Origin of the sequence: Labrenzia sp. THAF187b, assembly GCF_009363375.1 — a bacterium.
Classification (GTDB): Bacteria; Pseudomonadota; Alphaproteobacteria; order Rhizobiales; family Stappiaceae; genus Roseibium; species Roseibium algicola.
This window is the reverse complement of sequence record NZ_CP045345.1, coordinates 400,753-516,095: the sequence shown is the minus strand read 5'-3', so window position 1 is coordinate 516,095 and position 115,343 is coordinate 400,753. Positions and strand designations below refer to the sequence as shown.

Here is a 115,343-nt window from a genome sequence, read left to right as displayed (position 1 = left end):
CTGCCGCTGCCGTTTGCAGTTCTGGGGCTAGGCCTTTTCCTGGTCGAGACCATGGAACAGCGGCCGCGATCCAGCCTGATCTTCGTTGCCGGAATGTGCCTTTCGCTTGCAGCAGGCAGCAAGGTCAGTGCGGTCGTCTTCATTCCCCCGGTCGCGCTTGCCGCCTTCCTGCTTCCGGCACGTATTTCCTTGCGCACGCGCCTGACCGGAACTGTCCTTCCGCTCGCCGCCGGCGGGCTGGTCGGAGCCTTGCCCGTCTTCTGGTATCTGCTGGACGATCCGCAGCTCTTTCTTGCGCATGTTCTGTCATTTCATACCGGCCCGCACATCGCCTACTGGACGGCGAACGCCGCCAGCGAACCCGGCCTGGCGATGGGGCTTGGCGGCAAGTTGCAGCTTGCGTTCGGAGCCTGGTTGGCAGGTGGTTCGCTGATCCTTGCAACAGTGCTTGTTTACCTGTTCTGGATGTCGATCCGGGCAGGGCACAAAGGTGAACGGCAGGACGGCAAATGTCTCGGACAGATTGTTGTCGTCCTCGCTGTCACGGCTCTTGCCGCCGTTCTAAGCTTCGTTCCGACACCCGGTTTTCCGCAGTATTACATTCAGCCGCTGGTCTGCCTTCCGATCCTTGGCGCGTTGTTTTACCGGCAGATCGGAACACGGGACCGTCAGCAAGTGGTGCCGGTTCTTTTTGCCAGCATGTTTGTCATGCTCGTCATCACGCTTCCGCGGCTTATGCCCGGGCTCGCAAGCCTTGCCACACCTGATGACTTTACCTCCGCGCGCCTGGTTCGCGGTGGTCAGGAATTGCAGCAGGCGCTGGCCTCGCACAATGTGCCTGAAGGCCCTGTGGCAACCTTCATGCCGCTTTACCCGATGGAGGCCGGTCTCGGCATCTATCCGGAATTTGCTTCCGGTCAGTTCGCATACCGGATCGCGCCCTACACGGACGCCGAGCTTGCCGCTTTCTATCGGATGGTCGGTGCCGACGGTCTGGGAGATCTGTTCGGCAAACAGCCTCCGGCCGCCATCCTCGTTGGCTACGACCCCGACCTTGAAGCGCCGATGCTCGAGTATGTGCGGGCAAACAACTACCTGGAAGTTCCGGTTGCCGAACTGAGCAACCGTTACGGAGAAGGCCGCCTTTTTGTTCGAACAACGGGAGGCCAGGACTGAGCCGCCGGTCTGTGGCTCTCAATGTTTTGTCAGTGCGATCGTTTCAGTCGGGCTGACTTCGTTTCACACCAAGATGTTGTTTTCAGTGTTTAGACAATCAGGGAGAAGAAAAATGCAAACCGTACTTCTTGCCGGAGGATTAGGCTCACGCCTGGCTGAAGAAACAGTCACCATTCCCAAGCCGATGGTCGAGGTCGGTGGTCGACCGATCATCGCTCGCGTCATGGATATTTACAGTCATTTCGGCCATCGCGACTTCGTTGTTGCGGCCGGTTACAAGGCGTTGCTGATTAAACAGTTCTTCGCCAACTACCATCTGATTGCCAACAATATTTCCGTATCGGTGGATACAGGAAAGTTGCGTCTCGTACCGTCGGAACCGGGCGGCTGGAACGTCTGCGTTGTCGATACGGGTTCTCACACGATGACCAGCGGCCGCATTCGCAGGCTGCGTGACTGGCTCAACAACGAAACCTTCATGTGCACCTATTCGGACGGTCTGGGCAATATCGACATCAACGCCCTGCTCGACTTCCACAAGTCACATGGAAAGCTTGCCACCGTCACCGCCGTTCAGCCGCCTGCACGCTTCGGCAACATCGAACTCAAGGGTGATCGGGTCTTCGCGTTTACGGAAAAGGTTCGCAAGCGCGACACCTGGATCAACGGCGGCTACTTCGTGTTCGAACCGGGTGTTCTGGATTACATGGTCGATGACACCGAACCGCTCGAGCAGTCGCCCCTGACCCAGATGGCCAAGGACGGCGAACTGATGGCGTATCGCCACGACGGTTTCTGGCATCCGATGGATACGGTGCGCGATCGGGACACGCTTAATTCGCTGTGCGACGAGCTTCCGCCGCCGTGGCTGCGGTTCAATGAGGAAATGCCAGCCAATATGCCGGCACTCGCGATCTGAGACGACGACCATGTCCGAGTTTATCGATCCTCATATTGGCCGAGCTTTCGCCGGCCGCCGGGTTCTCGTCACAGGCCACACAGGGTTCAAGGGCGGCTGGCTTTCGGCCTGGCTGTTGCACCTGGGAGCCGATGTCGTTGGCCTGTCCCTGCCTCCCAGTGAGGGACCGGGTGTCTTCAAATCCTGCGGTCTCGCGGATCGCATGGACAGCCGAATTGCCGACATCCGGGATCGGGGAGCATTGCAGGAAGCTCTGCGCGGCGTGGATGCGGATATCGTCTTCCATCTGGCTGCCCAGCCCCTGGTGCGCCATTCGTACCGGCATCCGGCGGAAACCTTTGCAACCAACGTTTCGGGAACGGCCAACGTCCTGGATGCGGTTCGCCAGATGCCTTCGCTGCGCGCTGTCGTCGTGATCACGACCGACAAGTGTTACGACAACCGCGAATGGACCTGGGGCTACCGGGAGATCGACCCGCTTGGTGGCCACGACCCCTACAGCGCGTCGAAGGCGTGTACCGAACTTGTGGCGCAAGCCTACCGCCACGCCTACTTCGCCGATAGCAACGGACCGCAGCTGGCAACTGTCAGGGCCGGCAACGTCATTGGCGGCGGTGACTGGGGTGAGGAGCGGCTGGTGCCGGACATCGTGCGGGCAGCGTCAAGCGGCGTACCGCTCGAGATCCGCAGCCCCGAGGCGGTGCGCCCGTGGCAACACGTACTGGAGCCGCTATCGGGCTATCTCCAGCTTGCGGCGCGGCTTGTCGAGGACGGCTCCGAGTTTGCAGGTGCCTGGAACTTCGGTCCCGAGCTCGAAAGCACGGTCAATGTGCGCGAGCTGATGCAGATGGTGCGAACAGCCTGGGGCCAAGGCGCTCCAGAGGTTCGTTTTCCGGAGCAGCAGGCGGGAACGTCATCGGCTCTGCATGAAGCCGGCATTTTGCGCCTCGACAGCACCAAGGCCCGCACCCGCCTTGGATGGCGGCCGCAGCTCAGGCTTGCCGAGGCAATCGGAATGACAATCGACTGGTACAAAGCACACGCGCTTGGCGACGACATGAGCGACTGCACCGAACAGCAGCTTGCCGGCTACAGCGCCCTGATGGCTGGCAGCAGTCTCACGCGCTACGCGATGGTCGCTGAATAGACGGCGCGAGATCACCGGAGAAATTGACACATGCGAGTTAATTACGGTCAGACAGTACACGGACAGGAAGAGATCGACGCCGTGGTCGAAGTGCTCAAGACCTCGACCCAGATGGGTCCGCGTGTCCGTGACATGCAGCAGAAGGTCGCCGAGCTTTTCAGCAAGAACTTCGGGATCATGGTCAACTCGGGTTCTTCGGCCAATTACCTGGCCGTGGAGATCCTCGATCTACCCAAGGGCAGCGAGGTCATCACACCGGCGCTGACGTTTGCCACCACGGTTGCCCCGCTCGTCCGCCAGGGCCTTGTGCCGGCATTCGTCGACGCCGCCGAGGGCACCTACAACATCGACGAGACAGCCATCGAACGCATGATCACACCTGCGACTTCCGCAGTTATGATCCCGTCCCTGATCGGCAATCTGCCGAACTGGAAGCGCATTCGCGAGATCGCCGATGCCCACGGCCTCAAGGTGATCGAAGATAGCGCCGATACTCTGGGCGCGACGATTTCCGGTGAAAGCACGGGTATCTACTCGGATGTCTCGACGACGAGCTTCTACGGTTCGCACGTCATCAACGGAGCCGGCAACGGCGGCATGCTTTGCGTCAACACCCCCGAGTTGGCGCGCAAGGCTTTGTTGCTGCGTTCGTGGGGACGCAGTTCATCGCTCTTTGTTGAATCGGAAGCAATCGAGAACCGGTTCAATGTCCGTCTCGATGACATCGAATATGACGCGAAGTTCGTCTTCGAAGCGCTGGGGTACAATCTGGAGCCTTCGGAAATCAGCGCGGCGTTCGGGCTCGTGCAACTCGGAAAGCTGCAACACAACATTGCAGTGCGCGAACGGCATTTTGAAGCCCACAAGCGGTTCTTCGCCGACTATGAAGACTGGTTTGTCCTGCCGCGCCAGTTGGAAGGTGCCAGGACGGGATGGCTGGCTTTCCCGCTGACAATTCGGGACGACGCGCCGTTTACCAGGCGCGAGCTTCAGATCTATCTCGAAAAGGCCGACATCCAGACCCGCCCGGTCTTCACCGGCAATATTCTGCGTCAGCCGGCAATGAAGAACATCGACTGCCGCGTCGATCCGTCCGGCTATCCGATCGCCGACAACGTGATGCGTGGCGGCATCCTTCTGGCCTGCCATCACGGCCTCAACGACGATCACGTCGAATACATGCACGCGCGCGTATCCGATTTCCTAAACCGGTTTTCCGCCGGTTTCGGTGCCATGGCGGCAGGCAACGAGAGGGTTGGATGACGCCAAGTCTACCGAACCCTTAAGGAGATGCCTGTCGGGCGATGGGCAGGGACTTTCGGGGAGGGGCGGCGCCGAAAGCTTGAATTGCCGCGAATTCTGCCTGGTGGAATTCGCAATGAACCTGAACCTGACATTGCAAGTCATTTTAAGAGCGATTGAAAAAAATGAATAAATTCGAGCTAGACAAGTCCATTCGCCGTACCTGCAGAACCTGCGGTTCCGAGGATCTTTTGCTGTTCCTTCCCATGGGAGCTCATCCGCCGGCCAACCTGTTTGCCAGCGCGGCAGATCGCGATCAGCCCCAGGTTGCCTTTCCGCTCAACACGCAAGCCTGCCTCGATTGCGGCTTGATCCAGGTTGCGGATCAGGTGCCGGCCGATTTCTTCACCAACTACCTTTATGTACCTTCCGGCGCCGCGACGATGCATTCCCATTTCGCGGAGCTTGCGGAGGTTGCCGTTAGCAAGGCGAACGGTGGGCTGATCGTCGATATCGGCTGCAACGACGGGCTCATGCTGTCCCACGCCAACCGGCTGGGCGGCAAGACGCTCGGCGTGGACCCGGCTGCGAACCTTGCGACAATCGCGCAGGAGCGCGGCGTGAGGGTGCACACGGCATTCTTCAACCCCGAGACGGCAGCGGAATTGAGGGCGTCCGAAGGTCCCGCCGCCGTGATCACGACTTCGAACACCTTCAACCATATCGATGACTTGCACGGCTTCACCGAGGGCGTGCTGACGCTTCTTGACGACGACGGTGTCTTCATCATCGAGGTGCCGTGGGGCAAGGAAATCCTCGAGACCAATGAATTCGACAATGTCTACCATGAGCATCTGTCGGAACTGAGCCTGCTTTCGATTGTCCGTCTGGGCGAAAGCGTCGGCCTCGATGTGGTCGATGTCACCAAGCTTCCGGTGCACGGAGGCTCGATGCGCGTATTCATGCAACCGGCTGCCTTGAAGGTGGAACGCGCGGCAATCGTCGACGAGATGCTTGAAGATGAACGCCAGGCCGGCATGACGGAGGCCGCGACCTATCAGGATTTCGCCGAGCGGGTACACCAGATCCGCAAGGACCTGACCGGGCTGCTGGCGGAATTGAAGGCAGAGGGCAAATCGATTGCCGGCTACGGCGCTCCCGCCAAGGGCAATACGTTGCTCAACTTTTTCGGGATCGGCACGGAGACACTCGATTTCCTGGTCGACAGGAACACGCTGAAACAGGGCCTCTTCTCTCCGGGCATGCACATTCCTGTTCTCTCGCCGGAAGCCGTAGCCGAGAGGCAACCCGACTACCTGCTGGTTCTTGCATGGAATTTCCTGGATGAAATCCGCGAGCAGATGGCCGAATTCGAAGCGAAGGGCGGCAAGTTCATCGTTCCCCTTCCGGTGCCGAAAATCGTTCCCTGAGGCAGAACTATGGCGCGCGTACTCATAACCGGAGCATCCGGTTTTATAGGATCAAACCTGACCCGGGCCTGCCTGAAGCGAGGTGACGAGGTCAGTGTGATCTTGCGGCCTCGTTCGTCCACGGGCCGGATCGCCGATATCGCGTCGCGCGTTGGCCTCTACAGGCTCGACGTCACCGACGCTCGGGCACTTCGCAGCTGCCTGGCAAAAGCCAGGCCGGAGATCGTTTTCCATGTGGGTGCGCGCACCCGTTTCGAAAACCGGCCGGACTTGCAGGATCTCGCCGACAGCGTCGAGGAGAACGTCTCGCCGCTGATCGCGCTCCTGTCGGCCCTTGCCGCTTGCGATTGCCCGCCCCGGACTTTCGTCAGGACGGGGACGATCGCCGAATACGGGGACTGTCCGACACCCTATACTGAAACCGAGCGAGAAAAGCCGGGCGGATCCTATGCCGCCTCACTTCTGGCCGGGACGCATTATCTGGAGATGGCGCAACCGCGACTTCCGTTTTTTGCCGTTACCGCACGGCTGGCCCTGACCTATGGGCCCGGGCAGTCGGAAAGTTTCCTGATCCCGCGCGCCATCACTCAGTTGCTGGCCGGCCAGAAAGTGAGCGTCCGCAGCCCGCTGGATCGCCGTGACCTGATCCATGTCGATGACGTGACCACGGCGCTCATGATGCTGGGCGACAATCCAGAAGGTGCCGGACCGGTAGTCAATGTGGGGACGGGGGATTCCCCGACGGTCGCCGAGGTCATGAGGACCTTGATCAAATTGACCGGCGCCGACGTCGATCTCGTGAATTTCAGCGATCAAGTCCGCGATCCCGTCGAATTGATCGTCTCTGCCGAACGCATCCGCGATCGCCTTGGCTGGTCAGCGGAAATCAAGCTTCAAGATGGCCTCGAAAGGACCGTGAAATGGGCACGAGAGAACATCATTCCAAACTTTGCAACGGAGATGCAGGCATGACTCTCGTCTCGATCCTGATCCCGGCACTGAATGAAGAGGACAACGTTCGCAACACCTACAAACGTGTCATGGACGTGTTCGAGCAGCTTCCCGACTATGAGCCGGAACTCATCTTCACCGACAATCATTCCAGTGATGAGACCTTCTCCATTCTCACGGAAATTGCTGCCGAGGACCCACGGGTTCGCGTGATACGGTTCTCTCGGAATGTCGGGTACCAGGCTTCGGTGCTGACCGCCTACAGGGCTGCCGAGGGCGCTTGCGCCATACAGCTTGATTGCGACCTCCAGGATCCGCCCGAACTGATCCCGCAGATGCTCGATACCTGGCGCAAGGGCTACCACGTCGTCTACGGAATCCGGCGGAGCCTGCCGGACGGTCCGGTCGTCGCGTGGCTGCGCAGAACCTTCTATGCACTGATCGACGCGATCAGCGAGGACGACCTTCCCCGGAACGCAGGCGAATTCCGGCTGACCGACCGGCGCATTCTCGATGAGCTGCGCCGCGTGGAAGACCGCTCGCCCTATGTCCGCGGTCTCATCAGTGGCATGGGTTTCAACCAGACCGGTTTTGAGTACGACCGAAACGCTCGCGTGGCTGGAGATTCCAAGTTCCCGCTCCGTGCAATGATTTCCCTCGCGGTCGATGGCCTGATCAACCATTCGCTTGTGCCGTTGCGGCTGGCGTCCCTGATCAGCCTTCTGGGCGGCCTCTGCGCCTTCCTGCTGCTTTCGGGCTACCTCATCGGCAAACTGGTCTTCGGCCAGGAGTGGCCTGCCGGTTTTGCGACGACCACGACGCTGATCCTGCTTTCGATGACGGTGAACGCGATGTTTCTCGGCATTCTGGGTGAATATGTCGGACGGATATTCCTGCAGTCGAAGAACCTGAACCGGCCACTGGTTGAAATCGAACTGAATGGCAACGGACAACGGAATGATGCGGTTCCGAAGGGTCGACGCACCATGGTGGAGGCTGCGGAATAAACCATGAAACTGCTCTTCGTTCAGGCTAGTTTTGGCGCAGGCGGCACGGAAAAGATCGTTGCCATGCTGGCGGCACATCGTGCTGAGCTTGGCGATGAAGTGCACGTCGCAGCAATGACCTGCCCCGATGCAGGATCGTATTTCGATTATCCGGACAACGTCGTCCTGCACGTTCTCGACAGGGATAACGGCAGAGGGCTGCTTCCCCTGCCGTTGCGCCGGCTTGCCAGTATCCGCAAGCTGGTTCGGGCTCTATCGCCGAATGTGTGCCTCTCGTTCCTGACAAAGGTCAACGTTCTGACCCTTCTGGCCACCGGTTCGTCGGTGCCTGTGATCGCGTCCGAGCGCAACAATCCGCTGGCACAAAAGGCACACCCGATCTGGCGCCGTGCCCAGAATGCCCTGATGCCCAGGGCCGCCGCGATGGTCATGCAGACCGAGCGGGCACGGCAGGACCTGCCGGCGCGGGTACAACCCTGTGCCCAGGTGATCCCGAACCCCTGTGCGCCGATCGACGGTGTGGCCCCTTCAACCGGTGGCAAGAGGCTCGTTGCCGTTGGACGACTGGATCACCAGAAAGGCTTTGATCTGCTCATCGACGCCATGTCTCTGGTGCGCGAAAAACAGCCGGATGCAAGACTGACGATCTATGGAGAAGGCACCGCCCGTGCTTCCCTGGAAGCGCAGCGTGACCGTCTTGGTCTTCAGGATATTGTTTCCCTGCCGGGCAAGAGCGCAAGGCACGGAGAATGGATCCGGACTTCCGACATTCTGGTTCTTTCGTCCCGTTTCGAAGGGTTTCCGAACGTTGTCGCCGAAGCTGTCGTCAGCGGGCTTCCCGTCGTGGCGTTCGACTGCGCCTACGGCCCAAGGGAACTGGTCTTCGATGGCGTGAACGGACTTCTGGTTCAGGACGGCAATGTCGGGGCACTGGCCGACGCGATTGGTCGCCTGATGTCCAACCCGACCCTGAGGGCCGCAATGGCGGATGCGAATGTCCGCCTGCAGCAAAAACTGGCACCTGAGACCATTCTAGCCCTCTGGGACCGGACGATTTCCGACGCGGCCCGGAAGGAAGCATTCAACCGCGGCAAACCGGCAGGGGAGGGCTATTCACATGCGAATGCGTGAGCCTGTCAGCCCTGCAGGTGCCGCGATGTCCGTGGCAACGGACCTGGTGCGAACCGATATCGGAGCGCCCGGCAAAATCGACTTCAATACCAGGACAATCCGGCGGAATTCGTCGGCATTTGGGGGATCTTCATGAGCAGTATTGTTGACTCGCAGCAGGAGCAATATGCATTCGCTGAACGTCCGATACAGTTCGGCTTCTTTGCCATTTTCAAGGTGTTGCGAAGAAACTGGATCTGGCTGAGCTTGGCCATGTTGATGGGTCTGGGGGCCGCCTATCTTGCCCTTCAGGTCATTCAGCCAAAATATGCCGCTCGGTCGACCATCATTCTGGCGAAGGTTGAAACGAGAATTAATCCGACAGAGACGACAATCGAGAATTCCGACACGTCGCTTATCCACATCGAGACCGAGATCGATTTTCTGCGCTCAGTCGAATTCGCCCGCAAGGTCGCCAGCGAACTGAACCTGATCGCAGACACCTATTTCAATCCGTACCTTTCGGCGACCGAAACGCCGGTTCCCACTGATGAACAGCAATTCGAAGCGGTGCTGGTACGCATGCTCAACAGCTATACGGTTGAACGGCGAGGCGAGAGCCTGGCGCTCGATATTCGTGTGCGGCATCCTGATGCCGTCATGGCTGCGCAACTGGCCAATACACTCTCAAGTACATACATCGATGACTCTCTTCGGGACAAGAAGAAAGCCGTACAGTATTCAATCTCAGAATTGTGGGACCGGATAACGTTACTCGGCGGTCGCCTGAGCGAGATGGAAGCGCGTCTGGCGGAACTCATTCGCGAAAACGAACTGGACGACACCAGCCTCGGCGACGAGTTGAGGGCAGAGCTGAACAGATTGACGTCTATCCTCAATCTGGCGCGCGACCAGAATGCGTCTTCCATCCGGATCAATGAAAGCAAACAGCGTCTTGCCGCGGTGGAAACGAAGCTTGAGGAGCGAACGCGCGCCGAACTGACACAGTCCAAGCTGCAGAGGTCGCTGGATGCGGATCTTGCCAGGTACCAGGCACTTGTAGACCGGCGTAACGCACTGGAAACACAGATCGACTTTCTTCAGCCCGATGCCCGGCAGGTGACTGTGGCTTCCGCTCCGCTGAAACCGGCGACACCCAACCGTCCCGTCATTTTTGCGCTTGGGATTGCCGGCGGCCTGATTGTCGGTCTGGCCTTGGTGCTGTTGCGCGAATTGTTCGACCGCCGGGTCTGGACCGGTACCCAGACGATGCAGTACCTGGGCCTGCGAACCATCGGCTACGTTCCGCGGATCCGGTACTGGCGGAAGAGGGACAAGCAGGAACTCTTTCTGAGCAGAACCTCCAGACAGGAGAATTCACCGTACCAGCTGGCGTTGCGAAGCCTGCTCACACTGCTTTCCAACCAGATCCGGAAAAAGGACAGCATGGTCATGGCCGTAACGTCGGCACTTGCCAACGAAGGCAAGACGACCCTGACGTTCTCACTCGCGGTTTCCGCCGCCCAGGAAGGACACCGGGTGCTGTTGATCGACCTCGACATCCACCGGCATGGCCTGACACGCATGTCAGGTTGCGAAATCCCAAAGGAAACGCCTCAGGAAATCTGGGAGGATCAGAACGTCTTCGACGCGCAGATAGTGCCTTGCACCCGTTTCGGACAGATCAATCTCCTGTCGTTCGCTCAGGATTCCATCATTCCGAGGCGCGTGTTCAATACGCCTCGTGGCAAGGCGATTTTGAGAAAATTGCGCGCGTCCTATGACGTCATCCTGATTGACACGGCCCCCGTTTTGGCTGCCGACGAAGCAAACCGCCTGGCGTCGCTTGCGGACTTCGTGATCCTCATCGCCCGCTGGGGACGCACGTCGGAAGATGCGCTTGGAACGGCGGCAGAAGCCTTGCGGTTCAATCAGATCCCACTCGCTGGCGTGGTGTTGAACGACATCGACATGCGGCGATATTCGCTTCGCGACTACGGAGCTCACCGGGCAGGAGGATACTACGCCTATAACAACGGCTACATCTACAAACCGCCAAGTTGAGACAGCTACCGTCACGGTGGCGCGACCCTTTCAGTCGACACGATTCACCCGAAAAAAGCCGTGTCTGACATGCTGTTCTATCTGGAGTTTTTCGACATTTCGCTGCGCACCAGTGTTTCACGCGCAGCTTATTGAAAATTGCATCAAGTGCCGCGGCGCCGCTCAAGTTCTGATCTGGTGTTCCGCAATTTCAAGCGATCGCATGGTTCGGCGCACACGCGCGACACAATGAAGGAGACGATCCCTGTTTTTGATCAACACCAGCTCTCAAACCGCCGGCAAGGTGGCTGATCAGGTGTCAAAACGTGATCGCCATGCCGAAGGTGCTGCCGAGTTCAGACCAGAGAATATCCAGATTCTGACGCTGATCTTCAGAAATGCGGTTCTGATCGTCCTGTGCATACTGGCTGCTGGTGCCCTGATGTGGTTCCGGCTCACCACCGTTGTGCCGACCTACAGCGCGCAGGCCACGCTGGTACTCGATGACGCGGTCCTGCGTCTCGATCCATTCGGTGCCCGGTTGCGGGCCAGAACCTTGTCGATGCTTCAACTGGCCACTGAAATCGAAGTCATGAAGTCACGGGAATTCGCAGCAAGGGTAGCGGAGGAGGTCGTACCTGATGAGATTTCCGGAACAGGTCAGAACGTCTTGTCCGGAAGGGAAAGCACGGTCGATCGCATTCTGGAGAGCTATCAGATCATCTGGCATCCCACGACCTTCGCCCTGGACATCCTCGCCACGGACGCCAGCCCTCAATTGGCAGCAGACATCGCGAATGCTGTCGCCCGGAACTATGTCGACTACACGCTTGAGATACAGCGCGCCGATGTCGAACGAACCAAGATGTCGATCTTGTCGCGCCAATCCGCGCTGCAAGAGACGTTGAAAGATGCGGAAGCCAATCTTCTGGAATTCACCAGAACTAACAATCTCGACGATCTGACCGAGACGGAAACCCTGACAAACAATCTTCGTCGCCTGCAAGCGCAATTGGCGCTGGCAGAAGAACGCGGAGTACCCTTGCAAGAGTCTGCAGAACTCAAGGCCGACCTGGATGCGACGCTGGCAAAACTCGACGCACGTTCGGCGGCCGAAGTTGAGAAAACCGGCTTCGAACGGAGACTGGAATCGATGCGAAGACAGGATGATCTCCTGTTCGATCAGCTTGAAGCACTCGCATTGCAGGAAGCGCTACTGACCCCGGTCGCGCGGCAAGTGTCGATCGCTATCCCAACGACCAGACCAGTTTCGCCTTCTCCCAAAACCGAAATGGTGGGTGCGCTGATCAGCGGGCTCACTTTCGGTTTCCTTCTGGCGCTCTTGCGGGAAAACCTTCGCGGACGTCTGCGGTGGCCGCAGCAGATAACCGCGTTCCGCGCACCGGTTCTGGGGCAATTGCCTCCCCTATCACGGAAATTCGTAAACCGTATGGCATGGACGACCAGGAGCGGGAACTTGCGGCGGGCGCTGCACAAGATCGCACCCCTGCACACCGCCGTACGAACAAACACCAGGGCGGACAACAGGACCGAGAATGGGACCGGTGCAATGGTTCTGATCACGTCACCCGGGAGCCGGGACGGCCGGAGTACACTCAGTTTCGCACTTGCCGCATATGCAGCCGCAGGAGGTGAAGATGTTCTGCTGGTCGATCTTGATCCTTCGCCGAGGGACTTGATCTCGACCCTCTCGCGCAAACGCACTGCGAACGGATTTCTCGATCTTCTGAGCAACCCTTTGCGGATCGATGCGGCCGCGTGGCATCTGCCCGGCCATCCGCATCTGTCGATAGTCGCGCCTGCACCGGGGCCCGTACCAATGCGGTTCAACAACATGTCCAGTGTCGAAGCGTCACTCAGCGTTCTGCGCCGCAAGTACTCGTTAATTGTGGTCGATTGCCCACCGGTACTGAGTGACGACGCGACATGCCGCCTCGGCAGTGTCGCGCAGGCAGTACTGCTGGTCGCGCGCATGAAGAAGACACGCTTCGAAGACCTTTCGAAAGCCGCTCAGCAACTCGAACTGAACAACGCCTCAAACGTCGGGATCGTGGTGAATGATGGCTAGGAACAGAACACAGGCCGCAGTCCTTATCGTCTTCGGCCTCTTGATGCCGCAAACGCTGGCGGCCGAGGCCGCGCCTCGAGCCTTTCCGGGGGCGGTCGGGTTCGGAGCATCTGCAACCGGCTGGACCGGAGGGGAGGTCATCCCCGTCACAACGCTGGCAGATGCTGGCGCCGGCTCTTTGCGAGCCTGTGTCGAAAAGGGCGAAATGCCTCGGATCTGCGTCTTTGAGGTGAGCGGAACGATCACGCTCGACACCCCCCTCTTTTTTCGCTCAAACCTCTACGTCGCAGGTCAGACGGCACCTGGGCAGGGAATCCAGATCAGACTGGGCAAGTCGCGCGCGACGCCCGTTATCATCAAGAATGCCAGCGATGTCGTCGTCAGGTTTCTCAAGGTACGCCCGGGACCGAGCGAGCAGCCTTCGTCGTCGGTCGATGCGGTGACGCTTGAAAACGCGACGCGCGTTTATCTTGATCATCTGTCCCTGATGTTTTCGACCGACGAGAACCTCGGCATCCACGTTTCCCGCGAACGCTCCAGCGACATAACGGTCGCCAACAGCATTTCCGCCTGGGCTCTGGATCATGCCAACCACCCGAAAGGGCGCCACTCCAAGGGGGCCTTGATCTGCTCTGGAGACGGCCGGGATTTCGATTGCGGACGCGTGAGCCTCTGGCGAAACCTCTTCGCTCACAATCGGGACCGAAATCCCGATATATACGGCCATGATGACGGGCCGGTCGAGGTCGTGAACAGCGTATTCTACAATCCGATCAGTCAATTCGGAGAGTTTCGAAACTACTACGGCAACGCGTTTATCGTCTATGCCGGCAATGTTGCCCTGACCGGCCCGAGCACCGTCGACAGACGGCCCGCAGCAGTTGAAGCAATCATGGCAAGCGACCAGTACAGACTTGAAGTTCAGGTCGATGACATTCTCGCAATCGACCGTGGACGCTGCGACCAAGACCGCCCCTTTCGGCAAGTCGATGCCGATCCCGGAGCAGAGATCATCGAGGGTGTGACCGGCGCACTGTCCGTCCCGCGCGTGAAGGCAAGCGAAGTGCTCGACCTTGTGCTTGAGGGAGTGGGCGACCGCCTGCCATCGGGCGGACATCGGGACTCGCTCGACCAGCAACTTGTCGAAACCGTTCGCGATTGCAAAGGCAAGGTGATCGATTCCCCATCCGAAGTCGGCGGCTGGCCGGACCTCCAACCGGAAGAACGGGTCGTGGACAGTGACGGCGACGGATTTCCTGACGCTTGGGAGCAGTCAACAACCGGGCTTGATGCCGGCCAGCCGGACGATCCCTGGCAGATCGTTGCGGGAACGGACCAGTCCTACATACAGCTTTGGCTGGCAGAGCTTGCCGGCGACCGGGAGCTGGATGACTGATGGCCCGCCTGATCAACCTCTCCGCTGAAGACAGCCAGACCGCCGGTCGGCTCATGCGCAATTTTTCATGGGTCTTCTCGTCCCAGGCGGTCAGCGGCGTGATCAGCATCGGGACGCTTGCCATCATGGCTCAGTCGCTTGGTCCGGCAGGCCTCGGCCTGTTTGCGATCTTCCAGGCTTATGTTCGCATTGTCGACCGGCTGTTGCGGCTGGAGCCCTGGCAAGCCGTGATCAAATACGGTGTCGACGCTCTGTCCGATGATGACGGCAACCGGTTCATGCGGTTGCTGAAGGGTTCGGTTTACGTGAACCTTGCAGGCAGCACTTTGGCTGCCGGGGTTTCGATCCTTGCAGCTCAGGTGACCGCCCGAATGATGGGCTGGCCGGAGGATAGTGCGGCTTATCTGGCTTTATTTTCGCTGGCGCTTCTCTTCAACCTCAAGCCGACCGCGGTCGCGGTCCTGAGGATTTTCGACCGGTTTGATGTTCTTGCCAAGGTCGACGTCGGAATTGCCCTGATGCGTCTGGTGCTGTCGGCCGGCGTATGGTTGATGGGCTACGGCCTTTGGGGGTTTGTCCTCGTTGCGGTGATCGAAGGTCTGGCGAACAGTCTGCTGCCGTTCGTCTATTCGCTCCGATATGTCCATCAGCGTGGCTACGGCAAGTTCATGCGACTGCCTATTAGGGGCATACGCGAAGAGAACCCCGGAATTCTGCGGTTTCTCTGGAATTCGAACTTCAATGTCATTATCCGCCAGACAGTCCAGCGTCTTGACGTGATCCTGCTGTCGGTTCTCGTTGACGAGAAATTCGTCGGATTTTTCCATATTGCCCGCCGGGTTGCCGACAGCGCGCTCAAGCTGGGGCGCCCGCTGAACCAGGCGATCTTTCCGGAACTGGCCCGCAAATGGAGTTCCGGCGAGGAACGCGGGTTTTACAAGCTCGTCAATGGCGTGCTTCTGGCAATAGCTGGCCTTTGCGTGGTCGTGCTGGTTCCTGCCGCCTTCCTGATGCCATACGTCCTGTCAGTCATGTTCGGCGCGGGCTTCAACGAGGCTGCGAACATGGTCAACGTCCAGTTGCTGGCAGTCATACTTCTCCTGGCAACCATGGTGCTCAACCCGGCAATGTTGAGCATGGGGCGCGACCGCGAGCTTCTGTGGGTGACCTTGCTCGGAAGCGTCATGTTTTTGGCCTCTTTCGCCCCACTGGTCGGGATGCTGGGGCCGGTCGGGGCTTCGGTCGCTCATGTTCTGTTTAATGGCACGCTCGTGGCAGGCACCTTGTTTGTCCTTTACTGGTCGCGCCGACGGCCCACCGTGAGGAGGCCGGCTTGACCCCAAGCGCGATACCGATCTCTTCGCACAGCGGTTCTCCTGTCCGGAGCACGACGAGCCAGGAAATCGAACGCCTGCTTGTCATTGCCGCGGTATTCCTGTCGCCAATGACATACCTTCGAACCGACATCGTGTTCTTCACGCTGTCCGATCTCGTCGCCAGCGCCGCTTTCGTCGTGATGATTGCAAACAGGCGCGTGCCGCTTCGCCCGTTCGCGGACATGACATCTTTCTGGCTGTTCTCGGTATTGCTTCTTTGCAGTGGCCTGATTGCCGGATCGTTGTTGAGCGGCGATCCGCTAACGGGTGCGGTTGGCGTCATCCAGTACGTCTTTTCGTTTGTATGCATACCGCTGCTGCTTCTGGGGCGTCCTGCGCGGGAGACGATGTTCCTCTGCAAGGTGATGGCGTTTTCCCTTGTGTTCGTGATGTTGCACGGAGTGCTCTATTCGGTGTTCAGCCCGGACGATGCGCGTTTCTTTTCCAGAAACGGCCGACTGACCGGACTGATCGAGCGGGAAAACGGGGTCGGTCTCCTGGCTGGAGTAGGGATCGTCTACGTGATGTGGCTTTACTTCATCTCCCAGATATCCGGCATCGTGTTCCTGGCACTGGTGGCACCCGTTGCCTACGGCCTGTTGTTGTCCGCATCGAATTCAGGGTTCATCGTCGCGGTTGTCGGGATATTTGGAATCTCTTTTTTCCACGGCTCCGCCAAACATATCCTGGCTTTCATCGGGATTGGAGCTCTTGCACTGGCGGCCCTATTCCTGTTCGGACAGTATTTCCTGCCCGAGGTGTTTCAGGAGCGGGTCTACGGCGCATTGACGACCGGCGATTCCAGCGAGGCGGGAACCTTCGATGGGCGACTGCTTCTCATCCAGGAGGCAATTTACCTGATCGATCGGTCGATCTGGTTAGGGGTCGGAGTGGATCAGCACCGGTTGATCAGCCAGTACGGAGCGCCGGTTCACAATACCTATCTGTTGCTGTTTTCCGAAGGCGGCCTCGTTTCGCTGCTCGGCTTCGTCTGCTTGCTGCTTACACTGGCATTCGTCGGCTGGCGGTCATTCAGCAATCCCAACACGCGCTGGTCCGGGGTTCTGATGTTCACGATACTGCTCATGTTCGCGGTTGCCCTCAACGGAGTGACCCACGTTTACGGCAGGTTCCTGTCCGTTCCCCTCTTGCTTCCGGCGGCGATCTGTCTGTCGGGTTACCGGGTTCGCCGGCACCAGAGACGGGAGCACAGATGACCCATGAAAAAGGTCCTTACCAACGTTCGTCGAGACCATCGAAAAAACCGGATGCAACTAAAGCATCCCGAAAGAATCATTAACGCTATTTCGGGAAAAATTTCTTTTTCGTTGTTTTCCGATTTTCGTGATAATCTTGGATATATTGATAATAATTTTGTTTCTTTAAGTTAAAATATGGGAGATCGCGCATTGAGTATTCGGTTTATAATTGCCGTACTTTCATTATCGACTTTTCTTGTGTCGGGTCTCTCGGCCGAACAGTACAGGCTGTCCGGCGGTGAGACACTGGAACTGCGTGCCGGCGCCTGGGATGCCAGAAACAAGACATTTGCCAACTGGGATGGCGTGGCCGGTTCCTACAAGATGGCACCGGACGGCAATATTCATGTCCCGATTGCGGGAGCCGTGGAAGTTGTTGGCAAGACCCTGGACGAGGTCGCGGATACTATTGCCAGCCGCATGCAGCGCATCGTCGGCTTGACGGAATTACCCGCGGTCTCCGTCGAAGTATCCCGGTATGCCCCGGTGTTCGTGGGCGGAGCGGTTACGGCTCCCGGACAATTCGACTTCATCCCCGGCATGACGGTCGAGAAGGCCCTGGCTATTGCCGGTGGCTATTATCGCCTGCCGAACGAAGAGGGGACACAACAGACCTCGCTCACCCGAATAACGGGAGAGATCAATCAGCTCCGCGGAACCGCATCCAAACTGTTGCAGCAGGAGAAAAGGCTCGAGCAGGAAGTGCAGCTCTATTCGGCGGAGACATTGCCAGACGCCGTGGAGTCGCAATCATCCGATCCTGTGCAGTCGAAGATCCTTTCCGCCAACATCAAGGTGATCAAGGCCGAGCTTCAGAGCCTCAAGGATCTTCGTGTCCTGCTGAACGAGAAAATCTCTCAACTGTCCGAAGAAATCGTCTTGCGTGACAACCAGATCGAACTGGCCCGCAAGGATCTCGCATCGATGGAGCATCTGAAGGACAAGGGGCTGGCCGTGACGACCCGCGTGTCCTCTGCCAATACGGCGCTCAACGATCTGGAGGCAAAACGTCTGCAGCTCGAAGTCGCCCGTCTCGACGCGCAGCAGCGTCTCAATCTTGCATCGAGAGACGCCGCGACCCTGTTCGACAGGACCCGCGGGGAAAAGCTCTCCGAACTCACGGAGGTGAAATCAAAGCGTTTCGAGGTCGAATCCCGTCTTGAGCTGGCCCGAAAGGTCTACGCCGAGACGCTGTCCGCGAACTCTGTTGATACCACCGCCCAGGACAGCATTGTCACACCTTCCTACAGGATATCGCGGCTCGAGAACGGCGAGATGCAGAGCCTGGACGTCGACCTGAATGCTTTCATGCGTCCGGGCGACAGTCTGACCATCAACCTGACGATTTCTGAACCAGCGTCCAAGTAGGTCCGGAGCAGTGATGAGACGCATTCGAATATTATTTCCGTTCGTAGGCGGACCTGTCCTGGGCGGCAGCCACATTTCGGCGCTCAGCCTTGCCGCCGCCCTGGATCCGAACCGTTTCGAGGCACGTGTCCTCGTCCATTTCGAACCTGGCGCCATTGGCCAAAAGGCGCGGGAGCTTGGGCTCGATTACGAGGTGCTGGAGGACACGCCACTGATGTCGTCGCCCGGCCTGCCTCTGCCCGGCCGAGTAGGAGGGCTCGGCTATCTGACGCGAACACTGCCGGCCTTGCGACGAACGCTGAAAAAGATCGATCCCGATATCGTGCATACGAACGAAGGACGCATGCACGCCAACTGGATCTTGCCCAGCAAACTGTCTGGTTGTCGCCACCTCTGGCATCATCGCCAGGATCCGGCCGCGAAAGGGGCGAACACGCTCGCCCCCTTGCTCGCCGACCATATCGTGAGCGTTTCACATTACGCCATGCCATCGCGTCCGATCCGGCCGATTGGCGACCGTGCAATCGTGATCCGAAGTCCTTTCGATTTTCCAGCCATTCGGCCCGATCGCACAAATTCCCATGACAAGCTTTGCGACGAACTCGGTCTGCCAAGGGACGCGGTGCTGCTCGGGTATTTCGGCTCGATCATCAAACGCAAACGTCCCGACGGCTTTGTTCGGGCGGTCGATGCGGCTCGCCGCGCCTTGCCGTCACGTCAGGTGCACGGATTGCTGTTTGGCGATACCGTCGATGCAACCCGGGGCCTGGACGAAACCTGCAAGGCGCTGGTCAGAATCCTGGGACTGAACGACAATTTTCATTTCATGGGCTTCCGCTCACCGGTTTTCGAGGCAATGAGCGGTGTCGATGTCATGCTTGTTCCGGCTGTCAACGAGCCATTCGGCCGGACCCTGATCGAGAGCATGTATCTGGGGACGCCCGTCGTCGCGACACGGCACGGTGGCAACATCGAAGCGATCGAGGACGGTCTGACGGGGTTCCTTGTTGAGCCGGACGATCCGGAGAGCTTTGTCGAACCTATTTGCAAACTGCTCAGTGACCCTTTGTTGCAAACCCGGATTGCCGACGCTGCGCAGGCTGATGCCGCGGCCAAGTATGGCGCCGAACGCCATGTTTCCGAAATTTCCCGCCTTTACGAACAGCTCGTTGAAGGCACCCAGGTAGCAGGTACCGCATATGCTTGACTCAAACATACGATTTCTGATTTTCGGCGCGGCCAAGTCCGCAACAACCTGGCTGCAAAGATCTCTGGAGCGCAGTCCGACGATATCGATGCCCAGCCCGGAGCTGCATTACTTTTCCGATGAGTATCACCGTGGAGCGGACTGGTACCTGTCTCAATTCGACTTCAGTAAACCGGACGCAATCGTCGGAGAGAAGTCGAATACCTATCTCACGCAGCCCGAGGCGGCAGAGCGCATCCGGCGGGACCTTCCCGATGTCCGGCTGATCGTTCAGATGCGGGAACCTTCGGCGCGTGCCTACTCCGATTACTGCATGCTCTTGCGACGCGGGGAGGTGTCTCGAAACATCGAGGATCATCTCGACCCGGCGAAGGCCGCAGGACAGCGTTTCATCAACGACGGCCGTTATGCCCTGCATCTTCGCCGGTTCTACGACCTGTTTCCGCCGGAGCAGATCCTGCTGCTGCTGTTCGAGGATATCCGGCGCCAGCCTGAAAATCAGCTCGCCCGCCTTGCCACTCATATCGGTCACGAGGCACCGCTGGCTCCTCCGGTAGACAGCAAGGTGAAAGACAAGAACGCAGCCATCGTTCCACTGCCTCTGCGCAAGGTCCTGAAGCCGTTTCGCCCCGTTCTGGACGGCGTTCGGCATACCAGGCCAATGAAGGTGCTTCGCGATGCCGTCGCCCGGCCACAGGAATACCCGCCGTTGAGCCCCGATCTGGAAAAAAGGCTGCAGGACTTCTTCGCTCCGGAAGTCAGCGAACTTGAACAGCGGATCGGCAGACCCCTCGACGTCTGGCAGGGTGCACGAAAGGCGTGACCTGATGGACTACGTTGGCAGCGAAGGTGCTGGACTGGAGGCTGGAACGGGCACTGCCGCACCGGTCATGCATGTGATTACGAATTTCGCCGCCAGCGGCGGAGCGGAAACGATGCTGGCAAGACTTCTGGCGGCGACATCCGAACCGGCAATCGTGGTCCCTCTGATCGGCGTTTCAGAGCGCAACCTGAGTTTGGCCGGACGTCCGGACGTGGAATATCATCCGCTCAACGCACGCGGAGCGGTGCACATGCCGGGTGCAATCTTGAAACTGACAGGGCTGATGCGGGAGAAGCGCCCGCGAGCAGTGCTGTGCTGGATGTATCATGCGATGGTTGTCGGCACCTTGTCGGCGCGCCTGGCCGGGGCGCCGCCCGTCTTCTGGACGGTGCGCCAGGCACTTGACGATCCGCGCAGCCTGACGCGAAGCACGCGCCTCGCTGTCGCAGGGGCACGCATGCTATCGTCTCGCGCTGCCGGCATCGTTTACAATTCGACACGGGCTAGAGAGCAGCACGAACAGTATGGCTATGCCGCACGGTTCGGAAAGGTCATCCCGAACGGCGTCGTGGTTCCCGAGCAGGCGGACCCCACGCCGCGCAAGGCCCGTGTGTTCGGTATAGCCGCGCGCTTTCATCCTCAAAAGGACCACTTGAACTTCTTCCGGGCCGCAGCGCAGATGGCCGCACAATTTCCCGATGCCCGCTTTGTTGCCGCAGGTTTCGGTCTTGATGACCGCAACAGCGAAGTTATGGCCATGATTGAAGACGCAGGGCTTGATCCGGCACGTCTGAAATTGCTGGGAGAGCTGCGTGACATGGGTGATTTCTATTCGCAGATAGATGTTCTCGTCCTGTCGTCCAGAACGGAAGGGTTCCCGAATGTCGTCGCCGAAGCCATGAGCCATGCCCGCCCGGTGGTCACCACCAATGTCGGCGACGCCGCACTTGTTGTTGCGGATACCGGCAAGGTTGTTTCACCAGGCGATCCGGATGCGCTGTGTGATGCGATGGCCGAATTTGCCCGAATGCCCTCCGATGAGCTTGCCGACCTCGGAAAAAGGGCTCGACAACGCATCGTGGAGAACTACCAGGTGAAGCACATTCTCGGTGAATACCAGGAGGTTCTGTCGCAGCACGGCCCAGCATGAAGGCACACTTGCGGCCCACAGTTAGCTATTTCATCGAAACCGTCTGGACCGTCAACGCGCCGTCGAGTTCATCCAGCGACGTTATTTCGACATGGGCCGCGTGCGCATCATCTTTCGCGTGCGGCGGATGCACGGCGCCCGCCCGCCGGATCTGAACGGTGATCCAGCCGCGCGCTTTTGGCGTCACGAAGTCCTTGGCGGGATTGTCGGCGACGTAGACCATCGGCCCGTCGTCTGCTGCAAGTCCTTCCATTTCCTCGTAAGCGCGGGGGTGTGGTTTGCCATATCCCTGAGGCCAGTCTCCGGTCTTGCGGATATTCTCAATCCAGCGGTCAAGACCAAGGGCAACGATCTTGGCGTTTTGAGTTTCCGCCGGACCGTCCGTAATCAGACCGAACGGACCGCGGTGACGCTCGAGAAAACGCACCGCGTCCGGAGCCAGCGCAATCTGCGGCGGGTGGCCGCGGTAAGCCGCAACAAGATCAGCGATCAAATGGCTGTCGCCGCAGTGCCCGAGCCTTTCAAGCGCGCGGTTGAAGATCTGGCGCCGCTCGCCTTCCTCGAACAACACCTTGCAGGCCTTGCCAAAGCCTTCCAGGCTTTCGCGTTCTTTCGCCCAACCGTCGAGAAAACGATAGCCGCTGAACGCAAACTCCCGCTCCAGATAGAGCGTATCGTCCAGATCAAAAACAATCATCGCAATCCGCCAGTTAACGAATGTGAGGTCGACCGGACAACGCTACCGGCCAGGGTTTCTACTGCCAGAACAGAGCCGAGGTGCGGGTTCTGACAAAAGACCATTGCGGCTCCGGCAAACCTGCGACGATCAGCCGTCGTAGATCGCGCTGTCGTATCGGAGCATTTTGACATTTTCTCGCCAGTCATCGTTTGCGCTGCACGGGAGGCCCGACACTTCCTCAAGAAGCCATTGTGCAAAACGCGCGCCGGCATGGTCTGCCAAGGGATACCCGCCCCCGAATCTCGCATTGATTTCAATGACACGCGGTCCCAGCTCCGGGTCGTCGATCACCTGGAAACAGGCCACGCCGGTCAGGCTCGGCAAGGCCCGGTGCACGCCTTCGGCGATTTGCCGGAAGTCATCCCGTCGCACCGTTCTTCCCTTCTCGACTTCACCCGCGCGGATCTGGATGCGCAGATGAGGAACCACCGTTCGCAGGCTGCCGCCTGAATCGACGAACATGTTGATCGTGTATTCCGGGCCACGCAGAAACTGCTGAAAGACCATTGGTTCCTCAAAACGACCGGGCAGCTCTTCGATAGCCTGAAAGACCTGCAGACCCCGGCTGGCGCTGCCGCCGCTCGGCTTGGCAAACACCGGCCAGCCGAGTGCGTCCGGATCGGACAGCAACGCTTCATGTCCCAGCGATTTCGGCACCGGCACGCCTGCAGCCTCGAGCATTTCAGACGTCAGCCGCTTGTCCCTCACAATTTCGATGACTTCAGTCGGCGCCACATGCACCCGCGCTCCCAGTTGGGTGAACGCGTCGGACACGCAGGCAAGTGCCATCAACTCCGTGTCAATCGTCGGAACCACCAGATCGACCCGATTGTCACGCACAATGTCGAGGATAGCGTTGGCATAGCTCGGGTCGTCGCAACGCGGCACCGCAAACGCCTGATCCGCAGCTGCGCATGCCGCACTTAAATCCGGAGCGAGGTCACAAGCTAGAATTTCCAGCTGGATTCCCAGATGGTCGGCAGCAGATCGGAAACATTGAAGCAAACCTACGCGGCGTCCCGCAGAACAAAGCAGCAATCGTAAATTTTTGACCGGCACAACAAATTCTCCGGAAATGTGAGAGGCAATTCAAATGGAATATCAATTCAGTATACGCGGCAATTTCGACCGCAGAGAGAATATAACCAGCCTTGGCTAGTTTGTGAATTCAGATTCAAGAACGTAATGAAGTCAGCGTGATCTTTTTGATTGTTGAAATTCACCTGCGTAACAAAGTTGCCGGCATGCTCATCCTGGTGTCGTCACGTTGCTGGAAACGCTTCAGCCTTTCCACGTTTCTCAACGTCCCCCTGCGGTTCCTTGATCGAGACAAGGCCGGTGAGAAGCAGTGCGATGAGGTCTGCCTGACGATTGGTGCCGGTCTTTTCGAAGAGATTGCGCAAATGAAAAGCGACTGTTGTCGGTGCGATTGAAAGCTCCTGCGCGATGTCTTCCTTTCGCCGCCCCTGCGCCAACGCGCGGGCGACCTCCGATTCAGTCGGCGTCAGATCGAACAGGCCTGCCAGGATCTCGTCCGGCATCCTTGGCCGATGCGCGAGATCCGAAATGAAAATCACCGCCTTCGCGTCATCGTTCGGCAGTCCTGTACTGTCCGGAAGCGAACAGACCGTAAGCAGAAAATCACGGCGTCCGGACGGTCTTTGCACCGTCAGGCTGGCAAGGTGGTCCTGGCCCTTGCAGGCAGCCTCACAGGCGCTCGCCAGCAGTTTCCTGATATCGTTGGCAAGCTGCGATGAACCGGTATGGAGCGTCCGGTCAATTACCAGCCCGTCCCTGGCCATATGAATTTCCCGCGCTGCTCGATTTGCGAAGACGACACCGGACAACGACACCAGCACGATACCGAAGGAAAGCACGTTGAGAACGCTCTCCATGCCGTTCATTCCAAGCGATCGGTCCGATCCACTGCCTGCCAGGGCCTGCCGAAGCGTTTCCAGTTCGTTTTTTTGCCTGTCGTCGATCCGGCTGACCTGGCGCAAGCGAGCCTCGATCGTCGCCAGCAACAGGTCATAGTCTATCGGTTTGACCAGATAATCGTCCGCACCCGCGCGCTTGCCATGAATGATCTCGTCGCGCTGGTTTAGCGCCGTCAGGAAAACGAATGGAACATCTGCGAGGTGCGTGTGCCTGCCTCTGACGGTTTCGAGCAAGCCGTAACCATCGAGCCGGGGCATGGAGATATCGCACAAGATGAGATGCGGGCGGACCGTTTCCAGCACGTCCAGCGCTTCACGGCCATCAGCTGCACCGACCGCGTCATAGCCTGCAGCGGAAAGTTCATCGATGATGTCCTGGCGAAGATGGCACTGGTCCTCAACACAGAGAACCGTCAGTTTCGAACCGGATTTGGGCATCGATTGCATCAACTGCTCTTTGAACCAGACCACGTTGAAATCCGACCATGATGAACCCGATAGTCGGTTCCATGGATGGCGGCGTCAATGGGCGGTCTTTCTTGACGCGATTTCATTCACCTGTCCCCGTTCAAACGCAGGGGGACAGTATTCACGTTCGACAATATTCTCCCGCCATATTGCAACAGAGCGTTCAAGGAGACGCCAGATATGTGGGATTTTTCTATCGGCCGTGCATTAGGCCTGATGTTTCAGACACTGCCCTTCATCATCTTGCGCATGGCGGTCTATTTCGGAGCTGCCGTTGCCTACATTCTTGCAACGGGTGTCGGCGCCGGCGTCGGCTGGGGCATCGGCGGGTTCGGCGATGCCGATTTCCAGGCAACGACCACGACCTGGGGCGGTGTCATCGGGTTCGGTGCGGTCGCCGTCGTGATGTATCTGCTGAGAGAATACGTTCTGTATGTCGTCAAGGCCGGGCACATTGCCGTTCTGGTCAAGCTGCTCGACGGCAAGGAGATGCCGGGCGGCCGGTCGCAGATCGCCTACGCCCGCGAAGAAGTCTCTCAAAGGTTTATGCTGGCCAGTGTGCTTTTTGGTGTCGACCAGCTGATAAAGGGCGTGCTGCGCGCAATCACGGGCCTGGTGCGGGGCGTCTTCACGCTTCTGCCGATCCCCGGCGCTCGGCAACTTATCTCGATTGCCGAGGCCTTCCTGCGCATTGCGGTCGGTTTCATCGACGAGGTTATCCTCGCCTATACGATCCGGACAAATTCGGAAAACGTGTGGGCTTCGTCCCGGAGCGGGCTGGTGCTTTACGCCCAGAATTACAAACCGATGCTGAAGAATGCCGCCTGGCTCACTCTTATCGTCTACGGCCTGTCCTTTCTTGTATTCCTCGTCATGTTGGCTCCGGCCGCCCTGGTCGCATATCTCGTTCCAGGCAGCTGGTCTGCGGGCGGCATCGTGTTTGCAATTTTGTTCGCGTGGTCCGTCAAGTCCGCTTTGCTGGAGCCTTTTGCAGTCACCTGCATCATGGAGGTCTACTTCCGGACAATCGAAGGGCAACAGCCTGATCCAGCCTGGGAAGCCAAGCTCGAACAGCTTTCGACAAAATTTTCCAGTCTGAAGGAAAAGGCGGCGTCCTATCAGCCTCCCCGGATCAACGATCCTGTCAAGGCGGCTGGCTGATTATCACGCACGCAGTCAGGTCTGCCTTGTCCTGTCCGCACCGGCATCCAGCATCCGGCATCCGGCATCCGGCATCCGGCAAATCAGCGCCCTGTTTCTTGTTGTTCGCGTAGCGGGAACTCGGGACAGGGCGAAATGTGCAATTTTCGGCGTGGTCAACATCGGAGGTCTGGCATCGGTTGAATGTTTGCAACATCGACAACCGGTGCCATAATAATTTTTTTGACCTTTGCGGGCCCGATCATTGATTGAAGCATTTGAAAAACAAGCGTTACCGGCAACGAGACGAAAAGACATGGCAGCGGCGTTGTGCCGGTGTTGCAGTCACGTTGGCTGCTCCGTCAGGTTCACAATTCTGCTTTCTTCCCTCAAACGGTCAAAGGCATTTGCAGGGACAATGCTCATGCTGATCGGTGTCGGTTTATCCGTTCCGACAGCTCGATCGGAAAATGTGTCACTGACCGCCCCAGCAGGCGAAGTCCGACTGACAGTCACCGGCAATATCCGCAAGACAAACTCGGAGGGCACTGCGCTTCTTGACGATGCAATGCTGGAAGCACTGCCCCGTCACACCCTCGAGACCTCAACTGTCGTCACGGATGGCGTAAAACGCTTCGACGGCTTCCTGATGCGCGACCTGCTTGAATTCGTCGGCGCCGACGGCAAGACGGTTACCGCCAGTGCGCTCAACGATTATACCATCGACATCCCGATGGAAGACTTCGTGCGGTACGATGTTCTTGTCGCAACCCATATGGATGGCGAACGGCTACAACCCTCGGATAAGGGCCCTTTCTGGATCGTCTATCCCCGGGACGAGCATTCCGATCTTCAGGACATCCGTTACGACTATCGCTGGGTGTGGCAGTTGATCCAACTGAAGATCAAATGACGCGCAGGAGCGACCTTGTCGCCTATATCGTCGCAGGCACTGCATCCGTTGCCTTCGTCTTGCTGCTCGTTTTTTCCCTCGCACGGCTTCTCGATACCGAAGCGGAATTGCGGCGCAACGAGGGGGACAACATGCTGTGGGCGATCTCACGAACGCAGTCCGCGGCGCTCCTGCTGGATGCCGAGGTTTCCCGTCATGTCGGCAGCATCTCCCGCAAGGCGGCTGAACTGGACAAACGATACAACGTGATGCTTAGCCGCTTGAACCTCTTATCGGAGGGGCCTCAACAACGCTACATGCGAGAGCTGGGCCTGGACGGCGAGCTGGAAAAGGTGACTGGGTCGCTACGAGCGCTTGAGGCAAAAATCCTGGACATGTCGTATGGCGACGTCCAGACGGCTACTGCCGTTCATGTCCTTCTCCAGCCCTTGATTGAGGATCTCGGCCGCGCCGGAAACCAGTCCATGGTCCGGCAATGGGAGGCAACGGGTGCGCGGCTCGACAATCAACGTGCCGCAATCGTGCAGGTCATCATTTCCATCGTGGCGATCATTGTTCTCGGTGCCTTTCTGTCCTTCACGATGTTGCGGGCGATGGCCGAACAGCAACGCATCCGGCTGTCGCTCTTGCGTGAACGCGAAACCGCCGAGATCTACCGCAGTTTCGTTGCTCTGGTTTCTCACCAGTTTCGAACGCCGCTCGCCGTCATCGATTCCGCGATGCAGCGCGTCTTGCGAAGCGGGAACCAGATGCCAACTGAGGAAATCAGGCAACGGGCAAGCCAGGTGCGCTCCGAAGTCCGGGGCCTGACAAGCCTGCTGGAAGCGACGCTGGATGTCATACGGCTTGAAGAAAGACAGGTGACGGCCAAGCCCGGAAACTGCCATTTCGAGGATCTCATTCAACGGGTGATCGCCCGTCAGAGAGAAGAGACACCGGAGCGGGCGTTTTCCCTGGAAATTGGCAACAAGGTTCCCCAATCGATCGAGACGGACCAGTTGCTGGCGGAACAGATCCTCGACAATCTTCTATCGAATGCGGTGAAGTATTCGCCGGTTACCGAGCCGGTTTCAGTGAGTGTCCGGGCGCAGAACAGGTCCATTTTCATCTCCGTGCACGATCGGGGTGTTGGTATTCCCCCGGAGGAGCAGGAGCGCGTGTTCAGCCGCTTCTTTCGCGGTAACGGCACTGCGGGAATTCCCGGCACGGGTATCGGGCTCAACATCTCTTCCCAGGTTGCCAGGTTGCTCGGGGGAGAGTTGTCTTTTGAAAGTCAGGCGGGAATAGGATCGACCTTTACTTTGAAACTGCCGGAGAAATGGCCGGGTGTGCAATAGATGGCGTTCTTGTCACCAAAACTGCTATGAGACTGGATTCACGGCTTTTGTTCGCACGTGAAGTGCGAACATTGATCTGAGCACAGACCTACTTGCGCAGATTCTGCGAAATCAGGATCTGAGCTCGGAATCCATCAGTTTCCAGGGGAGGGGAAATGAAGCGCAAAAAACCACTTGTGACCCTGCGCGATGTGGCAGAGGCAACCGGTGTCAACGTGTCGACAGTTTCGCGCGTGCTTCAGAACAAGGGACGTGTTTCCCAAAAGACCAGAACCCATATTCTGGAAACAGCCGAACGACTCGGCTATCACGGCAACCCGGTTGCGAGAGCCCTGAAAACCGCAAAATCCTCGACACTTTTGATGGTTGTCCCGCAGATCGAAAACCCGATCTTTGCGTCGGCGATTGTGGGAGCCGAAATCGAGGCACGCGAGAAAGGTTTTGCCCTTCTGGTCTCCTATGACAAGGGGGATGGGCGCGAGATCATCACGGACATTTCTCGATCAAGCATCATCGAGGGTGTCATCATCGCGAGTTTCGATGAGGATGACCGGTTGCGACAGATGCTGAACAGCACGGGATTGCCGCATGTGATCCTCAACCGACATCTGGCCGGTGACCGGAATTGCGTTGCGATCGATACCCGCGAGGCGGCCCGCATCGGGGTTGAGCACCTCATCGCCATGGGGCATCGCCGGATCGGGCATCTGGCCGGGCGGCTCGGCCGGTTCAATGGCGACATGCGGCGTCAGGGTTGGCAACAGGCTCTTGAAGCCGCCGGCCTCGACCACGGCGAGGAATTCGTTGCCCAGGCAGGCTATGATCCTGCAGCCGTACCTGCTGCCGTCGACAAACTGCTGGCCTGCGGCGTGACCGCAATTCACGCCGCGACGCTGCTGACCGCGGCTGCGGCCATCGCCAGATTGCACGAACTCAAGCTCCGTGTGCCGGAAGATGTTTCCGTCGTCACAATGCATGACGACCTGCTTGCCCGGGTCGTTTATCCCCAGGTGACCACAGTGGCTTTACCCTCCCAGGAAATGGGCCGCGCGGCAGCCAGCCGGCTCATCGACCTGATCCAGGGAACTGCGCCCGACGAGGGCTCAGCGCTCGAAAGTCTCCTTCTTCCTCCAGGCGATCTCATCGTGCGCGCATCGGTCGCCTCCATCTGAAAATCAGCAAACCGGGCTTGACATCCAGACCAAAGTGCAATTGTTTGTGTTTGAGCAAACGTTTGCCCAACACGATTTCTAACAATCCGATTGGGCATGGAGGAGGAAAAATCTTTGAGTAATCGTGATCTCGTTTCCGAGCTTTCGGAGCTGGTCGGTGCGGAAAACGTCCTGGTGGACGAAGGTTCGCGCGCCGGCTATGCACACGACCGTCTGCCCTATGCGAACTTCCGTGCAAGGGAAGGCGCGCTGGTCGGTACGCTGCCAGGCCTCGTCGTGCGCCCCGCCACAACGGAGCAGGTCTCGGCAATTGTCGGGAAGGCAAGCAAGGCAGATCACCCCCTCATTCCCTATGGCAGCGGCTCCGGTGTCCTCGGCGGGATCATTCCCCTGGGCGGCGAAGTCATGCTCGACATGCAGCGCATGAACCGCATCCTGAAGATCGACCGGGACAACCATCTGGTAACGGTCGAAGCCGGCATGAACGGCGAAGTGTTCGAAGACGCGCTGAACGCAGAAGGTTTTACATCCGGTCATCTGCCGCAATCGCTGACCATCTCGACGGTCGGCGGGTGGGCCGCCTGCCGCGGCGGTGGTCAGGAATCGAGCCGCTTCGGTAAAATCGAGAACATTGTTGTTGGTCTCAAGGCGGTCATGCCGGATGGGCGCGTGCTGGAAATCAGGCCGCTTCCCAAGCGAGCCTCCGGACCATCGGTTCTCGATATCATCGTCGGCAGTGAAGGCACGCTTGCCGTCATAACGGAACTGACCCTGCGCATCTGGACGCTGCCGCCCGCCGAAGAGGCCATCGTGCTGGCACTTCCCGATCGCACCGCAGCCCTCTCGCTTGCCAAGCGCATCATGCAGGCGGGGCTGCATCCGCGCATCGTTCGTCTCTATGATGAAAAGGAAACCGCCTCGCGCACCGAAGACATCAGTGCTTTTGAAACGCGCCCGGTGATGGCCAACATCGTGGTTTGCGGCGAAGAAGCCATTGTGGCTGCAGAAGCTGCACTGGTACGCGAGTTTGCAAAGAGCGTGGATGCCGTGGAAACGGAAACACGTCCCTTCGACGAATGGCGGGCAAAGCGCTACGTCTCCATTACGAAACAGTGGCTTGATAAAGGCTACTACAACGACACGCTCGAAGTCTCGGTGAACTGGAGCAAGGCTTCGTCGCTTTACGACACGATCGCAGCCCGGATTGCTGCGGAGGTCTCCAAGGACGCTCATTTCAGTGCCCACTGGTCGCATGTCTATCCGGAAGGCGTGTGCCAATACATGACCTTGCGCCTACCTCCCATGGATCAGTCTGCAGCCTTGCCGCTGCATGAAAAAATGTGGGACATCGTCAACGGTGAAACGCTCGCGCATGGCGGCTCGATCGCTCACCACCATGGAAGCGGCCTTTTCCGCGGACCCTGGATGGACGGAGAGCACGGCGTCGGAATGGATATTCTGCGCGGTATCAAGGCCTCCGTTGATCCGCAAAACCTCTTCAATCCCGGCAAACTCGGCTTTCCACCGCGCGCCGGCTCCATCGATCCGTACCGGGACAGGGGTGCCAATGTCTGACGCCCTTTTGCTTGGGATCGACCTCGGAGCAGGATCGCTCAAGTCGACGGTCATCACCACGGACGGGAAGGTCGTGGCTTCGGCCTCCTGTCCGGTCGAAACACTCACACCGAAACCCGGATTCAGCGAACAGGATCCGGAAGGCTGGTGGTCGGCACTCGTCACATCCCTGCAGAAGATCTGGCAGGGCGGCCTGGAGCCGCATCGCATTGTTGCGCTTTCCCTGACGGCCGGAGCTCACACCCACGTGCTCGAAGACGGGTCAGGCAGCACATTGCGGCCCGCAATCATGTGGAATGACCAGCGTTCCGGTTCTCAGGTGGTGCGGGAAAGAGCAGCGCGCGGGGCTCAGATCCTCGACCTCTCGGGCAATCGCATCAGCCCCACCTGGACACTGCCGCAACTGATCTGGTTGCAGGAAGAAGCGCCGGAGACACACGGCCGCATCCGCCGGCTTCGCCCGGCCAAGGATTGGCTGCGCCGTCGTCTCGACGGCAGCGATGCAACCGACATCACGGATGCCTGGGGGCTCATGCTTGCCGATGCGCGATCAGGGGGCTGGTCTTCCGAACTCTGCGCGATGGGAGGGCTTGAAACCGAAGTTCTTCCGGAAATAGTTGCATCAACGGCGACGACGGGGACCGTGACACCAAGGGCTGCTCAGGAAACCGGTTTGCAGGAAGGCACACCGGTCATTTGCGGAACCTCCGATACCAATGCGGAAACCTATGCAGCAGGCATGACGCGCAAAGGCATCGGAGCCCTGAAGCTCGCCACGGCGGGCACGGTCTCTACATTGACGGACGCTCCCCGTTTTTCCGATGATGTCATTCATTACCCGCATCTGGTGTCCGATCATCACTACTCGATCCTGGGAACCAACTCGTGCGCCTCGGCCCATCGCTGGCTGCGTGACGCGCTTTTCTCGGACATGGGTTTCGAGGGCATGGATGCCAAAGCTGCCGAAGTCCCTGCAGGGTCGGAAGGTTTGCTTTTTCATCCCTACCTCAACGGCGAGCGGAGCCCCTACTGGGACCCCGACTTGCGCGCTTCTTTCGTAGGGCTGGGGTTCCAGCACGGAGCACCGCATTTCTGCCGGGCTCTCTATGAAGGCGTTGCCTATACGCTGCGCGATTGCCTGTCCGTTCTGCAACAGCGCGGCATGGGCTTCACCACCGCCCGTCTCGTCGGCGGGGGGACACGCAGTGCCTTGTGGCGGCAGATCATTGCGGATGTCACAGGACTGACGATCGAAGTTCCCGCCGAAGGCGACGCGTCCTTCGGTGCAGCGCTTATCGCGGGCATTGGTGCGGGCGTTTTCTCTGACACGGACGACGCTGCCCGCGTCATCCGCGTGGCAGAGACTTTGACGCCCGATACCCGGGCAGCGGCGATTTACGATGAAGGCTTCGTTCGGTTCCGGGAGGCAAAGGAAGCCCTCACACCGATCAACCACAAAACCGTGCGGGCAACCGGGGAGGCCAAGTAATGGCGGAAGTCAGTCTGCGCAAACTGCGCAAGACCTATGGGGCCGTGGTTGCGGTGGAAGGTGTCGACCTTGAGATCGCCAAGGGCGAACTCATCGTTCTGCTCGGCCCTTCCGGGTGCGGGAAATCGACAACCCTGCGCATGGTCGCGGGGTTGGAAACGATCAGCGCCGGGGAACTGCATATCGGAGGCCGGAACGTGACCACCCTGGAGCCCAAGGACCGTGACATCGCCATGGTGTTCCAGAACTACGCGCTTTATCCGCACAAGACCATTCGCGGCAACATGTCGTTTGGTCTCAAGATGCGCGGCATGAAAGGGGGCGAGATCTCCAGGCGGGTCGACGCTGCAGCGGAAATGCTGGACATCACGCACCTGCTCAACCGCAAGCCGGGCCAGCTTTCAGGCGGACAGATGCAGCGTGTCGCACTCGGCCGCGCCCTTGTTCGCGACCCGGCGGTGTTTCTGCTCGATGAACCGCTGTCCAACCTGGATGCGAAGCTTCGCTCCAGGATGCGGGAGGAAATCGCCCTTCTTCAGCGGCGTATCGGAAAGGCAATGCTTTACGTCACGCACGATCAAACGGAGGCAATGACCCTTGCCGACCGGATCGTCATCATGCGCGACGGACATGTGCAGCAGATCGGCTCGCCGCTGGAGGTATACGACCGGCCGGCAAACGCCTTTGTCGCGGGCTTCATCGGCTCGCCCGAAATGAACCTCGTTGAAGCTGACCTCAAGAACGGTTTTCTCAGCCTGTCGGCTGGTGTCTCCGTTCCTGCCGGAAGTGATACCGGTGAGCGGGAGGTGATTGCCGGCATTCGACCGGAAGCCATCACGATTTCCGACGAAGGTCCGGAGTTCGCGGTCCGGGGCATCGAACAGCTCGGCTCGCAAACGCTTTTCATCGGCGAGACGGCTGGTCATCGCCTGCGGGTCATGACCCAGCGCAGGGACGACATCAAGGTTGGTGAGAGCGTTCATCTCGCTCTTCCCGCAGCAGCAATCCACCTGTTTGACCGCGCCAGCGGTGAACGCCTCGAGATGCCGGGAGGGGCAGCTTGAACAAAAGGGTTTAGCCGCACCTGAAAGCGGTCAATTGGAGGAGAAACATGACTAAGAGCAAATTCGAAACAGGTCTCTGGACTAGACGCCAGGCCCTCAAGACCATGGGTATCGCCGGCGCCGGGCTGGCAGCCTCGTCCCTTGCGGCCCCGGCGCTCCGCGCCCAGGGCAACAAGCCCATCCGGTTTTTGAACTGTGAAACGGGCAAGGACACGCTCGCCTTTTTCTCGAAGGTGGCCAAGGAATACCAGGAAAAGACCGGCGTTGAGGTCGTCATCGATTCCGTACCGCTTGGCGAAAGCTTCACCAAGATCACCAATGGCATTCGCTCCGGAACCCCTTATGACGTGGCAAACGTCGGTTTCATCGGCCACGTGCTGCTATTGGCCGAGCAGGAACAAATCGTCCCCTTGAACGAGCTGACGGACGAATACCAGTGGGGGAACAACATCCTCTTCCCCATCGACAACAAGGTTTACTGGTACCCGTTCGACTACAACCTTGCGCTGATCTATTACCGCAAGGATCTTTATGAGACGAATGGTCTGTCCCTGCCAAACACGTGGGATGCGTTCGTCCAGAACAGCGAGGCGCTTGTCCAGGGCCGCCAGAAAGGCGCGTTGTTCCCGATCGGATCGAACGGTGCAACCAACTGGATGTCGTTTGCCTTCCTTTGGGCCGAGGGCGTCAAGCTGTTCGACGACCAATGGAACGTGATCCTGGACAACGACGAGATGAAGCCTCGGGTAGCCGCCTACCTCGACTTCATGACCAAGCTCTACGGGACGATGCCTCCGGGTGCTCTTCAGGCCAGCTACTCCGATGTCCTGTCCAACCTGGTTGGTGGTGCCGTGGCCCACGGAGCCTATGCCGGACGTGTTCTGGAAGCTGCAGAGCGGGACAACCCGACCCTGGCCGAGAACCTTGGCGTCATGCCCTACATGGATATGTCCGGAAAGCAAAAGGCGGTCAGCCACGGCTACGACGGCTGGGTGGTCCTGAAGACGGACAACACTGGTCCGGCAATGGATTTCATGCGGTGGCTTACGACCGATCGCATGGTCGACTTCCTGCATACCGCACCGGTTCACTTCCAGCCGACGCGACTTGATATCTATGAAGACCAGCGTTGGCGCGACAACGCCATGATCCAGAAATACTCTGGTGTGGTCGAGCAGATGCGAGAACTTGTGACCGACGAGTCTGTTGTGCTCACGTCCATTGATACGCAAGGCCCGGCGCCTGACGTCAGACCCGGCAAGGTGTTCGAGTCCTTCGTCATGCCTGAAATGCTGCAGAACAAGATCCTTCGCGAGATGGATTCTGCAGAGGCCGTCGATCAGGCCGCAGCCAAAATGCGTGAAGTGATCAAGTGACGAAACGGGAGGGGAGCGGAAGCTCCCCTCACTTTCACACCATCTGGAGTTCGTGAATGACTCGCTGGTTGTTGCCGGGTTTTCTCGGTATCGGGTTTCTTGCGACCCTTGTCCTGATTGTCGGGCCTGCGCTTTATGCGGTTTCGCTCAGCTTTTATGACATGCCGTCGCTTACGGCCGATCCGGTCTGGGTCGGCTTCGCAAAATACGCCAAGGTTCTTGCAAGCGCAGAGTTCTGGAACGCGCTTTGGAACGGCTTCGTCTATGCCGGGTTGGCGATTGTCCTGCAGGTGGTGCTGGGCATCGGCTTCGCGTTGCTCTTGAACCAGAATTTCATCGGCCGCTCTCTGCTGCGCGGACTGACATTCCTGCCGTATCTTCTGCCGACGGTGGTCGCCGTCCTGGTCTTCAAGTGGATGGTTGACGGCTCGCTCGGCATCATCACCGTTCTGATGGATGACCTGGGCCTGCCGCCGATCTACTGGTTCGAGACCGAGACCGCATCCATGACGTCCGTCATCCTGATTTCGGTCTGGTTGTGGACCCCGTTCGTCACCACGACCTTTCTCGCAGGGCTGCAGACAGTTCCGACCCAACTCTATGAAGCGGCGCGCGTAGACGGTGCCGGGCCCGTTCGGCGTTTCTTTCACGTGACCCTGCCGTCGCTGCGCCCGATCCTGACGGTCATCATTCTTCTGCGGGGCGTGTGGATGTTCAACAAGTTCGACGTCATCTGGCTGACGACGGGTGGCGGTCCGCTTGGTGCCACGGAACATCTGCCGGTCCTGTCCTACCGGGAGGCATTTGCCCTTTATGACATCGGCAGCGGCGCAGCGATCGCAACGCTTTCCTTCTTCGTCCTGATGGTCGCCGTTGCAATCTATTTCCGGGTGTTCCCGATGGAGGAAGGCAAATGAGTGGACAAATCCAGGCTCGCCGCGTTGCCGGCCGGGCGGGACTTTACTTCGCGGTGATCGTTCTAGCGGTCTACAGCGCCTTTCCCATCTACTGGATGGTCGTTTCTTCCCTGCGCCCCACGCAGGAAATGCTCATGAACCCGTCTCTGGTACCGCAGCGATGGACGCTTGAGTATTACACCAGCCTGTTGGCGCAGACCGACTATCCGCGGCAGTTCCTCAACAGTCTCATTGTTGCGGTGACCACCGTTGCCCTGACAATGCTTCTGTCCGTCATGATCGCCTATGGCGTCACCCGCCAGCGCATTCGCGGCAAACAGATGATCATCGCCGGCATGCTCTATGCCTACATGTTCCCGCCGCTGCTGCTGGCAATCCCGCTTTACGCAATGTTCGCGGCAATCGGCCTCAACGATACGCTGCTGTCGCTTGTCATTTCCCACCTGACCATCACGATGCCGCTCGGCGTCTGGTTCCTGTGGGGGTTCTTCAAGACAATGCCCTTCGAGCTTGAGGAAGCAGCCATGGTGGACGGCTGCACGCGCCTGGGTGCTTTCCTGCGTGTTGTGCTGCCGCTGTCGGTGCCCGGGCTGGTAACGGTCGCGATCTTCGCCTTTCTCCTTTCCTGGACCGACTACACCTTTGCCCTGGTCATGATCGGATCGGACGCGAACAAGACGGTGCCCCTGGGTCTGGCTTCGATGATCGGCGCCTTTGACCTGAGATGGGGAGATATCATGGCCGGCTCCACACTGATTGCCATGCCGTTGTTCATAGCGTTCATCACGCTCTCTCGTTACTTCGTCCAGGGCCTGACCGCCGGTGCGGTGAAAGGATAACTCATGACAATGCGCATTCTGGGCGCTCCACTGCGCTATGTGCAGGGACCGGGAGCCATCGACCGCCTGGCCGAGGAAATTGCCATCATTGGCGGTGGCCCTGCGGCGGTGGTCATTGATCCGGTAGCCCGCGACCTGCTTGGTGAACGCATCAGCTCCCAGCTTCCCGACGCCCGCCTCATGGAATTCGGGGGGGAATGTACCGCGGCGGAAATCTCCGCCAGGGCAAGGGAAGCCGGTGATGCCCGGCTACTTGTCGGCATCGGTGGGGGCAAGGCGATCGACACCGCCAAGGGAGCTGCAATCGAGCGCGGTCTGCCGGTTGCCATTGTGCCGACCATCGCTTCCAACGACAGCCCGACCAGCCACATTGCCGTTGTCTATACGCCGGACCATGCGGTTGAGGGCGTCCGTCACATGAAGACCAACCCCTCCCTTGTCCTGGTCGACACGGCAGTCATCGCCGGAGCACCGCGTCGCTTTCTGGCGGCCGGTATTGGCGATGCGATGTCAAAGCCGTATGAGCTGGCAGGCGCTCTTGCCGGAGGTGGTCTCAACTTCTTTGCTGGCCGTCCAACGGAACTCACCCAGGCCATTGTCGCGCGTGCCCGCGACATTCTGCTTGCCGATAGCGAAGCGGCGATGTCGGCCGAAGGCCCGAACGAAGCTTTCGAGCGCGTGGTGGAGGCCACCGTGCTTCTCAGCGGTCTTGCCTTTGAAAGCGGAGGGTTGTCGATAGCCCACGCGATGGTGCGCGGCCTGTCGGTCACACCGGCGTTCTCTGGGTTGCTGCACGGGGAAATGGTCGCTCTCGGCACCTTGACACAACTGGCAGCCGGGCAGGGGGCCAATGAGGAAATTCGCACCCTTGCAGCCTTCTTCCGACGGATAAATCTGCCCACATCCTTCGCAGAATTCGGCGTCACCGGCGCAGCGGAACTGAAGCATATTGCCGAGGTTGCGCTCACAGCCCCCTATGCGCCGAACTACTACCGCAAACTCGGCGTCTCCGACCTCGTTCGCGCGATGCAACTGCTCGACGAAGGACATTGATCGATGCCGCCATCAAGAAATGTTGTGGTCACCGGCGGAGGTACAGGTATCGGTCTTGCGACAACGCAGCTTTTGACCGAACGCGGCTGGCAGGTAACGGCCGCAGGCCTGGAACGGGAGGAAGGCTTTCCGCAAGCTGCCCGGTTTGTCGAGGTTGACGTTACTGATGAGGCCGCGCTTGCCCATCTCCTTGAAGAAGAGCAAGAGCTCGGCGGCCTGGTCACCTGCGCGGGCACGATCCAGTACAGCCGGGAATGGGACGCTGCGGTATTCGAGAAGGTGATGGCGGTGAATGTTACCGGCGTGCTCACCTCCTGTACGGCCGCGCGCGATGCGCTTCAACGCGGCAACGGTTCCGTCGTCAACATCGCCTCCATGTGGAGCTGGTTCGGCAACCCCGTAGCGCCTGCTTACGGCACCAGCAAGGGGGCGGTCGCTGCCCTCACCCGATCCCTTGCCGTTGCCTGGGGAGGAACCGGTATAAGGGTCAACGCGGTCGCACCGGGTTGGGTGGAAACACGCATTTCCGAAGGCGCGCGATCAGACCCGGCACGGCGCGCACGGATCGACGCCCGCATCCCGATCGGCCGTTGGGCCGCGACGGTGGAGATTGCGCGGGTCGTCGCGTTCCTTCTTTCTGAAGACGCTTCCTACGTTCATGGCGCGATCGTTCCGGTAGACGGTGGCTATCTGGCGGCGTGAACCATCCAAGGTATTGCGTCGCTGCGGCATGCTTAAAACGCCAGAAAGCGTTGCCGGTTCTGTTCTTCCAAACCCGGCAACGCCTTCTGATTTTAAGGTCACGCGACAGCCGCTTTAGAGTACGCGTTCTTCCCGGAACGCTCGTCCGAAGGACTGCAGCACAGGATCCAGCAGATAGCGCATCGGCGTATGAGCTCCTGTTTGAATAAAGACCTGCGCGGGCATGCCTGGCACCAGCTCAAAACCGCCTCCGGCTTCCCGGATGTCGTCGGACGTAACCCTGACCCGCACCGTGTAGTATTGCTCTCCCGTCTGCTCGTCCGTTTCGGCGTCCGCACCAACCTGGAAGACTTCCCCTGTCAAGGGCTTCATGTGCCGCCCCATGAAGGAGGTGAGCTGAACTTTGGCGTCCATCCCGATCATCACGTTGTCGATGTCGGACGTACGCAGGCGCGTATCGAGGATGAGTTCCTCGTTCTCTGGCACGATCGTGATGATCGGTTCACCCGGCCGCACGACACCGCCGACCGTCTTGTAGTTGACCTTGAGCACCCGCCCCTCGATCGGAGAGACGATCTCTGTGCGGTTCAGGATGTCCGAAGTCGCGGAAAGCGCCTCGTCGGCTTGCGCAATCTCCGCGTTGATTTCCGACAACTCCTTGGCCACCTTTTCGCGTTCTTCGCTGAGGGCCGTCAGTTCCGCGATCTTGATTTCCTCGATCTTCTGCCGCGCACGAGCGATCGTTGATCCTATGGCATTGCGCTCCGACCACAGTTCGGCCCGTTTGCGTTGCAGAACCAGAAGCTCGGGCTGCCGCATCAGACCTTTGTCCATCAGGACCTTTTTGCTATCCAGCTCCTTGTCAAGCAGCAGGATCTGATCATCCATGCCGTCTATCTGGGCTTTCAGGCTGCTGATCTCGGCTTCAACCTGGCCTGCCTGCACATGATAGGTCGACTGCTGCCTTCCCAGCAGCTCGCGCCGTACCTTGAATTTTGTAATCTCGTTGGCGACGAACTGCGTGTAACTCTTGTCGGCCGACATGACCGACGGCATCTGGACCTCAAAGGTTTCATCGCCACGCTCTTGCGCCAGCAGCCGGTCTCTGGTCACCACATAGCGTTGGTGCTTGCGGTAGATCGACAGATAGTTCGCCGTTGCCAATGCCTGGTCAAGAACCATGAGAAGCTGACCGTCCTTGACGACATCGCCCTCCTTGACATTGAGATGGCGTACAATTCCGCCTTCCAGATGCTGCACCACGCGCAAGCTTCCGTCCGGACTGACCTTGCCGGCGGCGATGGCGGCTGACGACAGCTCCGCGAAACTTGCCCAAATTCCCGTGCCGAAGAAACAAACCGCGACGACCAACGAACCCATGATCCAGTGTTGCCGGATGGAGCGACGGAGGGACGACGCCGGGTTATTTTGCTCTTTCATCACTGACCTCCCTGAGTTTCGTTGGCCGGCGAAGCGCCTTTCGCTTGCGCCGGCTGGACCTTGCCAAGTTTCTGCAGGATATCGCTGACCGGGCGGATGGCGTGCTTCATGAACTCCTCGCCGGTTTGCGTCTTTTGAATTGTGCCGTCCGCAAGGGTGATGATCAGATCGACTTTCGAGAGCGCCGAGGGTCTGTGGCTTACAATGATGACCGTGCAGCCCTGTTCCCGAAGGAGCACAAGGCACTCCTGAAGCGAGGCTTCGCCATCACTGTCCAGGTTGGAATTCGGTTCATCGAGGATGATCAGCTTGGGCTTGTTGTAGATCGCCCTGGCCAGCCCAACGCGTTGGGCCTGTCCGCCGGACAGACGAAGTCCGCCCGGGCCGATCAGGGTTTCATAGCCGTTCGGCAGAGCGTTGATCATGTCGTGGCAACCGGCAAGGCGCGCGGCAGTCACAACCTTTTCATCATCCGGCTCGCCCATCCGGGCGATGTTTTCCTTCACAGTGCCGTATAGCAGTTCCACGGACTGCGACAGGTAGCCAATGTTCCGGCCGAGTTGCTGCGGGTCCCAATTGCGCATGGCGACACCGTCAAGACGGACCGAACCGGAACTCGGATCCATTGCGCCAATCAACAATTTGCACAAGGTGCTCTTGCCGGAGCCGGAATGGCCGACGATTGCATTCAGGGTTGCCGGCTTGATATCGATCGTGATGTTGCGCAGCAAAGGCCGTTCCTGGCCTGAAACGAGCAGATTGACACCTTTGAGCTGCAGGTGCCCACTGGGTTCCGGCTGCTGGGTCCGGTCGAAGTGGAGCGGAGCTGCCAGAAAAATATCGTTCAGCCGACGATGGGACTGCATCGCGCCGACGATGCCTCGCCAGGCGCCGATGGCCTGTTCGGCAGGCGCAAGCGCGCGCCCCATGATGATTGACGCTGCAATCATGCCACCCGGGGTGATTTCACCCAGCGTGGCAAAATAGGCACCGAGACCAAGGACACTGATCTGCGCCGTGAACCGGATGAACTTGGTGATCGCGGCGGTCTTCGCTGAAAAAGCGGCAACGGCGAAAGTCGAATTGGCCACCAGTTCGTTGTCGTTCCGGTAGCGGGCGAGAACGCCAGGCAGCATTCCCATGCTGTAGACGCTTTCCGCGTGTTGCGTCGCGATGTCAATCGTCTGCTGTGCCCGCACGCGAGCCGCCGCAGCACCCGCCATCCGGCGGCGGGTGACCGTGTCGTTGATACCTGCGATTATCACAAGCAGCACACCGGCCGCGATGGCGACGAAGCCGAGGGCAGGGTGGATGAGAATAATGGCACCGACAAAGAAGGGCACCCAGGGCCCATCGAAGAAAGGCAGCACGCTCGAACTGCCAACAAATTGCCGGATGGTTGCCAGGTCGTTCATTGCATGCGAGTGGGACTTGCCCGTCGACCTGGCCGTCTGGATGACGGCATGCAGCAGGTCGGCATGTACGGTTTCATCCCACCATTTCGCTATGCTGGCGAGGATGGAGCCGCGGATTGCATCAAGAACCGCAATCACAGCCAGAAAAAAAATCACGATCATCGTCAGGAAGACAAGTGTCTCGAGGTGGCCGCTCTGCATCACCCGGTCGAAGATCTGCTGCATGTAGAGGGGTGAGGCCAGAGTTCCGAGATTGACAAAGATCGAAAAGAAACCAACGGCAAGAAACCCGGCCCAGGAAGAGCGATAAACCTTGAGAGCGGGATAAACGCTTTCCCTTGCGCTGCGTACAGCCATGTAGACTCTCCAAAAAAAACATAAAAAAGAAGAGAGGAGAGGGCGCGTGCGCCCTCTCCAGAAGTTTCATGATCAGACGACCAGCGGACCGTCGCCGTCTCCGTCAAATGTCGGGATAAGCATTTCAGGGATGTCGCCCGCACCGTCCGCGGTGGTCCAGTCGTCACCGCCGAAGGTGTTGGTCTTGTCCGGATCTACCGACAGTTCAATATCGAACTCGGCGGAGTTGGAGACCGCATCATGGACATCCACGACAGTCATGGTACCCGAGATGTTGGCGGTTTCGCCCTGATCCATTACCTGGGCCATAATGCGTTCCAGGTTATGGGTGAAGGTCACGCTGCCGTCGGCTTCACCGATGTTCAAAAGCCCTGCGGCTTCCAGATCGGCGATATCCAGCGTCACCTGATGGCCTGCGATGGACAGGCTGAGAGTACCCGAGATCTCATCGATCTGGAGCGTTTCCGTTTCACCATCATCAACGTCGTTGGCAGCCAGAAGCTCAAGAAGATTGAAGCTGCTTTCGTCGTTGTTGGAGTTGCTGTGAACAACAGTGAACGAACCCGTGTAGTCCTCAATAGTCGGGGCATCGTTCGTGCCGTTGATGGTGATGGTCACGTCGGTGGTGACAGTGCCGCCGTTGTTGTCGGATACGGTTACCGTATAGATTTCTTCGACGCTGTCGCCTTCGTTGAGGGCCTGAACATTGGCGTTGAACTGGTCAATGGTATAGGTCCATTCACCGGTATCCTCATCGATGCTGAATTGACCCAGTGCCCCGTCGACGACAGAGGCGGAGTAGGTCAGGACGTCCCGAATATCGACGTCCATTCCGACGATCAGGCCAGTGGCAACGTCTGTACCGTCTTCCCCGACACCGGATTCCGTCACCTCGCCCAGGATATCCGCATCGGAGATCGTGGGATCGTCGTTGGTGCCGGTCACGACGACCGTCACTTCCCGCGTGTCCGTCGCACCGCTATCGTCCGTAACGGTCAGGAGGTACTTGACTTCCAGTTGTTCGCCTTGGGCAAGGAAGTCGAGTGCCGTTGCGGCGATTGCAAAGGTCCAGGTGGCGCCTCCGTTGTTGGCGTTACCGGCCGATTGCTGCACCGTCAGCGCATTCGTGAAGGCAAGCTTTTGCCCCTCCGTCAGCGTGAAACCACTGCCTGCGACTGGTTCGACAGAGGTGAACTGAGCGGTCACTTCCGGCGTGTCGGACAGGTCTAGGTCGGTGAACAAGACCTCACCGGATGTTTCAAGCTGTGCCGGGGTATTGGCTTCCTCGAGAACGCCATCGAAGACACCGCCAGAGAACACCGGTCCATCATTGGTGCCGGTGATCGTGATGGTGATCTGGGTGGTGTCGGTGCCTTCCGGGAACCAGTTCCGGTCGCTGACTTTGACGTCGAACGTCAGGGTCAGCGTTTCGCCGTCCGCCAGCCAGTCGAGTGGAGCCGAGCCGTTGTAGGCATAGGTGAATTCAACATTCCCATCTTCGCCCTTCGGCACGGAGAAGATGTTGTCCAGTGCGTCTCCGCTGGTGAAGTTGAAGTTGCTGGATGCCAGAAGGCTGCTGATATCGACACCATCCGGAAGAGCGCCTTCCGAATAGGCCGGCGAACCATCGCCTTCGACCGAGATGTAGAGCGTGTCGCCCAGATCCGGATCGTCGACCACGATGTTGCCGCTCAATTCGCCGATATTCTGCGGATTGGCGTTGAGTTCTTCGTCGACTGCGAAGTCGAGAACGCTCTGCTCGACGAGGATTTCCGGCTGGTCGTTGGTGCCGATGATCGTCACGGTGATCGGACGCTCGACGAAGGAGTCCGGGTCATTCTTGTCCTGGACTGTAAGCGTGTAGTCGATCGTCAGAACATCGCCTTCGGCAAGGAAGTCGATAGCCTTGTCCTGGACCTTGTAGGAATAGGTTACCCGGCCCTGGTCGTCGAACTGGTCGAATGTCCAGAAGAGGAAATTCGTATCCTTGGCTGTCAGCGCAGCGTAGATATCGCCCGGCATTTCCAGAATTTCACCGGCACCGGAGGCCAGGGAAAGGTTCGGTTCGCTGATCTGGACTTCAAAATTGTCCGGATTGACGACCGTGTCGGGATCGTTGATCTCGAAGACACCGCCGCGGGTATGGACGTAACCTTCGTCTTCCGCACCCGGCCATTCAACGATGGGCAGGAAGTTCAACGAGAGATCGCCGCCGATCGTCGGAGCATCGTTGGTGCCCGTGATCGTGATGGTGACATCCTGATCCACGACACCGCCGTTGCCGTCATCGACCGTCACGGTGTAGACGACTTCGACCTGCTCACCTGCGGCGAGGAAGTCAAGATGCTCTTCCGCGACGCTGTAGGACCAGTTGATCGTACCGTCGTTCGTGTTGCCCGGATCAGCGGACAGCCCGAAACCGGCCTGGATATTCGCGATCTGGCCGGCGGTGAGGCCGACACCATCAAGACCTTCAACGCTCTTGACTGCGAAGGTCGCCGTTGGCGTATCGGAGAGATCCAGATCGGAGAAGTCAATCGAGCCGCTGTCGGACAGGGTTGACGGATCGCCTTCAACGATGGATCCGCTCACGTCAACTGCAGTCAGTGTCGGAACGTCGTTTGTGCCGGTGATCGTGATGGTGATCTGGGTGGTGTCGGTGCCTTCCGGGAACCAGTTCCGGTCGCTGACTTTGACGTCGAACGTCAGGGTCAGCGTTTCGCCGTCCGCCAGCCAGTCGAGTGGAGCCGAGCCGTTGTAGGCATAGGTGAATTCAACATTCCCATCTTCGCCCTTCGGCACGGAGAAGATGTTGTCCAGTGCGTCTCCGCTGGTGAAGTTGAAGTTGCTGGATGCCAGAAGGCTGCTGATATCGACACCATCCGGAAGAGCGCCTTCCGAATAGGCCGGCGAACCATCGCCTTCGACCGAGATGTAGAGCGTGTCGCCCAGATCCGGATCGTCGACCACGATGTTGCCGCTCAATTCGCCGATATTCTGCGGATTGGCGTTGAGTTCTTCGTCGACTGCGAAGTCGAGAACGCTCTGCTCGACGAGGATTTCCGGCTGGTCGTTGGTGCCGATGATCGTCACGGTGATCGGACGCTCGACGAAGGAGTCCGGGTCATTCTTGTCCTGGACTGTAAGCGTGTAGTCGATCGTCAGAACATCGCCTTCGGCAAGGAAGTCGATAGCCTTGTCCTGGACCTTGTAGGAATAGGTTACCCGGCCCTGGTCGTCGAACTGGTCGAATGTCCAGAAGAGGAAATTCGTATCCTTGGCTGTCAGCGCAGCGTAGATATCGCCCGGCATTTCCAGAATTTCACCGGCACCGGAGGCCAGGGAAAGGTTCGGTTCGCTGATCTGGACTTCAAAATTGTCCGGATTGACGACCGTGTCGGGATCGTTGATCTCGAAGACACCGCCGCGGGTATGGACGTAACCTTCGTCTTCCGCACCCGGCCATTCAACGATGGGCAGGAAGTTCAACGAGAGATCGCCGCCGATCGTCGGAGCATCGTTGCTACCGGTAACCGTGACCTTGAATTCGGCCTTGTCGCCACCGACAACCTGATAAACGAAGGTATCGACACCCTCCTGGCCATCGGCGAGGCGGTTCGCTTCTTCGGAATAGACGTAGCTGGCTTCGCCCGTTTCGACGTTCAGCAACAAGGTGCCGTATTTGCCCTCGACCTCCAGCATGCCATCTGAATCAGCGACGGCATCAACGTTGACAATCGAGCCGCCAGCCGTTTTGAAAGCCAGCTGGGTGATGACCTGGCCGCCGGTTTCGCCGATTTCGTCGTCGTTGCCGAGAACGTTGAATGTCGCTGCAACTTCCGCTTCGTCGTCGCCGGTGGTTTCGGTGACGTCGATCGCATCGTTATGAGCGACGAGTGCGCCATCCGTGACGCTGAAGAGATGGATGTCACCGACTTCACTGCCTTCGCCGAACTGAACCAGTTCGATATTGTAAAGGGTGGTCGTGCCGGTGCCGTTGGTGATGCTGACGGAACCGTCTTCGTTGGTCTTGATGTCGTAATCTTCAGCCTTGCCCGCAAACTGGGCAACGTCCTTGGAGCCGCCACGGCCGTCAATGATATCGCTGCCGCCGTTGCCGAAGAAGATGTTGTTCAGGCCGTTGCCGAGCATGACATCGTCATTGACCGTGCCGATGGCATTTTCGATGGACGACAGCAGATCGATATCGCCGCCCTTGCTCACGGCGATACCGCTGCGAAGGTCGATGAAGATGCCGTTTTCTGTGCTGTTCAGGTAAGAATAATCAATTGTATCAACGTCGTCGCTGCCGAGCAGGATGTCGATGCTGCCGTAACCGACAAGCATGTCGTTTCCGCTTCTGGCAAGCACGAGATCAAGACCAGATGTTCCTTCGAGCGGTACATCGGCACCGGTCGTCCCATTCACGAAATTGATGCTGGAGACGTCCGGGGTCGGATCGCTGCCGTCTTCTTCGATGTAAGTACCGACAACGTCAACGTCGCTGATCGTGGAAGTGCTGTTCTTGATGTCCGCCAGAGTGGCGCGGATGGAGTCGAAAAATTCCGACAGATTGATGTTATTAGGCATTAATCCATTCCTGACTAGCTCCACCGGCTGCCCGAGAGGGACAACCGGTGATTAAAGAATGGGTGTAAAAATCACCCTTGCTGAAATGCACGAGCAGACTTGGCAGACTGTTTCAATTTGAGCCATTCCCCAAATGGGGGCTGCGTTAACCAAGAAGTTTGTTAACCTTGCCTTCAGACGAAGCCGCAGAAAATACGCAGCGTAAACAACACTTCGGAGAAAGCTTTAGAATTTCAATGCGTTGAGGGGTGTTAAAATGACGTATGGTCAACATTTGCACCCTAATTAACCATTTGTTAATTTTTTTGGCACGCGAGAAAAATAATTCCTCACGGAATACGTTATTGCCTCCCCTTAGAGTTGTGTATACGATTGCATAGTTTTTGTCGTGCCATTCTTCATATTTTTTTACTGTCAGAATGTTGTGTTTTAGCAATGTCCGAGCAACTCGAGAAGCTTATCGCAGAGTTATATGAGAACGTAGAAACGGAGAGGTTGTTTTCAGAAACTCTTTCAAAAATAGTTACTTATCTTGGCGCGGCTCAATCTCATTTATGTCTTCTTGGGAAGGATAACTCTTCGATTGGACTTAATTTCACCGCCAATATGGATCCGAGTTTTCTCGATGAATACCACCAGCACTATGTCAACATCGATTACCGCTTAAAACTCATAACGAAATCACCTGTGGGGGCTGTCATGACGGACGATCAGTTCAATACACAAGAAGGTTTACGCTCCAGTCCGATCCATCACGATCTGTTTCCGCGATACGATGTGAACAGGATCATGGGCAGTAACATCACCGTTGACGGTCGCCTTGGCTGGTTCGGTGTTACAAGCATGCGCAAAGACGGGACCTTCTCCAAAGAGGTAATGGAGGATTTTTCGAGGCTCGTTGTCCATGCCAGGAAGGCGCTTCAACTTCGGCAGCTGCGCATGGAAACCGGTGAACGGGAACTCGTTCACAGGTCGTCCAACGATGCGCAAACCCATGGCGTCATCATGCTTGCCAATGGCGAGACCGAATACGTCAACCAAATCGCGCAGGATATCCTCGACCTGGGTTTCGTGAGAATACAAAATGGCAGGCTGGTCTGCCGCAATCCAAGAGAACAAAAGAAGCTGGACGCGGTTCACCGGCGCGTTCGAAACGGGGAAGCGCCACTGGTGCGTCTTCTCGATAGCAAAACCAACACGACCTACGCCGTACAGGTGTTCAACCCGCTCCCCCGGTTCGTTGACGGACGACTGGAACCGGCACGCTGGGTGACCTACAAGATCGTGGTGCTCAATCCGCAGGACATTCTCTCTCCGCGTACGCTCGACCGTATCAGCCAGTTTTTTGGACTGAGTGGAAGCGAGAGCGCCGCCATTGCCGCTGTCATAGCGCTGCAGCCGCTGTCAGAATACTCCCGAGTCAAGGGTGTCCAGCAGGATACAGTTCGAAAACAGCTGAAGTCTGCGATGACAAAGATGGCCGTCAACTCACAAAAACAGCTGTTCCAGGTCTACGAGAGGTTCAAGGTCTTCGAGTGACAGCCCGGGCTTCCAGGGCACAGGTGAAGATCAAACCTCCACCTGCTCCCTGGCAGTACACTCTCGTACAAGCAAAAGAGCATGGCCGTCAGAGTAGTGCAGGCTTGGATGCGGTACGATGGCTCGACGATCCATCTCGCGAAAGCCCAGTGACGCATAGAGACGAAGTGCCGGCACATTCCTGTCGAAGCATATGAGTGAAACTCGCGTGAGACCTTGCGCGGCCGCAAGACGGTCGGCAAGGATCATCAGCTTTCGCGCGAACCCGCGACGGCGAAACTCCGGACGGACAGCCACGCCGGAAACATACAACGAGCCTGGATCTTCCAGCTCGGAGTAGGGCCTGAGGACTGGATCGGTCTCGGGTGTCTCGTCACTCTCCATCTTGAAGGCATGCAGCATGGCCACCACCTGGCCGCCAATCTCAACCATGTGGCAATTCTGATAGGAAAACGCCGTGTTTTCCCGCGAATACCGCGATGCCCCAACCTCCAGGAGGTCCGCGCCGGGAGCCCCGACGCGAGACCAGATGTAAGAAGCAAGTCCATCTGAGGACATCAGGAAAAGCGAGGCGATTTCACGTGCGTCTGCCTTCGTGGCCGGACGGATCTGTTCGCACCGTGTTTCGCCTTTCGATTGGACCGACATTTTCACTTCACTTCTCCCGCGTTGACCTCATTGCACATCCCATCACCATTCGCCTCGTCCAGCATGACAGCTGGAGCGGGCTTCAGGTGATGCAGCGCCCGGATGTCACCGTTACGGATCACATGGCGCACGCTGTCGCGGTTCAATCCGATGTCGCGCAGTTCATGGTCCGACATTCTCTCCAGTGTCTGGATCAGGATGCGGTTCTTCCTGGCTCTGCGCCAACGTTCCAGAATCCCGATCGCGTTCCTGCGACAGGTAATCCTGCCAACCATGGTCGAAACGGTCATTGTGATACTCCCCGTTCCTTACGCCCTGAGGGGCTGGTGGAGGCAGGTCTGCCCGATTGCGTCGACATGCCGGTGGTCGGTACCACAGCAGCCACCGAAGACCCGCAGGTTCGGCAGGACCGCCAGGAGGTTGGCATAGTCCCTGCCAAGTTCCTGCGGATTGCCGTCATCCAGCTCTTCAGCTTCATCCAGCTCGGCGTGGCTCAACCGCGAAGCATTCGCGCGCAGACCCCGAATTCGCCTGGTCCAGTCCGCTCCTTCGTCCAGAACATGCCGGAAGTGATCCGGGTGGGCGCAATTGATCATGTAGTAGGCGGGCGGGCAGTCGGCATCGAGCTCGGCGATTGCGTCCTTCAGGGGTTGGCCTGTCGGCAGGTGCCCATCTGTCTCAACAGTGAAGGCAAGAGCCAACGGCACGTCCCGCTTCGCACAAGCCCGCGCTATGCCCATGGCTTCGCCGGCATGCGTCATGGTGATCGCGCTGATCATATCGACCCCTGCTGCATCCAGTGTGGCGACCTGAACAGCGTGATAGTCCTCGGACTCCGCAGAGGACATCATGGTTTCGGGCGCGTAGCCGTCTCCCCGGGGACCCATATTGCCGCTGATGACAAAGGGATGTTCACCTTCGAACTCGGCACGCAGTTCGAAAAGCATTGCAACCGCTTCCTGGTTTGCATGTTTCAATTCTTCGGCCGAATAACCAAGACGGTCACCCCAGTCACGGCTGGCGCGCCATGTCGCGCTGTCGAGAATGAAGCCCGAGCCCTGCGCATTCGCGATACGGGCGTAGCGTTCGTAGTAGCGGCGAAGGGCAACGCGGCCTTCTGTTTCTTTCAAGGCATGAAAGGAAGCAAACAGTGGCAGGTCGATGCCATCATGAAAAATCAGAGTTGTTTCAAGGCCACCATCGGTAAGCAGGCAGGCGTCACCAATCTGCGGCAGTTTATTACGGTACTTGTAAAGTTCCATCTTCGGTATTCTCTTGGCTCAAATGATTTGCGTACTGCGTTGCGTCTTTCCTTCCGCCGCAGAGCAACATTTATTTTGTTGATTTCAGTAATTTTGCCGCGCGATGCTTGGCTATCCAATCAAACGACGACCTGACCTTAGATAGCCGGGCAAGGAACTTTCACGTATGACGGCCGTCACACCGAATGAGGTGGACGCTCATCTTCGAGAAACTGACCTTTTGCGAAGGGGAATTGCCACGAGGGGACAATGGCCAGGAGAAGGCATTGAACCGATCAACGCATCTAACGCGTGCCTTGCGGGATATCGGCCAAAGACACAAGCAACCGGCAAGGGGGCTGGCCGGAACTTGCGGAGGCTGAATAACGAGCCGGCGCGGTCCCAAGAGACCCAGCCGGCTTGGCCTTGTCCGCAGTCAGGCGGCTAGACGGGTTTGACTGACTGCGGGCGTTGTTTATCGAACCGAACGGAGCCCGTTAGAGAGCCCGGTTCATGACAAGGCAGCCCGGCCGGGCAAATGCGGCGTCGTACGCAGTTCAACATCAAGCTCCGACGCAAGGTCGAAGAAACGCCGGCGCACGCCCGAGGCGTAGGGGTTCAGCCCCTCGATCGCATCAAAAAGCTCCGGCGGATCGTGGCGAACCATTTCGATAGCCTCGTTGAGAAGGTCGAAGCTTCGGGTGGTGGTCATCCGGGGAAGTGGCCCCATCTTCACCAGCACCTTGGCAATCAAGTGGGTAAGGCCCTGGGACAGCGCTGCATCGCGATCATGCGCATCCGGTGTTGTTTCGAACACATCCAGCCCAAGGGCCACCTTGAGAAAGGCGGCAACACGTTTGTAGCTTCGGCCTTTCAAAGGGCACAGTGCGATTTTCAGTCCCTGCAATCCGTTGCGAGCGCTTTGCGGTCCGAAAAGCGGATGGGTCGCAAGGATTTCGACATGTGGTGGCAGCAACTCCAGCATCAGACGAGCGGGCTCGACCTTTACCGAACCGACATCCAGCACCAGCGTATTCGGCCTCAGATGCGGCGCTATTGCACGCAGTGTTTCTTCCATACAGGCTACCGGAACAGCGACCACCACGATCCGGCAGGCGGCGACCTCGGCAAGGTCCGCACTGCCATCATAACGCGGATCATGGATCAGCAGTTCGACATGAGAAGAAAGATGCTCGGCGATCAATCGCCCGAACGCCCCGTAACCAATAAGGCCGAGCGTGAAAGAGCGATGTGGTTTACATATTGCAGCTTGGAAAACAGTCATGGCTTAACTCGGTGAATTGGCTGCAGGGCCAAGAGCTGTATACCGAGTCACAACCGCTGGCGATGCAGCGGTAAACAGACAGCAAAGTCCCTCCGCTAACTTGGCGGATAATAATAGTTCGCAGTGTTGTGCAGGACGTTGCTCATGCTCTTGAGCTAGCAAGCCCGGTGGGACAAGTCAATGCGGCGCGATCATCTCAATATGGCAACTTGTGTTGACCGTACAGGTAGGTAGTCGACAACACGGCAATTCAAACAACCGTTTCCAGCGCGTCACCCAACGCAGCCGGCCCAGCGAAGATGAATTCAGCGACCCTTAGTCGAAGTAGTTTACCCAACCGATAACCTTGCCGCTGCCGTCCTTGATTTCGTCATTGAAACGTATGCCATGGAGGGATCCAACGTTTGGCGACACGGATCGAGGAAACCTGTTCTCAACGACATTTTTCACCTGGGCGCCAAACGAATGCCAGGCCCAGTCACCAAAATTTTTCGGTTTTGCCGGCTGCCTTCTTGAAAAGGAAGTGGCCATGACTCGTCTCCCGCTAGTCCTGATCCCCGGCATGATGTGCGACGCCCGGCTCTACGGGCCGCAGATCGCAGCCTTTTCCGGGTCGCGTGCACTGCATCTTGCTCCGAAAAGCAACGAGGACAATGTCGAGGCCCTGGCGGCGGCGATCCTTTCCGGTGCACCGCAACGCTTTGCGCTCGCGGGCCTTTCCATGGGCGGGATCGTCGCCATGGAGGTCGTGAGGCAGACGCCCGAACGTGTGGAGCGTCTGGCACTTCTCGACACCAATCCGCGTGCCGAACTGGACACGGTGAAGGAAAAGCGGGCGCCACAAATGGCGGCGGTCCGCGCAGGTGGGCTCTCGGACGTCATGCGCCTCGAGGTCATTCCAAATTTCGCACATGACAGGTCGACCGCTGCCGACCTCGAGATCCTTGCGCTTGACATGGCCGAAAGCCTCGGACCCGAGGTCTTCCTGCGCCAGTCGAAAGCGCTGATTGACCGCCCGTCACAGACCGAAACGCTGCGCGCCTACAAAGGCAAGGCTCTGGTTCTGACCGCCGAGAGCGACAGGCTCTGCCCCCTTGATCGGCATACACAGATGGCCGAACTGCTTCAGAACTCGGTTCTGGAAATCATCGAACAAGCCGGTCACCTGACGACACTGGAACAGCCGGCGGCAACGAATGCCGCACTCGCACGATGGCTTGAGGACTAGGATTAGAATGGATCAAGAATTTCTGGAACTGCTAAAACGCGTGGATACACCGACGGTCTGCAATGCCATCGAGGTTGTCGAGGGCAAGCGCGGCTTCAATGGCTTCACACGAGGCACCATGCTGCGCAGCGCACCGGAGGGTGGCGCCATGGTGGGCTACGCCTCAACGGCCAAGATCGCCGCACTCGAACCACCCACAGAGCCTGCGGACGTCATCCGCGCCCGCCGCATGGAATACTACCGGCGCATGGCCGAGGCCCCCAAACCCTCGATAGCCGTCATCGAGGACGTAGATTACCCGCATTGCATCGGGGCCTACTAGGGCGAGGTGAATACTTCGATCCACAAGGCCTTCGGCATGTCCGGTGCCCTCACCAACGGGGTCATGCGCGACCTCGGCGATATGGCAGAAGGATTTCCGGTGGTCGCGGGTTCCGTCAGCCCCAGCCACGGGTTCGTGCATGTTCGCGAGTTGGGCACGCCTGTCAGCATCTTTGGGCTGACTGTCCAAGACGGTGACCTGGTCTACGCCGACCGCCATGGCGCCGTGGTCATTCCAGCGGAGGTCATACCCGGCCTTAAAGAAGGTATTGCCAAGCTCTTTGCCTCGGAAAAGATCGTTCTGGAAGCCACAGCAAAAGGACCGATGGACTTTGCCGCCTTCGAGAAGGTCTGGAAGGCCTTCGAAGCGGCCCGCGTCTGAGGACACGGGCACAGCAAAGAGGACATGAAACCAGCTAATTGCTATAGCTTGAGGTTCATTCTTTGCCTGTTGCCCGGTGGCCTCGGACTGGCTCAGACCGATCTCATATCAGCCGTCGAGATCGCGTTTGGACAGAATGCGATCGACGAGTCCCCATTCCAGGGACTCTTTCGGTGTCATGCGCTCCTTCGTGCGCAGGATTTCTTCCGCATGGATCGCCATGTCCGACGCCCTCAACAAGGTGTGGCCTGATCGTCAGAAACGTTCGGTTGCCGCTGATCGGCTGTAGCTGAAATTGCACGACATTTTCCAGAAACGGCAGTGGCTCATTGCTCAGCCGGAAATAGATCTCTTCGTGTAGATTCCTTGCCAAGTTCCCGTGCCATATTGACGAAAGCCCGGAAGGCAGCCGAAGGGTTTTTGCGCCCGGGATAATAGAGACACAGCGGCGACGTTGGCGGGGTCCAATCCTGCAGGACCCGTTCAAGTCGCCCGGCAGCGATGTCGTCGCGCACGTTGGCTTCCATGAAAAACCCGATCCCGATCCCGTCGAGAACGGCCATTCGTGCAAGCGAAGCTTCATCAAGTGTAATCGGACCCTCCACGTCGATCAGGAGGGCGTTGCCATCCTTCTCGAAATGCCAGCGATAAAGCGCACCGTTTGGCAGCCGGACACGGATGCACTGGTGTGCCAGAAGATCGGGTGGGGCGATCGGACTCCCATGTTCTTCGAGGTAGGCGGGGGTGGCGACCACGGCAAAGCTGCGAGGCGCACCTAGCGGCACGGCGATCATGTCGCTTGGCACCAGGTCGGCGGTCCGGATTCCCAAATCGAACCCTTCGGCAACGATATCGACGATCCGGCCTTCGGTGACGAGATCGATGTGAACCTGTGGGTAGCGCTGCAGGAACGCCAGAACGAGCGGCGCAAACACTTCCCGGGCAGCTGTTGCGAAAGCATTGATGCGCAATGTCCCCGAAGGCGTGTCCTGTTGCGAGCGCACGGCTGCCATTGCGTCCTGGATGTCACGCAGTGCAGGAGACACCTGTTCGACGAAGGTTCGACCGGCATCCGTCAACGAGACACTTCGCGTGGTGCGATTGAACAGGCGAACGCCGAGTTGCCGTTCCAACTTGCCAATAAGGTTGCTGAGCGCCGTCGTCGACAGCCCGAGTTCGAGCGCCGCTGCACGGAAAGACCCTCGATTGGCGATGGCCAGAACCGCTTCAAGTTCTCCCAGGATCTGACGTGACATTGTTCCGATTTTCGTAATGTTACATCCAGCTTTATCCCAATTATCGCGATTAAGGTCCAGCCATATATTTCGACCATCGACGCCGGAACACCCCGCTGATCCGGCTTGACCATCACCAGAAACGGAGATGTCAGATGGACATCCGGTTACCAGAACCGATTGCGGCCTATTTCGAAGCTGACGGAAACAGGAATGCCGATGCCGTCGCTGAATGTTTCAGCGAAGACGCGGTCGTCAAGGACGAGCAAAACGTGAATGCGGGACGCACCGCGATCCGCCGATGGAAGGCGGAAGCTTCAACAAAGTACTCCTACACGGTCGAACCTTTCGCAATCGAGGTGAAAGGAGATCGCACAGTGGTGACGGGTCACGTTGTCGGGAACTTTCCCGGCAGCACTGTCGACCTGAAGTATTTTTTCCGCCTGACGGGCGAAAAGATTGCCGAACTGGAGATCCTGCCGTGAGCAAGTTCCTCAGTCTTGAAGGCAAACGAGCGCTTGTCACGTCCGGAACGCGAGGCGCAGGGGCTGCGACGGTCAGACTATTCCGGGAACTCGGGGCCGAAGTGCTGACAAGCGCCCGGACCAGACCGGACACGCTTGAAGATGGCGTCCAGTTCGTCGCGGCAGACCTGACCACGACCGAAGGCTGCGATGACCTTGCCGCCGCTGTCCGGGAAAGGCTGGGAGGCGTGGACATCATTGTTCATATGCTCGGCGGTTCCTCTGCTCCGGGAGGCGGGTATGTCGCCCTGACGGATGCCGAGTGGCACAACGAGCTCTATCTCAATCTCTTTCCTGCCGTTCGTCTGGACCGGCAACTCGTGCCGGACATGGTTGAACGGGGTAGTGGTGTCGTCATCCACGTTTCGTCGATCCAGAGGGAGTTGCCGTTGCCTGAATCAACGACCGCCTATGCGGCGGCGAAGGCAGCGCTGTCTACCTACAGCAAGGCCCTGTCGAAAGAAGTCTCGCCAAGGGGTGTGCGTGTGCTGCGTGTATCGCCCGGGTGGATTGAGACGGAAGCGTCGGTGCGTCTTGCCGACCGTCTCGCCAAACAGGCCGGCACCGATTACGAGGGCGGCAAGAAGATGATCATGGATGCGCTTGGCGGAATACCGATCGGTCGCCCGACAAAACCGGAAGAGGTCGCAAACCTGATTGCGTTCGTGGCGTCCGACCGCGCAGCCACGATCACCGGCACCGAATACGTCATTGACGGGGGCACCATACCGACAACGTAGACATGACGAATGCGCGGATCAGGCGGGAGTGCCCCACCCGCCGATCTGAGAATAGATCGTGTCGCGAAGATTTCGGATGTTCTTGTTGAGGCTCGCGAGGTCTTCGGGGCTTTGCATCGAAGCCGTTAGCAGAGCCTCACCAAGGCATCCTGCCCTGGACTGAAGCGCACGGCCCTTGTCGGTCAAGGCCACGACAACCTGTCGCTCGTTGTTTGGGTTTCGGGTTCTTTGCAGCAGTCCCGCCGTTTCGAGACGCTTGAGAAGCGGCGTGAGTGTACTGGATTCCAACGCCAGGGTCTCGGCGATTGCCCCGACTGTCTTCTGGTCGTCGCGCCAGAGAACATTGAGAACGAGATACTGCGGATAGGTCACCCCGAGCTCGTCAAGAAGGGGTTTGTAGACGCGCTGAATGGCAATCCCTGCCGAATAGATCGCGTAGCAGAGTTGATCGTCCAAAGGCGGTGGACTGTTCTTCCGGTCATTCGTCATGCGCTGCTCCTTTGCCCCCGTATATCAAACCACATCGCGAGAAACAATATCGCGATAACATTTCTCTTGACCTGAAAATTCTATCGCTATAATCACTCTTATCGCGATAACTGTTATCGCGTTTTTTTGGAGAAGAGCCATGAAGACCAAGACGAAAATGTTTGTTCTGGCGGCTGCCGCCGTTGCCGTCATCGGACTGAAGTCCGCGAACGCGTCAGACACCATTCCGGCGGATCAGACTGTCAGGAATGTTGTGCTTGTTCACGGCGCTTTTGCGGATGGCTCCGGCTGGCGCGGCGTCTATGACGAACTGACAATGCGTGGATACCGGGTCACCATCGTCCAGAACCCGCTGACATCTCTGGAAGACGATGTTGCGGCCACCAAACGCGCATTGGACCGGCAGGACGGCCCGGCCATTCTTGTCGGGCATTCCTGGGGCGGTACGGTCATTACCGAAGCGGGGGTCGACCAGAAGGTTGCCGGGTTGGTCTATGTCTCGGCGCTTTCACCGGATGCCGGCGAAACGACAGCTCAACAATATGATGGATTTCCAGCGGCTTCCGAGTTCGTCATCGACACTTCGGAAGACGATTTCGCCTATGTCGACCGGGAAAAATTCAAATCCGGCTTTGCCCATGACGTCAGCGACGCGGACGCCGCTTTCATGCGGGATTCTCAAGTTCCCCTCAACTTGGCAGCGTTTGGCACGAAGCTGAAGAATGCCGCGTGGCGCTCCAAGCCGAGTTGGGCGGTGATTGCAACCGAAGACAAGGCGTTCGACCAGGCCATGCTGATCCACATGGCGGAGCGTATCGGTGCAAAGATCACGAAGGTCTCTGCCAGCCACGCTCTCTTCATGACCCAGCCGAAAGTCGTCGCCGACACGATCGACGAAGCCGCACAAACGGTCTCGAACCAGCATTAAACAACACAAGCATCGATAGAGGTCGATCACATGGACAAGACCATGCAGCTCGAAAAGACAAATGCCGAATTCGATTTCATCGTATGCGGTGCAGGTTCCAGCGGGTCGGTTGTCGCAGCCAGATTGGCCGAAGACGGCAATGCCAGGGTTCTGCTCCTTGAGGCTGGAGGCGACGATCTCGCCGAAAGTGTCATGGAACCGGCTCAATGGCCGTTGAACCTTGGCAGTGACCGTGACTGGGGCTTCGTTGGTGAACCAACACCTGCGCTCGCCGGCCGCCGGCTTCCCTTAAGCATGGGCAAGGGGCTTGGTGGTGGTTCAAGCATCAATGTCATGGTGTGGGCCCGGGGCCACAAGGAAGACTGGAACCATTTCGCCGCAGAATCCGGCGACGAAGCCTGGGGATACCAGTCCGTGCTCGGATATTACCGCCGTATTGAAGACTGGCGCGGAACACCGGATCCTCTGCGAAGGGGATCCGGCGGCCCCGTCCACGTCGCGCAACCTGACAGTCCAAAGCCGGTTGCCAGGGCACTTCTCGACGCGGCGGAGATGATTGGTGTTCCCGTCTTTGACACGCCCAACGGCGAGATGATGGAAAGTGCCGGCGGTGCATCGATCGCGGAACTGAGGATCCGCAATGGCAAGCGGGAGTCGGTCTTCCGGTCCTACACCCACAAGATGATGGTGCAACCAAACCTGACTGTGTTGACCAATGCGTTGGTCACGCGGCTCCTATTTGAGGGAAAGAAGGTGATCGGCGTTGAAGCTTTGGTCGCTGGCGAATATCGGCAGTTCCACGCGCGATATGAAACGGTGCTGTCACTTGGCGCTGTTCACACACCCAAGGTTCTGATGCAGTCCGGTATCGGTCCCGAGGACGAACTGCGGGTTCACGGCATCCCCGTTGTCCAGCATCTTCCCGGCGTTGGCCGCAATCACCAGGATCACATCGCGTTTGGGTGTACCTGGGCGTACCGTAAACCTGAGGAGGTCGGCGGTGGCGGTTGTGAAGCGACCCTCTACTGGAAGAGCAATTCCGGTCTTCAGCAACCCGATATCCTTCAGTGCCAGCTTGAGTTTGCCGTGCCCAGCCCTGTTGAAACGGACCTGGAAACACCTGAACACGGCTGGACGATGTTTGCCGGGCTTGCACAGCCGAAAAGCCGGGGACGGCTGCGTCTGTCCGGGCCGGATGCCCGCGACCCTATGCTCATCGAACCCAACTCCTTGAGTGAGCCGGAAGATCTGACGGCTGCATTGGCGGCGGTGGAACTATGCCGTGAAGCGGGAAACAGTGAAGCCTTCGCGCCACTGGTCAAAACCGAGACGGCACCGGGGTCCCGGAACAAGTCAGGCATGATCGACTTCATCCGGAAATCCGCAGTCACCTACTGGCATCAATCCTGTACGGCCAAGATGGGGCGGGACAGCATGTCGGTGGTTGATAATCAGCTCAAGGTATATGGTATCGAGGGCCTTCGGCTGGCCGACGCCTCGATCATGCCGCGCATCACGACCGGCAATACGATGGCCCCATGTGTCGTCATCGGAGAGCGGGCGGCGGATATGATCCGGCACCAGCACGGGTTGTCCGATGCGCCCAACACCGACCATTGACACGTCCAGGGGACGTTTAATCTCTGATTGAAACATGGTCTGGACGCGGCGGCTCCCTCCGCCGCGTCCACTTTTGTTGATCACACAGCCAAACTGAGCCGATCTTCATCTCGGGCAGAGCATGAAGGGACAGGTGTTTCCGAATGTGGATGCAGAAATCCGAACGGGAGAGACCAAACAGTCTTTCAGACGTTCGCTCACAACGGAAACCCCGCCCGCTGACATAGGCAGGGGCGGGGACAAGGCCGGGGACAGGGCCGGGGGACGACGGTGTTGAAATATGCCTGTTTCGCTATCGCAACCGACGAAGTCCGCTGCAAGGATGTCAGGCAGCCACCAGCTGCAACTCGTCAACCACCTCATTGGCTGCCTTCTTGGCTGCGGCGATGGCCTCTTCCTGGAAAGCGGCACCGAAGGCAAGTTTCTCGGCGCGAATGAAAGTGACGTCCGTGATGCCGATGAAGCCGAGCAAGGTGCGCAGGTGAGGTTCCTGGGCATCCATGAGCTGCGCCGGTCCTTCGCTGTAGAGGCCGCCTCGTGTCAAGACGACGATAGCACGCTTGCCTTTCAGGAGGCCTTCAGGACCTGCCTCGCTATAGGAAAAGGTTACTCCGGCGCGCAGCACGTAGTCGAACCAGGCTTTCAGCGTGGACGGAATGCCGAAGTTGTACATGGGCGCACCGATGACCAGCAGGTCGGCCGCTTTCAACTCGGCAATGAGTTCGTCGGAGAGGGCCTGCGCATTTGCCTGCACTTCGTTTTCAGCTTCGGGAACACGCAAGGCAATCGTGGAATCCTGCGTCAGATGCGGTACGGGATTGCTCCCCAGATCGCGGGCAATGACCTTGCTTTTACCGTTCTTGAGACGCAACTGGTTTACGATGTGGGTGGTAAGCTGGTTGGATACGGAGGCATCGCCCAGAACACTGCTTGTCAGTACGAGAACTTTAGACATTGATTGTACGTCCTGCTTTTTATGAAAGAAATTCAGTCGTCAACTTGGTTCCCGGATGCCTTTTCCGGAACCGTCATTTTCCGCACCAGATTGTTGCTCTGAGAGGAACGCATGATTGATCTGGACGATATGCGATGCTTCATCGAAGTCGTGGAATGCGGCAGCCTGAGCGCGGCCGCGACGCGGCTCGGCATCTCGAAATCCATCGTCAGCCGCAGAATTGCGCGGATTGAAGACCTGCTCGGCACCCGTCTTCTGGATCGGACGACCCGCGGCATTGCCCCCACGGAGGCTGGCCAGGAATTCAAATCCAGAAGCGAGGATCTTCTGGCCAACTATGAAGACACGCTCGAAGCAATCTCCGAGCACTCGAACGAAATCGTCGGAGAATTGCGACTGTCGGTCCCTCTTGCCTTCGGGACAAGACATCTTGGCCCGATCCTCGGATCTCTGGCCTGTCGTCACCCGCGGTTGAAAGTAGATGCCTCGTTTTCTGACCGTGTTGTCGATCTGATCGGCGAGCGGTTCGATGCTGCGATCCGAATTGGGAAGTTGCGCGATTCCAGCTACGTCGCTCGCAAGATCGCACCAATCAACTCGATCGTCGTCGCCAGCCCGACCTACCTGAAGCAAAACGGCACACCGCAAACGCCTGAAGACCTGACCGCCCACGAATGCCTCATTTACACAGCTGCGCTTTCACCGGACTGGATCTTCCACAGTGGCAACGGGACCATCTCGGTACGCCCCTCGGGACGTCTGCGCACTGACAACGGAGACATAACCGTAGCCTGGGCGGTTGCGGGGCTTGGAATCGCTCACGCACCCCTGTTTCTCGTCAACGATGCGGTTGAGCGCGGTGACCTTGTTCCCCTGCTGCTTGACTATCCAACACCTGAAGTCGGCCTTTACGTACTCCGCCCCCCTGGCGCGAATACACCCCGGAAAGTCAGGGTCCTGATCGACGCGCTCGTCGAGACCTTTTCCGGCAAGCTGGAATGGAAAGGCTGGACCAGTCCGTCCGAATGAAACGACATGGGCCAGAGACGCCGCAAAAGGCAAAGCTGAATTGGCAGCGGCGGCATTGCCAGGAAGGGCCTGCCGCCGCGGCTTTTGTTATTGCGGGGGACGTAACGCCTGAAGTTCAAGAAGCTTGTTCGCGCAACTCGGCGACATGCTTGCCGCATTGGCCTGAAGGCACTGCAGAAGCCTGCCACCGCCCGGCTGTATGCCGGAGCACAAGCTGCGCACGTCTGCTTCGCAGGCGGTCCTGATTTCCCGCATCTGCTGACGGGTCAGCTCCTGGGCATGAGCCCCGGAGACGCCCAGAAGCAAAAGAGCCGAAATTAAAAATCTCATGAAAATCATCCTATGTCTTGAGGGGGACGACGGGCGCGTAGAACATTGGCGGCCACGCGCCCGTCTTTGCCGGTGCGGCGGGAGCACCGGCAATTCTGTCGTATTGAGATGCGGGTTATCTGAGGGTAAGGCGAGGAAACCGGGAGGCCTCAAGCTGTTCTTCCGTTAGCGCTGCGCGCAGGTTCTCGACTGCGGTTTTCAACGCTGCACCCTTTTCGCCATAGACGGAGAGGACGTCCGCCAGAGCTTCAATCCGGCCGAAAGCTTCCGGACCTGCGGGATCTTCGTCAGGCGCTCCTGCAAGGGCGCGCACGGTGCCGGCATCCGGGACCAGAGCGAGCATTGCAGCGGTATAGGCTCGCCATTCGTCCTGCTGGTCGGCCCGGATGCCGATTGCCGTTTCCTGCGAACTCAACGCTCCGGCCAGCCTGAACCTGGCGGCTTTCCCGGTATAGAAATGCCGAAGATGATCGAGGCGCTCCGCAACGTCGTAGATGTCGGGAACGCCCCCGAAGACGATAGGCAATTCGGGTGGATAGGCAGGGCCTTTGATGGCGAAGGGATTGTCCTGCGACACCGCGGCAAAAGGCATGACGGCGGCAAGCGTGACGCCGGCCACAAGTGACAAGGGGATCAGCTTCTTCACGGTACTCTCCAACTCGTTGTCGATGGAGAGATCCTGCAAATTCCGCATATCCGCCGGTTTTCCGGCTGATGGGAAATTGTAGCTTTTTGTTTCCCGCCCGGTGGTCAGCTTGACTTGAAGAGGGGCAGCGTCACCTTCACCCGACCACCCCGAGGGTTGTTTTCCAGACTGATGGCCCCGTCATGGGCTTCGGTCAGTGACCGGGCTACCGAAAGACCGAGGCCTGCACCGCCAGTTCCCCGGGACCTTGATGGTTCCGCGCGCACAAAGGGCTCGAGCAACAGCGATCTGGCTTCTTCCGAAAAACCGGGGCCATCATCATCAATCAGGATCGTTATCCGCTCTTCGTCCAGGACGAAGGTTGCCCGCGCGTGGGTGCCATATTTTATTGCGTTGTCGACCACGTTCAAAATGATGCGCCTGAGCGCGACACGATCGCCGACGATCCATGCCTGCTTCTGCGCGAAATCCTCGCTCGCTTCGGCAGGCAGTCCTGCTTCCCTGAACTCGGCAAACTCCGCGCTGACAAGCTCGCAGAGATCAAGCAACTCCTCGTCGAGCACGCCGACGCCGGCCCGGGAAATCAGGAGAGCATTGTCGAGCAGGGAGATCATGTCGGTGATATCGGACGTTGCCCGCTCCCGCTCCGAGGCGTCGGGCAGATTTTCCAGACGCAATCTGAGGCGGGTGGCGAAGCTGCGCACGTCGTGCTGGAGCCCGCCGATAAGCGCCATTCGCGAGCGGGTCATGGTGTGAAGCCGCTTTTGCAGCCTGTCGAACGCCCGGACGAGGGCTGAAATTTCCGGCGTACCGGCGCGGGTGTCCGGCAAGGGAACAGGTTCGGTAGACGGATCGATGCGGTCCACCGCCGCCGCCAGCCTTGCAAGCGGCCGGATCTCACGGTGGAACAGAAGCAGCGCAATAAACGCGAACACCGTACCAAGCAGACCCGCCCCCAGGCCGACAGGCAAGCCCAGAGGCGTGACCGGGAACGGCAGATGAACCCCGATTGCCAGAGCCTTGCCGTCTCCCGCTGTGATCCAGAACTTGAGCGGGCGCATCGGGCCGAAACGCCAGCGGCTGCCGTCCAGACCGTTCAGCTTGCGAGACTGTGCGGCAAGCAGGCGCTCTCCCAGAATTGCCCGGTAGGGTTCAAGCACACCACTGTCACGCAGTTGGCTGTCGGTTTCGGGAACCTCGGAAACGGCTACCAGTTGAACATCAAGCCCCGGCGAGCGGACAGCTTTCAGAACTGTGTCCTGCTGCGCGGGAGGAGTACCAGCAAAAAGCTCTGCAATCGCGGCAAGCTGCGCCGGTTCGGGGTTGGATGTTGCGCGCGAAAGACTGCCTTCGCGATAGGCGACGCCAAGCACCAGCAACCAGAGGACCAGAAGCAGGCTCGCGCCGATGGCAACAAGTCTTGCGACCAGGCCGAAGCGCATCTCACGCCACCTGCCGGACCGAGGCCGTCAGAAGATAGCCGCCATTGCGAACGGTATTTATCAAGCTGCTGCCGGGGCTGTAGCTTTCCAGTTTCTTGCGGATGCGCGAAACCAGGATATCGACTGTACGGTCGAAAGGACCGGCACTGCGACCACGGGTCCAGTCCAGAATCTGATCGCGGGAGAGAACCCTGCGCGGGCGGAGAACAAAACACGACAGAAGATCGAATTCGGCACTGGTGACGGACACCAGATCTCCATCGTCGGTCTCGACCTGGCGCGCGTCCAGATCGACAATGAAGCGGTCAAAGGCAAACCGTCTCGACATGGGCTGCGAGGGGTTGGAGGCGGCCCTGCGCAACATCGCCCTGACCCGTGCCAACAGCTCTCGCGGACCAAACGGCTTGACGACATAGTCATCGGCGCCGAGTTCCAGCCCGACCACACGGTCGGTTTCATCCCCTTTTGCCGTCAGCATGAGAATGGGCGTATTGCCTTGAGCACGCAGCCTGCGGCAGATGGATAGTCCATCTTCGCCCGGCAACATGAGGTCAAGAATGAAAAGGTCCGGCTGGACGCGTTCAAGCGCCGAATCCATGTCCCGGCCATCCTGTGCAGAGACGACTTCGAAGCCTTCCCGGCTTAGAAACTCGCCCACAAGGCGGCGGATTTCATGATCGTCATCCACGATCAATATTGTCTTTGCATCCGGTTCCATGAGTTCAATTGCACATGACGCCCCTGCGAAATCAAACGAAAACAGGCAGCGATTACAAAATCATACAAACCGGAAATCTAACGAAATGCCTTGGCTGCCAGAGCGCCGCACAGTGCAGAACCACCGCGACCACGGCATTTGTCTTCCTGAACGCGTCAGCAGGACCAACGCCGGCCGAACGGTCATGTTTTACAAATTGAAACATAACGCAACGCGCCGGAAAGACCCGGTGCAAGCGACAGGTCGAGGGTCTCCAGAGGCCGCTGCCAAGGCGGCGACGCATATGGAGAACACCATGATGAAACGACTGTACCTCGCGCTGGCGATCCTGATCGGCGCACCATCGCTTGCGGCGGCGGCAACGGTTGCCGTCTCCACCGGAAACGTGAACCTGAGGGCTGGTCCGTCGACCGGCTATCCCGTCGTCACTGTTGTTCCCGCCGGAACACGGATCACGACTTACGGCTGCGTTTCCGGCTATTCCTGGTGCGACGTGAGCTTCGGCGCGTATCGCGGCTGGGTGTCGGCCAGCTACATTCAAGTCGTTTACCGCGGCAACCCGGTCATCATCACGCCAGTGGTCGCACCCGCAGTCGGCCTCACCGTCGTTGCCTATAACCGCGCTTATTGGGACACCTATTACGCCGCGTATCCCTGGTATGGCCGCTGGGGTCATTATTACCGCCCGGGTTATCCGGTCGCGCCGGCGGCACGCGTTACTTCGCATGACAGGGCGGTTACCTGCACAGGAGACAGCTGCACGGCCACGCGGACGACGACGGGGATCTACGGCGGTTCGGCCAGCCAGTCCCGCACCTGTGCCAATGGTGAATGCAATGCCACCCGAAACGTGATCGGCCCTTACGGCGGCACCGCGTCACGCACTCGCAACTGCAGCACCAACAGTCAGTCCTGCACCGTCAGCCGGACGGGACCTGCCGGCGGCACCAGAACGCGGGTTTTCCAGCGTTGAAACGGTTACCGATCTGCGGACGGTTCGCTCATTGCGAACCGTCGCCAGGCACCCTATAGCGCCAGCTTGACCTTGCCGCCCTTCACAGACCGCGAGCAGCAGGACATCATGCGCCGGTTTTCCGCGCGTTCGGTGCGCGTCAGTACCACGTCGCGATGATCGATTTCTCCCTCAAGAACTTCAACCTCGCAACTGCCGCACAAACCTTCCCGACAATCGCAGGCAATGTCGATACCTGACGCGAGCAGTGCGTCGAGCAACGTTACATCTGCTGCGACTTCAAGCGTCAGGCCGGAATCCTTCAGTTCGACCTGAAAGGCGTTTTCCTTCGATGGATCGAGAGCGGTCTCCTGCGCGGAAAAATGCTCGAAATGCAAGGTGTCGGCCGGGTGACTTGCAGTGAGGTCTTCCAGCTGGGAAATCATCCGCTGCGGACCGCAAGCATAGATCTGCCCGCCGTCGCGCAAGCCGGCGACAATGGCGGCCAGGTCCGCGCGTGCACCTTCGTCCCCGGCATAGATCGCAAGCCTTCCGGAGTGATCGGCCTGCAACCGGTCCAGAAAAGCCATGCTTCCGCGGGATCGTCCGCAATAGTGGATCGTGTAGTCCCGCCCCAAGGCTTTCAACCGGTCTGCCATGGCGAGGATTGGCGTGATGCCGATCCCTCCGGCAATCAGGACGTATGAGCTGGCCTGTTCGTCGAGCCGGAAGAGGTTGCTGGGTCCGCGAAGGCGCAGTTCAAGCCCCTCTGCGGCGACCTCGTGAATTCGGCGCGACCCACCCCTCCCATCTTCTTCAAGAAGCACGGCGATATCGTAGTCCCTGCCATCGGCTCTGCCGCACAGAGAGTATTTGCGATCAAAGCCCTCAAGGCACACTTCGATATGTGCCCCTGCACTCCAGCCCGGCAGGGACCGGCCCTTGGCATCCTCGATCGTCAGCCCGAGGATGCCGTCTGCTTCCCTGCGGACATTCTTGACGCGGATCTTGCGCTCGATATCACGGCGCGCAGGCGCTCCGACCGGGAAATGATGGTTGCCGTTTGCAATCGAGGGCGTGGCCCGCTCGGGGTTCTTCACCGGATCCCACTCGACCCAGACATGATCCGGACCTCTGAAGGACGTATTGGCGAGGTAAGTGAATTCCTGTTCGGACAGTTGCAGGTGTGGCAGCCGGCGCGTCATTTCCTCCAGGAAGATCCGCATTTCCATACGGGCAATGTTCTTGCCCATGCACTGATGGCTGCCGTAGCCGAACGTAAGGTGATCGACGGCGTTGTCGCGGTAGATGTCGAACTTGTCGCCATCTTCGAAATGCCGCTCATCCTGGTTACCAGACGCCTGAACGATAAGCAGCTTCGCCCCTTCCGGGATCTCGACGCCACCGATGCTGGTCGCCGCCATCGCCTGCCGCCGCCACGCGACAATGGAACCGGAATAGCGCAGGCATTCTTCTACCGCGTTGGGAATCAGGCTCGGATCCTCGCAGATATCCTGCCAGGCCTGCCTGTGGGTGAGCAGTGTCTTGAACATGCCCGCCGAGGCAAGCGACGTCGTTTCGTGGGCGGCAACGATGATCGCCATCATCATCGAATGTACGTAGCTGTCCGGCACGACATCCGGCATTTCCGCGTTCTTGCGGATCGTCTCATGCATCCAGCCGGTTCCGTCCGGCTCCTTGCGCATCTTTTCGATGATCTTGCCCGCGTAGTTCCAGAACTGCCCAACGTCATGCGCAATGGCGACCTGTTGCTCGTCGGTGGGCTTGCCCCAGGTATTGACCGAGTGGGCGACCGAGAAGTTCTTGAGGACCGCGATGTCGTCTTCCGGAACGCCCAGAAAATGCAGGGCGACATTCAGTGGCACTTCGTAAAGCATGGCATCGACCAGATCGACCCGGCCGCTGTCGATGAAGGCGTCGATCTTTTCTCGCGTCAGCCGGCGCACCATCTCCTGCCTGGCTTCCAGATTATCCGGAAGAAAGTGGTCCATCAGGGCGCGCCGCCGTTCCATGTGTACGGGCTCGTCCTCGTTCACCATGGTCCGGTTCATTGCATAGCCGTAGCCTTTCAGAACCTCCATTGCTTCCGGCGTTGCCGGTGTGATTTTTTCCAGGGCGTTCCGGGGCGAGAAGAGGATGTTGTCACGAAAGACCGCCTTGATGTCATCGTAGCGACTGACCACCCAATAGCCGAGCTTGGGACTGTAGAAGACGGGTAACTGCTCCCGCGACCAGCGCAGTGCTTCTGCGGGGTCCGCCTGATAGGGTCCGGCGAACGCATCGAATTCGGCAGCCTTTTTGGAAAACGGACACTGGGCTTCGGCAGCGGCCGGGTTGTCCGGTCTGCCCCTTGAAGACTTACCGCCTGCCATCGCGTCTGCAGGGCTCGCAGTGCGTTCCATTTTCTCCTCCTCCCAGAAAAGTAGTCGGACCGCATCCCCCTTTGAAAAGGTACGTCTGCGGTCTGTGTCGGCTCCGATGCCAGAGGCTTGCCGGCAGATGCCAGACCAAATCTGATCCTACATCTGGTTTGGCAGCAAGAGCACTAGTCCCGGCAGTGTCAGCAAGATGATCAGACGAATGATATCGACCATCCAGAACGGCGTGACACCCTTGAAGATCGTGGCCGTCGGCACGTCGCCGACAACCGCCCGCAACACGAAGACATTCAGGCCGACGGGAGGTGTGATCAGGCTGATTTCGGTTACCACCACGACGATGATGCCAAACCAGATCGGATCATAGCCAAGCCCTGTGACGACCGGAAAGAAAATCGGCACGGTCAACAGCAGCATCGACAGGCTTTCGAACACGCAGCCGAGCGCAATATAGATGAGCAGGATCAGCCCCATGACCATCCACGGCGGCAGATTGTAGGCGGTCACCATGTCGCTAAGTGCGGTCGGTAGGCCTGCGATATTGACGAAGTTGGAGAAAATCCAGGCGCCGATCAGAACTGCAAACAGGCTGGCTGCGGTCATGGCCGTTTCGCGCAGGGCTTCCAGGGCATCTGCGAGCGACAGGCGTCTGCGGGCAAGCGCAATCAGAAAAGCCCCCATGGCACCCATGCCGGCGGCTTCCGTCGGCGAGAAGCTCAGGTTGATCGGCGGCACATCGAAAACACCATAGAGCCCGCCGATCACCAGAAAGAACAGCAACAGGACAGCCCAGACATCCTTCAGGGCGGACAGTCTTCCGCTGAGGTTGATGCGTTCACCTGCCGGACCGGCTTCCGGATCGCGCCAGACCGTGAACTGGACAGCAACCAGATAGAGTACGACACCCAGAAGGCCGGGAATGATGCCGGCGACAAAAAGCTTGCCGATAGAGGTTTCGGTCAGCAGACCGTAAATGACGAGGATCACCGATGGCGGTATGAGGATGCCGAGCGTCCCGCCGGCGGCAATCGATGCCGTCGACAGTTTGTCGGCATAGCCGAACCGACGCATTTCCGGCATGGCCACCTTCGACATTGTGGCGGCGGTTGCAAGGGACGATCCGGATATGGCCGCAAACCCGCCACAGGCAACGATGGTTGCCATCGCGAGACCACCGCGAAAATGGCCGAGGAACGCATTGGAAGCGGCATAGAGCTCCCGGCTGATCCCGGCCTTGTTGACGAACAACCCCATGAGGATGAACAGCGGAACGACCGAAAGGCCGTAATCCTGACTGGTATCGATGATCAGGCGAGCCGTCATGGAAATCGAGGCACGGTAGCCCGATTCAATCATGAAGCCGATCATTCCGACAAAGCCCATGGCGAAGGCGATGGGCACTCGCAGCAAGACCAGTACGAGAACCGCTGCGAATCCGAGAAGTCCTTCAAGCATGCCGGGGGCTCATCAATTTCGGTGCGAAAATATGGCCGAGCCCGCGGATAATGAGGACTGCGGCGGTAATTGCCGTGACGATGGAAATGAACCATCCGACATAGTGCAGGGGCAGGCGCAGATATTCCATGACGTCGCCATAGGAGCGGCTTCGTTCGGCCAGATCAAATACGCGCATGGCCGGCAGGACCAGCATCAGGCCGCAAAAGAGATCCGTGAAAGCGTTGCGCCAGCGGGTCAGTCCGGCGCGCTTGAACATGCCATCCGTCAGGTCGACGCAGATGTGGCCATCCTTTGCGGAAACGACCGGCAGAACCGAGAAAACCATGATTGCCATGAGCAGGCGCGTCATGTCGGCGGCAACTTCGATCGGCGCGTTGAACACCGACCGGAGCACCACGTCGCAGAACGTCATGACCATGAGGACGAACAAGGCAAACGAGGCAAGCAGCGCCGGCAGACTGGCCGCAAACTTGAGTAGACGGGACACGTCCAGATCCTTCAGCTGCGGGCGGTCCGGACGAACCGGACCGCCCGGACTCGTTTAGTTTCCGGCCATTTCCTGCTTGACCATTTCGTAGGCGGCTTTCGCGTCCACCCCGGCTTCCTGCAGTTCCGCCAGAACCTTGTCCGTGACTTCCTTGCTGATTTCCTCGAACTTGGCGATGTCATCATCGCTCGCAGGCGTGATCTTCGTGCCTTCTGCGTTTTTGGTCGCTTCATAGGCAATCGTGTCGGACTCGTCCCAGGATGCGCCTGCCATCCGGCTCGCGGGCTCGCCAAACACTTGCTCGTCCAGGGCCTTCTGGACATCCTCCGGCAGGCTGTCGAATTTTTCCTGGCTCATGATCACGGCAAAGGAGCCGCGATAGAGACCGCCCGGCATGTCATAAAGATACTTGGCCACTTCGTTCAGCTTGAAGCCGACACGCTCGCCGACATTCATCGCAACGGCGTCGGCCGCACCGGATTCCAGCGTTTCATAAACCTTCGGAGCCGGAACGTTGATGCCGATCAGGCCGAGCGCGGACCCCACATCGCCGGCAACACCGCCGCCGATACGCGTCTTCAGGCCGTTCATGTCGGCAAGACTGCTGACTTCCTTGCTGGAATGGATCTGACCGGGGCCATGGGTGTTGAGTGAAATGACCTTGACGCCACGATGCTCATTGAGGTCGGCGAGGTATTTTTCATAAACGCGCCAATAGGCGACGGATGCGTCTTCTGCGTTGCCTTCATAACCCGGCAGTTCAATCAGCTTCGTCCCGACGAAACGGCCCGGTTGATACCCGTGGAAGATGATCGCCATGTCTGCGGCACCATCGAGAACCAGATCCATCTGGGCTGGCGGCGGGGCGAGGCCAAAGACCAGCTCACCCGAGACTTCGCCGCCTGTAGCTTCTTCCATCATGGTGATCAGATTGGCAAAAATGCCGGTATTCACGCTATGGGTTGGCGGCAGCCAGCTTGAAATCTTGAGAACGGTTTCCGCCGAAAGCGCCGAAACGCTGAGGCTCAGTGAAACTGCGGCAGCGCCAACAATCTTGAATAGCGACTTCATCTTCCTCTCCCTTGAATGATGCGTCTGTCTGGCTGGGCTCCTCCGCAGGCCCGAGACCGTTTTTGAATACTTCCATTGATGAGCATGCCTTGTCAATAAATATGAAACTGCATGTATTTTTTGCAATCGAAAATAGAAACCGCCGTCGCTCCGCAATCATTTTCACGACGGATCAACGCTTCACGAAACTCCGAATATTCTTCTTGATTTCAGATATTTATCCAGATTTCTCAGCGCACAGCCCGCTTTACGCAGGCGATGAGTTAACATCCTGGCGAACAATCCACGTGTTGAAGCCCCTCCGCGATATGTGCAAAATCAAATAAATAAAATTGGGCCGCCGTTACATGGCGAGCCAGCCAGTGGCAGGGAGAAACGCATCTTGGACGTTCCATTCAAAACCACCCGCATGCTCAACTTCGGTGATTGCGACATCTCCGGCACAGCCTATTTTCCATCCTATCTGAACATCCTCAACGGTGTGAACGAGGAATTCTGGCTGAAGCTTGGCTATCCATGGCACAAGATTATCTGGGAGGAACGTTGGGGAACTCCGACTGTCCATCTATCCAGCGACTTCTCAAGCCCTTCCTTTTTCGGGGAAGAGCTGGAGTTCGAAGTAACCGTGAAGCGGGTCGGCCGGTCGTCGGTCACCATGCATCACGAGATCAGCTGCAAGGGAGAGAAGCGCTGGTCGAGCACCCAGGTGCTGGCCGCCAGCGATCTCGACAAGCATTGCTCCATTCCTTGGCCGGACGACGTGAAAACAGCCCTGCTGGCCTGTATGCCGCAAGATCAAGAAGACAGCTGACGGCTCAGAGGCTTCAGAACAAATCGCGTTGGTTTCCCGTCAAACGCGGCTCCCGCTAGTCACCCGAATCTGAAGTTCGTCTCAATTTCCGGCATGCTCCGAACGAACTTCAGATTCAAAAGGGTGACTAGCAAATATATGTTTCTAGTGTGGTTTTCGAATTTGAAATACGCTCTGGCAGTTGCAGCACCAATGAGGCGTATTTCAAATTCACCACACTAGATCGTCAGGGTTCCGACGCTCGCACCGCCGCAGACATAAAGCGTCTGACCGGTCACAAAGCTGTTTTCCGGATCGCAGAAGAACAGGAAGGCATTGGTCACGTCCCGGACATTGCCAATGCGCCCGACCGGGATGCGTTTGGCGAGGGCTTTCTGTTGCGGGCTGTCCTTTTCGACGATGCCCCAGAAGTTGTCGGTCAGGATCGGGCCGGGGGCGACCACGTTCACGGTGATGCCATGCGGGGCAAGCTCCAGGGCCCAGGTGCGCGCCATGCCGATCATGCCGGCCTTGCTGGCACTGTAGGCGGTTCGGGTCGGTGCGCCGAGCGCCGCCCGTGAGGCGTTGAACATGACACGGCCGAACTGGCGCGCCTTCATGTTCGGCAAGGCCGCCTGCAGGAGTGTTAATGCCGATCCCAGGTGCAACTGCGCAAGGCCGGTGATGTCTTCGGGCTTGGCATCCTCGACAAGGTTGGGCCAGATGAGCCCTGCATTATGGATCAGATGAGTGACGTCGAACTCCGCCGCGATCGTGCCGGCGGCAGCGGCCACGGCTTGTGCATCGAGAAGGTCGGCTTCCACCGAGTGCAGGTTCGGGTGAGATTTTTCCGGTGCGGTTCGTGCGACCGACACCACCGTGTAGCCCTGACCGAGAAGCCTTTCGACCAGGTCGGCACCAATCCCCTTGTTGCCGCCGGTAACGACTGCCGTAAATTCACTCATTCCGTCACCATCGCCAGAACCCGAAGCGGGCTGCCGGTTCCATTCTTGATTTTCAGGGGAGCCGCGATCAGCACTGCGCCTGTCGCGGGCAGCTGATCGAGATTGGCCAGACATTGCAGGCCGTATTTTCCCGCGCCATGCAGAAAGTAGTGAGCGGGGTAGGGCGGCACGTAGTGCGCCCCCTGGCCTGCATCCGTTCCGACGGTCTCGGTACCGAAACCGCGGATGTTCCGCTCCTCGATCAGAAACCGGATCGCCTCCGGCGTCGGCCCGGGCGAATGCGGTCCGTCTGCCCGCATGTTCAGATAGTCGGCGCCTCTGCGCTTGGACCAGTCGGTGCGCATCAGCACCCAGGCATCTTCCGGGATGCGGCCATACTCGCTTTCCCAGTTTGCGATGATCTCGGGCGTCAGTTCGAAGTCGTCGTTCTCTGCCGCCCCTTTCGAACAATCGATTACCACCACAGGACCGACAAAAGCCTCGACCGGGATCTCATCGACAGACCCGTTTGGCACGTCCTTTCCTGAAATCCAGTGCGAAGGCGCATCGAAATGGGTGCCGGTGTGTTCGCTCATGGAAATGTTGTGCCATTTCCATGCCGGACCACGGTGATCGTAGGCGCTGATTTCCTCCATCCGGAAACGCGCGCACTGACCGAACTCGGGCGGTAGCACGATGACCGGAAAGTCCGGATCGAGCGTGTGGGTCAGATCCACAATCCTGACGGCTCCGGAGGCAAGGCCGGAAACCAGCTGGTTCAGACCGCTCATGTGCCTTCTCCCCCTTGCGTGAGTTCACGTTCCAGGACTTTCGGGTCCCGCCGCCAGCGTTCGCGTATTTCCATGGCAACGTCACCGCACCACACGTCCTCGAGCCCCTGTTGCAACCCAGTGACCACCGATCTTGCGAGAGCCTTTGCATTGACCTTGGGAGGCGGCACCGGTTGGGTCCAGTCGTCTTCGTCCGGTCCGGTGAAGACAGTCATCACACGCAGTCCGGACGCACGGAATTCTCCACGCAGGGACTGCGACAGCGAATAGGCAGCAGCGTTGGAGGCAGAAAAGCAGCCGAAGTCCGGTGTGTTGGACAGGGCGAACACTGACAGGATATTCACCCAGGCAACCGCCGAGTTGACGCCATCGTTGGTGCGGGCGCACATGCCCGGTCCGAAGGCCTGCGCAAGACGCATCAGACCAAGATAATTGGTCTCCATTTCCTCACGCGCAAAGGCAGTATCGCCTCTTGCCAGAACACCGCCCGGCCGCAGAAACCGGGCATTGTTGACCAGAATATCCGTCTTGCCGCCAATTTCCCCGGCAAGCCGCTCTACCGAAGCGGTGTCTGTGACGTCAAGCGGCAGCACGCTGACCTTTTCGAGCCCGGATAACAGATCGCGGTTGGCGTGCGGACGCCAGCTTTCGGCCTCGCCGACAAAGATGGTTGAAGCCCCTGCCTCCAGCAGCGACGTCACCAGAGCCGGCGTATTCGGGTTTCGCAGGTCCGTGATCAGGATACGCCTGTGTTTCGGGTCGGCTGAAAGGGCACGCATTTGCGGATCGTCTTCCATATTGCTTGTCCTGTCCTTGGGCACTGCCAGCAAAACGCCCTGGCCGGACGCGTCAAGACGGTTGAGTAGTGTAACTTCTCCGCCGCGCTCGCAGTCGCCATGCACATGGCACAGGACCACAGGACCGGCATCCAGCTGCACCGAGCCCATGCGCCAGGGCGTTCTCTCCCGGAAGTAGAGATTGATCGACGTGCGGATCTGCGTCTCTGCCAGCAGTGTGCCCGCAGGCGAGATGTCCTGCCATTCCAGCCCGGCCGACAGGCAGCTTCCGCAAACGTCCCGGGGCGGATATTGCACCGTGCCGCAGTCGTCACAGACCTGAAGAGCGAAACGGCCTTCCGCAGCAGCCGCGGTCAGGCCGAGAGCCGCACGGGATCGGGCCTCCGGGGGACGTAGCGGAGACTGTGTGCGCTTTTGCGGATCTTTCTTGCGGGGAGGGGAAAGCGGTGTGCTCATGCCGGGCTCCCTGTTTTCACAATGGCCGCACTCGTGCAGACGCCGCGGTCGTAATTGATCATGCCGAATCCGGACACCATCGCGGTCGTCGCATCAGCCACCTGCGTGCCTCCGGCCGTGCCCAGTACCTGGCGCAGCGCTTCAACGAGGCCGATGAAACCACCCGCGGCCCCGGCCTGACCGGCAGACAGTTGTCCGCCGGACGTGTTGTGCGGAAAGTCTCCGGAAATTGTCAGGTCGCGGTTCCTGACGAAATCGGGGGCGCCGCCCTTGTCGCAGAAACCGAGATCCTCGATCTGCATCATCGAAATGACGGGATAATCGTCATAGGTCTGCAGGAGATCGATGTCGTCCGGCGAGCAGTCCGCCATGGTGTAGAGTTCTTCGACATCGAGCGTCCACCCCCCGCGCAACTGCACGGGATCCTCGGCATGGGCGTTGTGGCGCTCGATTGTTCCGCCGATCACGGCATAGGGCAGGTTCCGCCGCTCAGCCTCTTCAATGGACATGACGAGAAAACACTCGGACCCGGCGCAAGGCATGACACAGTCGAACAGGGCAATCGGATCGGCGATCGGGCGGGCGTCGAGATATTGCTCGAGCGTCAGCGGCTTCTTCATAAGCGCGTTCGGATTGCGCAGGGCATTGGCACGCTGCGCAACGCAGATCCTGCCGAAATCCTCGCGTGTCGCGCCATATTCCTGCATGTACCGGTCGGTCAGAAGCGCGAAATTGGCATTCGGCCCCCCAAATCCGTAAGGGTAGGAGGCATCCTGGGCAAAGCGGGAAAAGCTCGACAGCAGATTTCTGAAGCTGTCGATGTGGTTGGTGTCGCCGGCAACGCAGGCCACGATATCCGCGTCGCCCGCCTGGACTGCACGTGCGGCCCTCCGCAGGGCAACCACACCACTGGCACCACCCATCGGAATATTGTCCAGCCACCTGGGGCACAGGCCCAGATGCTGCGTCAGCCCGACAGCCGTATCCGGAAACAGGGTGAAGCTTGCAACCGAAAACCCGTCAATATCCGCAGGCCTCAAACCAGCGGCCTGAAGGGATCCGCGCAATGCGCTTGCGATCCACCAATGGGCCGTTTCGATGGAGTAACGCTGGTAGGGAATTGAAACCGGTGCGGTGACCGCAACGCCCTCATAGCTCTGTCGTTTCCCCATCAACTGGCCTGCCGCTTTTTCATGTGACCGGTGGCGATTGTATCGGCATCGTCCAGAAGCTGCAGTGCCAATTCCTTCAAGGCGGCCCGCTGGATCTTCTGGGTCGGCGTCAACGGCAGCTTGTCGACAAAGGCGATGTAGCCCGGTGCCTTGTAATAGGCCATCTGCTCCAGGCACCAGCGTGTGATCGCCTCGGCCTTGTCTCGGCTCGGGTTCTTCACTTTCAGGCAGGCAAACACCTCGTCGCCGCGCACCGGGTCGGGCACAGGGGCAATACCAGCCGCCTCGATGTCGGGATGGCGCATCAGGATCGATTCCACCTCTACGGCAGCGATGTTCTCGCCCGATCGCCGGATGACGTTTTTCTTGCGGTCGACAAAAAACAGGTTGCCGTCTTTGCCCTGGCGGACGATGTCGCCGGTATGGAACCAGCCGTCTTTCCAGGCCTCATCCGTCGCGGCTGCGTCCTTGTAGTATTCCGAGAAGAAACCGTAGCGCGGATCCGGCCCCGCGTGGCGCACCAGCAATTCACCCTGAACCGCCTCCCTGCCACTGTCGTCAACAAGTCGGCATTCGACGCCCGTGCCTGGCTTGCCGATGCTTGCCTGGGCCACCAGCCGGTCTTCACCCGAGGCGGCAATCACCGCCCCGGCTCCGGTTTCCGTCATCGCCCAGGCTTCGACCAGCGGAAAGCCGAAACGGTCCTCGAAGGCAATCTGCAGCTTCGGGTCAACACCTGCGCCAAAGCCGAAACGCACCTGATGCGCACGCTCTTCAGGGGAAGGGTCGAACCCCATCAGCATGGACGGCATCACGCCCAGGTAGTGCAGACAGGTTGCCCGGGACGCGGCAACATCCTGCCACCACGCACGCGGGTGGAAGCGATCCAGAACGGTAAGACACCCGCCAACCATGACCATCGCCATGAAGGAATAGGCCATTGCGTTCATATGGAAGACGGGCAGGGGCGTGATCATACGCTCGCCGTCTTCCGTCAGCGTTGCCAGTCCGCCGACACTGGCATACCAGCGGCCAGCAAGCAGGAAATAGGTATTGGGAAGGACGCAGCCCTTCGGTTTGCCGGTCGTGCCAGAGGTGTAGAGGATAGCCGCCTCGCGGGCCTCGCCTTCCAGCGGCCGGGCGGTGACCGCCTGGTCGCGCGGCCCGGGGGCAGGGTCGCCGGGGGCTATCACGGCCGCCTTGATGCCGGCAGCGGCAACGGCAGCCTCAAGTTCCTTGTGGCGGTCTTCGATCGATATGATCAACGCCGGTTCGGAGTGGCCGATGAGATATTCAAGCTCCGCAGCTCTCAGGTCCGGATTGACCGGCACAACGGAGCCGCCAATTCGGTTTACCGCGAGCCAATGCAGGAAGAACGTGGGCCGGTTTTCCAGAAGCAGGGCAACACGCACGCCTGCACCATAGCCAGCCTCCATCAAGTTCTGCGCAAGCGTGTCGACTTCCTGGCGTGCGGTGCCATATGTCAGCTCGCCGGGCGGTATGTCGTAGATATCTGCAGTGCCGGGCAGAACGTTCAGAAACGGTCGGTCCGGAAATTTCTCCGCCGTTGCAGCGAAGGCCTCATAAACTGTTTCAACTGTCATGGCTGTCATGGCAGCAACTGGATATTGCCGAAAGCGGCGTCGCAATTGAGGATGTCGACCCGCTTGTTGGCTATCCTGATCTCGCCATCGACCACTTTCAGTTCGTGCGTTGCCGTCAGCGCCAGCAGAAACTGCTCGTCCAGGCGCGTTTCGACATAATGCATGGATGTGTTGGTGACGATCCTATCCCCATCCATCTCGTCGATGAAGGGCCGCTGGATGACATGGTGACAACGGCTCTTGGGCTTCTGGCTGAAGGTTCTGGCCCCGTTCAGCCGTTCCACGCGCAAGCGCAGCATGAACATGTCCTCGTAGAGCAGGGACGTCACCAGATGCGGATCGGTCTGCTTGTAGTCGAGCGGCATCCAGTAGTGGCCGTCTTCCAGCCACAACGACAGCCATTCACTGTAGCGGCCCTCGTCCAGCATTCTTGCTTCGTCATAGATGAAGTCGATGACCTCTTCCCTGGAAACCGCCATCACGCATTCTCCATCGTAGCTGTCATGAATTTCACCCAGGCATCGAACTGGTTGCGCATCTGCCGTTCCGTGGTGCCGTTTTCCACGGCCTCCTCGCCAAAGTCTTCCTCTTCCGTTCTGAGGCGCTGAACATTGACCCATTCCATGCCATTGGACATGAGGCCTTCCTGCGCGCGCTCGTACATTTCCAGATCGTCGTGGCCGACCATCGATGTCGGAGCGTTGATCATCCGGTTGTACATGGCGGTGCGCGCCAGAAGTTCGTCCGGCGCCCCGACCAGACGGTAGATGTAGCTTTCGACCAGTGTCTTGTCGGGCCCCAGCGGAATGAAATTGCGCAGCTGCTGGATCGGTCCCTTGATCATGATGTTCGGGAAATAGACCGTGTTATGCCGGTTCTCGCCGAGAATTTCCTTCGCGCGCTCCTCGCCGTGGGTTTCGCTCAAGGCCTCGAAATAGCCAGGTATCGCGGAATAGTCGGAATGGATCGAGTGATGCACGCCCGTATGCCCGTGCCCGTTCGGCCAGGTACGAATGCCCATGTTCTCGAAGAACTCGTAGGGCGACATGAAGGGCGCGATGATCTCCATCGCGGGCGGACGCGGTTCCGGGTTCCCCATCTCCTTCCAGATGTTCACAGCGGTTCCGGCGGAGCTTTCGTGGGCGACCATCGGGTGACAAGTGTCGGTCTGGTTTTCGACCAGCATCTTCCAATTGCACTTGTGCATGTAGCGCAGCGGCGGACCGGCGATCTCAAGCCGTCCTTCCGGCGAGCGGTCGACCATGTTGTCGATGGAACTCAGGCTGTCGCCGAAGTAATCCTCGAAGCTGATGCCCTCGGCAGCCAGGCGGGCAAAGACGAACCCGCGATAGTTCTTGACCGCACCAACGGCTGTCATGCCCTTGGCATTTTTGGTGTTTTCGAAGCCGGTGTTCTCGTAACCCTTCTTCAGCGGGATCGCGAGCAGGCAGCCGTCCGTCTTGAACGACCAGGCGTGATAAGGGCACCGGAAGAACTTGCCCGTATTGCCTTCCCGGTCGATCGCGATCTTGGTGCCCTTGTGCGGGCAGCGATTGTAAAGAACGTGGATTTCGCCATCGGAGTGACGCACCTGGATGACAGGCTGGTCGCCGATCTGCGTGGTGAAATAGTCGCCCTTGTTCGGGGTCTGGCTGTCATGGCCGACAAACACCCAGGTGTTTGCGAACAGATGCTGCATTTCCAGCTTGTAGATTTCCGGGCTCGTGTAGACGTCCCGATGCACCTGCGGCCCCGTGAACAGAGCGGCGATTTGGCTGGCCGTTTGCATGCTGGCTCCTCCCTGGAATGCGAAACCCTAAAGATCGAGGACAAGTCGCGCGGACTTCGCGCGGCTGACACAAATCTGCATGACCTTTCCCGATGCCTTTTCGGCATCCGACAGCACGACGTCGCGATGATCGGGCGTACCGCTGATCACATCCGTCTGGCAGATGCCGCAGTCGCCGCGCTGACAGTCATACATGACGTCGAGGCCGGCATCTTCCAGTGCCTGGATGATGGTCTGGTCCGGGGCGACAGTCACTACCTGTCCCGTGCTGTGTACCTCCACCTCGAATGCCGCATCGCCGGACTGCGCCTCTGGGGCGGTGAAGAGTTCAACATGAATGGCCTCTTCCGCCAGTCCGGCTGCGATCGCGGCAGCGCGTGCGGCATCGATCATTCCCTTCGGGCCGCAGATATAAAGATGCGTTCCGGAAGGCTGGGCCTTCATCAGTGCGGCCAGATCGAGCGGGTCCGTGTCGTCAAAGTAAAAACGGGCACTGTCACCGAAAGCGTTCTTCAGCTTGCCGGCGAAACCCATCCGCGCAGCCGAGCGGGCAGAATAATGCAGCTCGAAAGACCGGTCTTTCGATTTCAGCTGGGTCGCCATCGAAATCAGCGGCGTGATGCCGATGCCGCCGGCCAGAAGCAGGACGTGCGGAACATCTTCGGCAAGCGGGAAGTCGTTCTTCGGTTCGCTGACGGAGATCGATTGGCCTGCGCTCAAGGCATGCATGGCCTTGGAGCCCCCCTGGCCGCTCTCCTCCCGCTGAACCGCGACCGTATAGAGGTCATCAGTCTCCGGCCAGTCGATCAGGGAGTACTCCCGTTCGCCCAGAGGACCGAGATCGAATTTGACATGCGCACCGGGCTCATAGCCCGGCAATGACCCGCCTGCTTCCGCCCGAAACCTGAAAACGCGAATCTGATCGGTTTCCGGTTCTACACCTTCAAGAACAAGTTTCACCGCAATGCCTCCTCCTGTAAAAAATATGAAATTTCATATAAAATGAGTCAAGCCTCTTTTTTTCCCGATCTGTCCGGGATAAATGACACTTTGAAAACAGGTGCATAGTTGGAGGGGGTGTTGACCCTGACGCCGGAAAAATTCGTTTCTTCTTACCTGCTGTACCTGCTGGCAGCATCAAGCGAAGCGGCAAGCCACCAGTTTCACCTCCGTGTGCGCGAATTGGGCCTGCGCGTTCCGGAATGGCGGGTTCTTGCCTGCCTTTACGATCAGGACGGACTGATGATCACGCAGCTGGCGAAATACTCCCTTCTGGAGCAATCCAGAATGACGCGTATTGTCGATCAGATGGAAAAGCGTGGACTGGTCGTGCGCAGGAGCGACAAGGGTGACGGCCGCCGCGTCCGCGTTCACCTGACCGACGCCGGGCAGAAGCTGAGCTCCGAAGTGGTCGAAGAGGCAAGGGAACACGAAAGAACCCTGCTGTCTGCCTTGAACCAATCGGATGCGGACCGGATCAAGCCCTCCCTGGAACGGCTCCTGGCATCTCTCAACAGCTGGAACAGCGCAAACGAATAGGCGTCTGGCGCTGGTTGCTCTTGTTGTGACGGACGACGGCAAGGCACATCAGGATCGCAGGCAGCCTCGCGGTATGTCTTCTTCAGCCTCGCCGGCGCCTTGCCGCCAATAGCCGCTCAAGCCGACTTGCCCGGCGGTCATTCTCCCCATTGCCCAATTAACCCACCGCAATCGCCCGGCTCTGCGCGCACTGCAGTTCCGGTTGCCGTTTGCTGCAGTGGAACACCAGACCGATTTTTCCATGTGTTGATGGCCAGCTGCCCGCTCGGCCCGAACGACAGATGCCGCGCTTCCGGTTCCATTCCCGACGAGCCCCGCACGCACCCGAACAATTCCCTGAATGGATCGGCACACCCAGCTCGCTGCGACTTCCTTGCTGTTGGGTTGTTGCCTGCGAGGCCTGCGCTAGCGCCTTCCAGTCATACACCGGGAAGAACAGAGCTCTTGCTTCTAAAAATCATATGTGAATATAGTATTCACATAAGAAATTGGGAGGAGCCATGGAAACGTCATTCGCACCGACGGTCGGGATCGACAGCACGCTGTCGAAGGATATGCCGGCGGCGCATGCGGCCATCCCGGTCTGGAATTCGGAAAACTGGTATTACGAAGACTGGCAGCCGGGGCATTGCATACGCTCCCTGCGTCGGACGATCGCTGAAGGCGAAAGCCACCTCTTCAACACGCTGGTCGTCGACATTCACCCTTATGTGCAGGACCAGATGTTCGCAGAAACGGAAGGGGTCTTCGGCAGGAGACTGGTTGCCGGAGCGTTCGTCTTTTCCGCAGGCCTCGGCCTTGTTGCCACGAACTGCGTCAACGCGTTTTCCTATGGCTACGACAAGCTGCGCTTCATCAAACCGGTCTTCATCGGCGACACGATCTATACGGTCCGGACAAACCTCGACAAGAAGCCGAAATACGAAGAGATGGGCCTCGTTCGGGCGTCCTACGAAGTCTTCAAGGGGGCAGGGGAACTCGTCCTCTACTGCGAGCATCTGCAAACCGTGAAATACCGCAACCCGGCCGCCCACGCGGACCGGACAGAACCTGAAAACCGGGCCTGAACCGACATGAACTCCACTTCAGAACTACCGCTCGCCGGAATCACCGTGCTCGACATGAGCCAGTTTCTCTCCGGTCCCTATGCCACCTTGCGCCTGCAGGATCTTGGCGCGCGCGTTATCAAGATCGAACGGCCAGGCTCCGGAGACCTGTCGCGCAGCCTCTATCTGAGCGACACGGAAATCGGCGGGGATTCGACCATCTTTCACGCCATCAACCGCGGCAAGGAAAGTCTTGCAGTCGACCTGAAGAAGCCGGAGGACATAGACCGTCTCAAGCGCCTGATCGCCAAGGCCGACGTGCTGGTCCAGAATTTCCGGCCGGGCGTGATCGAACGGCTGGGCCTCGACTACGAGACCGTGCGGGCGATCAATCCGGGTCTGGTCTACGGCTCAATCAGCGGTTACGGGGAAGACGGCCCATGGGTTGCCCGCCCAGGGCAGGACCTGCTTGCCCAGGCCCGCTCGGGCCTCATGTGGCTCAGCGGTAACGATGGTGACGGCCCGGTACCGATGGGGCTTGCCGTCGGCGACATGTTCGCAGGGGCTGCCCTGGCGCAAGGCCTTCTTGCAGGCCTCGTGCGACGCGGTGTTACCGGCAAGGGCAGCCATGTCCAGACCAGCCTTCTCGAAGCTCTGGTCGATTTCCAGTTCGAGGTTCTGACCACTTATCTCAACGACGGGAGGCGCATGCCGAAACGATCCGGTTTCCGCAACGCCCATGCCTATCTCTCCGCGCCTTACGGCGTGTATGAGGCAAAGGACGGGTACATTGCGGTTGCCATGACGCCGATCCCGAAACTGCGTGACCTGATGGAACTGGAAGCTCTCGAGCCTTATTGCGGTGATCCGGCGGTCTGGTTTTCCGAGCGCGAGACGATCAAGAAGCTGATCGCAGGCGCGATTGCCGAACGAACGGTCGACGACTGGATGTCCGTTTTCGAACCCGCCGACATCTGGTGTGCGCCGGTGCTCGACTGGGACAGCCTGCTGGAAAGCGAAGGGTTCAACGGGCTGGACCTGCTGCAGCGCGTCGAGCGTGAAGACAATGTCTCGATCCTGACAACCCGCTCCCCGTTGAGAGTGAACGGCGCCCGTCCGAAAATCGCCCGGGCTGCACCGCGCGTCGGCGAACACACGGCCGCGATCGAGAAGGAGTTCGGCCTGTGAGCGCCGTTCGCCTGAAAGGCATGACCTGGAGCCACCCGCGCGGCTACGAGCCCATGGTTGCCTGCTCGAAGCTCTGGGAAGAGCAGACAGGCGTCGGGATCGACTGGGACAAGCGCTCGCTTCAGGACTTCGAGTCCTACCCGGTTGAAGATCTCGCGCGCCAGTATGACCTGATCGTCATCGACCATCCGCACGTAGGCGAAATCACCACGCAGAACTGTCTCGCTCCACTCGACAGACACGGGGATCCGCAAAACCGGCAGGCCGTCGCCAATGGCAGTGTCGGCGGTTCTTATGAAAGCTATTTCTGGGAGGGTCACCAGTGGGCCTATCCGATCGACGCCGCCGCGCAGATCCAGGCCTATCGGTCAGACCTCGTCGGCGCGGCACCCACACGCTTCGACGAAGTCCTTGAACTGGCGGAAGCGGGCAAGGTGCTGATCCCGATGCGCCCGCCCCATTCGCTGATGACCTTCTTCACCCTGTCGGCAAACCTTGGAACACCCTGCGCGACGACAGGACCGGGCGAGCTTATTTCGATTGAGAACGGCGCACCGGTCTATGAGCTGATCTCGCGCCTGATGCGGCACGTTCCTGACCGGTGCTATGGCATGGACCCGATCGCGGTCTTTGAGGAGATGTGCAAGACGGACAGCCCGATTGCCTGTGTTCCCCTGATCTACGGCTACGTCAACTACGGTATCGAAGGCTTCCGGCCGAAACGCCTCTCCTTTGCCGATATCCCTGCTGCAGGCGACAACGGCCCGATGGGCTCCGCACTTGGCGGCACCGGCATTGCCGTTTCCGCGTTTTCGAACCATGTCTCGAAGGCTGCGGACTTCGCTCTCTGGATCGCAAGCGGATCAGTGCAGCGCGGGCCTTTTGCAGCTGCCGGTGGCCAGCCTGGTCATGCGGACGGCTGGTCTGACGAGACCGTCAATGATGTGACAAACGACTTTTACCGCAACACCCGCCGGACCCTGGACAACGCCTGGGTCCGTCCGCGCCACAAGGGCTACATGGCATTTCAGGCAGCGGCTTCAGAACGGCTGAACCTGGGCCTGCAAGGTGGTGAGACAGCGCAATCCGTCATCGGCGACATCAATGCGCTTTTCGCCGGGAGTTTTGAGTAAGCCCTTCCAAGACAATGCGTCTGCGGATAACCGTCCAAACGCGCCTCCAATCACATTGGGGGCGCGGTTCAGTTGATCAAAGCTGCCAGATACGTTTTGCGTTCCCGGACAGCAGCTTTGTACGTTCATCCTCGCTGACGCCTTCCAGCAAGGCGTGGGTCGCAGCAACCCATGCCAGCAAGCCGCCACCAAGCGTGCAGACCGGCCAGTCACTGCCCCAGACAACACGGTCCCAGCCGAATGCCTGAATGGTATGCTCGGCCCAGGGGCGCAGGGTTTCGGCAATCCAGCTTTCAGGATCGGCATAGGCTACGATCCCGGAGATCTTGGCGCAGACATTGGGGCGTTTCGCGAGTTCCGTAACCCGCTCCTGCCAGGGCTGGCGTTCGTCGGCGGCGATATCCGGTACACCGCAATGGTCCAGTATGAAGGTGACGTCGGGAGCCAGATCGACAAGCTCCATTGCCCGCTCAAGCTGGCGGGGCAGGACGCAGAGGTCGAAGGTGAAGCGCGTACCGCCAAGGCGCTTCAGGTTTTCCCGGAATAAGGGCTGATCGGACAACTCGTCCGGCATGACGTGCAACACACGCCGGAAACCCTTCACAAGCTCATTTGCCTGCTGCCGCTCCAGATAGGCTGCAAAGCTTTCCTCCTCGGGACGGCAAGACGCAATTGCCCCCTTGATGAGGCTGTCCGGCTGGTTTGCCAGAGTGCCGACATATCCTGTCTCAGCTTCGATGAGGGGTTCAGCGACATCGACCTCCATGTGAAACGTGGTCGAAATTCCTGCGCGCCGCGCGTCACGGGCATAGGTCTCGTATGTCCAGTCCCGATTGAGCGGTTCGACACCCGCCAGCCAGGGATAGTCCAGAGCCGACCGGTCTATGACATGAAGATGGGTGTCGACGATCATGCTGCTCCTCCTCGCAAATAGCCGGGCAATCCTTCCACAGGAAAATAGATTATTCAAATAAGAATTTATTCGACTGCTTTACCGTCCGTTCCGGTCAGTTCCGACAGTTGCCGCGCGGTTCTGGTCAGAAGTTCCAGCGTCCCGGTGATGTCGGGCGCTTGCGGGGTGTTCACCAGCGTGATGAAAGGAACAGTCAGCGCCGCAATGGCCCGTCCGTCCGGGCTCAGGATCGGAGCGGACAGGTTGTAGACACCGGCAGTCTGGAGGCTCGGCATCATTTCGTAGCCGCGTTCCGAAATCTGGTCGAGCCGGTCGAAGAACTCCTTCTCGACGGTCGGATGTTCGGTGCTACGGGAATATTCGTTGATCATCATCAGGCGTTCCTCTTGCGGCCTGAAGGCCAGAAGAACGTGACCGGATCCGGTGTCGTAGAGCGAAATATTCGAGCCGACGCGGATTGAGATCCCCCAGTAGCTCGGTGCCTCCTGCTGCGCGACGACGACGACCGATCCACGGTCGAAGACGGAGAGCTGGTTTGCCTGGAGCGTCTTTTCCGCAAGGTCTCGCATGAAGGGCGTTGCAAAGGAAACAAGACGGCGGACCGGCGCATGGGACTGCGCCAGACCGAAGAGCTTGAGCGTCAGCGAGTAGCGGTCACCGTCGATCCTTGTGACGTAACCCCGACGCACCAACCGGTCCAGCATGCGGTAGAATTCGTTGGGGCTGCGGCCGAGATGCTTGGCGATCTCCGCCTGGGTCAATCCGCCGTCAATGCCTGCAAGAAGTTCAAGAATATCGAGCCCCTTGTCGAGGGCGGGTGCCCGGTATCGATCCTCTTCCTGTTCCATACTTTTCTCCGTGAAGTGCAATATTCATATACGCACACCCTTCTCGAAAAACAAACAAGAATGCGCCGGAGCAGCTTGACCATAAATGAAGAGCATGTTTGTATATAAATGAACCACTCATTAGTGAGTTGTTTGGGCGGACACCCGCCTTCTTTGAAAGTCTCGGGAGGAGGCTCATGAAAAATCTACTGGCCGGCGCGTCCGCCGGCGTTATCGCTCTTTTTGCCGTTGGCTCTGCGCTCGCGCAGGATCTGCCGGGCAAGTTTGACGGGGTCACGATCGATGCCAAGCTGATCGGTGGCCAGCAGTACGAAAAGCTCTATGCGCGCATCGGCGAATGGGAGGCGGCGACGGGGGCCAAGGTCAACGTCATCTCCAAGAAGAACCACTTCGACCTCGACAAGGAGATCAAGTCGGACATCGCCGTGGGTGCGTTGAACTGGTGTGTGGGTTCGAACCACTCATCCTTCGCGCCCCAGTATCCGGGCATCTACACCGACCTTGCAGCACTGCTGCCGAAGGACGAAATCGACGCTTTCGTCGATGCCAACATCTCCGCCTCGACGCTTGACGGCAAGCTGGTGATGCTGCCGCGCGCCCAGTTCGACGTGTCCGCGCTCTACTACCAGAAGAGCCTTTATGCGGACGAAGACAACAAGGCGAAGTTCAAGGAAAAATACGGCTACGACCTGACGCCGCCGGACACCTGGCAGCAGGTGACCGATCAGGCCGAGTTCTTCGCCAATCCGCCGGACTTCTACGGCACACAATTTGCCGGCAAGGAAGAGGCCATCAACGGCCGTTTCTATGAAATGCTGCGCGCGGAAGGTGGCGAATACCTGGATGCCGATGGCAAGCCTGCGTTCAATTCGGAAGCCGGCGTGCGTGCGCTCAACTGGTTCGTGGATCTCTACAAAGCGAAAGCCGTTCCCGCCGGTACGACCAACTACCTCTGGGACGACCTCGGCCAGGGCTTTGCCTCCGGCACGGTTGCCATCAACCTGGACTGGCCGGGCTGGGCCGGCTTCTTCAACGACCCCGGTGCTTCCAAGGTGGCCGGCGATGTTGGTGTCGTTGCACCGCCCAAGGGCTCCTCGGGTGCCCGGACCGGATGGTCGGGACATCACGGTTTCTCCGTCACCGAAAACTGCGAGAACAAGGAAGCCGCAGCTTCCCTCGTCTGGTTCCTGACCAACGAGGACAGCCAGAAGCAGGAAGCAGCTGGCGGACCGTTGCCGACGCGCGACGCCGTCTGGGACTGGGTGATCGCGGAAGCCTCCGACGACCCGTTCCGCAAGGAAGTTCTGCAGGCCTTCCAGGAAGCCGCCAAAGGCGCTTACCCGGTTCCTCAGTCTCCGTCCTGGATCGAGATCTCCAACGCGGTCTATCCGCAGCTGCAGGCTGCCATTCTCGGCGACAAGACGCCCCAGCAGGCGCTTGACGATGCAGCGGCCGAGGCCACCGAAATCCTGCAGGATGCCGGAGAGCTCTAAGCTCGCTCAAGGACAGGCGCGGCCCTGCCGCGCCTGATCCCGCCGGGTTTCCCGCGCGCGACATTCGCGGGTCGGCTAGCTCCTTTCGTAAAACGATATGAGGATAGAATGAGAGGCTGGAAGCCCGCGCCGCATGTGCTTCTGCTGCTGCCGGCGTTTATCGTCCTGGCGGCAGTTGTGGTCGTGCCACTCCTGTTGTCACTGTATTCAAGTTTCACGCCGTTCCGCCTGACCCGGCCGGACACGATCTATACGTTCATCGGCTTCCGCAACTACGTGCGGCTTCTGACGGACATGGATTTCTGGGTCGCCTTCGGCCGCACGGTGCTGCTGCTGACCTTCGCGCTCAACCTGGAAATGCTGCTCGGCCTGGGCCTGGCGCTGCTTGTTGAAAAGGCCACACGCGGACAGCGGATCCTGCGCACCATCATGATGTTTCCCATGATGTTTTCGCCGGTTCTGGTCGGCTTCCAGTTCAAGTTCATGTTCAACGACAACATCGGCGTCGTGAACAACGCGCTGCAATCGCTCGGGCTCACGGATATCGCCATTCCCTGGCTGATCGACGGACAGCTTGCCTTCATTTCCATCCTGATTGCGGAAATCTGGTCGTCCACTGCGGTCTTCGCGATCTTCATTCTGGCGGGCCTGATGGCCATGCCGCGCGAGCCGCTGGAAGCGGCCAAGGTGGACGGTTGCACCTCGTGGCAGAGCTTCCGCTTTGTGACTTGGCCGTTCATCATGCCCTTTGCCTATATCGCCATGACCATCCGCTCGCTCGACATCGCGCGCGCCTATGACATCGTCAAGATCATGACCGATGGCGGTCCTGCCGGGCGCACCGAGATCCTCTGGACGATGATTGCCCGCACCGCCTATTCCGACGCGCGCATGGGGCTGGCCAACGCCATGGCCTACATCGCCATTCTACTTTCAATCCTGTTCACGGCGCTGTTCTTCCGGCAACTCGCAAAGGCCCGCCAGCAGATCGGCGCGGAGTGGTGATCATGGACGAGAATACCGCACATCGCCTCAAGGGCCGTTTCCTGAAGGCCGGCCACCTGATCGGACTGTTCCTCGCCATGACGATCATCTGTCTGCCGGGGGTCTGGATCGTTCTTTCCTCGCTCCGCCCGACAGTCGAGATCATGGCCAAACCGCCGGTCTGGATCCCCCGTGAGTTGTCGTTCGACGCCTATGTGGCAATGTTCTCCGGCGTTGGCCAGGGCGGCATTCCGGTGCTGGAGTATTTCCGCAATTCACTGATCATCTCGGTCACCTCGACCGTGATTGCCCTGGCGGTCGGCATGGCTGGTGGTTACGCGTTTGCGCGTTACCGGTTCCGCGGCAAGTCGGCAATTTTCCTTGGCTTCATGCTCACGCGGACCGTGCCTGGCATCGCGCTGTCACTGCCGCTGTTCTTCGTCTATGCCAAGATCGGCATCATCGACACTCACTTCGGACTGATCCTTGCCTATGTGGCACTCAACGTGCCTTTCACGGTCTGGCTGATCGACGGTTTCTTCCGCCAGGTCCCCCGGGATCTTGCGGAAGCGGCCCAGATCGACGGCTGCACCCGGTGGCAAGCCTTCTGGCAGGTTGAATTTCCGCTGGCGCGTTCGGGCATCGCCTCCGCCGGTATCTTCGCCTTCCTGATTTCCTGGAACGAATTCGCGCTGGCATCCCAGCTCACCCGGTCGACCAATTCCAAGACGCTGCCGGTCGGTCTGCTGGATTACACCGCCGAATTCACCATCGACTGGCGGGGCATGTGCGCGCTGGCAGTGGTCATGATCATTCCGGCACTCACCCTGACATTCATCGTACAAAAACACCTCGTCTCCGGCCTCACCTCCGGCGCAGTGAAGGGATAGACATGGCTACCGTCTCTTTGAAAAACCTGGTCAAGAAATACGGGCAACTGGAGGTGGTTCATTCCATCAACCTTGAGGTCAAGGACCGGGAGTTCATCGCGCTGGTCGGCCCGTCCGGCTGTGGCAAGTCGACCTCGCTTCGCATGATCGCCGGGCTGGAGGACATCTCGGGTGGCGAAATCCACATCGGCGACCGGGTGGTCAATGACCTGCCGCCGCGCCAGCGCAACATCTCCATGGTCTTCCAGTCCTATGCGCTCTACCCGCATATGACGGTTGCAGAGAACATGGGATTTTCGCTCAAGATCGCCGGAAAGTCCCAGGCGGAGATCGATACGGCGGTCGCGGAAGCAGCGCGCACGCTCAGCCTCGAGGCCCTTCTGGAACGACGGCCGTCCCAACTTTCCGGCGGCCAGCGCCAGCGTGTTGCCATGGGCCGTGCCATCGTGCGCAATCCGGATGTGTTCCTGTTCGACGAACCGCTTTCCAACCTTGATGCCAAGCTGCGCATGCAGATGCGCACGGAGATCAAGAAACTGCATTCCAAGGTCCAGTCGACGGTCATCTACGTGACCCACGACCAGGTGGAAGCCATGACCCTGTCCGACCGGATCGTGATCATGCGCGACGGCCATATCGAACAGGTCGGCACGCCGGAGGAAGTCTTCCAGCGACCACGGACGCGCTTTGTCGCCGGGTTCATCGGTTCGCCGACCATGAACCTGCGCGAAGCGGTCATCGACGATGGCAAGCTCGCCTTCGCAAATGGCGCCAGCCTGCCGCTGCCGATGCAATTCCGGAACGCGGTCAGCGTTGGCCAGAAAGTCGTGTTCGGCCTGAGACCGGACGATTTGTATCCGGCAGGACATGGCCTGCATTCCGGCGAGGCGCATGACGTGCACACGACGCAGGTGCCTGTCTCGATCACCGAACCGCTCGGCAACGAGACGCTGGTCTTTGCGGAGTTCGCAGGTGAGGATTGGATTGCGCGCATGCTCAACCCGAAGGCACTGCACACCGGTGACAAGATCGATCTCAGTTTCGACCTCAGCCAGGCACATCTCTTCGATGCCGCCACCGAACAGACCTTGAGGAGCTGAACGCATGGCACGGATTGAAAAAGTCGAACTGCGCATGGTCGACCTCGTTCCGAAGGTCAAGCGAACCGATGCGATCCAGAGTTTCGTCAGCCAGGAAACACCGATCGTCACGATCACCGATGCGGACGGTGCGACGGGCACAGGCTACAGCTATACGATCGGCACCGGTGGATCGTCGGTGATGCGGCTTCTTGCGGACCATCTCGCCCCGGTTCTGATCGGTCGTGACGCAGACATGATCGAGGGCATCTGGCACGAACTGGAGTTCTTCACCCACGCCACCACGATCGGCGCCATTTCCTCCATTGCTCTTGCTGCCATCGACACGGCCCTCTGGGACCTGCGCGCGCGCAAGATGGGGCTGCCGCTCTGGAAACTGGCGGGTGGAGCCAAGGACCGCTGCCCGCTCTATACGACCGAAGGCGGCTGGCTGCATATCGAAACCGAAGCCCTGGTCGAAGATGCTCTTGCGGCCAAGGCAAAGGGCTTTACCGGATCGAAGGTAAAGATCGGCCGCCCGCATGTCTCCGAGGACTACGAGCGGCTTGCCGCCGTGCGTGCCGCCGTCGGTGACGGTTATGAGATCATGACCGACTGCAATCAGGGCTTCACCGTCGATGAAGCCATCCGACGCGCCGACCGCCTGCGGGACCTGGACCTTGCCTGGCTCGAGGAACCGCTACCCGCCGACGACATCGGTGGCCATGTGCGTCTTTCGCAGAGAACGTCGACGCCGGTCGCTGTCGGCGAGTCGCTCTATTCGATCCGGCATTTCCGGGAATACATGCAGGCCGGAGCGTGCTCTGTGGTGCAGGTCGATGCCGGACGGATCGGCGGCATCACCCCCTGGCTGAAGGTTGCCCATGCTGCAGAAGCCTTCGACATGCCGATCTGTCCGCACTTCCTGATGGAGCTGCACGTCAGCCTGACCTGTGCCGTGCAGAACGGAAAATACGTCGAATACATTCCGCAGCTCGACGAATTGACCAATAGCCGCATGACAATTGAAAACGGCCATGCGCTCGCACCAGTCGAACCGGGCATCGGCATCAATTGGGACTGGGACGCGGTGCGCGGAAAGAGCATTCCCGAATTCACCAGCACAATCACCCGGCAGGAGGCGTAGGTCATGCAGCGCATGGGCATGGTGATCGGTCTCGAGCCGGAGAAAGTCGCCGAATACAAGCGGCTGCACGCTGCGGTCTGGCCGGAGATCCTCGACATGATCTCCAAATGCAACATCCGCAATTATTCCATCTTCCTGAAGGAGCCGGAAAATCTGCTCTTCGGCTACTGGGAATATCATGGCACGGACTTTGAGGCCGACGCGGCGAAGATGGCCGCCGATCCGAAAACGCAGGAATGGTGGGACGTCTGCATGCCTTGCCAGAAGCCGCTCGACACCCGAAAGGACGGCGAGTGGTGGGCGATGATGGAAGAGGTCTTCCATCATGACTGAAGCTTTCGATCCGGCCAGCCTTTCCCAGGACTGGCCACGGCCCGCCAATCCACGCCCCATCGTGACTTTCGGCGCAGGCTCCATCGTCGGTGATGCCCATTTCCCCGCTTACAGGAAAGCCGGCTTTCCGATTGCGGGACTTTATGACCCGGATGCCGGCAAAGCGCAGGCTCTGGCGGATCAATGGGGCATCAAGGCCTTTGCCAGCGCAGAGGAAGCAGCCAGTGTGCCGGGCGCGGTCTTCGACCTTGCCACCCCGCCCCAGGTGCATGCCGATGTCCTCGGCCTGCTACCGGAAGGGGCCGCAGTGCTGATCCAGAAGCCCATGGGCAGCGACCTGGACCAGGCAACGGATATTCTCAGGATCTGCCGCGACCGCAAGCTGATCGCCGCCGTCAACTTCCAGCTCCGCTTCGCACCGATGATGCTCGCCCTCAAGGACGCCATCGCCAAGGGCTGGCTTGGAGAAGTTGTCGATTTCGATGCCTGGCTTGCTCTCGCCACGCCCTGGGAACTCTGGGCCTTCTTGAAAGGACTGCCCCGGATCGAGATCACCATGCATTCGATCCATTATCTCGACCTGATCCGACAGGTGCTTGGCGACCCGAAAGGCGTGCACGCGAAATCGCTCGGCCATCCGTCCCATGAAATGGCCCAGACCCGCACCAGTGCCATCCTCGACTACGGAAACAAGGTGCGTTGTGCGCTCTCCATCAATCACGATCACAAGTTCGGCCGCCGGCACCAGGCTTGCGAGTTCCGTGTGTGTGGCACGGAAGGCGCTGCCTATCTGCAGCTCGGCGTCAATCTCGACTATCCGCACGGCGAACCGGACATCCTGGAGATCCGCCCCAGGGGTGGAGACGAGTGGATCCCCGTCCCCCTGAAAGGGGCCTGGTTCCCGGACGCATTTGTCGGCCGCATGGCAAATCTCCAGCGCTTTGCGTCCGGCCAGGACGCCGAGCTCGTGAGTTCGGTCGAAGACGCCTGGAACACGATGGCCCTGGTGGAAGCGGCCTATGCCTCCTCCGCGTCCCCTGCAACTCCACTCGCACAAAGACCATAAGTCATGGAACAAACGACCTATTTCGAAGACTATGAGCTCGGCTATGAGCGCATCACCTATGGCCGCACGATTACCGAAACCGACTTCGTGGTCCACGCAGGCCATACCGGAGACTTCTTTCCGCATCACATGGACGCGGAGTTCATGAAGACCCAGCCCTTCGGTCAGCGGATTGCCCATGGCACCATGGTGTTCGCCATCGGCGTCGGCCTGACCGCCAGCGTCATCAACCCGGTTGCCTTCTCCTATGGCTACGACCGGATGCGCTTCGTGAAGCCGGTTTTCATCGGAGACACCATCCGTTCGCGCGTGACCATCGTTGCCAAGGACGATGATCCGAAACGCCCGGCATTCGGCCGCGTGGTCGAGCGGACGGAAGTTCTCAATCAAAGCGACGAAGTGGTTCTCGTCGCCGATCACATCCACATCGTTGAACGAAAGAACAAGCCCGCCTAAGGGGCAGATGGAGCCGACATGACAGACTGGGTGAAGGACAAGACCGTTCTGGTGACAGCCGCGGGACAGGGGATCGGACGCGCGACTGCGCTCGCCTTTGCTGCCAGAGGCGCAAAGGTCGTGGCAACGGACATCAACGAAACCGCCCTATCGGAACTCGAAGGATCTGCGGGGATCGAAACCCGTCGCCTCGACGTTTTGAAGGATACGGACGTCCAGACCGTCGTTGCCGAAACCGGCCCGGTGGACGTCCTCTTCAACGGGGCGGGTTTCGTTCATGCAGGCTCGATCCTTGAAATGAAAGACGAGGACTTCGACTTTGCGGTCGACCTCAACGTACGCTCCATGATCCGCACCATTCGGGCGGTGCTGCCGGCAATGCTGGAACGGGGAGGCGGCGCCATCATCAACATGGCATCGGTCGCAAGTTCCATGAAAGGCGTGCCGAACCGCTTCATCTACACCACCACGAAAGCGGCCGTGATCGGCCTGACCAAGGCGGTTGCCGCCGATTTTGTGGCGCAGAACATCCGTTGCAACGCGATCTGCCCGGGCACGGTGGAAAGCCCTTCGCTGCAGGACCGTTTGCGCGCCCAGGGCGACTATGAAGCCGCCCGGGCCGCCTTCATCGCGCGCCAGCCGATCGGCAGGATCGGTACGCCGGAAGAGATCGCAGATCTCGCGGTTCATCTTGCCAACGCGACCTATACCACCGGACAGGCCTATGCCATCGACGGCGGCTGGACCATCTGACATTTCATTGAGGACGTGAACCCGTGACGACAATCACCGGTCTGAAGACGTACGATCTCCGCTTTCCGACGTCCGAAACCCTCGACGGGTCGGACGCCATGAACCCCGATCCGGACTATTCCGCGGCCTATGTTGTCCTTCAAACCGACGAGGACGGCCTTGAAGGCCATGGCCTGACCTTCACCATCGGGCGCGGGAATGACATCTGTGTTGCCGCAATCGAGGCCATGCGCCATCTGGTGACCGGGCTTGATCTTGCCTGGATCTCCGAAAATCCCGGCCGCTTCTGGCGTCACGTGACCTCGGACAGCCAGCTTCGCTGGATCGGACCGGACAAGGGTGCAATGCATCTCGCCACCGGCGCCGTCGTCAATGCCGTCTGGGACCTCTTGGCCAAACAGGCCGGCAAACCGGTCTGGCGTCTTGTCGCGGACATGAGTCCGGAAGAGATCGTTTCCATCATTGATTTCCGCTATCTGACCGATGCGATCACGCCGGAAGAGGCACTTGCCATCCTGAAAGCGGCGGAACCGGGCAAGGCGGAACGGATCGCGCAGCTCGAAGCACACGGTTATCCCTGTTACACCACCTCGGCGGGCTGGCTCGGCTATCCCGACGACAAGCTGCGCCGGCTGTGCCGGGAAGCGGTCGAGGCAGGCTACACCCATGTGAAGCTGAAGGTCGGACGCGATCTCGCCGATGACATCCGCCGGCTGAGGATCGCCCGGGAGGAGCTCGGGCCCGACCGGTTCCTCATGATCGATGCCAACCAGGTGTGGGACGTCGGACAGGCCATCGACTGGGTACAGCAACTCGCGTTCGCCAAACCCTACTTCATCGAAGAACCAACCAGCCCGGATGACATCGCCGGCCATCGCGCGATCCGCGAAGCGGTGGCACCGGTGAAGGTGGCAACCGGTGAAATGTGCCAGAACCGGATCGTCTTCAAGCAGATGATCGCAGGCGGTGCCATCGACATCGTGCAGATCGACGCCTGCCGGATGGGCGGTCTCAACGAGGTTCTCAGCGTTCTGCTGATGGCGGCCAAATTCGGCACGCCCGTCTGGCCGCATGCCGGCGGCGTCGGTCTTTGCGAGTATGTGCAGCATCTGTCGATGATCGACTTCGTTGCGGTTTCCGGAACCAAGGAAGGACGCGTGATCGAATATGTCGATCATCTCCACGAACATTTCGTCGATCCCTGCACCATCCGAAATGCCGCCTATATGCCGCCGCACATGCCGGGTTTTTCCGTGGAGATGAAACCGGCCTCCATCGAACAGCACATCTTTCGAGACGGTGGCGCAGACGCCGCCTGATGTCACAAGCCACACATCAAAACCGAGGATAACCCCATGAAACTTCTCCGTATTGGAGACGCCGGACGGGAAAAGCCCGCCATTCTGGACCGTGATAACCGGCCGCGGGATCTCTCCGCTCTCGTTTCCGACATTGCCGGCGACACGCTGACGCCGGACGGGCTGGCGAAAATTGCTTCCGTCGATCCGGCCACCCTGCCGTTGCTCGAGGAAGGCCGTATCGGTCCCTGCGTTGGCCACGTCGGCAAGTTCATCTGCATCGGCCTCAACTATTCCGACCATGCCGCCGAAACCGGTGCGGAAGTGCCCAAGGAACCGGTGATCTTCCTGAAGGCGACAAGCGCGATCTGCGGACCCAATGACGACGTGAAGATCCCGCGCGGGTCGGTCAAGACCGACTGGGAAGTCGAACTTGGTGTCGTGATCGGCAAGGGTGGCAGCTACATCGAGGAAGCCGAAGCCCTTGACCACGTCGCGGGATATTGCGTCATCAACGATGTTTCCGAACGCGAATTCCAGATCGAACGCGGTGGCACCTGGGACAAGGGCAAGGGCTGCGACACCTTCGGCCCGACAGGGCCCTGGCTGGTGACCCGGGACGAGGTTTCCGATCCGCAGAACCTGAAGATGTGGCTGGAAGTTGACGGCAAGCGCTATCAGGACGGGTCGACGGAGACCATGGTCTTCGGTGTCGCCCATCTGGTCAGCTATGTCAGCCGGTTCATGAGCCTGCAGCCGGGCGACATTATTTCCACCGGCACACCTCCGGGCGTCGGCATGGGACAGAAACCGCCAATCTATCTGAAGGGTGGAGAGGTGATCGAGCTGGGCATTGAAGGACTTGGCGTCCAGCGGCAAAACGTGGGCAAGGCTTAACGCCGTCTCTCCAGTTCGAATGAAGCGAAACAGGCCTTGGCTGACCCCATACAGGCAAATCGGCTGAGACCTGCAGACCCTCGACAACTCTCGTCTCCCGCTGCGCGGCACAGGCGGTGGGAGACGACTGCCCGATATCATTCCCTTTCAGATCTGTTTCCCAGCCCCGCGTTCAGGCTTCCATCGAAAACAACGAAGTGACGCTTTCTGAAGCGTACCTCACGTCTGAAGAGAGTTGCTCCGCATACCTATCGTGCGGCCAATCCGGCGATGCCGCCGGATTGAGCCTGGTTTGAAGGGCAGGGGCACGAGTTCGGCCTGGATTCAATGGTCTTCCGCTGGAGCCTGCAGAGCTCTTCAACCCTGGCTGCCGTCCGGGACCGCATGGATGGCGCGGAAAGAGACACAAAGCCGATTGAAGGTGTTTATCAGACCCAACGCGACAGTGAGGTGTGTCAGCTCTCTCTTGGAAAAGTGCCCCAAAGCCTCTTGGTACAAGGCGTCCGGCACGCCCCCGTCGGATATCAGTGTCACTTTTTCGGTCCAGGCCAAAGCAGCACGTTCACGCGCCGAGAACAGAGGAGATTCCCTCCAGGCAGAGACGAGGAGCAACCGATGTTCACTTTCGCCGTTTTCAAGGGCTTCCCGGCTATGCATGTCGACACAATAGGAGCATCCGTTGATCTGGGAGGCACGTAAGTTGACCAGGTGAATCAGGTCTTTTTCCAGTACGCTTTTGTCGACGGCTTTCTTCAGTTCCATCTGAGCATTCATCAACTCAGGCGCTTCTGCATAGAAGTTCAGTCTCGGTTCCACAGGTCGTCCTTTCGGTGTTGTGTGCCTTTCGGGTATTCTGCTTGCCCGGTGGCTACACCTACAAAGACGGAAGCAGCGCCCGCTTGTGACGGCCGCATTGGTTTTTCTTTCTCGATAAAAAACTGACAATTACCTGTCACAGAAACCCGCCCGGTTTCGTCTGGTACCTTGAGGACAATGTTCGAAAGGAACCCGGCATGCACATGATTGCGGAAACAGAAAAGCTAAGACCAAGGCTGTTCAGCTTCGCATACCGGCTGCTCGGCTCCCGCCAGGAAGCAGAGGACGTCGTCCAGGAGGCGTTCCTGCGTTGGCACAGCGCGAAAACAACAGACATTCGAAGTGCCGAAGCCTGGCTCGTCACAGTCCTGTCCCGACTGTGCGTCGACCGGTTGCGGGCCATTCGGGCGGAACGCCAGAACTATGTCGGGCCCTGGTTACCCGAGCCGTTGCTTTCAGTCGAACAGTCTCCTGATCACACGGCAGAACTTGCTTCCGATCTATCGATGGCTCTTCTGGTTGTCTTGCAAAGACTGTCCGCGGAGGAGCGGGTCGGATTTCTGATGCATGATGTCTTTGACTGCGACTATTCGGAGGTCTCGGTCGCGCTCGGCAAGTCCGAAGCTGCGTGCCGCCAGCTTGTCTCCCGCGCGCGCCGGAGGGTCAGACGGGACAAGCCCCGCTTTGAAGTTTCCGATGCCGCGCACGGACAACTGGTGAAGCAATACGTCCAGGCCGTGCAAGAGCGCGACGCAGATCGCATCGCAAAGCTGCTCGCACCGGACGCCGTTTTCACCAGTGATGGTGGAGGAAAGGCCTGGGCGGCCCTTCATCCGATCATCGGGGCAGCCAGGATTGCGCGCATGGAAGTGGGGGTCATGACGAAACTACCCCGCGGTTACTCGCTGGAACTGGCGGACGTGAACGGCCAAGCCGGCATCATCGGGAAAGTCGATGGTCAAATCTATGCCGTGACATCCTTTACAACGAATGGCCTCCGGATCCTGTCCGTCATGCGCGTCCTCAATCCGGACAAGCTGACTGGTGGCCTGCACCCGCGGGCATAGCCCCCGTGCCTGGCCGTTGGCCCGACGGCCACATGGATCGTTGCAAGGCGATCGACGGTAGACTATCTAATCCTGGTATCCGTGAATTTGGAGTGCCTTGTCATGGGAAGTTCGAAGTCAGCAGAAAAGTAAGCCGCAACAACCATATCGTTGTTGCGGCGCTCTGTTAGACCGGCAAACTGAATCGACTGACAAGCTGCCGCCGCCCTTTGTTTCCTGAAAGAGCGGTTGAATTCTCATGACATCCCAACGACCGAAATGGGCCTATACGCTGCCAGCGGCGCTCCTGCTGCTGGCTCCCTTCGACATTCTCGCCTCGCTGGCGATGGATATCTACCTGCCTATCGTTCCGGCAATGCCAAGTATCCTGAACACGACACCTGCCGTCATCCAGCTGACCTTGAGCCTCTACATGGTCATGCTTGGCCTGGGACAGATTGTCTTTGGTCCAATCTCGGACCGGATCGGTCGGCGGCCTGTGCTGCTGATCGGAGTGGCGGTGTTTATCGTCACTTCGCTGGGGGCAGCCTGGCCGCTGTCGGCTTCAGCCTTCGTCGCATTGCGTGTGGTTCAGGCTATAGGAGCCTCCGCAATGCTGGTGGCGATGTTCGCAACTGTTCGTGACGTTTATGCCCAAAGGCCGGAAGGGGCTGTCATCTATGGGCTACTGGGTTCAATGCTGGCCTTCGTTCCTGCGATCGGCCCCATGATCGGGGCATTGATTGACAGGCTGTTCGGCTGGCAGGCAATCTTCATTACCCTTGGCATTCTGGCCTTGCTGGCAGGCCTGCATGCCAGCTGGAGATGGACCGAGACGCGGCCAATCGGCCATGGCAAGCTGCACCGGCCTGTTTGGCCTATTTTCAGAAGCCTGTCCTTCTGGGTCTACACGACGGCATTCAGCGCAGGCATGGGAAGCTTCTTCGTCTTTTTCTCGACGGCACCCCGCATTCTCATAGGCCAGGCCGGCTACTCGCAGATCACCTTCAGCCTCGCTTTCGCAAGCGTTGCTCTCGCCATGATCGCGACAGCACGGTTTACCAGAAAGTTTGTCGAGGCATGGGGGACAGCCGGATCCGTTGCGCGGGGTATGGTCATGCACATTTGCGGTTCGGTTCTGTTGGGGATTGGACAAGTATCCGGCGCGCCTTCATTTCTCGGCTTCATCGTACCGATGTGGGTCGTCGCTGCAGGCATCGTTTTTACTGTGTCGGTAACCGCCAACGGAGCCCTAGCGCAGTTCGACGATATCGCCGGCTCTGCGGTCGCATTCTATTTCTGTATCCAGAGCCTGATCGTAAGTGTATTCGGCACGCTGATGGTTACAGTGTTGAACGGCGACACTGCATGGCCGGTGATTTGTTACGCCCTCACCATGGCATTCCTGGTCTCCTGTGGCCTTCTTCTGCTGCGGGCGCGCAGGCCACGGGGGAGAGACGCATGAGACGTTCATCGCTCAGCTGATTGGCGTCACGACGACGGAAGTCACTGTCTGTGCTGACGGTGCCCCCAACTAGGGGCGCCGCCAGACGGCGCTCACTGGCGCAAGACCTGCCTGCACATTGCAGACGTTACGGGTCACCGGTCCCGGCCTTCCCTCCGAAAAGGAAATCATGATGCAAAACGATACCTACCGCCGGCACGTCATCCTGTCCGGATGTTCGGGTGGCGGAAAGTCAACGCTTTTGACGGAACTGGAACGACGGGGTTTCGAAACTGTCCCGGAACCCGGCAGGAGGATCGTCGCCGAAGAGCAGCAAGCTGAGGGGAGGGCGCTTCCCTGGGTCAATCTCGAAGCCTTCGCCAGAAGAGCGATCGACATGTCATTCCGTGACAGGGAGCGACTGAACAGCGCTGAAGGATGGGTCTTCTTCGACCGGGGGCTGATCGACGCAGCTGTTGCCCTGGAATACGCGGCCGGCGTAGCCGTGACAGATACCCTCGGCAAAACGAGCCGATTTCATTTTCAGGTCTTTCTGACACCACCCTGGCCGGAGATTTACGCCATAGACGCCGACCGCCAGCACGGCCTGGATGAAGCAATCGGAGAATACCAGCGATTGCTCGATGCCTACGGCCAACTTGGCTACGAGAAAATCATCTTGCCGAAGACGGATGTCGGGAAGCGAGCGGATTTCGTCCTGGGTCGTCTCTCCGGCCACTAGAGACGCAGCTCTAGATCGACATCACCACTCTGGTGCGTACTGCGTATCTATTCTTCGCTCGGCTGTTCTCGCTTGCCGGCCAGGATCTCGCGCTTGCCGACATGGTTGGGCGCGCCGACAAGGCCTTCGTTTTCCATTTTCTCGACCAGGGTAGCCGCGCGGTTGTACCCGATGCCGAGGCGGCGCTGGATATACGAGGTTGAGCAGCGCTTGTCGCGCAGGACGATCTTCACCGCCTTGTCGTAGAGATCATCACCGTCTTCGGACGCGATGGCACCCTTGTCGAAGACAGCTTCTTCTTCTTCCAGCTCTTCCTCTTCTTCCGCAGTCACGGTTTCAAGGTACGCGGGCCGGCCCTGGCTTTTCAGGTGGGCGACAACCTGTTCGACTTCCTCGTCCGAGACGAAGGCGCCATGGACACGGTTGATACGTCCGCCACCCGACATATGCAGCATGTCGCCCATGCCGAGCAGCTGTTCCGCACCTTGCTCGCCGAGGATCGTGCGGCTGTCGATCTTCGACGTGACCTGGAAGGAAATCCGGGTCGGGAAGTTTGCCTTGATCGTGCCGGTGATCACGTCGACCGAGGGACGCTGTGTCGCCATGATGAGATGAATGCCTGCGGCGCGGGCCATCTGCGCCAGACGCTGGATAGCGCCTTCGATCTCCTTGCCGGCGACCATCATCAGATCCGCCATCTCGTCAACGATGATGACGATGTACGGCATCGGAGCGAGGTCCATTTCCTGCTGCTCGTAGACCGGTTCCCCCGTATCGCGGTCGAACCCGGTTTGCACGGACACGATAACCGGTTCGCCCTTCTGACTTGCAGCGGCGGCACGCTGGTTGAAACCGTTGATGTTGCGCACGCCAAGCCGTGCCATCTTCCTGTAGCGATCCTCCATTTCGCGCACAGCCCATTTGAGAGCTGTCACGGCCTTTTTCGGATCGGTGACGACAGGCGTCAGCAGGTGCGGAATGTCGTCGTAGATGGACAGTTCCAGCATCTTCGGATCTACCATGATCAAGCGGCACTCTTCCGGCTTCAGGCGGTAGAGCAGCGACAGGATCATCGTGTTGATGGCAACCGACTTGCCCGAGCCGGTCGTTCCGGCGACCAGCAGATGCGGCATCTTCGCAAGATCGGCAACAACCGGCTCCCCGCCAATCGTCTTGCCGAGGCTAAGCGCAAGCTTGCAGCTGGTCGCGCGGAAGTTGGTCGAATCGATCAATTCGCGGAAGTAGACAGTTTCACGCTCCGTATTCGGCAGCTCGATCCCGATGACGTTCCGGCCGGGCACGACCGCAACACGGGCAGAGATGGCCGACATGGAACGGGCAATGTCATCGGCAAGGTTGACGATGCGCGAGGACTTGATGCCCGGGGCCGGTTCGAATTCGTAAAGGGTGACCACAGGCCCGGGGCGCACGTGGATGATCTCGCCACGCACCTTGAAGTCTTCCAGAACGCTTTCCAGAAGCCCCGCATTCCGTTCCAGTTGCTCCTGCGTCATCTGGAAGCCCGGACCATCCTGCGGCAGTTGCAGCAGATCGCCGGACGGAAACTCGTAGCTGCCGAACAGCGACTGTTGACCGGATCCCGCTCCGATCGGCGGCAGAGCCTGTGTGCTGGAGGACAAGGACCGGGGTGTGGGGCTTGGCATCGAAATCGACACTCTTGCCCGACCGGCAGCGTCCTGATTGCCTTCCGGGTTTTGTCGTGCTGCCGGCCGTTGGCCGGTCGGCTGCGGAGACGGGTTTGCAGGCCTTGCGGCAATTGGTCTGGAAGAGGAAGGCGTGGGGGATGCAGAACCGTTGCATTCGACGACCTTGTACAGCGACACGATTCCCTCCGGTGGCCGCGCCACCTGTCCCGCGACGGGCACCTCCTCGTAAGCCGTCCTGACGGCTCGTACCGGCTCCGTGACCTTCTGCGCAGGCACTTCCGCACTCGGCTGCGGAGTGATGGCATCGTCGGACATGAATTCAAAGAAGGCGTGATCGGACAGGAAACCAAGGTGCGCCGTGGAAGAATGCGCGTCATTGGCAGGCGCCTGCACATTCACGGGTCCACCATCGGCGGCCTGACCAATCACCTGTGCAACTGGCATTGTTCCGGTCACAACAGGGGAGGGCTTTGGCGAGACCAGTGGCTGCTGCGCAACGGGCTCCGCCTCGACCGGGGAAACAGTTTCACCGGCGCTGACTTCGCTCGTGTTTTCTACCGTTGCAGATCGCTGCTTTGAACCGCGGTCTGGCGTCCGGGTGAAGCGAACGTTGGGTGCAAGGTAAAAATAGCTCTGGCAAGATTCGTCCGAAGGGGTTTCCACCCCCTGGTTTCCATCTCCTGCCTGCTGCTGCGGATTGCCTGCAACATGTGGCAACCGGCGCGTCTCAGGCACCCGTTCACCATCTGTGGTGGCGGGTTGCCCGAGCGGGTTTTCGCCCTGCACTTTCCGACTGGAATCATCGGGTGAAGCTGGCTGACCGGCATCGTTCGAATTCGAAAGTGAGAAATTCTTCCGGGAAATACGCATGGACAAAGAAGACTAGTGTTTCGGGTTGAACGCCTTTGGGAGAGATGTAGGAAAATAAGGTTAACAGTCTCTATCCAAACCCTGTCATTCTCGACCTTTGAGCCACCCCCGCTCGACCGTCAGACGTGCAAATTTCGGCGAAAATGCGCTGAAAACAACACCTTGATGCCAGTTCAACGATATCGCGTTTATGTGATGAGCCCTTTTTGTCGGGCTCACCCTCCTAGCCGATGCAAAAACGGAAGCTGGCGGCGATGATCTTGCGGTCCATGTCGCTGAGATCGATCGCCCCGCGCACCTCGCCACCGGACGACATTCCAAGAAACAGGCTGAACTCGATCCGCTCGGTAACCGATAGCAGTTCAACAACCTTGTCGTTGATTTCGACCTCGACGCTGCTGTCACCGACAACCCGAAGGATGTCCTTGGTGGCTGTCGCCGTGATGCCACGTCCTTTTGAGAACATGTTGATGCTTGTCGTCGGCAGGTCATCAGGGTTCAGAATACCGCCATCGGTCGTGATCAGTACGTAGGGCTTGTTCTTGCGGCAATAGCTGGAAAACTGGCTCGCGAGATCATAAAGGCGCGTGACGCTCTTGCGCTTGCTTGCTGCCACCAGACCCTGCTTGTAGGGCTCCAGAAAGAACTCCCCGAACCCTTCCGGCGTGACAAGGGCAAATTCCTCAAGCTGCGCCGCGTCGGGAACGAACATGTCGTCCGGCTTCGCACCCGTACCAAGAACGAAGATGCGAGCATCGATTCCCATTTCCAGAAGGTAACGTACAATCCGGCTGGACAGTTCCTGCGCGGACATCAGTGCCTGGTCCACCTGGCTGGACGACACCTGGCCAGTCCTCTCTCCGGACAGGTAGAACTGGTGGAAGCCCAGACGGTTTCCCTCGGGAATGCGTCTGACTTCACCTCCCAGGAACGCGTAGGAACAGGCGCTCATGCAGTAGCCGCCGTCCACCGTGTCCCCGAATGTGCCCTCGGACTTCCAGATGCCGATTTCCGTTTCCATTCCCCTGGCACGGATCAGCTCTCCCAGTTCCAGTCCCGCAATCAGACTGCCGCCGGGGCTGTGCAGCAGAACCTTGTTGCCGTCGGAATGCTCATTCTTCAGGTAGCTGGAAAAGAGCGCGGGCGTTTTCGCGGTAATCTGCCCTTCGGCTCTCACATAACAGGACGCCGCGTTGTTGCCCTTGCAGACGTTTTCGAACGTCATGCTTTCTGCCCGGGCAGCATCTGGAGACAATGCAATAAAGGCAACAACCGCGAACACCGCCAGCCGCCAACCACGTGCGGCGAAAATCCGCCCCAAAGACTTTTTCATTTCGTTTCCCTGAACCGGTAAGACCTGAACGTCGGTCAAACGAGAAAACAACAAAGCCATTAAAGAGAGCCTGAAAAATCAGGACAAGAGAACGATCGCTCTGGTCCCAGTCTTATCAAGCCCGATGTCTTTGTTGCCTTCTGAACTGGCATCAGGGGAAAACGGAATTGCGTTTTTCACCAACCCCTATTTGGGGGGTCTTGAAGGCTAGAAGGAGGGTGGCAGGAACCTGCATCATTTCCCGTAGCGGGCCTCCAGGGCGTCATAGTAGCCCTTGTTCACCACGCGTTGGCGCTCTTCGAAGCCTGCGATAACGCCTGTGTCTTCAAACTTGCGGTTTTTCTTCAGGTCAGAAAGAGCCATGCACATTCCTCGTATTGCAGCCTGCAGCGCGACATTGGCATACAGAACAAGAGAAAAGCCCATGGCTTCCAGCTCCTCGAACTCAAGAACCGGCGTCCTGCCGCCAACCACGATGTTGAGCATCTGCGGTGTTTCTTTCAGCCGGGCGGGAATAGCGCGTATTTCTTCCACGGATTCAGGTGCCTCGATGAACGTGATGTCCGCACCATCTTCAATGAATGCCTCGGCACGCTCCAGAGCAGCGTTAAGGCCGAGCGTCGCACGGGCGTCCGTACGAGCAAGGATCATGAGGTTCGGGTCTGTGCGTGCGTCCACGGCTGCACGGATCCTGTCACGAGCCTCTGACAGATCGGCCACATCCTTGCCTGAAAAATGCCCGCACCGTTTTGGATTGAGCTGGTCCTCAATCTGGATCGCGGAAGCGCCTGCCAGTTCCAGCGTTCGGACGGTGTGATACAAATTCACCGCATTGCCAAATCCCGTGTCGGCGTCCGCGATAACGGGAAGCGTTGAAACGTTGCGAATGGCCGCAGTATGCGCCGCGATGTCGCTCAGCCCCATGAAGCCGAGATCCGGCTTGCCATAGTAGCTGTTCGTGAGACCCGCTCCTGTCAGGAAAATCGCTTCAAACCCACAATCCTCGATAACTCGCGCCGCAAGCGCATTCGCGGCGCCCGGCAGCAAGAGAGCTCGATCTTCCTCCAGGCGTGCGCGAAATGCAGCGTTGATCTCGTGATTCATCATCTGGTCGGATTTCCCTTTTTGGTATTGTTTGAAGTGTCGTCGGCGTAGCCCATCCGCTCACAGAAGGATTTCCAGCTGTTGCGAATGTGACGGCGCATCAGGATGTCCGCCAGTTCCGGATCGCTCTCTACCACGGCCTGGCAAATGCCGTGATGTTCACCGATCGCCTTGCGAAGGCGCCCACTTGCATTGCGGCTGTGAATGCGAAGCAGCATGAGCTGCGGATAGAGCTGTTCGGACAAAAGGCGCAGCAGCAATCCGTTCTCGGACAGCCGGGCAAGCTCCAGATGAAAATCATTGTCCGTGCCCTGCATTTCCTCGGATGTGAAGCGGTCTTCCGTGATGTTTGCCAGCGCGACCAGCGCTGATTTGCCGGCTTCGTCGGCGCGGATGGCCGCGAGACGGGCCGCTTCGGCTTCAAGCGCCTCCCGCAGTTCGTACAAAGCCCTTGCTTCTTCTTGCGAGAATTCCCTGACCCGCGTGCCGACATTGGGCACCGAAACTGCAATGCCGATTTCGACGAGACGTGAAAGCGCATCGCGGACCGGCCCACGGCTTACGCAAAATCTCTCCGCGAGCGCCGCTTCCCCAAGCCTTTGACCCGGTGTCAGCTCGCCGGAGAGCATCTGGGACTTCAATGTATCGGCAATCAAGGAAGCAGTATCTCTGTGCTGGCTCATTGTTAACAATCTTGCTTTCGCGATGGATTGAAAATTCTGGACGACATTGCATTCTAGTCACAATATATTTGTTATGTCTAGGTTTTTTGGATTTCGACATACCATTTTTAGCCAGTTGCAAACACAAATAAATGGGACTAAGGTTTCAATTGTTAACAATATGGGTTCGTGTTGCAGGGCCCTGGTGTCTGGGAGGATCAATAATGACCAAGACTTTTCGCTCGGCCTTAAGAGCACTTACTCTCGCAATGGCGATTGCGACCGGCACAATGGCGCAGGCAGAAGAAGCCTGGCCGACACGACAGATCACGTTTGTCATCCCCTTCGGTGCGGGCGGATCTGTCGACCGTTCGATGCGGCTCGTTGCCGAGCAGCTGCAAGACAAACTCGGGGTGCCTATCCGTGTGGTGAACCAGAAGGGTGGCGGCGGCCACGTCGGAACAACCTATTTCCTGAGCCAGCCGACCGACGGGTCGTCCTTCCTCGCAACCGCCATTCACCCTTATGTCTCGAATGCGATCCTGAAATTCGATCCCGACTACACACTCGACGACCTGGCCTTCATCAACGGCCAATGGACGGACGTGGACCTGTTCGCGGTCAACAAGGAATTGCCATTCAACACGCTGCAGGAATTCATGCAGGCCGTGAAAGATGAGCCGGGTCGCTACCGCGCATCGGTTGTTACCGGGTCAACCGGTGAAATCAATCTTCGACTTGCGCTTGAAGCCTTTGGTCTTTCGGACGACGCCGTCAACGTTGTCACCTATGAAGGTGGCGGTACGGCCCGAACGGCCGTTGCCGGTGGACAGGTCGATCTGGTCGTGATCAGCGCATCGGGCAGCCTTCCCGTTGCAGAGTTCATCCGTCCTCTGGCGGTTGCCTCCGAAACCCGACTGGAAGATTGGGACGCGCCGACCCTGAATGAAACACTCAAGGACGAAGGCGTAACGTTGACGCCGCTTCTCGGATCCATTCGCGGCATCGCGGCCAATGCGAAGTTCGCTGCCGAGCATCCGGAAGACTTCGACCGCTTTGTTGCGGCTTATGAAGAAGTCCTGCAGGACGAGGACTTTGTCGCACTGCTCAAGGAACAGGACATCGGAGCGGACTGGGTCGGCCCCGAACGCACGACGGAAATCGTCAAGTCCAACTTCGAAATCCTGAAGCGCTTCTCCGCCGATCAATAAGAGATCTGCCACTTCGGACAACATCAAGGGATGCCGGGGATCCCCCTCGGCGTCCCGCTCCTGAGCCATCCGACAGCCACAGGTCGCCCATGTCCATTCGATTAGCCCCTTCCCACGCGATCTTTCTTGCCCTTGCGCTGGCCCTTACGTTCGCCATGAACCGCAGTGCAATTGCCGCGAAGTTCTCTCTCAACAACCTGATCATCCTCGCGCCGGCCAGCCTCCTGGCGATTGTTCTGGTCGCGGTCATCGTGTTCTCCCAGTGGGGACGTGAAGAGGATCAGGGCGAGAGCCTGCGCAAGACGGCAGGGGATATCCTGCTGCTCGCACTCTTTTGCGGGTTTTGCGGATCGATGTTCTACATCGGGTTCGACGTCGCGACCTTCTTCTTCGTCTGGCTCGGAATCGTGATCTGCAGCGAGCGATCCCTGTGGAAGCCACCGCTCTTTTCCCTGGTCTTCACCGCAACAGTCACCAGTGCCTTTGGCGCACTTTTTCCCTTCCCCATGCCCACGCTGGTGTTCTGATGGTCGACTTCTCCGCACTTACATCCGCACTTGACCTGATGTTCAGCGGCATGGGTCCCTGGATCTTTGTGATCCCGGGTCTGCTCATCGGGTTGATCTTCGGTGCCGTCCCGGGTCTTCAGGTATCAATGGCGATGGCGCTTTTCCTGCCACTCACCTTCACGATGGACTTTATCCAGTCGATCATGTTCCTGACCTCCATCTTCACCGGCGGGGTTTATGGCGGTGGGGTCACGGCCATCCTGATGAACATTCCGGGCTCGTCGTCTTCCGTGGCAACCGCGTTCGACGGTTACCCAATGGCCTGTAATGGCCGCCAGAACGAGGCCCTCGGGCTCAGCCTCGGCGCGTCGGTAATCGGAGCCTTCATTGGCTACGTTGTACTTTTCCTTCTCATCCAGCCGCTCGCCGTGGTGGTTCTGAAGCTTGGTCCGCTTGAAATGGTCCTGGTGATCGCCTGGGGTCTCACATTGATCGCGGCGCTGAGCGGAGCGTCCATGGCAAAAGGCCTGCTTGCGGGGATGCTCGGACTCATTCTGAGCCAGGTCGGCATGTCCACGACAGGTGTTCTGCGCGCGACTTTCGGCAGTTCGTATCTTCTCGATGGCGTACAGGTGGTGCCCGCGATGATCGGCATTTTCGCCGCTTCTGAGCTCCTGCGCATACGGGAAAGACAGACACTGAGCACACGAGACGACGTGCCGCCTGTCGCCTTCAGGCCGATCATTCGTGCGATGTTTTCGACCTTCAAATATCCCTCTGTCCTGCTGCGCGGCAGCGCAATCGGCGTCCTGATAGGTGCAGTGCCGGGGGTTGGATCTTCCGTTGCCAATCTCGTTGCCTATGGCGAGGTTCGGCGAACATCTTCACGTACAGAAGAATTCGGCACAGGCCTTCCTGAGGGGGTGATTGCTGCGGAATCCGCCAATTCATCCTCCGAAGGCGGATCAATGGCGGCGCTTCTGGCGCTTGGCATTCCCGGCGGAGCGGCCACGGCAGTACTCATGGCGGCCTTTTCTTTCCACAACATCGTCGGTGGTCCGGCTTTCATCCGGGACCAGGGCGACCTGGTCTACGCCATCATTGTCGGCAATCTGGTTCAAGTTCTGCTTCTCGGCATTGTCGGCCTGCTGGTGCTGCGTCTGCTGGGCATGGTAATCAAGGTGCCACTTCGGTATCTGGTCCCCTCGGTCCTTGCCCTGTGCGCCTGGGGCGGCTTCGGCGTGACGGGCACGATTGCCGGTGTTCTGACCGTTGCAGTCTTCGCTTGCCTCGGGTGGCTGATGCGCCGGCATTCCTACCCCGTGGCGGCAACGGTTATCGGGTTGCTTCTGGGAAGGATGGCTGAGGGCGAGATGGTGCGCAGCCTTCAGATTTCCGGCGGGCATCTCGGCAGCTATCTGCTGGAGCGACCGTTTTCCATGCTGCTGCTCGCAATGATGGTCTTTTCGATCGTCGCAGCTTTCCTGAAGGCACGTTACGCACGCCGCGCCGCCCTGTCTCCCGATACCCAGGAATAATCAAATGACATCAGACTGGAACACCGGCGCGGACTTGACCGTCGCCGACAAGACATACCGATATGCGTCTCTCGCCCGTCTTCAGGAAGCCGTACCCGGCGCGGTAATTGAGCGCCTTCCTTTCGTGACGCGAGTCCTCCTGGAAAACCTTTTACGTCATGTGGATGGAACTAAGGATGCTGCCGAACGTGTTGCGGCTGTTGCAAGGGGTGAAGACGTCGGCGACATCGAGTTCTTTCCTGCCCGGGTGCTGATGCCGGATTCTTCAGGTGTACCGCTCCTTGCCGACCTGACGGCCATGCGGTCAGCGGTAGCCGAAAGAGGCGGTGACCCGAGCAAGGTGAACCCGAAGATTCCCGCCGAACTGGTGGTGGACCACTCCGTGGTCACCCAGTTTGCCGGAACCGCGGATGCTGAGCGTCGCAATATCGCCCTCGAATATGAACTGAACGCCGAGCGCTATACTTTCCTGAAGTGGGCGGAAGCCAATTTCCGCAATTTTCGGCTGTTTTCACCCGGCAAGGGCATCGTCCATCAAGTCAATCTGGAATACTTGGCAAGGCCTGTTCGAAGCGCAAAAGTCGAAAACACGCTTTGGGCCTATCCGGATACGCTTGTCGGCATGGACAGCCACACACCGACGATCAACGGGCTCGGTGTCATGGGCTGGGGGGTCGGCGGCATCGAAGCCGGCGGCGCCTTGCTTGGCTTGCCGATCTCGATGGCTTTCCCGGATGTTGTGGGGTGCCGCTTGACCGGCGCCTTGCAACCAGGTGTCACGAGCACGGATCTGGTACTGACGGTGACAGAGGCACTGCGCAAGCACGATCTGGTGGGCAAGATCATCGAGTTTCATGGCAACGGGCTGGATTCGCTGAGCGTGCCGGACCGGGCGACCCTTGGAAACATGGCACCGGAATACGGGGCGAACATGGGGTTCTCGCCGCTCGATGCCAAAACCATGGAATATCTGCGCCAGACCGGACGTGACGAACACGATATCGCGCTTGCAGAAAATTATGCAAAAGCTCAGATGATGTGGGCGGACGGGGCTGATACGCCACAATATGCCCAGGTGATCACAATCGAGCTGGACCGGATCAAGCCGTCCGCGGCTGGCCCGCGCCGGCCACAGGACAGGCTCGATCTGGAAGACGTTCCCGGCAGTTTCGACGACTTTCTTGATGCGCGTACCGACGTTTCAAAACCCGGCCCCGGCGCCTTGTCCGACGGGGATATCGTAATCGCCGCCATCACATCTTGCACCAATACGTCAAACCCTTCGCTGATGATTGCTGCCGGGCTCGTTGCTCGAAATGCCGTAGCGGCGGGACTGACGGTCGCCCCCAAAGTAAAAACCTCCCTTTCTCCAGGATCGCGCGTTGTTTCCGCTTACCTTGCAAAATCCGGTTTGCAGGACGATCTCGACCGTCTCGGATTTCAGGTAACAGGTTTTGGCTGCATGACCTGTGCCGGCGGGTCCGGACAGCTTGCGGCTGACATCGAAGAGGAAATTCGCACCCGGAACCTCAGCGTGACTGCAGTTCTTTCCGGCAACCGCAATTTCGAAGGCAGAACACACCCTCTGGTCCGGGCAGCCTATCTTGCTTCGCCACCGCTCATTGTCGCCTATGCGTTGGCCGGCACCGTGCGGATAGATCTCGCGAACGATCCACTCGGAAAGCGCGCTGACGGATCTCCGGTCTATCTCGCAGATCTATGGCCGGACCTTGGGGAAATCGACCTACTGACGCAGTCGATGGTGACTGCAGACCAGTTTCGGGAACAATACGGCCGGATGCAGGAAGCAGACGAATTCTGGGAAGCACTGGCAGTGCCCGAAGGCGAAGACTTTCGCTGGGATAACCAAAGCACCTACCTGCTGCGTCCACCTTTCCTAGATGACGTTACGGGCGAGGCCCGCAACATCAGCTCCTACAGGCTGGAAAATGCCCGCCCGCTGTTGATCCTCGGAGACGATATCACGACCGACCACATTTCGCCTGGATCCGCCATTCCGGCGAACAGCGCGGCCGGGCAATATCTTCTTTCGCTTGGCGTTCCGGAGAACCGGTTCAGCTCCTACATCGGGAGACGCGGAAACCACAACGTCATGATGCGGGGCACCTTCGCCAATATCCGCATACGCAACCTGATGGTTCCGGGGACCGAAGGTGGGATAACCCGGCATCTTCCAAGCGGAGACACCTGTACGATCCATGAGGCTGCCGGCAGGTATCGAGCAGAAGGCGTCCCGCAGATCGTGATTGCCGGACGCAACTACGGCAATGGCTCCTCCCGCGACTGGGCGGCAAAGGGAACCCGTATACTGGGCGTACAATGCGTTGTTGCCGACAGTTTCGAGCGCATCCACCGGTCCAACCTCGTCGGCATGGGCGTGCTGCCGCTTCAAACGACCGACGGACACACTGCGGAAACACTGGGCCTTACAGGCGATGAAACTTTCGATATCATCTTTGAAAAGGGACTTGCCCCCAAAGCCAGAGGATATTTGAGGATCTCTTCCGCCGATGCTCGCCCTTCACGCGAGATCCCGCTGCTCTGCCGCCTCGAAACCGCACGCGAGGCGGAAATCTACGCAGCAGGGGGCATTCTGCCCTATGCGATGAACGAGATGATCAGCCCTATCGGGAACTGATTGATAGCCGTGACGACCATGACCAGACGAACGGGCTGAGGACGACAAGGCAAAACGCGATCACGTCCTCAGCGCCAACTGCAGCTGTGCCTGTCGACCACAACCACTTGTGTCCTCCGCGCAATTTTCTCCACCTGAAAAGATCAATCAAATCGCGGTTGCGCAACACATAAGTTTGTGCTTATGTGTTGCCATGGTGGAAAATGACATCTTCAAGGCTCTGGCCGATCCAACGCGGCGCGCAATCTTCGAGAAGCTGGCCGATGGCCGCATGAACGCAAGTTCCCTGCGCAACGGCATGGACATAAGCCAACCGGCAATGTCCCAGCATCTCTCCGTCCTGTGTCAGGCAAAGCTTGTGCGACAGGAACGGCAGGGCAGGTTCGTGAACTACGAAGTAGACCCTGATGGGCTGGCCCTTATCGCCGGCTGGCTCGCAAAATACCGCGCCTATTGGCCGGCCCGCATCGATGCGTTGAAAACCCTGCTGAAGGATATGGACCAATGAGTGACCAAACGCCTGATGTGGAGTTGGCGACTTCCGTGCAAGGGGAGATGGAAACTGCTGACATCGTTCAGGAATATGAGCTGGAGGCGCCACCGGAAAAGGTCTGGCGAGCCATCACCATCCCCACTTTCAGGGAACGATGGCTACCGGACCACGATCTCGCACAGGTAGAACCTGTTGCCGTGGTACCGAACCAAGAGATCCTTTTCCGGCTGCGCGATGATGCCCCACCATTTCTGGAAAGTGTCGTGCAGTTTCAGCTGCACCCGATCAGCAGCGACCGAACGCTTCTGACGATCAGGCAACGCCTTGCCGATGGCCGGCTGGCGTCTCGCGATACCTGGGCAGCAAACAGCAACGAGCCGGTCATGATGCTGGCCGCATAAGCTCTTTCCGACCAACCCAAATCATTGAAATACAGGAGTTCGCCCATGCGCGAAGCGATGCAGCTCGTCCCGATGGTCGTGGAACAATCCAGCAGCGGTGAACGCTCTTTCGACATCTATTCGCGATTGCTGCGCGAACGGATTGTCTTTCTCAATGGCGAGGTGAATGACACGGTGTCGGCCCTCATCTGCGCCCAGTTGCTTTTTCTGGAGGCGGAGAGCCCCAAGAAGCCGATCCAGCTCTACATCAATTCACCCGGTGGCATGGTCACCAGCGGCTTCGCGATGTACGACACCATGCGCTACATCCGGGCACCCGTTCATACGCTGTGCATGGGCACTGCCAGGTCGATGGGATCTTTTCTGCTCATGGCCGGGGAACCTGGCGAAAGGGCCGTGTTGCCGAACGCGAACATCCTTATCCATCAACCGTCCGGCGGCTTCCAGGGGCAGGCGTCGGACATGGCGATCCATGCGGAAGAAATCCTGCGCACGAAGGAGCGCATGACACGGCTTTACGCGAAGCATTGCAACAGAACCTACGAGGAGTTCGAAGCCGCGATGGACCGGGACCGGTACATGACACCGGAAGAGTCCCTGGAATGGGGACTGGTCGATCGCATTCTGTCCGAACGCGACCTCGACGGCTGAACCAAGACCTACGAACGTCGTTAGCGCGACAGATATTCTGCCGGTACGACGATCTTGCTAGACCCGGTCGACACGTTTTGCATGCGCTTTTCGAGCAGGTCCCAGGCATTGTCCACGATTGCATTGACGGGATAGCGCACACAGCCGATTGGCGGGGTCACCAGATCCCCCCAGTCCGGGTCATCCAGCGTAACCACGGAAATGTCGCGATCGCTGGACGCGCCTTGCGCCTTCAGCGCTCTCAAGGTCCAGATTGCAACGGAGCTGTTGCCGACGACAATTGCGTCCGGTGGTGTTGAGGACCGCAGCGCCTTCTGAAACCGCGCTTCAAAATCGGCAGCATTCTCACCACGCTCCAGAACGCTGCTTTGGATGGCGCTGCCGCTGTTCGCAATTGCCTGTTCGATGCCCGCAGCTCTTTGCCGTGACACGATAAGGTCCTTTCTCTGGGGAATGAACAGGATGTGTTTTCGCCCCCGTTCTGCAAGTTGGCGAACAATCTGCTGCATCAGATCGTTCTGATCGACTGTCACGTAATCGAAGCGATCGTCTTCGTTCAAACGTTCGATGATCACGGCCGGAACATCGGAACCGGCAATCAGGTCGAGCGACTTTTGCGGCTGCCAGGTCGGCAGAAGGACCAGACCGTCAACCTTGCGCTGCAAGAGGGTCTTCACCCGGCTGAGTTCCCTTTCAGGATCCTGGTGAGAAACGGCCATGACCATGTCAAAGCCATGCTTTTCCGCTGCATCTTCGAAAGTTTCCGCGAGAGCGCTGAGGAAGGCAGGCGTTGCATATGTGGTACAGAACCCGATCGTCCGGGTTTTTTTGCGCCTGAGGGTTTGCGCCGTGCTGTCCAGCTGGAACCCGAGGTCACTGGCAGCTTTCAGAACGAGCTGCCGTTTTTCTTCGCTTACAAATCGGGTGTTGTTCAAAACGTTCGAAACAGTTCCAACCGAGACACCGGCAGCTTTGGACACATCTGTAATGTTAATTTTCTTATTTGAATCAGACATTTAAAAATATCGCTCTAGCACTGCCCAGAATCTCTCTTGCCGGTACCGGATGATAATGCTACACCTATTGAAACGTTTCAATAGCCAATGCCGCCTTGAGCGGTTTTTTTGAAGTCATTCATTGAAACGTTTCAATAGCTTGGCATTTATCGGCTTTCAGTTGGAGGAGATGAAAGATGAGGAATTCTGGAAAATGGCTGCTGGCAGCCAGTTGCGGGACCATGCTGGCGGCAATGAGCTCCCTGCCGTCACAGGCGGAGCCCGTCACCATCACCTGGCAATCGACGTCGCTCAGCGAGAAGCAATTCGCGCCGCTGGCGGAAGAAATGATCGCCGAGTTCGAGGCCGAAAACCCGGACATCAAGATCAAGCCGATCCTCGTTGCGCGCAAGGAAGACTGGACAAAATTCGCAACCGCTGCCCAGGCTCAAAAAGCACCGTGCATCTATCGCGGCGACGTCACGACTGCGGCCTATAACGGCTACCTCCATCCACTTGACGAGTTCTTTGAAGCAAGCGGTGACGATTTCAAGTCCGTCTGGCCGCAGGATATCCTCAGCGCGGTTACCTTCGAGGGCAGCCTTTATGCGTTGCCGGTCTACGCCGGCATCTACGCTGAAATTTACAACAGGGATCTTGTCGAGGCTGCCGGTCTGGACCCTGAAGCTCTGCCGACCACCTGGGACGAATATTCACAGTGGATGCAGAAACTCACCACTGACGACCAGTGGGGCACGGCCATTCTTGCCGGCCCGACGACGACCACCACACGCACGTTGTTGAGCTGGATCTATTCCAACGGCGGCCGGGCCTTCAATGACGACTATACGGAATCCCTGTTCTCCAAAGATCCGAAAACGGTCGAGGCCATAAAGTTCTATCTCGGCCTGGCTGAAAAGGGCGTCGCGGCTCCCGGACCGGCCACGATCAACTATGCGGAACAGACGACCCTGTTTGCCCAGGGCAAGATCGCATCCATGCGCAACGCCTATTGGGGCCTGGCCAAGGTCCTGAACGACAATCCGGACCTGAAAGGCAAGCTGTTGGTCGCCTGGCCACCCGCAAATACGGATCAGCCACGCACCGTCGCCAAGATCACTGCTGAAATGATCTCTTCCAGCTGCGAACACCCGGAACAAGCCTGGAAGTTCCTGCAGCATATCGTCAGCCCGAAGTGGCAGACACGTGCCATGCTGGAAGCCAACTACATGCCGCTTCGCACGGACGTCGCAGAGCAACCGGAAATCAAGAACGACCCCGTCGTTGCCAAATTCCTGGAGATCGGGGCGGTGGCAAAAACAATTCCGGCGCCAACACCCGTATGGGCAGATGTCGCCGGCAAGGACGTCGTGCAGGCCCTTCAGGAGGCTCTTCTGCAACCCGAGCGCCTGACGGAAATCCTGCAGGAACTCGATGAGACCGTAACAGCCAAGCTGAACGACCTCTGATCACACCCGGCCCCAGGAAACTATCATGACGACTGTAGACACAGCTTTCCAAGACGCGGTCAATACGCCCGGGAAACGCGACATATGGCGGGCATCCGGGCTCAGGCGAGAGCGCTGGTATGGATACCTGTTCCTGGGGCCGGCAATCGTTTCGCTGTCCCTTTTGATAGCAACACCGTTGATCCAGGCTTTCTGGACATCGCTTCATCGAACCCGCGGACTTCGGTCTTCCTTCGTCGGTTTCGACAATTATGCCTACATCCTCCAGAACAGCGATTTCTGGCACAGCTTGAGTGTATCGGCCGTTTTTACGGTGGCTTGTGTGTTTCTCCACGTAAGTGTCGGAATGCTGCTGGCGCTGGGGCTGAATTCCATCTCCTACGGCAGAACGCTTCTGAGGCTCGGCTTCCTGATGCCCTGGATCGTTGCCCCTTCCATCGGCTC

General features: G+C 58.8%; 103 protein-coding genes and 2 pseudogenes (2 of these 105 only partly in view). 66 read left to right on the top strand and 39 right to left on the bottom strand.

Features of this window, described 5'->3' with window-relative positions:
• The 17 genes from FIV03_RS30195 to FIV03_RS30115 form a co-directional block, all read left to right on the top strand.
• Positions 1–1,176, top strand: the 3' portion of a protein-coding gene (locus tag FIV03_RS30195) for a hypothetical protein (protein WP_152512444.1). 477 nt of this gene lie to the left of the window's left edge; the window shows 1,176 of its 1,653 coding nt (coding positions 478–1,653); the start codon falls outside the window, past its left edge; it ends in the stop codon at positions 1,174–1,176.
• 112 nt (positions 1,177–1,288) lie between these two features.
• Positions 1,289–2,095: a glucose-1-phosphate cytidylyltransferase gene (gene rfbF, locus FIV03_RS30190; protein WP_152512443.1), complete on the top strand. Its 807-nt coding sequence runs from the start codon at positions 1,289–1,291 to the stop codon at positions 2,093–2,095.
• Positions 2,096–2,105: 10 nt separating this feature from the next.
• Positions 2,106–3,242, top strand: a complete 1,137-nt coding sequence (gene rfbG, locus FIV03_RS30185) for a CDP-glucose 4,6-dehydratase (RefSeq protein WP_152512442.1) — start codon at positions 2,106–2,108, stop codon at positions 3,240–3,242.
• A gap of 30 nt (positions 3,243–3,272) precedes the next feature.
• Positions 3,273–4,505 carry a DegT/DnrJ/EryC1/StrS family aminotransferase gene (locus FIV03_RS30180; RefSeq protein ID WP_152512441.1) on the top strand — a complete coding sequence of 411 codons (1,233 nt, stop codon included), beginning with the start codon at positions 3,273–3,275 and terminating at the stop codon, positions 4,503–4,505.
• A gap of 164 nt (positions 4,506–4,669) precedes the next feature.
• On the top strand, positions 4,670–5,914 hold the full coding sequence (locus FIV03_RS30175; RefSeq protein WP_152512440.1) for a class I SAM-dependent methyltransferase: 1,245 nt from the start codon (positions 4,670–4,672) through the stop codon (positions 5,912–5,914).
• A gap of 9 nt (positions 5,915–5,923) precedes the next feature.
• On the top strand, positions 5,924–6,886 hold the full coding sequence (locus FIV03_RS30170) for an NAD(P)-dependent oxidoreductase (protein ID WP_152512439.1): 963 nt from the start codon (positions 5,924–5,926) through the stop codon (positions 6,884–6,886).
• Positions 6,883–7,872: a glycosyltransferase family 2 protein gene (locus tag FIV03_RS30165; protein WP_022999559.1), complete on the top strand. Its 990-nt coding sequence runs from the start codon at positions 6,883–6,885 to the stop codon at positions 7,870–7,872. Before FIV03_RS30170 ends, FIV03_RS30165 begins: the two co-directional genes overlap by 4 nt.
• A 3-nt stretch (positions 7,873–7,875) precedes the next feature.
• Entirely contained in the window at positions 7,876–9,003 is a 1,128-nt protein-coding gene (locus FIV03_RS30160) for a glycosyltransferase family 4 protein (protein WP_152512438.1), read from the top strand.
• 132 nt (positions 9,004–9,135) lie between these two features.
• Entirely contained in the window at positions 9,136–11,046 is a 1,911-nt protein-coding gene (locus FIV03_RS30155) for a polysaccharide biosynthesis tyrosine autokinase (protein ID WP_152512437.1), read from the top strand.
• 295 nt (positions 11,047–11,341) lie between these two features.
• The gene (locus FIV03_RS30150) at positions 11,342–13,114 is read left to right on the top strand and encodes a Wzz/FepE/Etk N-terminal domain-containing protein (RefSeq protein WP_173014030.1); all 1,773 of its coding nucleotides are present in this window, start codon (positions 11,342–11,344) and stop codon (positions 13,112–13,114) included.
• The gene (locus tag FIV03_RS30145) at positions 13,104–14,510 is read left to right on the top strand and encodes a hypothetical protein (protein ID WP_152514019.1); all 1,407 of its coding nucleotides are present in this window, start codon (positions 13,104–13,106) and stop codon (positions 14,508–14,510) included. The genes FIV03_RS30150 and FIV03_RS30145 overlap by 11 nt, the downstream gene beginning before the upstream one ends.
• On the top strand, positions 14,510–15,847 hold the full coding sequence (locus tag FIV03_RS30140; RefSeq protein WP_152512434.1) for a lipopolysaccharide biosynthesis protein: 1,338 nt from the start codon (positions 14,510–14,512) through the stop codon (positions 15,845–15,847). Before FIV03_RS30145 ends, FIV03_RS30140 begins: the two co-directional genes overlap by 1 nt.
• Complete coding sequence (locus FIV03_RS30135) at positions 15,844–17,103, top strand: O-antigen ligase family protein (RefSeq protein WP_152512433.1); 1,260 nt, start codon at positions 15,844–15,846, stop codon at positions 17,101–17,103. The genes FIV03_RS30140 and FIV03_RS30135 overlap by 4 nt, the downstream gene beginning before the upstream one ends.
• 240 nt (positions 17,104–17,343) lie before the next feature.
• Positions 17,344–18,513, top strand: coding sequence for a polysaccharide biosynthesis/export family protein (locus FIV03_RS30130; protein ID WP_173014031.1), 1,170 nt, complete (start codon positions 17,344–17,346; stop codon positions 18,511–18,513).
• Between the two features lie 13 nt (positions 18,514–18,526).
• Positions 18,527–19,720 (top strand): glycosyltransferase family 4 protein, encoded by a 1,194-nt coding sequence (locus tag FIV03_RS30125; RefSeq protein ID WP_152512431.1) that lies wholly within the window; start codon positions 18,527–18,529, stop codon positions 19,718–19,720.
• Positions 19,713–20,543: a sulfotransferase gene (locus FIV03_RS30120; protein ID WP_152512430.1), complete on the top strand. Its 831-nt coding sequence runs from the start codon at positions 19,713–19,715 to the stop codon at positions 20,541–20,543. Before FIV03_RS30125 ends, FIV03_RS30120 begins: the two co-directional genes overlap by 8 nt.
• A 4-nt stretch (positions 20,544–20,547) precedes the next feature.
• Positions 20,548–21,693, top strand: coding sequence for a glycosyltransferase (locus FIV03_RS30115; RefSeq protein WP_152512429.1), 1,146 nt, complete (start codon positions 20,548–20,550; stop codon positions 21,691–21,693).
• A gap of 25 nt (positions 21,694–21,718) precedes the next feature.
• On the opposite strand, the gene FIV03_RS30110 is transcribed toward FIV03_RS30115, so the two are convergent.
• From FIV03_RS30110 to FIV03_RS30100, 3 genes are all read right to left on the bottom strand, one after another.
• Positions 21,719–22,390: an HAD family hydrolase gene (locus FIV03_RS30110; protein ID WP_152512428.1), complete on the bottom strand. Its 672-nt coding sequence runs from the start codon at positions 22,388–22,390 to the stop codon at positions 21,719–21,721.
• A 129-nt stretch (positions 22,391–22,519) separates the two neighbouring features.
• Positions 22,520–23,491, bottom strand: a complete 972-nt coding sequence (locus FIV03_RS30105) for an ATP-grasp domain-containing protein (RefSeq protein ID WP_286202329.1) — start codon at positions 23,489–23,491, stop codon at positions 22,520–22,522.
• A gap of 203 nt (positions 23,492–23,694) precedes the next feature.
• Entirely contained in the window at positions 23,695–24,816 is a 1,122-nt protein-coding gene (locus FIV03_RS30100) for a response regulator (RefSeq protein ID WP_152512427.1), read from the bottom strand.
• Positions 24,817–25,017: 201 nt separating this feature from the next.
• Here FIV03_RS30100 and FIV03_RS30095 point away from each other — a divergent pair, with 201 nt between their 5' ends.
• From FIV03_RS30095 to FIV03_RS30040, 12 genes are all read left to right on the top strand, one after another.
• Positions 25,018–25,998, top strand: a complete 981-nt coding sequence (locus FIV03_RS30095) for a hypothetical protein (RefSeq protein WP_152512426.1) — start codon at positions 25,018–25,020, stop codon at positions 25,996–25,998.
• A gap of 403 nt (positions 25,999–26,401) precedes the next feature.
• Positions 26,402–26,890, top strand: coding sequence for a molybdopterin-dependent oxidoreductase (locus tag FIV03_RS30090; RefSeq protein WP_286202328.1), 489 nt, complete (start codon positions 26,402–26,404; stop codon positions 26,888–26,890).
• Positions 26,887–28,227, top strand: a complete 1,341-nt coding sequence (locus FIV03_RS30085) for a HAMP domain-containing sensor histidine kinase (RefSeq protein WP_152512424.1) — start codon at positions 26,887–26,889, stop codon at positions 28,225–28,227. Before FIV03_RS30090 ends, FIV03_RS30085 begins: the two co-directional genes overlap by 4 nt.
• A 155-nt stretch (positions 28,228–28,382) precedes the next feature.
• Positions 28,383–29,399: a LacI family DNA-binding transcriptional regulator gene (locus FIV03_RS30080; RefSeq protein WP_022999577.1), complete on the top strand. Its 1,017-nt coding sequence runs from the start codon at positions 28,383–28,385 to the stop codon at positions 29,397–29,399.
• Between the two features lie 114 nt (positions 29,400–29,513).
• On the top strand, positions 29,514–30,974 hold the full coding sequence (locus FIV03_RS30075) for an FAD-binding oxidoreductase (RefSeq protein WP_173014032.1): 1,461 nt from the start codon (positions 29,514–29,516) through the stop codon (positions 30,972–30,974).
• Positions 30,967–32,463 carry a xylulokinase gene (locus FIV03_RS30070; RefSeq protein ID WP_286202327.1) on the top strand — a complete coding sequence of 499 codons (1,497 nt, stop codon included), beginning with the start codon at positions 30,967–30,969 and terminating at the stop codon, positions 32,461–32,463. The genes FIV03_RS30075 and FIV03_RS30070 overlap by 8 nt, the downstream gene beginning before the upstream one ends.
• A complete protein-coding gene (gene ugpC, locus FIV03_RS30065; RefSeq protein ID WP_152512421.1) occupies positions 32,463–33,527 on the top strand; it encodes a sn-glycerol-3-phosphate ABC transporter ATP-binding protein UgpC in 1,065 nt (354 codons plus the stop codon). Before FIV03_RS30070 ends, ugpC (FIV03_RS30065) begins: the two co-directional genes overlap by 1 nt.
• Positions 33,528–33,574: 47 nt before the next feature.
• The gene (locus FIV03_RS30060; protein ID WP_077293872.1) at positions 33,575–34,903 is read left to right on the top strand and encodes an extracellular solute-binding protein; all 1,329 of its coding nucleotides are present in this window, start codon (positions 33,575–33,577) and stop codon (positions 34,901–34,903) included.
• 56 nt (positions 34,904–34,959) lie between these two features.
• Positions 34,960–35,820 carry a sugar ABC transporter permease gene (locus tag FIV03_RS30055; protein ID WP_022999582.1) on the top strand — a complete coding sequence of 287 codons (861 nt, stop codon included), beginning with the start codon at positions 34,960–34,962 and terminating at the stop codon, positions 35,818–35,820.
• Entirely contained in the window at positions 35,817–36,659 is an 843-nt protein-coding gene (locus tag FIV03_RS30050; RefSeq protein WP_022999583.1) for a carbohydrate ABC transporter permease, read from the top strand. The genes FIV03_RS30055 and FIV03_RS30050 overlap by 4 nt, the downstream gene beginning before the upstream one ends.
• A 3-nt stretch (positions 36,660–36,662) precedes the next feature.
• The gene (locus tag FIV03_RS30045; protein ID WP_152512420.1) at positions 36,663–37,712 is read left to right on the top strand and encodes a glycerol dehydrogenase; all 1,050 of its coding nucleotides are present in this window, start codon (positions 36,663–36,665) and stop codon (positions 37,710–37,712) included.
• 3 nt (positions 37,713–37,715) lie between these two features.
• Positions 37,716–38,414 (top strand): SDR family oxidoreductase, encoded by a 699-nt coding sequence (locus tag FIV03_RS30040; RefSeq protein ID WP_152512419.1) that lies wholly within the window; start codon positions 37,716–37,718, stop codon positions 38,412–38,414.
• A 114-nt stretch (positions 38,415–38,528) separates the two neighbouring features.
• On the opposite strand, the gene FIV03_RS30035 is transcribed toward FIV03_RS30040, so the two are convergent.
• The 3 genes from FIV03_RS30035 to FIV03_RS30025 all read right to left on the bottom strand — a co-directional run bounded on the left by FIV03_RS30035 (position 38,529) and on the right by FIV03_RS30025 (position 46,216).
• On the bottom strand, positions 38,529–39,854 hold the full coding sequence (locus tag FIV03_RS30035; protein ID WP_152512418.1) for an HlyD family type I secretion periplasmic adaptor subunit: 1,326 nt from the start codon (positions 39,852–39,854) through the stop codon (positions 38,529–38,531).
• Positions 39,854–41,626 carry a type I secretion system permease/ATPase gene (locus FIV03_RS30030; protein ID WP_152507966.1) on the bottom strand — a complete coding sequence of 591 codons (1,773 nt, stop codon included), beginning with the start codon at positions 41,624–41,626 and terminating at the stop codon, positions 39,854–39,856. The genes FIV03_RS30035 and FIV03_RS30030 overlap by 1 nt, the downstream gene beginning before the upstream one ends.
• 72 nt (positions 41,627–41,698) lie before the next feature.
• Positions 41,699–46,216, bottom strand: coding sequence for a VCBS domain-containing protein (locus FIV03_RS30025; protein WP_152512417.1), 4,518 nt, complete (start codon positions 46,214–46,216; stop codon positions 41,699–41,701).
• Positions 46,217–46,651: 435 nt separating this feature from the next.
• On the opposite strand from FIV03_RS30025, the gene FIV03_RS30020 reads away from it, so the two are divergent.
• A complete protein-coding gene (locus tag FIV03_RS30020; RefSeq protein WP_152512416.1) occupies positions 46,652–47,755 on the top strand; it encodes a hypothetical protein in 1,104 nt (367 codons plus the stop codon).
• A gap of 30 nt (positions 47,756–47,785) precedes the next feature.
• Here the strand turns inward: FIV03_RS30020 and FIV03_RS30015 are convergent, their stop codons facing one another.
• The 5 genes from FIV03_RS30015 to FIV03_RS29995 form a co-directional block, all read right to left on the bottom strand.
• On the bottom strand, positions 47,786–48,403 hold the full coding sequence (locus FIV03_RS30015; RefSeq protein WP_152512497.1) for a GNAT family N-acetyltransferase: 618 nt from the start codon (positions 48,401–48,403) through the stop codon (positions 47,786–47,788).
• 2 nt (positions 48,404–48,405) lie between these two features.
• Positions 48,406–48,693 carry a DUF1127 domain-containing protein gene (locus FIV03_RS30010; RefSeq protein ID WP_286202326.1) on the bottom strand — a complete coding sequence of 96 codons (288 nt, stop codon included), beginning with the start codon at positions 48,691–48,693 and terminating at the stop codon, positions 48,406–48,408.
• A gap of 18 nt (positions 48,694–48,711) precedes the next feature.
• Positions 48,712–49,665, bottom strand: coding sequence for a homocysteine S-methyltransferase family protein (locus tag FIV03_RS30005; protein ID WP_152512415.1), 954 nt, complete (start codon positions 49,663–49,665; stop codon positions 48,712–48,714).
• Positions 49,666–50,155: 490 nt separating this feature from the next.
• Entirely contained in the window at positions 50,156–50,929 is a 774-nt protein-coding gene (locus FIV03_RS30000; RefSeq protein ID WP_152512414.1) for a prephenate dehydrogenase, read from the bottom strand.
• Positions 50,930–51,244: 315 nt separating this feature from the next.
• A complete protein-coding gene (locus FIV03_RS29995) occupies positions 51,245–51,460 on the bottom strand; it encodes a hypothetical protein (RefSeq protein WP_152512413.1) in 216 nt (71 codons plus the stop codon).
• Here FIV03_RS29995 and FIV03_RS29990 point away from each other — a divergent pair.
• Together FIV03_RS29990 and FIV03_RS29985 are read left to right on the top strand one after the other, a co-directional pair.
• Complete coding sequence (locus tag FIV03_RS29990) at positions 51,459–52,157, top strand: alpha/beta hydrolase (RefSeq protein WP_152512412.1); 699 nt, start codon at positions 51,459–51,461, stop codon at positions 52,155–52,157. The genes FIV03_RS29995 and FIV03_RS29990 overlap by 2 nt on opposite strands.
• Before the next feature lie 7 nt (positions 52,158–52,164).
• A pseudogene (locus tag FIV03_RS29985) lies at positions 52,165–52,860 on the top strand (RraA family protein).
• Between the two features lie 108 nt (positions 52,861–52,968).
• On the opposite strand, the pseudogene FIV03_RS32085 reads toward FIV03_RS29985, so the two are convergent.
• Both FIV03_RS32085 and FIV03_RS29975 read right to left on the bottom strand, forming a co-directional pair.
• Positions 52,969–53,094, bottom strand: a pseudogene (locus FIV03_RS32085) (ATP-dependent Clp protease proteolytic subunit); the annotation flags it as partial.
• Between the two features lie 92 nt (positions 53,095–53,186).
• Positions 53,187–54,116, bottom strand: coding sequence for a LysR family transcriptional regulator (locus FIV03_RS29975; protein ID WP_152512411.1), 930 nt, complete (start codon positions 54,114–54,116; stop codon positions 53,187–53,189).
• Positions 54,117–54,250: 134 nt separating this feature from the next.
• Here FIV03_RS29975 and FIV03_RS29970 point away from each other — a divergent pair, with 134 nt between their 5' ends.
• A complete protein-coding gene (locus FIV03_RS29970; RefSeq protein ID WP_152512410.1) occupies positions 54,251–54,580 on the top strand; it encodes a nuclear transport factor 2 family protein in 330 nt (109 codons plus the stop codon).
• Entirely contained in the window at positions 54,577–55,359 is a 783-nt protein-coding gene (locus FIV03_RS29965) for an SDR family oxidoreductase (RefSeq protein WP_077294546.1), read from the top strand. Before FIV03_RS29970 ends, FIV03_RS29965 begins: the two co-directional genes overlap by 4 nt.
• Positions 55,360–55,377: 18 nt before the next feature.
• Here FIV03_RS29965 and FIV03_RS29960 read toward each other — a convergent pair whose 3' ends face one another.
• A complete protein-coding gene (locus FIV03_RS29960) occupies positions 55,378–55,848 on the bottom strand; it encodes a MarR family transcriptional regulator (protein ID WP_075283490.1) in 471 nt (156 codons plus the stop codon).
• Between the two features lie 157 nt (positions 55,849–56,005).
• On the opposite strand from FIV03_RS29960, the gene FIV03_RS29955 reads away from it, so the two are divergent.
• Together FIV03_RS29955 and FIV03_RS29950 are read left to right on the top strand one after the other, a co-directional pair.
• Positions 56,006–56,776 carry an alpha/beta hydrolase gene (locus FIV03_RS29955; RefSeq protein WP_031269442.1) on the top strand — a complete coding sequence of 257 codons (771 nt, stop codon included), beginning with the start codon at positions 56,006–56,008 and terminating at the stop codon, positions 56,774–56,776.
• Between the two features lie 30 nt (positions 56,777–56,806).
• Complete coding sequence (locus FIV03_RS29950; RefSeq protein ID WP_152512409.1) at positions 56,807–58,396, top strand: GMC family oxidoreductase N-terminal domain-containing protein; 1,590 nt, start codon at positions 56,807–56,809, stop codon at positions 58,394–58,396.
• A 325-nt stretch (positions 58,397–58,721) separates the two neighbouring features.
• Here the strand turns inward: FIV03_RS29950 and FIV03_RS29945 are convergent, their stop codons facing one another.
• Positions 58,722–59,351: an NAD(P)H-dependent oxidoreductase gene (locus FIV03_RS29945; RefSeq protein WP_152512408.1), complete on the bottom strand. Its 630-nt coding sequence runs from the start codon at positions 59,349–59,351 to the stop codon at positions 58,722–58,724.
• A 111-nt stretch (positions 59,352–59,462) separates the two neighbouring features.
• On the opposite strand from FIV03_RS29945, the gene FIV03_RS29940 reads away from it, so the two are divergent.
• Positions 59,463–60,380, top strand: a complete 918-nt coding sequence (locus FIV03_RS29940) for a LysR family transcriptional regulator (protein ID WP_152512407.1) — start codon at positions 59,463–59,465, stop codon at positions 60,378–60,380.
• An 87-nt stretch (positions 60,381–60,467) separates the two neighbouring features.
• Here the strand turns inward: FIV03_RS29940 and FIV03_RS29935 are convergent, their stop codons facing one another.
• From FIV03_RS29935 to FIV03_RS29920, 4 genes are all read right to left on the bottom strand, one after another.
• Positions 60,468–60,710: a cysteine rich repeat-containing protein gene (locus FIV03_RS29935; RefSeq protein WP_200863787.1), complete on the bottom strand. Its 243-nt coding sequence runs from the start codon at positions 60,708–60,710 to the stop codon at positions 60,468–60,470.
• A gap of 115 nt (positions 60,711–60,825) precedes the next feature.
• On the bottom strand, positions 60,826–61,404 hold the full coding sequence (locus FIV03_RS29930) for a hypothetical protein (protein WP_023001299.1): 579 nt from the start codon (positions 61,402–61,404) through the stop codon (positions 60,826–60,828).
• A 56-nt stretch (positions 61,405–61,460) separates the two neighbouring features.
• Positions 61,461–62,798, bottom strand: coding sequence for a HAMP domain-containing sensor histidine kinase (locus FIV03_RS29925; RefSeq protein WP_152512406.1), 1,338 nt, complete (start codon positions 62,796–62,798; stop codon positions 61,461–61,463).
• Between the two features lies 1 nt (position 62,799).
• Entirely contained in the window at positions 62,800–63,516 is a 717-nt protein-coding gene (locus FIV03_RS29920) for a response regulator transcription factor (RefSeq protein WP_023001301.1), read from the bottom strand.
• A 295-nt stretch (positions 63,517–63,811) separates the two neighbouring features.
• Here FIV03_RS29920 and FIV03_RS29915 point away from each other — a divergent pair, with 295 nt between their 5' ends.
• Complete coding sequence (locus tag FIV03_RS29915) at positions 63,812–64,489, top strand: SH3 domain-containing protein (RefSeq protein ID WP_152512405.1); 678 nt, start codon at positions 63,812–63,814, stop codon at positions 64,487–64,489.
• Positions 64,490–64,542: 53 nt separating this feature from the next.
• On the opposite strand, the gene FIV03_RS29910 is transcribed toward FIV03_RS29915, so the two are convergent.
• The 4 genes from FIV03_RS29910 to FIV03_RS29895 all read right to left on the bottom strand — a co-directional run bounded on the left by FIV03_RS29910 (position 64,543) and on the right by FIV03_RS29895 (position 69,883).
• Entirely contained in the window at positions 64,543–66,861 is a 2,319-nt protein-coding gene (locus FIV03_RS29910) for a cytochrome P450/oxidoreductase (RefSeq protein ID WP_152512495.1), read from the bottom strand.
• A gap of 147 nt (positions 66,862–67,008) precedes the next feature.
• Positions 67,009–68,322 (bottom strand): TRAP transporter large permease, encoded by a 1,314-nt coding sequence (locus tag FIV03_RS29905; protein ID WP_023001304.1) that lies wholly within the window; start codon positions 68,320–68,322, stop codon positions 67,009–67,011.
• Entirely contained in the window at positions 68,315–68,812 is a 498-nt protein-coding gene (locus FIV03_RS29900; protein ID WP_077294517.1) for a TRAP transporter small permease subunit, read from the bottom strand. Before FIV03_RS29900 ends, FIV03_RS29905 begins: the two co-directional genes overlap by 8 nt.
• A 54-nt stretch (positions 68,813–68,866) precedes the next feature.
• Positions 68,867–69,883 carry a TRAP transporter substrate-binding protein gene (locus tag FIV03_RS29895; RefSeq protein ID WP_152507936.1) on the bottom strand — a complete coding sequence of 339 codons (1,017 nt, stop codon included), beginning with the start codon at positions 69,881–69,883 and terminating at the stop codon, positions 68,867–68,869.
• Between the two features lie 409 nt (positions 69,884–70,292).
• On the opposite strand from FIV03_RS29895, the gene FIV03_RS29890 reads away from it, so the two are divergent.
• The gene (locus FIV03_RS29890; RefSeq protein WP_152512494.1) at positions 70,293–70,694 is read left to right on the top strand and encodes a thioesterase family protein; all 402 of its coding nucleotides are present in this window, start codon (positions 70,293–70,295) and stop codon (positions 70,692–70,694) included.
• A 218-nt stretch (positions 70,695–70,912) separates the two neighbouring features.
• On the opposite strand, the gene FIV03_RS29885 is transcribed toward FIV03_RS29890, so the two are convergent.
• Genes FIV03_RS29885 through FIV03_RS29850 form a run of 8 tightly spaced genes read right to left on the bottom strand, consistent with a single transcriptional unit; the run spans position 70,913 to position 79,186 of the window.
• Complete coding sequence (locus FIV03_RS29885; RefSeq protein WP_152512404.1) at positions 70,913–71,638, bottom strand: SDR family oxidoreductase; 726 nt, start codon at positions 71,636–71,638, stop codon at positions 70,913–70,915.
• Complete coding sequence (locus FIV03_RS29880) at positions 71,635–72,408, bottom strand: cyclase family protein (RefSeq protein ID WP_152512403.1); 774 nt, start codon at positions 72,406–72,408, stop codon at positions 71,635–71,637. Before FIV03_RS29880 ends, FIV03_RS29885 begins: the two co-directional genes overlap by 4 nt.
• Positions 72,405–73,661, bottom strand: coding sequence for an SDR family NAD(P)-dependent oxidoreductase (locus tag FIV03_RS29875; RefSeq protein ID WP_152512402.1), 1,257 nt, complete (start codon positions 73,659–73,661; stop codon positions 72,405–72,407). Before FIV03_RS29875 ends, FIV03_RS29880 begins: the two co-directional genes overlap by 4 nt.
• Positions 73,658–74,833: a thiolase family protein gene (locus FIV03_RS29870; RefSeq protein WP_152512401.1), complete on the bottom strand. Its 1,176-nt coding sequence runs from the start codon at positions 74,831–74,833 to the stop codon at positions 73,658–73,660. Before FIV03_RS29870 ends, FIV03_RS29875 begins: the two co-directional genes overlap by 4 nt.
• Positions 74,833–76,446 carry an AMP-binding protein gene (locus FIV03_RS29865; protein WP_152512400.1) on the bottom strand — a complete coding sequence of 538 codons (1,614 nt, stop codon included), beginning with the start codon at positions 76,444–76,446 and terminating at the stop codon, positions 74,833–74,835. The genes FIV03_RS29870 and FIV03_RS29865 overlap by 1 nt, the downstream gene beginning before the upstream one ends.
• Entirely contained in the window at positions 76,443–76,916 is a 474-nt protein-coding gene (locus tag FIV03_RS29860) for an aromatic-ring-hydroxylating dioxygenase subunit beta (RefSeq protein ID WP_077294496.1), read from the bottom strand. The genes FIV03_RS29865 and FIV03_RS29860 overlap by 4 nt, the downstream gene beginning before the upstream one ends.
• Positions 76,916–78,226 carry an aromatic ring-hydroxylating dioxygenase subunit alpha gene (locus FIV03_RS29855; protein WP_152512399.1) on the bottom strand — a complete coding sequence of 437 codons (1,311 nt, stop codon included), beginning with the start codon at positions 78,224–78,226 and terminating at the stop codon, positions 76,916–76,918. The genes FIV03_RS29860 and FIV03_RS29855 overlap by 1 nt, the downstream gene beginning before the upstream one ends.
• Before the next feature lie 27 nt (positions 78,227–78,253).
• Complete coding sequence (locus FIV03_RS29850) at positions 78,254–79,186, bottom strand: PDR/VanB family oxidoreductase (protein WP_152512398.1); 933 nt, start codon at positions 79,184–79,186, stop codon at positions 78,254–78,256.
• A 120-nt stretch (positions 79,187–79,306) separates the two neighbouring features.
• Between FIV03_RS29850 and FIV03_RS29845 the strand changes: the two genes are divergently transcribed.
• From FIV03_RS29845 to FIV03_RS29830, 4 genes are all read left to right on the top strand, one after another.
• On the top strand, positions 79,307–79,765 hold the full coding sequence (locus FIV03_RS29845; RefSeq protein ID WP_152512397.1) for a MarR family transcriptional regulator: 459 nt from the start codon (positions 79,307–79,309) through the stop codon (positions 79,763–79,765).
• A gap of 500 nt (positions 79,766–80,265) precedes the next feature.
• Positions 80,266–80,832 carry a MaoC family dehydratase gene (locus tag FIV03_RS29840; RefSeq protein WP_152512396.1) on the top strand — a complete coding sequence of 189 codons (567 nt, stop codon included), beginning with the start codon at positions 80,266–80,268 and terminating at the stop codon, positions 80,830–80,832.
• A 6-nt stretch (positions 80,833–80,838) separates the two neighbouring features.
• Positions 80,839–81,999, top strand: a complete 1,161-nt coding sequence (locus tag FIV03_RS29835) for a CaiB/BaiF CoA-transferase family protein (RefSeq protein ID WP_075283467.1) — start codon at positions 80,839–80,841, stop codon at positions 81,997–81,999.
• The gene (locus tag FIV03_RS29830) at positions 81,996–83,132 is read left to right on the top strand and encodes a carbohydrate ABC transporter substrate-binding protein (RefSeq protein WP_173014033.1); all 1,137 of its coding nucleotides are present in this window, start codon (positions 81,996–81,998) and stop codon (positions 83,130–83,132) included. Before FIV03_RS29835 ends, FIV03_RS29830 begins: the two co-directional genes overlap by 4 nt.
• Positions 83,133–83,208: 76 nt before the next feature.
• Here the strand turns inward: FIV03_RS29830 and FIV03_RS29825 are convergent, their stop codons facing one another.
• Positions 83,209–84,045, bottom strand: coding sequence for an amidohydrolase (locus FIV03_RS29825; RefSeq protein WP_152512395.1), 837 nt, complete (start codon positions 84,043–84,045; stop codon positions 83,209–83,211).
• Between the two features lie 65 nt (positions 84,046–84,110).
• Positions 84,111–84,893, bottom strand: coding sequence for an IclR family transcriptional regulator (locus tag FIV03_RS29820; protein ID WP_152512394.1), 783 nt, complete (start codon positions 84,891–84,893; stop codon positions 84,111–84,113).
• A gap of 176 nt (positions 84,894–85,069) precedes the next feature.
• Between FIV03_RS29820 and FIV03_RS29815 the strand changes: the two genes are divergently transcribed.
• The 11 genes from FIV03_RS29815 to FIV03_RS29765 all read left to right on the top strand — a co-directional run bounded on the left by FIV03_RS29815 (position 85,070) and on the right by FIV03_RS29765 (position 95,289).
• A complete protein-coding gene (locus FIV03_RS29815) occupies positions 85,070–86,386 on the top strand; it encodes a sugar ABC transporter substrate-binding protein (RefSeq protein WP_152512393.1) in 1,317 nt (438 codons plus the stop codon).
• Positions 86,387–86,494: 108 nt separating this feature from the next.
• Positions 86,495–87,391 (top strand): sugar ABC transporter permease, encoded by an 897-nt coding sequence (locus FIV03_RS29810; RefSeq protein ID WP_152512392.1) that lies wholly within the window; start codon positions 86,495–86,497, stop codon positions 87,389–87,391.
• A gap of 2 nt (positions 87,392–87,393) precedes the next feature.
• Entirely contained in the window at positions 87,394–88,260 is an 867-nt protein-coding gene (locus FIV03_RS29805) for a carbohydrate ABC transporter permease (RefSeq protein WP_031269448.1), read from the top strand.
• A 2-nt stretch (positions 88,261–88,262) separates the two neighbouring features.
• A complete protein-coding gene (gene ugpC, locus FIV03_RS29800; RefSeq protein ID WP_152512391.1) occupies positions 88,263–89,360 on the top strand; it encodes a sn-glycerol-3-phosphate ABC transporter ATP-binding protein UgpC in 1,098 nt (365 codons plus the stop codon).
• Between the two features lie 4 nt (positions 89,361–89,364).
• Positions 89,365–90,486, top strand: a complete 1,122-nt coding sequence (locus FIV03_RS29795; RefSeq protein WP_152512390.1) for a mandelate racemase/muconate lactonizing enzyme family protein — start codon at positions 89,365–89,367, stop codon at positions 90,484–90,486.
• 3 nt (positions 90,487–90,489) lie between these two features.
• Positions 90,490–90,819, top strand: coding sequence for an L-rhamnose mutarotase (locus FIV03_RS29790; protein WP_152507921.1), 330 nt, complete (start codon positions 90,490–90,492; stop codon positions 90,817–90,819).
• A complete protein-coding gene (locus tag FIV03_RS29785) occupies positions 90,812–91,885 on the top strand; it encodes a Gfo/Idh/MocA family oxidoreductase (protein ID WP_152512389.1) in 1,074 nt (357 codons plus the stop codon). Before FIV03_RS29790 ends, FIV03_RS29785 begins: the two co-directional genes overlap by 8 nt.
• Before the next feature lie 3 nt (positions 91,886–91,888).
• Positions 91,889–92,341, top strand: a complete 453-nt coding sequence (locus tag FIV03_RS29780) for a MaoC/PaaZ C-terminal domain-containing protein (protein WP_152512388.1) — start codon at positions 91,889–91,891, stop codon at positions 92,339–92,341.
• An 18-nt stretch (positions 92,342–92,359) separates the two neighbouring features.
• Positions 92,360–93,094, top strand: coding sequence for an SDR family oxidoreductase (locus FIV03_RS29775; protein WP_152512387.1), 735 nt, complete (start codon positions 92,360–92,362; stop codon positions 93,092–93,094).
• Between the two features lie 23 nt (positions 93,095–93,117).
• Positions 93,118–94,413, top strand: a complete 1,296-nt coding sequence (locus FIV03_RS29770) for an L-fuconate dehydratase (protein WP_152512386.1) — start codon at positions 93,118–93,120, stop codon at positions 94,411–94,413.
• A gap of 36 nt (positions 94,414–94,449) precedes the next feature.
• Positions 94,450–95,289: a fumarylacetoacetate hydrolase family protein gene (locus FIV03_RS29765; protein WP_152512385.1), complete on the top strand. Its 840-nt coding sequence runs from the start codon at positions 94,450–94,452 to the stop codon at positions 95,287–95,289.
• Positions 95,290–95,646: 357 nt separating this feature from the next.
• Here the strand turns inward: FIV03_RS29765 and FIV03_RS29760 are convergent, their stop codons facing one another.
• On the bottom strand, positions 95,647–96,105 hold the full coding sequence (locus FIV03_RS29760) for a carboxymuconolactone decarboxylase family protein (protein ID WP_152512384.1): 459 nt from the start codon (positions 96,103–96,105) through the stop codon (positions 95,647–95,649).
• 197 nt (positions 96,106–96,302) lie between these two features.
• Between FIV03_RS29760 and FIV03_RS29755 the strand changes: the two genes are divergently transcribed.
• The 3 genes from FIV03_RS29755 to FIV03_RS29745 all read left to right on the top strand — a co-directional run bounded on the left by FIV03_RS29755 (position 96,303) and on the right by FIV03_RS29745 (position 99,337).
• Complete coding sequence (locus FIV03_RS29755) at positions 96,303–97,172, top strand: RNA polymerase sigma-70 factor (RefSeq protein WP_152512383.1); 870 nt, start codon at positions 96,303–96,305, stop codon at positions 97,170–97,172.
• A gap of 238 nt (positions 97,173–97,410) precedes the next feature.
• Entirely contained in the window at positions 97,411–98,616 is a 1,206-nt protein-coding gene (cml, locus tag FIV03_RS29750; protein ID WP_152512382.1) for a CmlA/FloR family chloramphenicol efflux MFS transporter, read from the top strand.
• 172 nt (positions 98,617–98,788) lie between these two features.
• On the top strand, positions 98,789–99,337 hold the full coding sequence (locus FIV03_RS29745) for an AAA family ATPase (protein ID WP_152512381.1): 549 nt from the start codon (positions 98,789–98,791) through the stop codon (positions 99,335–99,337).
• Positions 99,338–99,384: 47 nt separating this feature from the next.
• On the opposite strand, the gene FIV03_RS29740 is transcribed toward FIV03_RS29745, so the two are convergent.
• The 4 genes from FIV03_RS29740 to FIV03_RS29725 all read right to left on the bottom strand — a co-directional run bounded on the left by FIV03_RS29740 (position 99,385) and on the right by FIV03_RS29725 (position 104,994).
• Positions 99,385–101,874, bottom strand: coding sequence for a DNA translocase FtsK (locus FIV03_RS29740; RefSeq protein WP_152512380.1), 2,490 nt, complete (start codon positions 101,872–101,874; stop codon positions 99,385–99,387).
• Between the two features lie 223 nt (positions 101,875–102,097).
• Complete coding sequence (locus tag FIV03_RS29735) at positions 102,098–103,207, bottom strand: hypothetical protein (RefSeq protein ID WP_152512379.1); 1,110 nt, start codon at positions 103,205–103,207, stop codon at positions 102,098–102,100.
• A gap of 234 nt (positions 103,208–103,441) precedes the next feature.
• Positions 103,442–104,314 carry an isocitrate lyase/PEP mutase family protein gene (locus FIV03_RS29730; RefSeq protein ID WP_152512378.1) on the bottom strand — a complete coding sequence of 291 codons (873 nt, stop codon included), beginning with the start codon at positions 104,312–104,314 and terminating at the stop codon, positions 103,442–103,444.
• Positions 104,311–104,994 (bottom strand): GntR family transcriptional regulator, encoded by a 684-nt coding sequence (locus FIV03_RS29725; protein ID WP_152512377.1) that lies wholly within the window; start codon positions 104,992–104,994, stop codon positions 104,311–104,313. The genes FIV03_RS29730 and FIV03_RS29725 overlap by 4 nt, the downstream gene beginning before the upstream one ends.
• Before the next feature lie 203 nt (positions 104,995–105,197).
• On the opposite strand from FIV03_RS29725, the gene FIV03_RS29720 reads away from it, so the two are divergent.
• The 7 genes from FIV03_RS29720 (at position 105,198) to FIV03_RS29690 (ending at position 112,435) form a co-directional block, all read left to right on the top strand.
• Positions 105,198–106,184, top strand: coding sequence for a tripartite tricarboxylate transporter substrate binding protein (locus FIV03_RS29720; protein ID WP_152512376.1), 987 nt, complete (start codon positions 105,198–105,200; stop codon positions 106,182–106,184).
• A gap of 89 nt (positions 106,185–106,273) precedes the next feature.
• The gene (locus FIV03_RS29715; RefSeq protein ID WP_152512375.1) at positions 106,274–106,711 is read left to right on the top strand and encodes a tripartite tricarboxylate transporter TctB family protein; all 438 of its coding nucleotides are present in this window, start codon (positions 106,274–106,276) and stop codon (positions 106,709–106,711) included.
• A complete protein-coding gene (locus FIV03_RS29710; RefSeq protein ID WP_152512374.1) occupies positions 106,711–108,231 on the top strand; it encodes a tripartite tricarboxylate transporter permease in 1,521 nt (506 codons plus the stop codon). The genes FIV03_RS29715 and FIV03_RS29710 overlap by 1 nt, the downstream gene beginning before the upstream one ends.
• Before the next feature lie 4 nt (positions 108,232–108,235).
• On the top strand, positions 108,236–110,890 hold the full coding sequence (gene acnA / locus FIV03_RS29705; RefSeq protein WP_152512373.1) for an aconitate hydratase AcnA: 2,655 nt from the start codon (positions 108,236–108,238) through the stop codon (positions 110,888–110,890).
• Between the two features lie 193 nt (positions 110,891–111,083).
• On the top strand, positions 111,084–111,398 hold the full coding sequence (locus FIV03_RS29700) for a metalloregulator ArsR/SmtB family transcription factor (protein WP_152512372.1): 315 nt from the start codon (positions 111,084–111,086) through the stop codon (positions 111,396–111,398).
• A gap of 47 nt (positions 111,399–111,445) precedes the next feature.
• A complete protein-coding gene (locus FIV03_RS29695; protein WP_152512492.1) occupies positions 111,446–111,784 on the top strand; it encodes an SRPBCC domain-containing protein in 339 nt (112 codons plus the stop codon).
• Positions 111,785–111,829: 45 nt separating this feature from the next.
• Complete coding sequence (locus tag FIV03_RS29690) at positions 111,830–112,435, top strand: ATP-dependent Clp protease proteolytic subunit (RefSeq protein WP_152512371.1); 606 nt, start codon at positions 111,830–111,832, stop codon at positions 112,433–112,435.
• Between the two features lie 20 nt (positions 112,436–112,455).
• Here the strand turns inward: FIV03_RS29690 and FIV03_RS29685 are convergent, their stop codons facing one another.
• Positions 112,456–113,451, bottom strand: a complete 996-nt coding sequence (locus tag FIV03_RS29685) for a LacI family DNA-binding transcriptional regulator (RefSeq protein ID WP_152512370.1) — start codon at positions 113,449–113,451, stop codon at positions 112,456–112,458.
• Positions 113,452–113,627: 176 nt separating this feature from the next.
• On the opposite strand from FIV03_RS29685, the gene FIV03_RS29680 reads away from it, so the two are divergent.
• Positions 113,628–114,899: a sugar ABC transporter substrate-binding protein gene (locus tag FIV03_RS29680; RefSeq protein ID WP_152512369.1), complete on the top strand. Its 1,272-nt coding sequence runs from the start codon at positions 113,628–113,630 to the stop codon at positions 114,897–114,899.
• Between the two features lie 25 nt (positions 114,900–114,924).
• Positions 114,925–115,343 carry the 5' end (the start) of a sugar ABC transporter permease gene (locus FIV03_RS29675; protein WP_152512368.1) on the top strand. It continues 532 nt past the right edge of the window, so only the first 419 of its 951 coding nucleotides appear in the window; its start codon is at positions 114,925–114,927; its stop codon lies off the right edge, out of view.

Coding starts and splice junctions, on each gene's coding strand:
- FIV03_RS30085 (WP_152512424.1), top strand. CDS start 26,887: ATGACGCGCAGGAGCGACCTTGTCGCCTATATCGTCGCAGGCACTGCA.
- FIV03_RS29895 (WP_152507936.1), bottom strand. CDS start 69,883: ATGAAGTCGCTATTCAAGATTGTTGGCGCTGCCGCAGTTTCACTGAGC.
- FIV03_RS30165 (WP_022999559.1), top strand. CDS start 6,883: ATGACTCTCGTCTCGATCCTGATCCCGGCACTGAATGAAGAGGACAAC.
- FIV03_RS30160 (WP_152512438.1), top strand. CDS start 7,876: ATGAAACTGCTCTTCGTTCAGGCTAGTTTTGGCGCAGGCGGCACGGAA.
- FIV03_RS30030 (WP_152507966.1), bottom strand. CDS start 41,626: ATGGCTGTACGCAGCGCAAGGGAAAGCGTTTATCCCGCTCTCAAGGTT.
- FIV03_RS29880 (WP_152512403.1), bottom strand. CDS start 72,408: ATGAGCGGTCTGAACCAGCTGGTTTCCGGCCTTGCCTCCGGAGCCGTC.
- FIV03_RS30080 (WP_022999577.1), top strand. CDS start 28,383: ATGAAGCGCAAAAAACCACTTGTGACCCTGCGCGATGTGGCAGAGGCA.
- rfbG (WP_152512442.1), top strand. CDS start 2,106: ATGTCCGAGTTTATCGATCCTCATATTGGCCGAGCTTTCGCCGGCCGC.
- FIV03_RS29950 (WP_152512409.1), top strand. CDS start 56,807: ATGGACAAGACCATGCAGCTCGAAAAGACAAATGCCGAATTCGATTTC.
- FIV03_RS29825 (WP_152512395.1), bottom strand. CDS start 84,045: ATGATCGTCGACACCCATCTTCATGTCATAGACCGGTCGGCTCTGGAC.
- FIV03_RS29945 (WP_152512408.1), bottom strand. CDS start 59,351: ATGTCTAAAGTTCTCGTACTGACAAGCAGTGTTCTGGGCGATGCCTCC.
- FIV03_RS30090 (WP_286202328.1), top strand. CDS start 26,402: ATGCTGATCGGTGTCGGTTTATCCGTTCCGACAGCTCGATCGGAAAAT.
- FIV03_RS29905 (WP_023001304.1), bottom strand. CDS start 68,322: ATGCTTGAAGGACTTCTCGGATTCGCAGCGGTTCTCGTACTGGTCTTG.
- FIV03_RS30015 (WP_152512497.1), bottom strand. CDS start 48,403: ATGTCGGTCCAATCGAAAGGCGAAACACGGTGCGAACAGATCCGTCCG.
- FIV03_RS30180 (WP_152512441.1), top strand. CDS start 3,273: ATGCGAGTTAATTACGGTCAGACAGTACACGGACAGGAAGAGATCGAC.
- FIV03_RS29690 (WP_152512371.1), top strand. CDS start 111,830: ATGCGCGAAGCGATGCAGCTCGTCCCGATGGTCGTGGAACAATCCAGC.
- FIV03_RS29975 (WP_152512411.1), bottom strand. CDS start 54,116: ATGTCACGTCAGATCCTGGGAGAACTTGAAGCGGTTCTGGCCATCGCC.
- FIV03_RS30000 (WP_152512414.1), bottom strand. CDS start 50,929: ATGACTGTTTTCCAAGCTGCAATATGTAAACCACATCGCTCTTTCACG.
- FIV03_RS29960 (WP_075283490.1), bottom strand. CDS start 55,848: ATGACGAATGACCGGAAGAACAGTCCACCGCCTTTGGACGATCAACTC.
- FIV03_RS29725 (WP_152512377.1), bottom strand. CDS start 104,994: ATGAGCCAGCACAGAGATACTGCTTCCTTGATTGCCGATACATTGAAG.
- FIV03_RS30120 (WP_152512430.1), top strand. CDS start 19,713: ATGCTTGACTCAAACATACGATTTCTGATTTTCGGCGCGGCCAAGTCC.
- FIV03_RS30005 (WP_152512415.1), bottom strand. CDS start 49,665: ATGGAACTTTACAAGTACCGTAATAAACTGCCGCAGATTGGTGACGCC.
- FIV03_RS29790 (WP_152507921.1), top strand. CDS start 90,490: ATGCAGCGCATGGGCATGGTGATCGGTCTCGAGCCGGAGAAAGTCGCC.
- FIV03_RS29720 (WP_152512376.1), top strand. CDS start 105,198: ATGACCAAGACTTTTCGCTCGGCCTTAAGAGCACTTACTCTCGCAATG.
- FIV03_RS29910 (WP_152512495.1), bottom strand. CDS start 66,861: ATGGCAGGCGGTAAGTCTTCAAGGGGCAGACCGGACAACCCGGCCGCT.
- FIV03_RS29755 (WP_152512383.1), top strand. CDS start 96,303: ATGCACATGATTGCGGAAACAGAAAAGCTAAGACCAAGGCTGTTCAGC.
- FIV03_RS29815 (WP_152512393.1), top strand. CDS start 85,070: ATGAAAAATCTACTGGCCGGCGCGTCCGCCGGCGTTATCGCTCTTTTT.
- FIV03_RS30035 (WP_152512418.1), bottom strand. CDS start 39,854: ATGAAAGAGCAAAATAACCCGGCGTCGTCCCTCCGTCGCTCCATCCGG.
- FIV03_RS29865 (WP_152512400.1), bottom strand. CDS start 76,446: ATGACAGCCATGACAGTTGAAACAGTTTATGAGGCCTTCGCTGCAACG.
- FIV03_RS29955 (WP_031269442.1), top strand. CDS start 56,006: ATGTTTGTTCTGGCGGCTGCCGCCGTTGCCGTCATCGGACTGAAGTCC.
- FIV03_RS29740 (WP_152512380.1), bottom strand. CDS start 101,874: ATGCGTATTTCCCGGAAGAATTTCTCACTTTCGAATTCGAACGATGCC.
- ugpC (WP_152512391.1), top strand. CDS start 88,263: ATGGCTACCGTCTCTTTGAAAAACCTGGTCAAGAAATACGGGCAACTG.
- FIV03_RS29780 (WP_152512388.1), top strand. CDS start 91,889: ATGGAACAAACGACCTATTTCGAAGACTATGAGCTCGGCTATGAGCGC.
- FIV03_RS30040 (WP_152512419.1), top strand. CDS start 37,716: ATGCCGCCATCAAGAAATGTTGTGGTCACCGGCGGAGGTACAGGTATC.
- FIV03_RS29680 (WP_152512369.1), top strand. CDS start 113,628: ATGAGGAATTCTGGAAAATGGCTGCTGGCAGCCAGTTGCGGGACCATG.
- FIV03_RS30010 (WP_286202326.1), bottom strand. CDS start 48,693: ATGACCGTTTCGACCATGGTTGGCAGGATTACCTGTCGCAGGAACGCG.
- FIV03_RS29820 (WP_152512394.1), bottom strand. CDS start 84,893: ATGGAACAGGAAGAGGATCGATACCGGGCACCCGCCCTCGACAAGGGG.
- FIV03_RS30055 (WP_022999582.1), top strand. CDS start 34,960: ATGACTCGCTGGTTGTTGCCGGGTTTTCTCGGTATCGGGTTTCTTGCG.
- FIV03_RS30145 (WP_152514019.1), top strand. CDS start 13,104: ATGATGGCTAGGAACAGAACACAGGCCGCAGTCCTTATCGTCTTCGGC.
- FIV03_RS30115 (WP_152512429.1), top strand. CDS start 20,548: ATGGACTACGTTGGCAGCGAAGGTGCTGGACTGGAGGCTGGAACGGGC.
- FIV03_RS30070 (WP_286202327.1), top strand. CDS start 30,967: ATGTCTGACGCCCTTTTGCTTGGGATCGACCTCGGAGCAGGATCGCTC.
- FIV03_RS29810 (WP_152512392.1), top strand. CDS start 86,495: ATGAGAGGCTGGAAGCCCGCGCCGCATGTGCTTCTGCTGCTGCCGGCG.
- FIV03_RS29860 (WP_077294496.1), bottom strand. CDS start 76,916: ATGGCGGTTTCCAGGGAAGAGGTCATCGACTTCATCTATGACGAAGCA.
- FIV03_RS29765 (WP_152512385.1), top strand. CDS start 94,450: ATGAAACTTCTCCGTATTGGAGACGCCGGACGGGAAAAGCCCGCCATT.
- FIV03_RS30020 (WP_152512416.1), top strand. CDS start 46,652: ATGTCCGAGCAACTCGAGAAGCTTATCGCAGAGTTATATGAGAACGTA.
- FIV03_RS29745 (WP_152512381.1), top strand. CDS start 98,789: ATGCAAAACGATACCTACCGCCGGCACGTCATCCTGTCCGGATGTTCG.
- FIV03_RS29855 (WP_152512399.1), bottom strand. CDS start 78,226: ATGCAAACGGCCAGCCAAATCGCCGCTCTGTTCACGGGGCCGCAGGTG.
- FIV03_RS29885 (WP_152512404.1), bottom strand. CDS start 71,638: ATGAGTGAATTTACGGCAGTCGTTACCGGCGGCAACAAGGGGATTGGT.
- FIV03_RS29940 (WP_152512407.1), top strand. CDS start 59,463: ATGATTGATCTGGACGATATGCGATGCTTCATCGAAGTCGTGGAATGC.
- FIV03_RS29795 (WP_152512390.1), top strand. CDS start 89,365: ATGGCACGGATTGAAAAAGTCGAACTGCGCATGGTCGACCTCGTTCCG.
- FIV03_RS29805 (WP_031269448.1), top strand. CDS start 87,394: ATGGACGAGAATACCGCACATCGCCTCAAGGGCCGTTTCCTGAAGGCC.
- FIV03_RS29935 (WP_200863787.1), bottom strand. CDS start 60,710: ATGAGATTTTTAATTTCGGCTCTTTTGCTTCTGGGCGTCTCCGGGGCT.
- FIV03_RS29930 (WP_023001299.1), bottom strand. CDS start 61,404: ATGCGGAATTTGCAGGATCTCTCCATCGACAACGAGTTGGAGAGTACC.
- rfbF (WP_152512443.1), top strand. CDS start 1,289: ATGCAAACCGTACTTCTTGCCGGAGGATTAGGCTCACGCCTGGCTGAA.
- FIV03_RS29920 (WP_023001301.1), bottom strand. CDS start 63,516: ATGGAACCGGATGCAAAGACAATATTGATCGTGGATGACGATCATGAA.
- FIV03_RS30110 (WP_152512428.1), bottom strand. CDS start 22,390: ATGATTGTTTTTGATCTGGACGATACGCTCTATCTGGAGCGGGAGTTT.
- FIV03_RS30060 (WP_077293872.1), top strand. CDS start 33,575: ATGACTAAGAGCAAATTCGAAACAGGTCTCTGGACTAGACGCCAGGCC.
- FIV03_RS30155 (WP_152512437.1), top strand. CDS start 9,136: ATGAGCAGTATTGTTGACTCGCAGCAGGAGCAATATGCATTCGCTGAA.
- FIV03_RS30140 (WP_152512434.1), top strand. CDS start 14,510: ATGGCCCGCCTGATCAACCTCTCCGCTGAAGACAGCCAGACCGCCGGT.
- FIV03_RS29870 (WP_152512401.1), bottom strand. CDS start 74,833: ATGGGGAAACGACAGAGCTATGAGGGCGTTGCGGTCACCGCACCGGTT.
- FIV03_RS30025 (WP_152512417.1), bottom strand. CDS start 46,216: ATGCCTAATAACATCAATCTGTCGGAATTTTTCGACTCCATCCGCGCC.
- cml (WP_152512382.1), top strand. CDS start 97,411: ATGACATCCCAACGACCGAAATGGGCCTATACGCTGCCAGCGGCGCTC.
- FIV03_RS29990 (WP_152512412.1), top strand. CDS start 51,459: ATGACTCGTCTCCCGCTAGTCCTGATCCCCGGCATGATGTGCGACGCC.
- FIV03_RS30125 (WP_152512431.1), top strand. CDS start 18,527: ATGAGACGCATTCGAATATTATTTCCGTTCGTAGGCGGACCTGTCCTG.
- FIV03_RS30170 (WP_152512439.1), top strand. CDS start 5,924: ATGGCGCGCGTACTCATAACCGGAGCATCCGGTTTTATAGGATCAAAC.
- FIV03_RS30045 (WP_152512420.1), top strand. CDS start 36,663: ATGACAATGCGCATTCTGGGCGCTCCACTGCGCTATGTGCAGGGACCG.
- FIV03_RS29710 (WP_152512374.1), top strand. CDS start 106,711: ATGGTCGACTTCTCCGCACTTACATCCGCACTTGACCTGATGTTCAGC.
- FIV03_RS29925 (WP_152512406.1), bottom strand. CDS start 62,798: ATGCGCTTCGGCCTGGTCGCAAGACTTGTTGCCATCGGCGCGAGCCTG.
- FIV03_RS29735 (WP_152512379.1), bottom strand. CDS start 103,207: ATGAAAAAGTCTTTGGGGCGGATTTTCGCCGCACGTGGTTGGCGGCTG.
- FIV03_RS29685 (WP_152512370.1), bottom strand. CDS start 113,451: ATGTCTGATTCAAATAAGAAAATTAACATTACAGATGTGTCCAAAGCT.
- FIV03_RS29775 (WP_152512387.1), top strand. CDS start 92,360: ATGACAGACTGGGTGAAGGACAAGACCGTTCTGGTGACAGCCGCGGGA.
- acnA (WP_152512373.1), top strand. CDS start 108,236: ATGACATCAGACTGGAACACCGGCGCGGACTTGACCGTCGCCGACAAG.
- FIV03_RS29715 (WP_152512375.1), top strand. CDS start 106,274: ATGTCCATTCGATTAGCCCCTTCCCACGCGATCTTTCTTGCCCTTGCG.
- FIV03_RS29700 (WP_152512372.1), top strand. CDS start 111,084: ATGGTGGAAAATGACATCTTCAAGGCTCTGGCCGATCCAACGCGGCGC.
- FIV03_RS30050 (WP_022999583.1), top strand. CDS start 35,817: ATGAGTGGACAAATCCAGGCTCGCCGCGTTGCCGGCCGGGCGGGACTT.
- FIV03_RS29890 (WP_152512494.1), top strand. CDS start 70,293: ATGCTCAACTTCGGTGATTGCGACATCTCCGGCACAGCCTATTTTCCA.
- FIV03_RS29875 (WP_152512402.1), bottom strand. CDS start 73,661: ATGAGCACACCGCTTTCCCCTCCCCGCAAGAAAGATCCGCAAAAGCGC.
- FIV03_RS29915 (WP_152512405.1), top strand. CDS start 63,812: ATGATGAAACGACTGTACCTCGCGCTGGCGATCCTGATCGGCGCACCA.
- FIV03_RS29995 (WP_152512413.1), bottom strand. CDS start 51,460: ATGGCCACTTCCTTTTCAAGAAGGCAGCCGGCAAAACCGAAAAATTTT.
- ugpC (WP_152512421.1), top strand. CDS start 32,463: ATGGCGGAAGTCAGTCTGCGCAAACTGCGCAAGACCTATGGGGCCGTG.
- FIV03_RS29835 (WP_075283467.1), top strand. CDS start 80,839: ATGAACTCCACTTCAGAACTACCGCTCGCCGGAATCACCGTGCTCGAC.
- FIV03_RS29785 (WP_152512389.1), top strand. CDS start 90,812: ATGACTGAAGCTTTCGATCCGGCCAGCCTTTCCCAGGACTGGCCACGG.
- FIV03_RS29840 (WP_152512396.1), top strand. CDS start 80,266: ATGGAAACGTCATTCGCACCGACGGTCGGGATCGACAGCACGCTGTCG.
- FIV03_RS30095 (WP_152512426.1), top strand. CDS start 25,018: ATGTGGGATTTTTCTATCGGCCGTGCATTAGGCCTGATGTTTCAGACA.
- FIV03_RS29695 (WP_152512492.1), top strand. CDS start 111,446: ATGGAAACTGCTGACATCGTTCAGGAATATGAGCTGGAGGCGCCACCG.
- FIV03_RS30100 (WP_152512427.1), bottom strand. CDS start 24,816: ATGCAATCGATGCCCAAATCCGGTTCGAAACTGACGGTTCTCTGTGTT.
- FIV03_RS30175 (WP_152512440.1), top strand. CDS start 4,670: ATGAATAAATTCGAGCTAGACAAGTCCATTCGCCGTACCTGCAGAACC.
- FIV03_RS29970 (WP_152512410.1), top strand. CDS start 54,251: ATGGACATCCGGTTACCAGAACCGATTGCGGCCTATTTCGAAGCTGAC.
- FIV03_RS29730 (WP_152512378.1), bottom strand. CDS start 104,314: ATGATGAATCACGAGATCAACGCTGCATTTCGCGCACGCCTGGAGGAA.